Origin of the sequence: Aeoliella fuhlenseeensis, assembly GCF_052161615.1 — a bacterium.
Classification (GTDB): Bacteria; Planctomycetota; Planctomycetia; order Pirellulales; family Lacipirellulaceae; genus Aeoliella.
The window spans coordinates 2,421,769-2,537,111 of record NZ_CP197417.1 but is presented as its reverse complement, the minus strand read 5'-3'; the positions used below and the strand labels follow the sequence as shown (position 1 = coordinate 2,537,111).

89 protein-coding genes (2 of these 89 only partly in view) are annotated in these 115,343 nt (G+C 60.0%); 45 read left to right on the top strand and 44 right to left on the bottom strand.

Features of this window, described 5'->3' with window-relative positions; all coding sequences use genetic code 11:
• The 4 genes from SH292x_RS09865 to SH292x_RS09850 form a co-directional block, all read left to right on the top strand.
• Nucleotides 1-254, top strand: the 3' portion of a protein-coding gene (locus SH292x_RS09865) for a WXG100 family type VII secretion target (protein WP_145246399.1). Its footprint begins 19 nt before the window's first position; the window shows 254 of its 273 coding nt (coding positions 20-273); the start codon falls outside the window, past its left edge; it ends in the stop codon at nucleotides 252-254.
• A gap of 262 nt (nucleotides 255-516) precedes the next feature.
• The gene (locus SH292x_RS09860) at nucleotides 517-1,098 is read left to right on the top strand and encodes a hypothetical protein (RefSeq protein WP_442485438.1); all 582 of its coding nucleotides are present in this window, start codon (nucleotides 517-519) and stop codon (nucleotides 1,096-1,098) included.
• An 18-nt stretch (nucleotides 1,099-1,116) separates the two neighbouring features.
• On the top strand, nucleotides 1,117-1,341 hold the full coding sequence (locus SH292x_RS09855; RefSeq protein WP_442485437.1) for a hypothetical protein: 225 nt from the start codon (nucleotides 1,117-1,119) through the stop codon (nucleotides 1,339-1,341).
• A 91-nt stretch (nucleotides 1,342-1,432) separates the two neighbouring features.
• Nucleotides 1,433-5,347 (top strand): FtsK/SpoIIIE domain-containing protein, encoded by a 3,915-nt coding sequence (locus SH292x_RS09850; RefSeq protein ID WP_442485436.1) that lies wholly within the window; start codon nucleotides 1,433-1,435, stop codon nucleotides 5,345-5,347.
• On the opposite strand, the gene SH292x_RS09845 is transcribed toward SH292x_RS09850, so the two are convergent.
• Both SH292x_RS09845 and SH292x_RS09840 read right to left on the bottom strand, forming a co-directional pair.
• Nucleotides 5,342-6,724, bottom strand: coding sequence for a sensor histidine kinase (locus SH292x_RS09845; protein WP_442485435.1), 1,383 nt, complete (start codon nucleotides 6,722-6,724; stop codon nucleotides 5,342-5,344). The two genes, SH292x_RS09850 and SH292x_RS09845, sit on opposite strands and share 6 nt — an antisense overlap.
• Nucleotides 6,725-6,762: 38 nt before the next feature.
• Nucleotides 6,763-7,524: a response regulator transcription factor gene (locus tag SH292x_RS09840; protein WP_442485434.1), complete on the bottom strand. Its 762-nt coding sequence runs from the start codon at nucleotides 7,522-7,524 to the stop codon at nucleotides 6,763-6,765.
• A gap of 272 nt (nucleotides 7,525-7,796) precedes the next feature.
• Here SH292x_RS09840 and SH292x_RS09835 point away from each other — a divergent pair, with 272 nt between their 5' ends.
• Nucleotides 7,797-9,083, top strand: coding sequence for a glucuronyl esterase domain-containing protein (locus SH292x_RS09835; protein ID WP_442485433.1), 1,287 nt, complete (start codon nucleotides 7,797-7,799; stop codon nucleotides 9,081-9,083).
• A gap of 111 nt (nucleotides 9,084-9,194) precedes the next feature.
• Here the strand turns inward: SH292x_RS09835 and SH292x_RS09830 are convergent, their stop codons facing one another.
• Complete coding sequence (locus SH292x_RS09830) at nucleotides 9,195-9,389, bottom strand: hypothetical protein (protein WP_442485432.1); 195 nt, start codon at nucleotides 9,387-9,389, stop codon at nucleotides 9,195-9,197.
• A 210-nt stretch (nucleotides 9,390-9,599) separates the two neighbouring features.
• On the opposite strand from SH292x_RS09830, the gene SH292x_RS09825 reads away from it, so the two are divergent.
• The 4 genes from SH292x_RS09825 to SH292x_RS09810 all read left to right on the top strand — a co-directional run bounded on the left by SH292x_RS09825 (nucleotide 9,600) and on the right by SH292x_RS09810 (nucleotide 17,451).
• Nucleotides 9,600-9,968, top strand: a complete 369-nt coding sequence (locus SH292x_RS09825; protein WP_442485431.1) for a response regulator — start codon at nucleotides 9,600-9,602, stop codon at nucleotides 9,966-9,968.
• 3 nt (nucleotides 9,969-9,971) lie between these two features.
• On the top strand, nucleotides 9,972-13,352 hold the full coding sequence (locus tag SH292x_RS09820) for a PAS domain S-box protein (RefSeq protein ID WP_442485430.1): 3,381 nt from the start codon (nucleotides 9,972-9,974) through the stop codon (nucleotides 13,350-13,352).
• A 1,349-nt stretch (nucleotides 13,353-14,701) separates the two neighbouring features.
• A complete protein-coding gene (locus SH292x_RS09815) occupies nucleotides 14,702-15,283 on the top strand; it encodes a GNAT family N-acetyltransferase (protein ID WP_442485429.1) in 582 nt (193 codons plus the stop codon).
• Nucleotides 15,284-15,378: 95 nt separating this feature from the next.
• The gene (locus SH292x_RS09810; RefSeq protein WP_442485428.1) at nucleotides 15,379-17,451 is read left to right on the top strand and encodes a DPP IV N-terminal domain-containing protein; all 2,073 of its coding nucleotides are present in this window, start codon (nucleotides 15,379-15,381) and stop codon (nucleotides 17,449-17,451) included.
• A gap of 78 nt (nucleotides 17,452-17,529) precedes the next feature.
• On the opposite strand, the gene SH292x_RS09805 is transcribed toward SH292x_RS09810, so the two are convergent.
• A complete protein-coding gene (locus SH292x_RS09805) occupies nucleotides 17,530-18,597 on the bottom strand; it encodes a glycosyltransferase family protein (RefSeq protein WP_442485427.1) in 1,068 nt (355 codons plus the stop codon).
• A 126-nt stretch (nucleotides 18,598-18,723) separates the two neighbouring features.
• Nucleotides 18,724-19,806, bottom strand: coding sequence for an endonuclease/exonuclease/phosphatase family protein (locus SH292x_RS09800; RefSeq protein ID WP_442485426.1), 1,083 nt, complete (start codon nucleotides 19,804-19,806; stop codon nucleotides 18,724-18,726).
• 223 nt (nucleotides 19,807-20,029) lie between these two features.
• Here SH292x_RS09800 and SH292x_RS09795 point away from each other — a divergent pair, with 223 nt between their 5' ends.
• Complete coding sequence (locus tag SH292x_RS09795; protein WP_442485425.1) at nucleotides 20,030-21,307, top strand: basic secretory protein-like protein; 1,278 nt, start codon at nucleotides 20,030-20,032, stop codon at nucleotides 21,305-21,307.
• Between the two features lie 382 nt (nucleotides 21,308-21,689).
• Nucleotides 21,690-22,967: a basic secretory protein-like protein gene (locus SH292x_RS09790; RefSeq protein ID WP_442485424.1), complete on the top strand. Its 1,278-nt coding sequence runs from the start codon at nucleotides 21,690-21,692 to the stop codon at nucleotides 22,965-22,967.
• 214 nt (nucleotides 22,968-23,181) lie between these two features.
• On the opposite strand, the gene SH292x_RS09785 is transcribed toward SH292x_RS09790, so the two are convergent.
• The 8 genes from SH292x_RS09785 to SH292x_RS09750 form a co-directional block, all read right to left on the bottom strand.
• On the bottom strand, nucleotides 23,182-23,877 hold the full coding sequence (locus tag SH292x_RS09785) for a class I SAM-dependent methyltransferase (RefSeq protein ID WP_442485423.1): 696 nt from the start codon (nucleotides 23,875-23,877) through the stop codon (nucleotides 23,182-23,184).
• Nucleotides 23,852-25,135 (bottom strand): DUF3419 family protein, encoded by a 1,284-nt coding sequence (locus SH292x_RS09780; protein ID WP_442485422.1) that lies wholly within the window; start codon nucleotides 25,133-25,135, stop codon nucleotides 23,852-23,854. Before SH292x_RS09780 ends, SH292x_RS09785 begins: the two co-directional genes overlap by 26 nt.
• A gap of 288 nt (nucleotides 25,136-25,423) precedes the next feature.
• A complete protein-coding gene (locus tag SH292x_RS09775) occupies nucleotides 25,424-26,323 on the bottom strand; it encodes a UDP-2,3-diacylglucosamine diphosphatase (protein WP_442485421.1) in 900 nt (299 codons plus the stop codon).
• A gap of 293 nt (nucleotides 26,324-26,616) precedes the next feature.
• Entirely contained in the window at nucleotides 26,617-27,102 is a 486-nt protein-coding gene (locus tag SH292x_RS09770) for a hypothetical protein (RefSeq protein WP_442485420.1), read from the bottom strand.
• Nucleotides 27,103-27,268: 166 nt separating this feature from the next.
• Nucleotides 27,269-27,844, bottom strand: a complete 576-nt coding sequence (locus SH292x_RS09765) for a tRNA-(ms[2]io[6]A)-hydroxylase (protein WP_442485419.1) — start codon at nucleotides 27,842-27,844, stop codon at nucleotides 27,269-27,271.
• Nucleotides 27,844-28,692, bottom strand: a complete 849-nt coding sequence (locus SH292x_RS09760) for an SDR family NAD(P)-dependent oxidoreductase (protein ID WP_442485418.1) — start codon at nucleotides 28,690-28,692, stop codon at nucleotides 27,844-27,846. The genes SH292x_RS09765 and SH292x_RS09760 overlap by 1 nt, the downstream gene beginning before the upstream one ends.
• Nucleotides 28,693-28,803: 111 nt before the next feature.
• A complete protein-coding gene (locus SH292x_RS09755) occupies nucleotides 28,804-29,547 on the bottom strand; it encodes an SDR family oxidoreductase (RefSeq protein WP_442485417.1) in 744 nt (247 codons plus the stop codon).
• 92 nt (nucleotides 29,548-29,639) lie between these two features.
• Entirely contained in the window at nucleotides 29,640-30,971 is a 1,332-nt protein-coding gene (locus SH292x_RS09750) for a dihydroorotase (RefSeq protein ID WP_442485416.1), read from the bottom strand.
• 269 nt (nucleotides 30,972-31,240) lie between these two features.
• Between SH292x_RS09750 and SH292x_RS09745 the strand changes: the two genes are divergently transcribed.
• Together SH292x_RS09745 and SH292x_RS09740 are read left to right on the top strand one after the other, a co-directional pair.
• A complete protein-coding gene (locus SH292x_RS09745) occupies nucleotides 31,241-31,858 on the top strand; it encodes a hypothetical protein (protein WP_442485415.1) in 618 nt (205 codons plus the stop codon).
• Between the two features lie 419 nt (nucleotides 31,859-32,277).
• Nucleotides 32,278-35,523 carry a S8 family peptidase gene (locus tag SH292x_RS09740; protein WP_442485414.1) on the top strand — a complete coding sequence of 1,082 codons (3,246 nt, stop codon included), beginning with the start codon at nucleotides 32,278-32,280 and terminating at the stop codon, nucleotides 35,521-35,523.
• Nucleotides 35,524-35,536: 13 nt separating this feature from the next.
• Here the strand turns inward: SH292x_RS09740 and SH292x_RS09735 are convergent, their stop codons facing one another.
• The gene (locus SH292x_RS09735; protein ID WP_442485413.1) at nucleotides 35,537-36,199 is read right to left on the bottom strand and encodes a sugar transferase; all 663 of its coding nucleotides are present in this window, start codon (nucleotides 36,197-36,199) and stop codon (nucleotides 35,537-35,539) included.
• 470 nt (nucleotides 36,200-36,669) lie between these two features.
• Between SH292x_RS09735 and SH292x_RS09730 the strand changes: the two genes are divergently transcribed.
• Together SH292x_RS09730 and SH292x_RS09725 are read left to right on the top strand one after the other, a co-directional pair.
• Entirely contained in the window at nucleotides 36,670-36,939 is a 270-nt protein-coding gene (locus SH292x_RS09730; protein ID WP_442485412.1) for a GlsB/YeaQ/YmgE family stress response membrane protein, read from the top strand.
• A 44-nt stretch (nucleotides 36,940-36,983) separates the two neighbouring features.
• Nucleotides 36,984-37,523, top strand: a complete 540-nt coding sequence (locus SH292x_RS09725) for a DUF4112 domain-containing protein (RefSeq protein WP_442485411.1) — start codon at nucleotides 36,984-36,986, stop codon at nucleotides 37,521-37,523.
• 94 nt (nucleotides 37,524-37,617) lie between these two features.
• Here the strand turns inward: SH292x_RS09725 and SH292x_RS09720 are convergent, their stop codons facing one another.
• Nucleotides 37,618-37,818, bottom strand: a complete 201-nt coding sequence (locus tag SH292x_RS09720; protein ID WP_442485410.1) for a cold-shock protein — start codon at nucleotides 37,816-37,818, stop codon at nucleotides 37,618-37,620.
• 420 nt (nucleotides 37,819-38,238) lie between these two features.
• Nucleotides 38,239-39,456, bottom strand: coding sequence for a lactate racemase domain-containing protein (locus tag SH292x_RS09715; RefSeq protein ID WP_442485409.1), 1,218 nt, complete (start codon nucleotides 39,454-39,456; stop codon nucleotides 38,239-38,241).
• A gap of 213 nt (nucleotides 39,457-39,669) precedes the next feature.
• On the opposite strand from SH292x_RS09715, the gene SH292x_RS09710 reads away from it, so the two are divergent.
• Entirely contained in the window at nucleotides 39,670-40,065 is a 396-nt protein-coding gene (locus tag SH292x_RS09710) for a DoxX family protein (RefSeq protein WP_442485408.1), read from the top strand.
• A gap of 113 nt (nucleotides 40,066-40,178) precedes the next feature.
• Here the strand turns inward: SH292x_RS09710 and SH292x_RS09705 are convergent, their stop codons facing one another.
• Entirely contained in the window at nucleotides 40,179-41,336 is a 1,158-nt protein-coding gene (locus SH292x_RS09705; protein WP_442485407.1) for a glycoside hydrolase family 172 protein, read from the bottom strand.
• A gap of 574 nt (nucleotides 41,337-41,910) precedes the next feature.
• Here SH292x_RS09705 and metH point away from each other — a divergent pair.
• Entirely contained in the window at nucleotides 41,911-45,621 is a 3,711-nt protein-coding gene (gene metH, locus SH292x_RS09700; protein ID WP_442485406.1) for a methionine synthase, read from the top strand.
• A gap of 26 nt (nucleotides 45,622-45,647) precedes the next feature.
• Here metH and SH292x_RS09695 read toward each other — a convergent pair whose 3' ends face one another.
• The 3 genes from SH292x_RS09695 to SH292x_RS09685 all read right to left on the bottom strand — a co-directional run bounded on the left by SH292x_RS09695 (nucleotide 45,648) and on the right by SH292x_RS09685 (nucleotide 48,506).
• Nucleotides 45,648-46,223: an SMI1/KNR4 family protein gene (locus SH292x_RS09695; protein WP_442485405.1), complete on the bottom strand. Its 576-nt coding sequence runs from the start codon at nucleotides 46,221-46,223 to the stop codon at nucleotides 45,648-45,650.
• A gap of 85 nt (nucleotides 46,224-46,308) precedes the next feature.
• Entirely contained in the window at nucleotides 46,309-47,016 is a 708-nt protein-coding gene (gene msrA / locus SH292x_RS09690; protein ID WP_442485404.1) for a peptide-methionine (S)-S-oxide reductase MsrA, read from the bottom strand.
• Between the two features lie 131 nt (nucleotides 47,017-47,147).
• Nucleotides 47,148-48,506, bottom strand: coding sequence for a matrixin family metalloprotease (locus tag SH292x_RS09685; protein ID WP_442485403.1), 1,359 nt, complete (start codon nucleotides 48,504-48,506; stop codon nucleotides 47,148-47,150).
• A 620-nt stretch (nucleotides 48,507-49,126) separates the two neighbouring features.
• Here SH292x_RS09685 and SH292x_RS09680 point away from each other — a divergent pair.
• From SH292x_RS09680 to SH292x_RS09665, 4 genes are all read left to right on the top strand, one after another.
• Nucleotides 49,127-51,157 (top strand): hypothetical protein, encoded by a 2,031-nt coding sequence (locus SH292x_RS09680; protein WP_442485402.1) that lies wholly within the window; start codon nucleotides 49,127-49,129, stop codon nucleotides 51,155-51,157.
• An 82-nt stretch (nucleotides 51,158-51,239) separates the two neighbouring features.
• Nucleotides 51,240-51,503 (top strand): hypothetical protein, encoded by a 264-nt coding sequence (locus tag SH292x_RS09675; RefSeq protein WP_442485401.1) that lies wholly within the window; start codon nucleotides 51,240-51,242, stop codon nucleotides 51,501-51,503.
• Entirely contained in the window at nucleotides 51,500-51,964 is a 465-nt protein-coding gene (locus SH292x_RS09670; RefSeq protein WP_442485400.1) for a type II toxin-antitoxin system VapC family toxin, read from the top strand. The genes SH292x_RS09675 and SH292x_RS09670 overlap by 4 nt, the downstream gene beginning before the upstream one ends.
• Nucleotides 51,965-52,085: 121 nt before the next feature.
• Nucleotides 52,086-52,973, top strand: coding sequence for an SMP-30/gluconolactonase/LRE family protein (locus tag SH292x_RS09665; RefSeq protein ID WP_442485399.1), 888 nt, complete (start codon nucleotides 52,086-52,088; stop codon nucleotides 52,971-52,973).
• A gap of 44 nt (nucleotides 52,974-53,017) precedes the next feature.
• Here SH292x_RS09665 and SH292x_RS09660 read toward each other — a convergent pair whose 3' ends face one another.
• Nucleotides 53,018-53,410, bottom strand: coding sequence for a hypothetical protein (locus SH292x_RS09660; RefSeq protein ID WP_442485398.1), 393 nt, complete (start codon nucleotides 53,408-53,410; stop codon nucleotides 53,018-53,020).
• A 139-nt stretch (nucleotides 53,411-53,549) separates the two neighbouring features.
• Between SH292x_RS09660 and SH292x_RS09655 the strand changes: the two genes are divergently transcribed.
• From SH292x_RS09655 to solA, 4 genes are all read left to right on the top strand, one after another.
• The gene (locus SH292x_RS09655) at nucleotides 53,550-53,963 is read left to right on the top strand and encodes a VOC family protein (protein ID WP_442485397.1); all 414 of its coding nucleotides are present in this window, start codon (nucleotides 53,550-53,552) and stop codon (nucleotides 53,961-53,963) included.
• 139 nt (nucleotides 53,964-54,102) lie between these two features.
• Nucleotides 54,103-55,161, top strand: coding sequence for a DNA polymerase III subunit delta (gene holA, locus SH292x_RS09650; RefSeq protein WP_442485396.1), 1,059 nt, complete (start codon nucleotides 54,103-54,105; stop codon nucleotides 55,159-55,161).
• A gap of 176 nt (nucleotides 55,162-55,337) precedes the next feature.
• Nucleotides 55,338-56,795 (top strand): hypothetical protein, encoded by a 1,458-nt coding sequence (locus SH292x_RS09645; protein WP_442485395.1) that lies wholly within the window; start codon nucleotides 55,338-55,340, stop codon nucleotides 56,793-56,795.
• Nucleotides 56,796-56,851: 56 nt separating this feature from the next.
• Nucleotides 56,852-57,982 (top strand): N-methyl-L-tryptophan oxidase, encoded by a 1,131-nt coding sequence (solA, locus tag SH292x_RS09640; protein WP_442485394.1) that lies wholly within the window; start codon nucleotides 56,852-56,854, stop codon nucleotides 57,980-57,982.
• Nucleotides 57,983-58,048: 66 nt separating this feature from the next.
• Here solA and SH292x_RS09635 read toward each other — a convergent pair whose 3' ends face one another.
• Both SH292x_RS09635 and SH292x_RS09630 read right to left on the bottom strand, forming a co-directional pair.
• Complete coding sequence (locus tag SH292x_RS09635) at nucleotides 58,049-59,275, bottom strand: cell surface protein (protein WP_442485393.1); 1,227 nt, start codon at nucleotides 59,273-59,275, stop codon at nucleotides 58,049-58,051.
• Between the two features lie 191 nt (nucleotides 59,276-59,466).
• Entirely contained in the window at nucleotides 59,467-63,453 is a 3,987-nt protein-coding gene (locus SH292x_RS09630; RefSeq protein ID WP_442485392.1) for a PA14 domain-containing protein, read from the bottom strand.
• A 477-nt stretch (nucleotides 63,454-63,930) separates the two neighbouring features.
• Here SH292x_RS09630 and SH292x_RS09625 point away from each other — a divergent pair, with 477 nt between their 5' ends.
• The 5 genes from SH292x_RS09625 (at nucleotide 63,931) to SH292x_RS09605 (ending at nucleotide 69,978) form a co-directional block, all read left to right on the top strand.
• Nucleotides 63,931-64,914 carry a DUF6384 family protein gene (locus tag SH292x_RS09625; protein WP_442485391.1) on the top strand — a complete coding sequence of 328 codons (984 nt, stop codon included), beginning with the start codon at nucleotides 63,931-63,933 and terminating at the stop codon, nucleotides 64,912-64,914.
• Between the two features lie 5 nt (nucleotides 64,915-64,919).
• Nucleotides 64,920-66,431, top strand: a complete 1,512-nt coding sequence (locus tag SH292x_RS09620; protein WP_442485390.1) for a hypothetical protein — start codon at nucleotides 64,920-64,922, stop codon at nucleotides 66,429-66,431.
• Nucleotides 66,432-67,386: 955 nt separating this feature from the next.
• Nucleotides 67,387-68,673 (top strand): ATP-dependent Clp protease ATP-binding subunit ClpX, encoded by a 1,287-nt coding sequence (gene clpX / locus SH292x_RS09615; protein ID WP_442485389.1) that lies wholly within the window; start codon nucleotides 67,387-67,389, stop codon nucleotides 68,671-68,673.
• 260 nt (nucleotides 68,674-68,933) lie between these two features.
• Nucleotides 68,934-69,251, top strand: a complete 318-nt coding sequence (locus SH292x_RS09610) for a cupin domain-containing protein (RefSeq protein ID WP_442485388.1) — start codon at nucleotides 68,934-68,936, stop codon at nucleotides 69,249-69,251.
• A gap of 49 nt (nucleotides 69,252-69,300) precedes the next feature.
• Nucleotides 69,301-69,978 (top strand): DUF2293 domain-containing protein, encoded by a 678-nt coding sequence (locus tag SH292x_RS09605; RefSeq protein WP_442485387.1) that lies wholly within the window; start codon nucleotides 69,301-69,303, stop codon nucleotides 69,976-69,978.
• A 147-nt stretch (nucleotides 69,979-70,125) separates the two neighbouring features.
• Here SH292x_RS09605 and SH292x_RS09600 read toward each other — a convergent pair whose 3' ends face one another.
• The 4 genes from SH292x_RS09600 to guaA all read right to left on the bottom strand — a co-directional run bounded on the left by SH292x_RS09600 (nucleotide 70,126) and on the right by guaA (nucleotide 74,138).
• Nucleotides 70,126-70,863, bottom strand: a complete 738-nt coding sequence (locus SH292x_RS09600; protein ID WP_442485386.1) for a heme-binding protein — start codon at nucleotides 70,861-70,863, stop codon at nucleotides 70,126-70,128.
• An 80-nt stretch (nucleotides 70,864-70,943) separates the two neighbouring features.
• Nucleotides 70,944-71,264: a hypothetical protein gene (locus tag SH292x_RS09595; RefSeq protein WP_442485385.1), complete on the bottom strand. Its 321-nt coding sequence runs from the start codon at nucleotides 71,262-71,264 to the stop codon at nucleotides 70,944-70,946.
• Complete coding sequence (locus SH292x_RS09590; RefSeq protein ID WP_442485384.1) at nucleotides 71,261-71,896, bottom strand: hypothetical protein; 636 nt, start codon at nucleotides 71,894-71,896, stop codon at nucleotides 71,261-71,263. Before SH292x_RS09590 ends, SH292x_RS09595 begins: the two co-directional genes overlap by 4 nt.
• A 691-nt stretch (nucleotides 71,897-72,587) precedes the next feature.
• Nucleotides 72,588-74,138 carry a glutamine-hydrolyzing GMP synthase gene (guaA, locus tag SH292x_RS09585; protein WP_442485383.1) on the bottom strand — a complete coding sequence of 517 codons (1,551 nt, stop codon included), beginning with the start codon at nucleotides 74,136-74,138 and terminating at the stop codon, nucleotides 72,588-72,590.
• Nucleotides 74,139-74,305: 167 nt separating this feature from the next.
• Between guaA and surE the strand changes: the two genes are divergently transcribed.
• The 3 genes from surE to SH292x_RS09570 all read left to right on the top strand — a co-directional run bounded on the left by surE (nucleotide 74,306) and on the right by SH292x_RS09570 (nucleotide 76,435).
• Nucleotides 74,306-75,103 (top strand): 5'/3'-nucleotidase SurE, encoded by a 798-nt coding sequence (gene surE / locus SH292x_RS09580; RefSeq protein WP_442485382.1) that lies wholly within the window; start codon nucleotides 74,306-74,308, stop codon nucleotides 75,101-75,103.
• Nucleotides 75,079-75,537, top strand: a complete 459-nt coding sequence (locus SH292x_RS09575; RefSeq protein ID WP_442485381.1) for a hypothetical protein — start codon at nucleotides 75,079-75,081, stop codon at nucleotides 75,535-75,537. The genes surE and SH292x_RS09575 overlap by 25 nt, the downstream gene beginning before the upstream one ends.
• Before the next feature lie 142 nt (nucleotides 75,538-75,679).
• Nucleotides 75,680-76,435 (top strand): hypothetical protein, encoded by a 756-nt coding sequence (locus SH292x_RS09570; protein WP_442485380.1) that lies wholly within the window; start codon nucleotides 75,680-75,682, stop codon nucleotides 76,433-76,435.
• A gap of 7 nt (nucleotides 76,436-76,442) precedes the next feature.
• On the opposite strand, the gene SH292x_RS09565 is transcribed toward SH292x_RS09570, so the two are convergent.
• A complete protein-coding gene (locus tag SH292x_RS09565) occupies nucleotides 76,443-76,988 on the bottom strand; it encodes a hypothetical protein (protein WP_442485379.1) in 546 nt (181 codons plus the stop codon).
• Nucleotides 76,989-77,133: 145 nt separating this feature from the next.
• On the opposite strand from SH292x_RS09565, the gene SH292x_RS09560 reads away from it, so the two are divergent.
• Together SH292x_RS09560 and SH292x_RS09555 are read left to right on the top strand one after the other, a co-directional pair.
• Nucleotides 77,134-77,313 carry a hypothetical protein gene (locus tag SH292x_RS09560; RefSeq protein ID WP_442485378.1) on the top strand — a complete coding sequence of 60 codons (180 nt, stop codon included), beginning with the start codon at nucleotides 77,134-77,136 and terminating at the stop codon, nucleotides 77,311-77,313.
• A gap of 33 nt (nucleotides 77,314-77,346) precedes the next feature.
• Nucleotides 77,347-78,018 carry a hypothetical protein gene (locus SH292x_RS09555; RefSeq protein ID WP_442485377.1) on the top strand — a complete coding sequence of 224 codons (672 nt, stop codon included), beginning with the start codon at nucleotides 77,347-77,349 and terminating at the stop codon, nucleotides 78,016-78,018.
• A gap of 7 nt (nucleotides 78,019-78,025) precedes the next feature.
• Here the strand turns inward: SH292x_RS09555 and SH292x_RS09550 are convergent, their stop codons facing one another.
• Nucleotides 78,026-78,712 (bottom strand): hypothetical protein, encoded by a 687-nt coding sequence (locus tag SH292x_RS09550; protein ID WP_442485376.1) that lies wholly within the window; start codon nucleotides 78,710-78,712, stop codon nucleotides 78,026-78,028.
• 139 nt (nucleotides 78,713-78,851) lie between these two features.
• Here SH292x_RS09550 and ettA point away from each other — a divergent pair, with 139 nt between their 5' ends.
• From ettA to SH292x_RS09525, 5 genes are all read left to right on the top strand, one after another.
• The gene (gene ettA / locus SH292x_RS09545) at nucleotides 78,852-80,528 is read left to right on the top strand and encodes an energy-dependent translational throttle protein EttA (protein WP_442485853.1); all 1,677 of its coding nucleotides are present in this window, start codon (nucleotides 78,852-78,854) and stop codon (nucleotides 80,526-80,528) included.
• Between the two features lie 36 nt (nucleotides 80,529-80,564).
• Nucleotides 80,565-81,557 carry a C45 family autoproteolytic acyltransferase/hydolase gene (locus SH292x_RS09540; RefSeq protein WP_442485375.1) on the top strand — a complete coding sequence of 331 codons (993 nt, stop codon included), beginning with the start codon at nucleotides 80,565-80,567 and terminating at the stop codon, nucleotides 81,555-81,557.
• A gap of 190 nt (nucleotides 81,558-81,747) precedes the next feature.
• A complete protein-coding gene (locus SH292x_RS09535; protein ID WP_442485374.1) occupies nucleotides 81,748-83,001 on the top strand; it encodes a DUF4272 domain-containing protein in 1,254 nt (417 codons plus the stop codon).
• Between the two features lie 260 nt (nucleotides 83,002-83,261).
• A complete protein-coding gene (locus tag SH292x_RS09530; RefSeq protein ID WP_442485373.1) occupies nucleotides 83,262-83,417 on the top strand; it encodes a hypothetical protein in 156 nt (51 codons plus the stop codon).
• A 237-nt stretch (nucleotides 83,418-83,654) separates the two neighbouring features.
• On the top strand, nucleotides 83,655-83,981 hold the full coding sequence (locus SH292x_RS09525; RefSeq protein WP_442485372.1) for a hypothetical protein: 327 nt from the start codon (nucleotides 83,655-83,657) through the stop codon (nucleotides 83,979-83,981).
• A 151-nt stretch (nucleotides 83,982-84,132) separates the two neighbouring features.
• On the opposite strand, the gene SH292x_RS09520 is transcribed toward SH292x_RS09525, so the two are convergent.
• The 4 genes from SH292x_RS09520 to proC form a co-directional block, all read right to left on the bottom strand.
• Nucleotides 84,133-84,696, bottom strand: a complete 564-nt coding sequence (locus SH292x_RS09520) for an elongation factor P (protein WP_442485371.1) — start codon at nucleotides 84,694-84,696, stop codon at nucleotides 84,133-84,135.
• 125 nt (nucleotides 84,697-84,821) lie between these two features.
• The gene (locus SH292x_RS09515; protein WP_442485370.1) at nucleotides 84,822-85,337 is read right to left on the bottom strand and encodes a hypothetical protein; all 516 of its coding nucleotides are present in this window, start codon (nucleotides 85,335-85,337) and stop codon (nucleotides 84,822-84,824) included.
• A 55-nt stretch (nucleotides 85,338-85,392) separates the two neighbouring features.
• Nucleotides 85,393-85,629: a hypothetical protein gene (locus tag SH292x_RS09510; protein ID WP_442485369.1), complete on the bottom strand. Its 237-nt coding sequence runs from the start codon at nucleotides 85,627-85,629 to the stop codon at nucleotides 85,393-85,395.
• A 63-nt stretch (nucleotides 85,630-85,692) separates the two neighbouring features.
• Complete coding sequence (proC, locus tag SH292x_RS09505; protein WP_442485368.1) at nucleotides 85,693-86,502, bottom strand: pyrroline-5-carboxylate reductase; 810 nt, start codon at nucleotides 86,500-86,502, stop codon at nucleotides 85,693-85,695.
• A gap of 212 nt (nucleotides 86,503-86,714) precedes the next feature.
• Between proC and SH292x_RS09500 the strand changes: the two genes are divergently transcribed.
• The 4 genes from SH292x_RS09500 to SH292x_RS09485 all read left to right on the top strand — a co-directional run bounded on the left by SH292x_RS09500 (nucleotide 86,715) and on the right by SH292x_RS09485 (nucleotide 90,332).
• Nucleotides 86,715-87,311, top strand: a complete 597-nt coding sequence (locus SH292x_RS09500) for a hypothetical protein (RefSeq protein ID WP_442485367.1) — start codon at nucleotides 86,715-86,717, stop codon at nucleotides 87,309-87,311.
• Between the two features lie 50 nt (nucleotides 87,312-87,361).
• Nucleotides 87,362-87,574 carry a hypothetical protein gene (locus tag SH292x_RS09495; RefSeq protein WP_442485366.1) on the top strand — a complete coding sequence of 71 codons (213 nt, stop codon included), beginning with the start codon at nucleotides 87,362-87,364 and terminating at the stop codon, nucleotides 87,572-87,574.
• A gap of 126 nt (nucleotides 87,575-87,700) precedes the next feature.
• On the top strand, nucleotides 87,701-88,786 hold the full coding sequence (locus SH292x_RS09490; RefSeq protein WP_442485365.1) for a calcium/sodium antiporter: 1,086 nt from the start codon (nucleotides 87,701-87,703) through the stop codon (nucleotides 88,784-88,786).
• Between the two features lie 46 nt (nucleotides 88,787-88,832).
• Complete coding sequence (locus tag SH292x_RS09485) at nucleotides 88,833-90,332, top strand: nucleoside permease (protein ID WP_442485364.1); 1,500 nt, start codon at nucleotides 88,833-88,835, stop codon at nucleotides 90,330-90,332.
• A 119-nt stretch (nucleotides 90,333-90,451) separates the two neighbouring features.
• Here SH292x_RS09485 and SH292x_RS09480 read toward each other — a convergent pair whose 3' ends face one another.
• The 10 genes from SH292x_RS09480 to SH292x_RS09435 all read right to left on the bottom strand — a co-directional run bounded on the left by SH292x_RS09480 (nucleotide 90,452) and on the right by SH292x_RS09435 (nucleotide 112,452).
• Nucleotides 90,452-97,621 (bottom strand): malectin domain-containing carbohydrate-binding protein, encoded by a 7,170-nt coding sequence (locus tag SH292x_RS09480; protein ID WP_442485363.1) that lies wholly within the window; start codon nucleotides 97,619-97,621, stop codon nucleotides 90,452-90,454.
• A 128-nt stretch (nucleotides 97,622-97,749) separates the two neighbouring features.
• Entirely contained in the window at nucleotides 97,750-99,066 is a 1,317-nt protein-coding gene (locus SH292x_RS09475) for a glycosyltransferase family 4 protein (protein WP_442485362.1), read from the bottom strand.
• 39 nt (nucleotides 99,067-99,105) lie between these two features.
• The gene (locus tag SH292x_RS09470; protein WP_442485361.1) at nucleotides 99,106-102,237 is read right to left on the bottom strand and encodes a hypothetical protein; all 3,132 of its coding nucleotides are present in this window, start codon (nucleotides 102,235-102,237) and stop codon (nucleotides 99,106-99,108) included.
• 2 nt (nucleotides 102,238-102,239) lie between these two features.
• Nucleotides 102,240-103,640, bottom strand: a complete 1,401-nt coding sequence (locus tag SH292x_RS09465) for a hypothetical protein (protein WP_442485360.1) — start codon at nucleotides 103,638-103,640, stop codon at nucleotides 102,240-102,242.
• Between the two features lie 50 nt (nucleotides 103,641-103,690).
• Nucleotides 103,691-104,824 carry an efflux RND transporter periplasmic adaptor subunit gene (locus SH292x_RS09460; RefSeq protein WP_442485359.1) on the bottom strand — a complete coding sequence of 378 codons (1,134 nt, stop codon included), beginning with the start codon at nucleotides 104,822-104,824 and terminating at the stop codon, nucleotides 103,691-103,693.
• 126 nt (nucleotides 104,825-104,950) lie between these two features.
• Nucleotides 104,951-106,504 carry a flippase gene (locus SH292x_RS09455; protein ID WP_442485358.1) on the bottom strand — a complete coding sequence of 518 codons (1,554 nt, stop codon included), beginning with the start codon at nucleotides 106,502-106,504 and terminating at the stop codon, nucleotides 104,951-104,953.
• Between the two features lie 28 nt (nucleotides 106,505-106,532).
• A complete protein-coding gene (locus SH292x_RS09450; protein WP_442485357.1) occupies nucleotides 106,533-108,230 on the bottom strand; it encodes an alkaline phosphatase family protein in 1,698 nt (565 codons plus the stop codon).
• A 61-nt stretch (nucleotides 108,231-108,291) separates the two neighbouring features.
• Nucleotides 108,292-109,995 (bottom strand): alkaline phosphatase family protein, encoded by a 1,704-nt coding sequence (locus tag SH292x_RS09445; RefSeq protein ID WP_442485356.1) that lies wholly within the window; start codon nucleotides 109,993-109,995, stop codon nucleotides 108,292-108,294.
• Nucleotides 109,982-111,379, bottom strand: a complete 1,398-nt coding sequence (locus SH292x_RS09440; protein WP_442485355.1) for a glycosyltransferase family 4 protein — start codon at nucleotides 111,377-111,379, stop codon at nucleotides 109,982-109,984. The genes SH292x_RS09445 and SH292x_RS09440 overlap by 14 nt, the downstream gene beginning before the upstream one ends.
• The gene (locus SH292x_RS09435) at nucleotides 111,376-112,452 is read right to left on the bottom strand and encodes a glycosyltransferase (protein WP_442485354.1); all 1,077 of its coding nucleotides are present in this window, start codon (nucleotides 112,450-112,452) and stop codon (nucleotides 111,376-111,378) included. Before SH292x_RS09435 ends, SH292x_RS09440 begins: the two co-directional genes overlap by 4 nt.
• Nucleotides 112,453-113,425: 973 nt before the next feature.
• Between SH292x_RS09435 and SH292x_RS09430 the strand changes: the two genes are divergently transcribed.
• On the top strand, nucleotides 113,426-114,028 hold the full coding sequence (locus tag SH292x_RS09430) for a sulfotransferase domain-containing protein (RefSeq protein ID WP_442485353.1): 603 nt from the start codon (nucleotides 113,426-113,428) through the stop codon (nucleotides 114,026-114,028).
• Between the two features lie 8 nt (nucleotides 114,029-114,036).
• Here the strand turns inward: SH292x_RS09430 and SH292x_RS09425 are convergent, their stop codons facing one another.
• Nucleotides 114,037-115,343: the end of a TolC family protein gene (locus SH292x_RS09425; RefSeq protein WP_442485352.1), read on the bottom strand. 1,726 nt of this gene lie beyond the right edge of the window; the window shows 1,307 of its 3,033 coding nt (coding positions 1,727-3,033); its start codon lies off the right edge, out of view; the stop codon is at nucleotides 114,037-114,039.

Sequence of the window (115,343 nt, the reverse complement as noted above, 5' to 3'; positions counted from 1 at the left end):
ATCCGAACGAACTAAGGCGGTTCGCGGCGAACCTCAAGAAGTTCAACGCCGAACTCGAAGCGGGCCTTACCGCGCTCTCGGGCCAGCTTCATGGCCTGAGCGCCACCTGGCGCGACCAGGAACACAAGAAGTTCGTCGAAGACTTCGAACAACACATCAAAGCCATCGCCCGAACGATGGAAGCCACGAACGAACACGCGCCGTTCCTGATCCGCAAAGCCGAGCGGATCGAGGACTACTTGTCGCAGCGGTAGGGGAAGTGAACCACGGAGAACATGGAGGGCACGGAGAAGTGATGAAATAAGGACGCGGATGACGCGGATTTTACAGGATGGACGCGGATCCGCTCACTCTTATTTTCGGGACTAGAAGTAACAGGGAGCCTAAACTAACTCAAGCAACATCGGCCTACTGATTCACTCCTTATCCGCGCTAATCCTGCCCAATCCGCGTCATCCGCGTCCCATTCTATCCAATCCCCTGCGACCTCCGTGCCCCCTGTGGTTAGCCCTCCTCATGCCTGGCCCTGCTTACGTCCATAACACCGAAGCAATTCAGTCCGTGAGGACGGCCCTGGCAAGTTTTGCGCATCAGGTGGACGAGGGGCTCACCGAGATTGCGGCCGAGAGTCGGCGGATGCTGGACTGGTTGGAACACGATCGGCCTCGGTACTGGAAGAACCAGCTTCGAGTCGCGTGGGACATGGTCGAGCAGGCCAAGAAGGACCTCAATCGCTGCCTGATGTACCCGGTGGCCGACGAGCGGCCCAGTTGCACCGAGCAGCGGGCGGCCTTAAAGAAGGCCCAAGCGCACTTCCAATACTGCGAACAAAAGGCCGAGCGGCTTAAAAACTGGTGTCGCGAAGTCCGGCACGAATTGTTCGAATACGAGGGGCGGATCTCGCAACTCAAAACGTGCGGCGAAATCGATGTCCCCAAGGCGATGGCCGCGCTGGGAAGATTGATGGCCCGCATCGACGAATACCACCGGCTCGGCTCGCCGACGGCCATTCCGAGGCTCGACATCCAGGCGGTGATGACAGGTGCTGACGAGCCGACAGTCGCCGGGCCGGCCGAAGAAAAACCGCAACCCGAATAATTGGAGGCCACCTAAGCGATGAAATCGACGGACCTTCAATCCGGAGCAGGGCGGATTCGCCGGGCGCTGGAGCATCTGGAACTGGCGTGGGCGGAAGCCACGCAAGAATGGAACGACGAGGCGAGCCGCGCCTTCCAGGAGCATCACCTGGAACCGATGATACCAGTGGTGAAGATTTCGCTCGACGCGATTGGGCGGATGGACTCGCTGCTACGTGAGGCGCAGCGCGACTGCGAGAAGTGAACGAGTTGCGAAGTGTTGTCCGACGAGGCGTAGCTCGTCGGCTATTGGACGAATTCGACGGTAACCTACCTCTGACTCCACGTGCCGCCCCGTGCTTTCGACTCGCCGCCAGCTTGAATTGATGCGCGACCTCCAGCGCCTCGCCAACCAGCGGCAATTGGACGAGGAGCGCATCGCTCGCGAGCACGCCGAAGGCCTCGCCACGGCAAAGCAGACCTACGACCAAAAGTCCAAAGAGGCCGATACCAACTACCAATCGGCCAAGGCGGCCGAGGAAGAGGCACATCGCCAGCTGGTTGAAACGCTCACAACGAACCACGAGACGACTCGCAATTCCACTCAGGCCGAGTACCGGCGGATTCGCGAAGAAACCGAAGCGAAGTACACCACGACCGTCCGAACCACGAACGAGCACAAGAAGCAGACCATCTGGCAAGCACTCGCGGTGTTCGATGCTTCGAAGAACAATCCCCGCGAGGCGCTCGCCGAGGTACAAAAAGAACTCGCCGGACGGCAGGCAGAGATCGACCAGCTTCGGGCCGACATCGTTGAAATCCTCCGCGCCCGGCGGCTATGGAAGGACGAGTGGAGCACGACGCCGCCCCCGCCACCTGCGGGCGACGGCACCAAGCCCGAGAACACCGACGCCGCGCGTGCGCTAGTCGCCTCAAAGATCGACGCGCTGCGTGACGGTATCACCGAACTGCAAAACCGGCGCGGGCTGCAGCTGTTCGAAGGTTTCACGCCGTTCGCCATTCCGATGGCCATTTTGGTATTGCTGGTTGTGGTTCTGGGGTTTGGCGTTGGCTGGCTTAACTGGCCGGTGTGGCTCGGCGGCAGCGTAGTGCTTACGGCGCTGATCACAGGCGTCGGTGGCTTCGTACTGCGGGGGCGAATGGTCAAGGCCGCGCGCCAGGCGTACGACCAACTCGCCGGCGATCAGTCGGCCGCCCGGGGTGCCATTGAGCTCGCCGCGCAAGTGGCTCGCGACGAAAGCCGAAAGCAAGCCGAGAAGCTGCTGGCGGTCCGCGATCGCGAACTGGCCGACGCAGAGTCCAATGCCCGTACGAATCTCGCGAACATCGAGACCTGGAAGGATACGACGCTCGCCGATGCCAACGCCAAGTACCCGGCATTGCTCACGCAGCTCAAGCAACAACATCAGACGCAATCGGCCGAGATCGAACAGCAGCATCACAAGAAACTGCACGAATTGAGCACCAGCTTCGATGTGGTTTCGCAGGAACTGCGGCAGACGCGCGACGCGAGCCTCGCCGCCGTAGTCGATCGCCAAACGTCGGAGTGGCAGACGATGCGTGAGGCGTGGTTCTCAGGCTTCGAAGCCATTCGCAATGAACTCGCCGACATGAACGCGCGGTGCGACCGGCTTTTCCCCGACTGGAACCACACCGACTACGACACTTGGCCCAAGACCACCGAAGCGGCCGAAGCGATTCAATTTGGCGACGCGACGCTCGACCTAGCGAAGGTACGCCACGCTCTGTCCGCCAACGCTGAACTTCGCCCCAGCGAAACTTCGCTGCACTTGCCGACACTCGTCGCGCTGCACGAGCAGCCGTCACTGGTTGCGAGTGCCGAAGGGGAGGGGAGGGGAGTCGCGGTCGAACTGCTGCAAACGCTAATGGTCCGCTTTCTCACCGCTATGCCGCCCGGCAAGGTGCGGTTCACGATTTGCGATCCCGTGAAGCTCGGCGAGAGCTTCTCGTCGTTCATGCACCTTGCCGATCACGACGAGAACCTGATCAACGGCCGCATCTGGTCGGAGTCGCGCGACATCGACGAGCAGCTCACCCGGCTTACCGCGCACATGGAAACGGTGCTGCAGAAGTACCTTCGCAACGAGTACGCGACGATCCACGAGTACAACGCCCAGGCGGGCGAGGTCGCCGAGCCGTTCCAGGTTCTCGCGATCGCGAACTTCCCGCACGGCTTCACCGACACCGCCGCGCGGCGGCTGGTGAGCCTAGTGGCTGGCGGGCCGCGGTGTGGCATCTACGTGCTGTTGTCCCATGACCGAAAGCACCGCCTGCCAAACGACTTCGCGATGGACGACCTGCGAGCCACGTCGGTGCATCTCGATTGGGTCGACGCGGATCAGAAGTTCGTGTGGCGCTACCCGGCCTTCGAGCACATGCCCCTCGCGCTCCCCGAGCCGATGGAGAGCGAAGCGCTTGTGCGGCTCATGAAGCAAGCCGGGAAAGCCGCGAAAGAGTCGATCCGTGTCGAAGTGCCCTTTAGCGTCGTGGTTCCGCAGGAATCGCAATGGTGGACGGAAACGTGCGACCGTGAGCTCGCCATCCCCATCGGGCGCGCGGGGGCAAATCGATTGCAGTACGTGCGACTTGGCAAAGGAACTGCGCAGCACCTGCTGGTGGCCGGCAAGACGGGCTCAGGCAAATCGACGTTCCTCCATGCCCTCGTGACCAGCGGGGCGATGCACTTCAGCCCCGAAGAACTGCGGTTCTACTTGGTTGACTTCAAGAAGGGTGTCGAGTTCAAGTCGTACGCCACGCACAACTTGCCCCATGCCGAAGTAATCGCCATCGAGAGCGAGCGCGAATTCGGTTTGAGCGTCCTCGAGCGACTCGACGAAGAACTCCGCCGGCGCGGCGAGAAGTTCCGCGAAGCGGGCGTGCAAAGCCTGGGCGACTACCGCGCCGATCACCCGAACGAACCCATGCCCCGCGTGCTGCTGGTGGTCGACGAATTTCAAGAACTATTCGTCGAGGACGACAAGCTCGCCCAGGAAGCCGGCCTGCTGCTCGACCGGTTAGTGCGGCAAGGGCGTGCGTTTGGTATGCACGTGCTGCTCGGTTCGCAAACCCTGTCAGGTGCCTATTCGCTCGCGCGGAGCACGCTGGGGCAGATGGCAGTCCGCGTGGCGCTGCAATGTAGCGAGGCGGATGCGCACCTCATTCTCAGCGACGAGCGCAATCAGGCCGCGCGGTTCCTCAGCCGGCCCGGCGAAGCGATCTACAACGACCAAAACGGCATGGTGACGGCCAATCAGCCATTTCAAGTCGTGTGGCTATCGGACCGCGAGCGTGCTGGCCATCTCGCCGAGGTGAACAAGCTCCGCCGCGAACGTGGCCTCGCACCGCGCGAGCCGATTGTGTTCGAAGGCAACGCCCCCGCCGACCCGCGAGAGAATGGCGAACTCGTGGCGCTGCTGAAGGGCGAGTCCAATGAAGCCGAGACCGGCACTCGCGCACCCGTAGCGTGGCTCGGCTCTGCGGTGGCGATCAAGCCGCCCACGTCGGCCACTTTCGCTCCGCACGGTGGAAGCAATCTGTTGGTCGTAGGCCAGCAGCCCGCCGCAGCGCTCGGCGTCATGACCACGGCGGCCATTTCGCTGGCAGCCGCCAATCCCAAGGCGAAGCTTTACGTGTTCGATGGCGCGCGGCCAGGCGATGTGGGCGAAGGCGTCTGGCCGCAAGTCGCCACGGCACTTGGCGACTCGGCCGAGCTGGTCGCACAGCGCGATGTTGCCGAGGTGATCGCCCGCGTGGCAACGGAACTCACCCGCCGAGATACCGAAGGGGACGAAGCGGCCCCGCCGATCTACCTAGTGATTCACAACGCGTCGCGTTTCCGCGAACTCCGTAAGAGCGAGGATGATTTCAGTTTCTCGATGGATCGCGACAAACCACCCGCAACCGACAAGCAACTCGCCGAGATCCTGAAGAACGGGCCGCAGTGGAACATTCATGTCTTGGTGTGGTGCGATGGGTACAACGCCGTGACGCGGTTGTTCGATCGCCTCGCCATGCGCGAGTTCGAAATGCGAGTGGTGTTCCAAATGTCGGCGGCCGACAGCAGCAACTTGCTTGATACGCCGGCCGCCAGCAACCTGACGCCGCATCGCGCGCTCATCTATAACGATGAGACGGGGGAGTCCGAGAAGTTCCGCCCCTATGGCATGCCAACCGAAGAGTGGCTGCGGGATGTGTCGCAGGCGTTGCGAGCGAGTGACGGAGTCTTATAGCAGCGACGGCAAGCGAACCGTCATCGTTGTTCCTTTGCCGAGCTGGCTGGTGCAGTGGATCGTGCCGCCGTGCGTTTCGACCACCGCCTTGCAGATGCTCAGGCCAAGGCCCGTGCCCGAAATCTGATCGCGGCTGCGGGCTCGGTCAGTGCGGAAAAACCGCTCGAACACCTTGCCCAGGTCGTCTTCGGCGATACCAATGCCGGTGTCGGAGACAACTAGCTCGACGGTGCCTTTCAGCGTGCGGAGCGTCACGTCGACTTTGCCTCCGGACGCCGTGTACTTAATGGCGTTGTCGACCAAGTTGTTAACCACCTGCCGAAGATGCGATCGGTTGCCCTCAACCATCACGGGATGCTCGATGTCGACCGCCAGGGCAATCTCTCGCGCCTCGCTCACCCCGGCGAACATGTCCGCCGAGCGGCTCGTCACTTCGTCGAGCGCGACCGGCTCCCACGCCTTGTGTTCGGGATCCCCTTCGGTCTCGGAGAGCAGCAGTAGCTGATTCACCAGCATCTCCAGCGCGAGACCTTCCTCCATGATGTCGGTTAAGAGCTCGCGATAGGTCTCCGCCGAGCGGTCGTTCGCGAGCGCCACCTCGATCGAACTACGTATCGCGGCGAGCGGCGTGCGGAGCTCGTGGGCCGAGCTTGCCAGGAAGTCGCGGCGCTGCTCGATGTAGCTGGCGATTCGGTCGAGCAGGTGGTTGATCGTCAGGGCCAGGTGATCGAACTCGTCCCCCGTCCCCGCCAATCGCAGTCGCTCGTCGAGCCGGTCGGGGCGTAGCCGGCTGGCGGTTTCTGTGATTTCGCCAACCGCCCGCGTCGCCCGCCCGGCGAGCCAGTACCCGCAAATCGGGGCGACCCACAGGATGGCGAGTGCGGCGGCTAACACAATGCGATCGATCCGCCCCATGTCGTAGTACAGCATGTCCAGCGACGAGCCCACCACGACGCGAGCCACGTCGTACTCGTTCGTGCGCGGCTTCGTCTCCAATGCTCGGAAGCCCTGTATCGTGACGGGTAGCCCGCCCCCCAACCCCTGAAGGCTATCGAGAAAGTTGCGATCGCCGCTGCTCGACCAAATGAGCGCGTTGTCCACGCCGTAGAGCGCCACAAACCACTCGTGATGCTGGTGCCCGATCGCTTTTCGCTCCAGCGCATCGGTCAGTTCGGTGAAGTCCCCCAGCGACTTGTCGGACAGGGCGAGCTCAATCTCGCGCGAGTCCTCGTACAGATTCTGGTCGAGCTCCGATTGAATCGCCCACCAAACGCCTTGCCGCACGCCTAAGAGCGCGAGGAAGGAAACGAGCGATACGCCTAGCGCGTTCCAAGCGGCGATGCGAAAACGGACCGTCTTAAATGGATGGGACTTCAAGGATCGAGACGGGCCAAGGTGCGAGGGATCGAAACTGTCTACGCCTCGCTCGCTACCCGCAGCACGTACCCGCGACCGCGTACGGTGTGCAGCAGTGGCTGGGCGAACGACTTGTCGATCTTACCACGCAGTCGAGTGATGTGCACCTCGATCACGTTGGTCACGCCCACCCAGTCGGCGTCCCACAAATGCTCGCACAGCATCTTTCGCGTCATCACCTGGCCTTCGTTCCGCATCAGGAACTCCAGCAGGCTGAACTCCGTTGGTGTCAGGTCGATTTCCGTGCCGTCGCGAGTGACGCGACGCGTCGCAAGGTCGAGACTCAATGGCCCCACTTCCAGACACTGCGACTGCAAATGAATCGACCGCCTTGTGATGGCGTCGAGCCTTGCAAACAGCTCGGGAAACGCGAATGGCTTCACCAAGTAATCGTCGGCGCCTGCCTGCAAACCTGCCACCCGTTCTTCCACCGAACCGAGCGCCGTGAGAATCAGCACCGGAGTGCGAACTCCCTGGCCGCGTAGGGTGGTGAGTAGCTCGATGCCCGACAGATCGGGGAGCATCAAGTCGAGCACGACGACATCCGCGTCCTGCGCCAGCGCGGCCTCCAGGCCCGTCCGCCCATCGCGAACCCACTGGCAAGGGCGGCCTGCCTCGCTCAGGCCCTGCTCCAGCGCCTTACCCAGAACGTGGTCGTCCTCGACGATCAATACACGCATCGGAATGGCACCTTTAAGCGAAGCGGACTCGCCCCGATCGTGAAACTCGATCAGCCGCGGTTCGGATTGGATTAGCATCATCTTTCAAAGCTCCCTTAGTATAATCGCCACACGGCCGCCGGGTGTACGGGTGGGCTGGCACGGTGAGCAACCAAGCCTAACGGCGGACGGCGAGCGACTTCGCCTATCTCCATTTTCCCCGACCCGTCGAACGTGCCTATGCGGGAAAAGTCGGACTTTCCGATTTGTAATCACAGGTAGCTCGCCAAGGGCATCAGATTGCGACCAACGGGTGCGTCAACTACGCTAACGGAAATTCCGGAGGACTGAACGCTAAACTCGAAGGGCGGAAAATGAGCGGTTCGTACTCGTGGCGGCTGGGGCAGTTGTGCCTGTTTTTGGTTCTTATGGCCTTCGCGGTGTTGCCGGCCCAAGGCCAAACCCCGAGCGCCGACGATACCTGGTCCGCCGACCCGGCACTCGTCGAGCGCCTGGCCCGCGAGCGGAAGAATCGAATGCACGACGAACGGCTCGTGCCGGAATACAAGCTCCCACCGCTGTTCAACGCCCCCCCCGCGAACCTCGACGAGTGGGAGGCTCGACGTGTCGAAATCCTCCAAATTCTCCAGCAGCACTGGTTCGGCCGCATGCCCGCGCCGCCGGAACGCATTGAAGTGAAGACCGTCAGCTCCGAACCACTCAAGTCGATTGCCGGTGGAGTTCGCAAACGCATTGAACTGACTTGCCATCTACAGAACGGCAAGGTGTTCAAATTCGGGTACTGGCTTTACGCCGTCGAGGGCGAGCGCCGGCCGGTGTTCGTGATGATCAACAATCGCGAGCCCGAACTCGCGAACCCCAAGGACGAGCAGTTCGGCGAGTTCGTCGCGGTTCCAGTGATTCTCGAAGCGGGCTTCGCGCTTGCCGTTTTCCAGCACAACGACCTCGCGCCGGACGATCCCAAGACCTTCCGCAATGGCTTGTTGAAACACGTGGTTCCCGCGGGCAAGCGGGCCCCCGATGCCCCGGGTGCCATCGCCGCCTGGGCGTGGGGCGCGAGCACCCTCCTCACGTCGCTTGCTGACCAGCCGCTGGTAGACGACACGCGGGCGGTGGTCATCGGGCACTCGCGCGGTGGCAAGACGGCACTTTTTGTGGGGGCCGTCGATCCGCGATTCAAGCTCGCCATCTCCAACGAGTCGGGCTGCGGCGGTGCGGCACTCGCCCGCCGTCGGTTTGGCGAGACCGTCGAGCAAATCACCACGAGGTTCGGCTACTGGTTCTGTCCACGCGCCGCCGACTACGCCAATCGCGAAGCGGAGATGCCGTTCGACCAGCATTTTCTCACCGCCGCGATCTGTCCTCGACACGTCGCGATTGGCAGCGCGTCGGACGATCTCGGGGCGGATCCTCGCGGCGAGTGGCTCGGTCTGGCGAACGCGGCCCCGGCCTTCCAAGCGGTTGGCATCGATTGCCTCACGCCTGATGACAAGATGCCACCACTGGATCAGCCGGCCTATCGCGGCGCGACTAGTTATCACGTTCGGCGGGGCGACCACAACCTGCTCGTCGCCGACTGGCAGCACTACATCCTGGCTGCGAAACGTGCTTGGCAGTCGTCCGTTGGTGTGGACCGCTGATCCCGAATCGAGACGAACCCCTGCCAGCGCGGCGTCCAAGCTGATCGCCCAACGACCATGCATCGAGCGCAAAATGTTCAATTGTGCTCGTCGCACGGACGATTTGGGGTCTTAGGTGCTAACTCCCCCGCCAACAGAAGGCTGCTGCCACCGCCGGCATGTCGTTTGCAGCGGGTTGCGTAGGTTTTGGCGGTAAAGCTGGATGGACGAACCTCGCCCGCGGCCTAGCGAAGGACGCGGCGCGAGGGTTTCCTTATGGCGGATCGCGCCCACCCACCGAAGCTCGGCATTAAGGTCGAGCTTCACGCCCGCTCCATCCCGTCCCCCCCCGGTTCCACGTCCGCGTCGCTCACCGCCCCCCCGCTCCTATCGCCGTGCCGCTGCCTCGGTGCATGGCTTACCGCTCAGAGATTACACCTGGAATATTGCATGTCGAGTCTAGCCATCGGGCGAGCTTCTCCTACTAGCCATCTAGCGACGCGGGAGACCTCAGGAAGAACAGAGAGTAAATCGAAGATGAATGCTCGAGTGGCGCTCGCCGACGACGAGCCCGATGCCCGGCGGGTGCTCGCGCGGCTGCTGGAACGTCTGGGATGCGTCGTGACTCTGATGGCCGAAGACGGGACACAGCTTGTAGCGGCCTCGCTGGTCAACAACGTCGACTTAGTGATTCTCGACCTCGACATGCCCGAACAGGATGGATTGGAGACCGCCGAGGAACTCGCGCGGCACGGTTTGCCGGTCATTTTGGTTTCCGGTCACCCCGACTTGCACCATTTGGTCCTCGATCAGGAACCCCTAGTCACGGCCTTGGCCAAGCCGATATTCTCCAACGAACTCGAGCGTGCGATTCGCTTGGCACTCCACCTTGAGGAGAAAGAGTAACCCATGGTGCGGCTGGGCAGCACAAACCCGAAGCATCGGGTGCTGTACCTGATTGTGGCAATCGCCGGTACGTTTAGCGTCGTGGGTGGCGCGGTGACGTTACTTGGTTGGTTCGCCAATGCGCCGCGATGGACCGATTGGTGGGGCGACGGAATCTCGATGTTCCCCAATGCCGCGCTCTGCGGCATTCTATGCGGTATCGCCGTCCTGCTGCTCGTGCATCATCGATGGCACTGGCAGATGGTAACCATCCGTACGCTGGCGGCAATCGTCGCCCTCATCGGTGGGCTAACCTTCCTGGAACACCTATCGGGCATCAATTTCGGCATCGATTCCCTGCTAATCGAGCGCGATTGGGGCCAAAAAGCTACCTACGTTCCGATGCGGATGGGTATGCCCGCATCCATGTCGTTCGTTCTGCTAGGTGTCGCGGTACTGATGGCGACCGGTTCGCCGTCGATGAGACGCAATGCCTGCGCACTGGCCATCGTCCCGGTGATTATCGCCAGCTTGTCGCTCATCGGATATCTTTTTGACGCCGACCAACTCTACGGCGTGGCAAAGTTCACCGCCATTGCCCGACAGACAAGCACGATCATTGCGGCGCTCGGTATCGCCGTTGTTGCATCGATCCCCGAGTTCGGCTTTGCCGCCGCTATGACGCGCGCCGACACCAGCGGATCGGTGCTGCGTCGCCTGATTCTGCCCGTACTGCTGATTCCCTTGCTACTTAGCTGGATACACGTTCTGGCCAAAGACGACGAACTGATCGACGACGAGTTCGGCAATGCGCTGCGCACCTTGGTCGAAGCGGGACTACTGATCGCGCTTTTGTGGTGGACCGCTCGACGCCTCGCTCAGCACGCCTCGGCTGCCCACGACGCGAGGCTTCGCCTTGCCGCCATCGTCGAATCGTCTGCCGACGCCGTGGTGAGTAAGTCGCTCGACGGAATCGTTCAGAGTTGGAATGAGGGCGCCACGCGCATCTTTGGCTACCGTCCTGAAGAGATAATTGGGAAGAACATCTCGATACTGATACCAGCAGACCGTCTCAACGAGGAAACCGAGATCCTCAGCAAAATTAGGCAGGGAGATCGCGTTCAGCACTACGAGACTATTCGGGTTCGCAAAGATGGCCGGCACATCCATGTGTCGCTAACGGTATCGCCGCTTCGCGGAGCGACGGGCGAGGTCATCGGAGCCTCGAAAATCGCACGCGACATCACCGAGAGCAAACACGCCCAGGAGGCCCTTCGTCGCAGCGAAGCAGAGCTTCACACCCTAGCCAACTCCATTCCGCAGCTTGCTTGGATGGCCGACCCCGACGGAAGTGTCATCTGGTACAACCAGACTTGGTACGACTACACCGGCACCGACTTCCAGCAAATGGAAGGATGGGGCTGGAAAGAAGTGCACGATCCAGCGGTTCTGCCTGCTGTGATCGAGCGCTGGAACGACTCGGTGAAAACGGGTGCGAACTTCGAGATGGAGTTTCCCATTCGCAGTCGTGCAGGTGCGTTTCGCTGGTTCCTTACCCGCGCGAGGCCGCTGCACGACGAATCGGGGAAAGTCATCCGGTGGTTCGGCACCAGCACCGACATCGACGAGGCAAAGGCAACTGAAAAGGCTCTGCTTGAAAAAACCAACGCCCTCGAACTGCTCAACGAAACCAATAAGACCGTCGGTTCGAAGCTCGACCTCCCCGATTTGCTGCAAGCGGTGACCGATGTCGCCACCGAACTGACCGACGCCAAGATCGGCGCGTTCTTCTATAAAACGAAGGACGAACAAGGCGAGCCCCTGATGCTCTGCACCTTCGCAGGTCCCGCGCGCGAGCAGTTCGAACAGCATGGAATGCCGAGCGACATGCCGCTGTTCGGGCCGACGTTCGCTGGCGACGGTATCATCCGTTCGGACGATATCTGCATCGATCCCCGCTACCGCCAGCTCGAACTCCAACACAGTAAGTCGCCCGACGAGTTCCAGGTGCATAGCTACCTCGCCGCCCCCGTCCGGTCGCGAATGGGCGAAGTGATCGGCGGACTCTTGTTCGGCCATTCCGAACCGGGCGTCTTCACCGAGGCCACCGAGCGACTCGTCGCCGGTCTCGCCTCGCAAGCCGGCGTCGCCATCGATAACTCGCGCCTCTACGAAAATCTCAAGACGGCGGCCGAGGAACGGGAACACCTGCTCCAAGCCGAACGCTCGGCACGCAGCGAGGCCGAAAGGCTCAATCTGCTGAAGGACGAGTTCCTCGCCACGCTGTCGCACGAACTTCGCACGCCACTCAACGCCATCCTTGGCTGGTCGCAACTCTTGGGACGCGGCGACGCGAGCGAAGAGGACCTGCACGAAGGCCTCGAGACCATCGAGCGCAACGCCCGCGCGCAAACGCAGTTGATCGAAGACCTCCTGGACATGAGCCGCATCGTCTCCGGACGCATCCGGCTCGATGTGCAGCCCACCGATCTGGGGAGTGTGCTCGAACTGGCCATCGATTCGGTTCGGCCCAGCGCCGATGCCAAGCAGATCACGCTCCGCAAAGTGCTCGACCCCCGCGTGGGGCAAGTCGCGGGCGATCCGACGCGACTGCAACAAGTGTTCTGGAACCTGCTGTCGAACGCCATCAAGTTCACCCCGCGCGATGGCACAATCGATGTGGTATTGGAGCGTGTGAACTCCCACGCCGAGATCACGTTCCGCGACACCGGTATCGGAATTCCGCCTGAGTTTCTCGCCAACGTGTTCGATCGCTTCCGCCAAGCCGACTCTTCCACCACCCGCCGCTACGGTGGATTGGGGCTTGGTTTGTCGATCGTCAAGAACCTTGTAGAACTGCATGGTGGGCACATCGAGGTGTTCAGTGAAGGCCAGGACAAAGGATCGACGTTTACCATCTCGCTGCCCTTGATGCCCGTCCGCGAACGAGCCGACCGTCGACACCCCACTTCGATGAGCGACGCGCCAACCGAGTGGGGCGAAGTAGTTCTTTCGGGGACCAAGATTCTGGTACTCGACGACGAAGCCGACGCCAGGCAACTGCTCACGCGGGTCCTTACCCACTACGAGGCAACCGTTGAATCGGCCGCCAATGCCGAGGCAGCGATCGAGCTCGTGAAGCGGTGGGGTCCCGATGTGATCGTCAGCGACATCGGCATGCCAGGCACCGATGGCTACGAGTTCATCCGCCGTGTGCGAGCGCTATCGCCCAACCAGGGAGCCCGAACCCCCGCCATCGCGCTCACCGCCTTCGCCAGGTCCGAAGACCGCACGCAAGCAATGCTCGCCGGTTACCAGCTGCATGTCGCCAAGCCGATTCAGCCCCAAGAACTAGCCGCCAGCATCGCCAGCCTCCTCCACCGCGTTGACCCCGTTTCGAGCTAAGTACGGCAAGTTCGTTCTCTCGTGTAGCACGGACCGTTTGTCTTAAGCCGCGGAGCGGCGACAGCGCATAGCCAGGGGCGCGAGCCCCTGGACTACTCGTCCCCGTAGGACGAAAGCCGCAGAGCGGCGACAGCGGGCTACAGCCATCGGGGAAGGATTGGAACCAACGACTCGCTGCCGCCGCTCCGCGGCTAGGATGATCTTACCGGACTCCACAACCTGGGGCTCGCGCCCCAGGCTATGCGCTTTCGCCACTCCGTGGCTGGAAGGATCACACCACTTTTCTCCGCATTCTTCCCGGATTTCTGAACCCTTTTGGAAATTTCGAGAAAATGTACAAACGTTCCAAAAAGGGACTAGAAAGTACTCGCGCCCATGTTCTAATTCTGAAGTAAGCCGGATCAAGCGGAGCGCCGACCCGGCAATGGACGCTGAAATGAAAGGAGAAACAGAGCCACTTACAGACCTCCCCCAAACATGTCATTTCGACAGGAGCCCTGCGACCGAGAAATCTCGCCTCTAGTAGAACAAGGCCTTCCAATTCGAAGAGCATGTACCAGCGACCTGCTGCAAGTCACCGCGTGGCCTCGCTCGGCAGCGCCGATTCCTCCGTCGTGCCGTTTGGCTAGGAAAAAGGCCGTTCGGAGTGACACGGACACAAGAGCAATGTGCTCCCCATTCGTCCGGTAGCCACGAAGTGGCGCGCTTTGAAAGCCCAGGGCGAAGCCCTGGGAAACCATCGCCCGTCAAACCGTTAGTCCCGAAGGGACGCGCTACCCATGTGCGCTGGCGTAATTTAGCGCGCTCTTTCAGAGCTAATCATCAACATCTAATCATCCCCCCAGGACTTCGTCCTGGGCTTTCAAAGCGCGCTCCTTCGGAGCTAGGTCTCGGTGCAACTTACGAATCGGAAACGTTACGAATCGGGAGCACGCCAAGCGCCGGATCGGCTCGGAGCTTGATCCGGCCTACTCCCTTCCCGCTAGTAAAGTCGCACCTGCGGCTCACCCCTGCGACTTTATTCTTTTCGCCCGAACCACCACACCATGACTTCAGCCGAAAAAACACGATACTTTTTCCCGCTCACCAGTTTTCACAAAGAGAGTAAAGTCGCACCCAATGAAAAAGTCACGAAAGTGCGACTTTATTCGTGCGATCAAGGGGAGCGAAATCGAGGGTTAGAATCACCACGGCCCTAACGGGCCCCGCTCGCCGGAGACTCGTGAAAGCCTGCACGTTTTAACCCTTACAATCGCTATCTGACGTGGTCCACGCGTGTCCTATAATTGACGATCGAACTCCTTCGCCTCGGGCGGAGCTGCGCGCGTTTTTGCATGCTTATGAGTGTTATGGATTCATCGCCGCTTCCCATCGAAACCTTGCTCACCAGCGAGATGACTCGCGCGGAGGCGCTTGCCATTGGCGAACTGATTGCGAGGGTTTGGCCGAAGCCTGGGGTGACCGCCGATGACCGAGCGGGCGTCGTGCGAACCAACCGTGGCGACTCGAATCCCCCGGCGGGTCTCGAAAGCCGTTCGCTAGTGATTCGCGATGGAACCCAAGTCGTGGGACACGCGATTGTTTTTCCTCGGACCATCAGCACTTCGCTGGGCGAGATGACGATCGCTGCGCTCGGCTCCGTCTGCACCGATCCTGCGTATCGAGGCCAGCGGATGGGCGAGCGGCTGGTGCACGAAGCTTGGCGGGCAGTCGACGACGGGCGTTTGCCATTCTCGCTGTTCCAAACCAGCGAGGTCGTCAGTCAGTTCTATTCGCGACTCGGAGCTGTGGCGGTCGACAACACCTTTATCAACTCGCTCGGCGACGATCCGACGAAGTGTCCCTTCAAAGACCAGCGGATCATGCGCTATCCAGCAACTCGCGAGGGCTGGCCGGCGGGGACCATCGATCTCCGCGGACCAGGCTATTAATTCACCCGCTGCGACCCGGCGCGACATTGTGTACAATGCAGCCTTTGGCCCCCGGGCCAGTGATTTCTCCTGCGCTACGTTACGCGAGGTTCCTGATGCTCGAGCGTGCGACGATCGCTTTGTGTTTGCTGTTCTCCTTGGAAGCCTCCGCCGTGGCGTTCGACCAGTCGGCTGCCCACAAGATCGACGAGCGATTCCGCGACAAGTGGTCGGCGGCCTCGGTCGATCCGCAGTGGAGTTCGCCGAACCAGTTCTGGTACCGCCGACCGCTCGCGGGGCAGGGGGAGGAGCTGGTGCTGGTGGATTGCGCCAGCGGAACTCAGGAAGTCGTCGCCAGCGATGCACATCCCAAAGACACCCAACCCGCTTGGCGACCCGAAGCCCGTCAGCGCCACGCCCGCGCAAGACGAATGTCGCCCGATGGCAAGTGGCGAGTCGAAGCTCGCGAGCACAACCTATGGCTCAAGAATCGCGAAACGGGCGAGGAGCAACAGCTCACCACCGATGGCGTAGAGGGCAACGACTACGAGGGTCGCGTGTACTGGTCGCCCGACTCAACCTCGTTCGTCGCCATGCAAACCAAAGCGGGCGGCGATCGTCGTGTGCACCTCATCGAGTCCTCGCCTGGTGACCAGCTACAGCCGAAGCTCGATTCGTACCACTACCTAAAGCCAGGCGACGACATCCCGCTCCGCCGACCAAAGTTATTTCGCGTTGACGAAGTAAAGGAGATTGCGGTCTCGAACAAGCTGTTCGACAACCCGTGGGAAATCGGCGAAGTGCGTTGGGATCCCGAAAGCGAGCACTTCACCTGCTACTACAACGAGCGCGGCCACCAAGTCGCCCGAGTGCTGAAGGTCGATGCGGCAACGGGCGACGTGCAAGTTGTGGTCGAAGACAAACAGCCAACCTTCATCGACTACGCCCACAAGCACTTCGCCTACTACCTCGACGACACCGACGAACTGGTGTGGATGAGCGAGCGCGATGGTTGGAACCACCTGTACCTCGTCGACCTCGAGTCGGGCGACGTGAAGAACCCGATCACCCAGGGCGAGTGGGTCGTGCGGGGAGTGGATTTTGTCGATCCCGAGAAACGCGAGATTTGGTTTCGCGCAAGCGGCATTCACCCCGAGCAGGATCCTTACTACATCCATCACTGCCGCATTGGCTTTGATGGCCAGGGTCTGGTGGTCATGACCGCCGGGGACGGAAATCATCGCATTACCTACTCCCCCGATCGCGAGTATCTGGTCGACACCTACTCGCGCGTCGACCTGCCACCTGTGGTCGAGCTTCGCAAAACCAGCGACGGCAGCTTGGTGAAGGAGCTCGAGCAGTCGGACCTCGGTTCGCTCGAAGCCCTCGGCTGGCGTGCTCCCGAGCGTTTCGTCGCCAAGGCGCGCGATGGCGAGACTGACATCTACGGTGTGATCTTCCGGCCCACGGAGTTCGACGAGAGCCGCAAGTATCCCATCGTCGAGGACCTCTACGCCGGACCCCATGGCTCTTTCGTTCCGAAGGACTTCTACACGATCCACAATCAGCAGCGACTCGCGGAGCTTGGGTTTATCGTCGTGCAGATTGATGGACTGGGGACATCCAATCGCTCGAAGAAGTTTCAAGATGTCGCGGCGAAGAACCTCGTCGACGCGGGCCTTCCGGATCGCAAACTGTGGATGAAAGCCGCCGCCGAGCAGTATCCGCAGATGGATCTGTCGCGCGTGGGAGTCATGGGGCACTCGGCTGGAGCACAGAGCGCGATGGCCGCGCTGTTGTGGCATGGCGATTTTTACAAAGTGGCTGTTTCCAGCTGTGGCTGCCACGACAATCGCATGGACAAGATCTGGTGGAACGAACTGTGGATGGGCTGGCCCATTGGCCCCCACTACGCCGAGCAGTCGAACGTCACCAACGCCCATCGACTGGAAGGCAAGCTATTCCTGATCGTCGGCGAACTCGACAAGAACGTCGACCCCGCGTCGACCATGCAGGTGGTCAATGCCCTGATTAACGCGGAAAAGGATTTTGAGTTTCTGGTCGTTCCCGGTCGCGGCCACGATACGTTCACGCCGTACGTCGATCGGCGGAAGCGCGACTTTTTGATGGAGCACCTCCATGCCACGAGCCACCGAGCGGTGGAATCGACCACGGCGGAGAACCACTGAAGTAGCGGGAGTCGCAAGACTTCCGGCTGCCAATTCTGAACGTCCCGAACTCTTGCGAGTCCGGCTACCAAAAAACTGTTACTTTAACATGCTTTCAATCGCTTCGACCGCGGCGTCGGTGCCGTCGAACTCGTCGCGACGACCTGCGAGGTTTTCGCGATAGACTTCGGCGTCGACGAGGAACTCTTCGAGCTGCTCGCGTTTGACGTGCTCGATCGCCGACCAATCGCCACCGCCGAGTTGCTTGAGAAAGCAGGCGTTGATGCACTGCTCGAAGTGCTTGTCCTCGGGCAACGCAAAGAAAGGCTTACCAAGATACAGCGACTCGCCTAGGAGCTGGTTTCCCGCCGCCGCGATTACCGAATGGCAATGGACGAGGTCCTCGGTAAATGCGTTCTCATCAACCTCGCAAAACACGGCAGACCCCTGCGGGGGGCGGGCGCCGAGGCCGTAGATGCGAATAGGCATGCCGAGATTCGCGAGGATCTCGACCACAGGCTCGGGCGTTTGCCGGCGCAAGTAGCTAAGAAGGAAATCGCCCGCGGAAGGAGTTCGCGTCCGAATCGAAGGACGCAGCAGCGGTCCGACCTGGACCACTTGCTCGTATCCCGCTTTGAGTGGTGGGCGATAGAACGCGCTCACCACGGTTTTCTGTTCGCGAATGTCGAACATCCAGACCGCGAGTCGCATGCTGCGAGCCCACCACTGGAGCTGCGACGGAAGGGACGACAAATCGTACGCCACCAAGAAATGCTGATGATCGAAACTCACCACCGGAATACTCGCGAGATGCGCCGCACGAGGTACGAGCGGCTCGAAGTCGCTGATGACAAGATCTGGCTTGTCGCGGGCGATGTCGTTGGCGATCGGCTTAACGAGTTTCTTCTGCTTCCACCACACACCAAGTCCTTCGCGAATCGTCTTCAAAAGATCGAGCCGCTTCTCCGAGTAGTGGAACTTGAGCCCGGGGATCTCGCGGACTTCGACGTCCGCGACGTCGTGGTACTGCTTGCGAAGGAATTCCAGCGCGTCGTGCGACGTGTAGAGCACGATGCGGTGACGCTGCCGGAGTTCTTCGACGATGGTCCGCGCGCGGGCGGCGTGTCCGCGACCTTCTCCCATGATGCTGTAGAAGATGGTGGCCACGGCGAGGCGAAGTCGGCGGAGTTCGAAGGGCGGGAACGCTCGGGCGACCCAGGGACGCCATGCCCGCAATCTTACCACCGATTCGGAACTTCGTGGAGCCTCGCGAAACCAGCGAGAAACGGCGTGCTAGCGAGGGACAGCACCTACGCCGGTCGCCACGCGATTCGACAACCCCGCCTCGGTGACGGAGAACTCTCCCCATACGGGCAAGTGGTCGGACACCTGCTGCGCTTGGTCGAGCGTGAGGCCATGGATCGACTGGATGTCGTACACACCACCTCGCCCTGTGAACTCGGCGGTGCTGGGGCGGTGGAACAGGATGTTGTCGTGCAGATACGATTTGACGACGTTCGTCGGTTCGTTCTGGATCACCGGATAGATGTCCGGAATCTGCCCGAGGCCTGCCAGGTCCGCCGGCGTAAGCGGCCGACTCGATCGCCCGTACGAGCCGGGCGGGGCGCTCGGCACCTTGGTGTTGAAGTCGCCGAGCAGGATGATGTCGTCCTCGGTCGACATGGCCGACCCCAAGGGTTGGCGGCGAACGACGGAGTAGACTTGAGCGAGGGCGTCCATCTCCTCTTTCGCCAACTCAGGATCCGTGTGGGTGTTTACCAGCATGAAGGTAAATCGATCCGCCGGATTTGCAACGCCGCGCGTGGCGAAGAACGCCACCATCGGCTCGCGGTGGAGCATGTTGTCTGGATCGCGAACCGTGTAGACGTAATTCGGATGCACTTCGACCCGTGCGGTGTCGAAAATATAGGCGTACTGTTCGGTGCTCGTCGTGTTTCCGATTCTTGGCCCCACGCGGGAATCGTACTGGCGCCCCGAAAGTTGATTGAGGCGTTGCACGAACTTCGGAATGAACAGATCGTCCTGCGTGCGAATCTCTTGAATCGCGACGATGTCGAAGTTGCTGATAATCTGACAGATGGTGTCGATGACGTAAGGCTTCCCGGCCTTCGCATCGCCAAACACTTGAATGTTGAACGAGGCGATCTTGATGGTCGCCCCGGGCGGGGGATTCCAGGCGGGCGTCGCAGTCGGAAGTCCCTGAGTCGGGTACGGCTGAGGGGTGCCGCCGAAGTCGGGGGCTTTGCCGGAGACGAGGATCTGCTGGATATCCTCGAGGTGCAAACCCTTGAGGAACATCCAGCCGCCACCGCCGAAAATGGCGACCATGAGCGCCGAGGAAATAAGCCGCTGCATCGCAGTTGCCCCTCCATGGGCCCCGATGAACATCCTTGCCGATTGCGAATTGGTGAAGCTTAGGACATCGGCGAAAATCGGGCTAGACGAGTTGCGGCCGTCGCGGGTGGTGCTAGCGACATGGCCTTCGCTACCGATTTGTGGCACTGCTGGTCCCCAAAATCGGAACTGATTACACTAGTCGGACTGCCCTGTGCCCACCTTCGACTTGGAGATGTTTACGATGCGCTGCCTCCTTTTATTGGCTGGTCTATTATTGGCCAGCGTGGCCCACGGGGAAGCTAAGGTGACCGTCGACGTGCTCGACGCCGCTGCCGCGAAACCTGGTTTTAAGTTTGAGAACGTCCCCGCTCCTTCGGCGACCGACGCTGGCAATGTGGCGAAGCTGTCACTGGTGGACGGGCGCCGTGATCGCAACTCACCGGGGGTCGCCACGCTGACCGATGGCGGCACTTCGAATACGCCCGACGATCCCGCTAGCAGTTTCTTCTTTGGCGGCGACGGCGGCCGGGTGCTGGTGGACCTGGGCAAGGAACTCGACATCGAGCAGGTGAACTCCTACTCGTGGCACCCTTCGGACCGTTCGCCGCAGGTCTACACTTTGTGGGGCGCAGCGGAAGGGGCGAAGGGGCTGAAGCTCGCCCTGTCGGATGCCGATCCCTCGGAGTCGGGCTGGACGAAGATCGCGGAGGTCGACACCCGCGACGCGGCCGACGGCAAGCAAGGGCAAACCGGCGTGTCGATTGATGGTGTGGGCAAGTTCCGCTACTTACTCCTCGACATCCAGAAGTCGGACGATAACAGCCCGTTTGGGAATACCTTCTTTACGGAGATCGACATCGTCGATGGCAAGGAGTATCCCAAGGCCGAGCCGCTGCGGAACGTCGACTCGATGGTGATCGACGACAAGTACGAGATCTTCTTCGACACCACGGGTGCTCCAGAACTCCGCGGCTGGGTCGACGAGAAGCTGAAGCCGGTGGTTCGCGAGTGGTACCCTAAGATCGTCGACATGCTGCCGAGCGAAGGCTTCGACGCCCCGACGAAGTTCACCATTTTCTTCCGCAACGATATGGACGGCGTGGCGTACACGCAGGGCGTCGATGTCCACTGCGCCGGCGTGTGGTTCAGTCGCAATCTGGACGGCGAGGCGAAGGGTGCCGTGGTGCACGAACTGGTGCACGTGGTGCAGCAGTACCGCTCGCGTCGTAACCCGGGCTGGCTGGTCGAAGGACTGTGCGACTACATCCGCTGGTTTATGTACGAACCACAGGATCAACGCCCTCGCGTGAACTTCACTCGCGACAACTACGATGGCAGCTATCGCATCACCGGCTCGTTCCTCAATTACCTGGTGAGCCAGAAGGGGGAGGAGATCATCCCCAAGCTCAACGCCATCATGCGAGAAGGAAAATACAACGACGATGTCTGGACCGAACTCACCGGCAAGACGGCCGCGGAATTGTGGGCAGACTTTGAGGAGAGTTCGAAGAAGAGCTAAGGCGTCCTCTTCGAAATGAAAGCAAGAACTGGCTCGACCCTCCTGCTTGCGGGAGGGTCGAGTTTTTTTGTGGATCACTAGTTTGTTCGCAGGATAGCGGCACAGCCACACCTTGGAAAACAGCGTGAGATTTATTGACGATCCTCCGCGCCATAGGTGACTCGCCGGTCGTGAAGAGCGATTGGACTGCGCGGTTGCTGACTGACGAATGCGAAGTAGGAGATTTGGGCTCGACGAGTTGCGGCGTGCCTCGCGGCGTTAGCAATCGACTAGTCTTCCCCCGGAGCTATGCAGATTTTCCGAACTGGTTGCCCCGAAAAACGGAACTGATTAGACTGTGCGCTCTGCCCGCTAGCCCACCTTTGTTCTGGAGATTTCTTAGATGCGGTCCCTCCTTTGTATTACTGGACTATTGGCCGCCAGCGTGGCCTACGGAGAAACCATGGTGACCGTCGATGTGCTCGACGCCGCTGCTGCGAAACCTAGATTCAAGTTTGAGAACGTTCCTGCTCCTTCGCCGACCGATGCTGGCAATCTGGCGACACTCACCCTCGTGGACGGTCGACGTGATCCTAGTTCACCCGCCATCGGAACCCTCACCGACGGGGCCACCTCCGACAGCCCCGACGATCCTGCGCATAGCTTCTTCTTCGGTGGCGATGGCGGCCGGGTGCTGGTGGACCTGGGCAAGGAACTCGACATTGAGCAGGTGAGCTCCTACTCGTGGCACCCTTCGGATCGCGCGCCACAGGTTTACACGCTGTGGGGAGCAGCGGAGGATGCTCAGGGGCTGAATCTCGCTCTGTCCGATGCCGAGCCCGCGGAATCGGGTTGGACGAAAATCGCGGATGTCGACACGCGCGAAGCTGCGGATGGCAAACGCGGGCAGACGGGCGTATCGATCGATGGAGTTGGCAAGTTTCGTTATCTGCTGTTCGACATCCAGAAATCGGACGAGCGCAGCCCTTACGGCAATACGTTCTTCACCGAGATCGACATCGTCGATGGCAACGAGTACGCGAAAGCCGAGCCACCAAGTAATGTCGACTCGATGGAGATCGACGGCAAGTACGAGATCTTCTTTGACACCACGGGCGCTCCAGAACTTCGTGGCTGGGTGAACGAGGAGCTCAAGCCAGTGGTTCGCGCGTGGTATCCAAAGATCGTCAAGATGCTGCCGAGCGAAGGCTTTGATGCACCCACCAAGTTCACTATTTACTTCCGCAACAGCATGGATGGTATTGCACACACCGAGGGCGTGAATGTCTATTGTGGAGGCGTGTGGTTCAGTCGCAATTTGGACGGCGAAGCGAAGGGTGCCGTGGTGCACGAATTGGTTCACGTCGTGCAGCAGTACAACTCACCCCGTAATCCAGTCTGGCTCTACGAGGGACTTTGCGACTACATACGCTGGTTCAAGTACGAGCCTGCCGATCAACGCCCCCGAGTCAATTTTGCTAAAGACAACTACAACGGCAGCTACAAGATCACCGCCTCGTTTCTGAATTACTTGGTGAGTCAGAAGGGCGAGGAAATCATCCCCAAGCTCAACGCCATCATGCGCGAAGACCGCTACAATGACGATGTGTGGAAAGAGCTCACCGGCAAGACGGCGGCGGAGTTGTGGGCGGATTTTGAGGAGAGTTCGAAGAAGAGCTAGTGACGAATCTTCTCCCAGGGTAGCGGCATTCGCCGCAACCCTGGGCTAACATACGCAATGCCTTCGGCATACAGAGCATCGCCGCAGACGAATATCCCGAAGGGATTGCGTCACCCAGCCCAGTGTTGCGGCGCAGCCGCTACGCTGGGAGACGCATTGCGTCGCTAATGGCCTTCGCGGCGTATGCAGCGAGTCGGCTGAAGAAGGATTAGCTCTAAGCGCGTTTGCGTCCGACGAATCGGAAGTACGGAATCCTCAGCATTGGGATCATCATGATCTTGCCGGCGTGTTCGTCGACGCTCACCGTCTCGAAACGGCGTTCGAGGTAGGGCAAGAGATCAGGGTTGGGGAAGACGTTGTCGTTCGAGAACCAGACGGGCCAGAAGCTGCGGCGGAACCAAGAGTGCTTCGCACGGCCTTCGGGCGGGTACTTCTTGGCGACGTAGAAGTCGACCACGCCGATCGTGCCGCCTGGCTTGAGTAGCGTGAGGGCGTGGTCGATGGCGTCGTACCAGTTGGGGATCATCGTCAGCGAGTAGCAGAACGTCAACACGTCGACCGAGCCAGGCTCAAGGTCAACCGTGGTGGCGTCGGCGTGCCGGAGCTCGATATTGGTCCAGCCCTTGTCGTCGACACGCTTCTTCGCGATGCCGAGTAGCGACTCGCTGAGGTCGACTAGCGTTGCGTGGCGGAAGTTTGTGAGGCGGTCGCCCCACGCTTCGACGTTACGTGCGGTACCACAACCGAGGTCGACCCATACGCCATCTGCGGGTGCGGGGAGCGTGGCGAACAGTTCGTCGCGGCCATGCAGCATCTTCTGCCGGGTGGCGTCGTAGTGCTCGGCCTGTCCGGCGTAGAAGCTATCGAGTCGCTGCTGGTGAGACTCACCCCGAATGGGCGAGAGCACCATGTGATACAGAGTCTTCAGTTGCCCCAGTGCGCTCATTGTTGTCGTCCGACGCGGCGAAAGGTGAATTCTTGTGGAGCGTGGCGATGTCGAAACTGCCGTAGGTGTTCACGCGGTCCTTGGCGTGAAGTTCGGCGGCCAAGGCTACGTTATACTCCAAAAGCTCGCCCAGGGTATGGGTCTCGCCGCCCAGCTGCACTTCGATGGGGTTGATGAACTCGACCTGTAGCGCCGCGCTACGCCACAGCAGGATCGAGTTGTCGTCGGCGTGGTCGACGATCGCCTGCCACTGACGCTGCAGGATGTCGGCGTGGTGCTCGGCGAGCCAGTCCATGTGGTCGAGCAGCACGTAACGCGAGTACGTCTGGCTGGTCGACTCCAGGTAGTCGAGGATCGTGGTCGTGTGCGTGTGAATGCGGTCGACCAGACCACCTTTGAGACGCGCGAAGTTCGGCTCGCGGAGGTACTCGGGGCAGCAGTCCCGCGTGTACTCACCAGTCATGTAAACGCGCCAGAAGTAGTTATCCTTCAGCGGCAGCTTCGTGAACACCGCGTCGAGGCGATCTTCGATGAACTTCGCAATGCCACCGGGATAGAACTTTTCGAGCTGACGACGCTGCGCACGCGGCACGCCGAGCAGCGATAGCGTCGAGTCGCGACGGAGCAAGAACTCCATCTTCGGACCCCAGAACGCCGACTTCACTTCGTTGTAATAGATCTCGCGCTGCTCTTCGATGCTCTGGGCTTCGAGCAGGCGTTCGACCTGTGGACGGATGCGAGCCACGCGGTTCACGTAGGCGTTCATCGACCAGGCGAAAAAGCCTGACGAACCGCGGAAATAAAAGCTCGGACGGCGACCACGGCCATGGAAGAACTTGCCGTTCTTGTCCCAGTACTCGCGGGCCGCTTGGGGCAGGGCATCGCGAAGCGATTCGCGGTAGATGGTGTTCCAATCGGGCAGGCGACCGCGGCCGAACAACTCGAAGAACGTCTCGAAGTCGAGCTGGCGAATGCCGGCGAGCTTCAGTTCCAGGAGGGCGTTCTGGCGAGGGTTCACGTCCACCGTGTCGACTCGCTCCAGACCATCGAGCGCGTAGTCGAGGGCATTGCAGCCGGCCGAGGTGATCACCAGCAGGCGGTCGGACTCGGTGAGTTTGAGCGCGATGCGGTCGAGCCGGGGGTCTTCCCAGCAGGTGTTGTAAACGAGGTTCTTGCCGTGCGTGAAATTGAAAACGGCTCGGCTAAGCTTGGCAGCGAGCATGCAAGTTCCTGTGCGCGGGGGGAGGGGGTGCAGGCGAGGGCGAACGCACTTTCGCGATCGGACGAGCCAACTTGCCCAGCGAGCCGACGGTGATGTGGTTCGAGGAACTTAGATCGGTCCGCCCGCGATCGGCACCAGCTCGTCGGAAGCTAGCGGCAAGCCGTACGCATCGACACCCTCATGGTGTTTTCGCCAATCGCGTTATGGTCCCCATTTCGCCGCGTGGTTGCAAGGGGTTAGCTATAAGAACCGCCCAGAATTGGCGAGATCGCCCTTAAAACAGGAGGTTTAGGCAATTAGGATACCCGCGGTCAGGGAGTCGTCGGGCTCCTGCTCGCCCGGAGAGAGAGCAGGCAGCTCACCGAGAATCCGGCCATCGGCCCGGTTCAGCTCGAATGCTCCGGTGTGGTATTCGACGAGAGCGGTGCAGTTCTCGACCCAGTCGCCCGTGTTGAGGTACGCCAAGTTGTCGAGCTGCATGACTCGCGGCGTGTGGATGTGCCCGCAGATGATTCCGAAACAATTCTGCGCGACCGCCGCGTCGATCAGCTGCGCTTCGAAGTTGCTGATGTGCCGGACCAGGGCTTTGACGCGTCGTTTGATCATGCCGCAAAAGGCGTAGCGATTGTGCTGCTTGCCCCGGGCCCAGTTGAGCCAGTAGTTGGCGCTCAATAGAAAGTCGTAGGCGTACGCACCGACCAGACTGAGCCACGGCATCGACTGTTCGACTTTATCGAACTTATCGCCATGCATCACCAGGTAACGCCGCCCGTCGGCCGCCTCGTGGACGAACTCGTCCTGCATGTCGACGATGCCGTAGTCGGCGATGTAATTGCGGAGGAACTCGTCGTGATTGCCCGGCGTGTAATAAAGCTGAGTGCCCCTTCGCTTGAGGGCCAGCAAACGGTGCAGAATTCGGTCGTACACAGGCTTCCATCGCCAGCGGCGCTTGAGCTTCCACCCGTCGATGAAGTCGCCCACAATGTAAAGGTGCTCGGGCTCGTAGCGCTCGATCAACTCCAGAAACGCGGCGGCCTGGGTGTGTTTCGAGCCGAGATGGACATCGCTGACAAACAGCGAGCGAACCGATTCGGTGGGCGTGATGTCTCTCTGCCGCTTACGCAACGCGAGCTTCGGACGAATTGACAAGTGGACATCGGGCAGACGATGGCGAGCGATGGCGTTCAATTCGATTCCCTCGCAAACAGGAACGTTCGCCGCGGCGGCCGCTTCCTGACGACCCGTTTCCCACAACGAACCTCACAACAACTACTCACTAAGAGTATCTGTTGCGGGCGTTGGGATTCCGCGAACCGCGGGTGGGATCTCGGTTAAGTTTGTGTTCAGATTGCGTGAAGCACCAGAAGGCGGGCGGGTAGTGTAGCGAATTTTGGGGAGCGGTAAAAGTCGAAGGAGGACGCGAAAGGCGGCCGTATTGAATGTGCAAGACGCCAAGGCGTGGAGGAAACTATGCGGTGGGTTCAGGAGTTCGAGAGTAAGCGGAATGGCGACTCTCCCTTGTCTCCATCGATTCCCGTCTCCTGGGAACCCACAGCGTTGCCACGCTGATACGTCTGCTTTAGCGCGTCGAGAAGTCCAGGATTTAGCTCCATCTCACGCCCTAGGTTATATAGCGAACGCATACCCTCGACATCCCTTTCATCCATGGCCATGTTGAACTGATCTACCAGCCTTTCGTGACAACGACCGCTTAGTCGTGAGAAGGTCTCAGGTGCGCGAAGCCTTAACAGTGTGACCCACGTGTAGGCTTGGCGGGGTTCATCCTTGGCCAACGCCTCCGAGGTATGATACTCCACGTCGGCCACCAGATTCGCAAGGGCTTTGGCGTGTTGCGCCGCAGCCGCTTGGCGCTCGCGATGCATTCCCAACTGATAGGAGGCGACTGCGACGCCGGCAAACACCAGTGTGACGAGCAGTCCGCGGAACAAATAGCTTCGGCGGTTCATGATAGCGTAAGCCTCCTGCTTGATGACAACCGAGTTTGACGACGAGCAGTTTAGTCGATCGAGGCTTTTTAGCACACCGCGAAAAGCCAAGGCTTGAGTGGGCTGCTCCGGTACTGATGATCCGCGAGAATCCGCTTTATCCGCGCCAATCCGCGACTGATCTTTCCTAGCTGTGCATCCGCGGCAACTCTTCCCCCTCTTCCATGATCTCCGCCTCCGCCGCTGCGAGCTCATCGAGCCGCGCCATGACCTCCGCTTCCGGCGCGAAGTGTTTGGCGAGCCTCGTGTACGTCGTATGATGCCGAGCTTCGGATTCGAATAGGCTGCGATAAAACTCGGCGAGCTCTTGGTCCTCGACGTGTTCGGCGAGCACCGAGAAACGCTCGCAGCTACGGGCTTCGATCAAGCCGGCGACCAGCAGGCGGTCGACGGCGCGGTGGGGTTCGCCCTTGCGAACCAGATCGTTCAGTTTGCGGCCGTAGCTCGATGGCTTGGTGCGGCGGAACTTGATGCCGCGCTTGGCGAGCAGGTCGAGCACCATGTGGAAGTGTTCGAGCTCTTCATTGACGATCTCGGTCATCTCCTGACACAGCTCGATGTCCTCGACGTAGGCGAACATCAAGTTGAGTGCGGTCCCCGCTGCTTTCTTCTCGCAGTGGGCGTGGTCGATCAGGATTTCGGCGAGCGACTGGTCGACTTGGTCGAGCCATCGCTGGTTGGTTTTCGATTGCAGGTGAAGCATCAGGGGCGGGGTACGGGTGGAGTTGGATTTGCTGAGTGGGCACTTCGAAGTTCGCCAGCGGCTTGGCGGCCCACTCGATCGACGAGCCACTGCGGCGCGAGACGTTTGAGCCGCCAGTATAACTTCGCGCGGCCGCCAACGACTACGTGCAGCTGTCCTCGTGCGGCACCGGCGAGCGCTTCGCGGGCGACTTGCTCGGCCGTGATTTTGGAGGCGGCGACGAACTTGTCGCAGATAGTCGAGTGAGCGGGGTCGCCGAGCCTGGCGCTGGAGAAAAGCTGCGTGGGCGTAACGCCGGGAAGGACTGCGGTGGCGTTCAGGCCATAAGGTTTGAGCTCGCCGCGCAATGATTCGGTAAGCGCGATCACGCCGGCCTTCGTCGCGTTGTACGCGGCGAACCCTGGCGGGGCGACCGCCGCGAAGATCGATGCCATGTTGATGACGCCGCGCGGATTCACGGTGCTCTGCGACTTGCGAAGCCATGGCACCATGGTGTTCGTACCATGCATCACACCGAGCAAATTCACCTCGACGATGTGCGCGAGATCGCCGGGCGAGGCATCGCCAAGTTCGCCGGTTACTAGTACGCCAGCGTTGTTGACGAGTAGGTCGAGTTGGGGCCAGCGAGCTTCAAGATCGGTGCGCAGCGAATGCCATGAATTGGGATCGGCCACATCGAGCGCGTGCGCGATGGCACGCCCGCCGAGCTCCCTCGTCACGTGCTCAGCGGCATCGACGTTGATGTCGGCAACCGCGACGTTCCAGCCACGTTCCACCAGCGCATGGCAAAACGCTCGGCCAATTCCCGAGCCGCCGCCGGTTACGATCGCGTTGCCAAATTCAGACATATGAAGAATTCGTCGCGGATTTGCGCGAATGCTGCGAATCATCGCGGATAAAAACTAAACAGCGTAATTCGCGATCGTCCGCTTCGATCCGCGTGGCTCCGCGACTGCTTCTTAAACCTCGTCCGTTATCGCTTCGACAATATTTGTGGCGAAGGGTTGGTACTGTTCGTAGTACTGCTTGGCGAGCGAGTCGGGGAACAGGTGATAATCGCCCGCCGCTAGGGCGGCGATGATGCCGTCGGCCACCACACTCGCGGGCTCGGCGACTTCGTCGAGACCTGCCTGAGCGCTCATGTCGGTACGGATTGGTCCGGGGTGAACGCTGAGCACTTGCGTGCCCTGCTCGGTGAGTTGCAGGTGCAGGGCCTGGGTGATCGAGTATGCCGCCGCCTTAGACGCACAGTAGGCCGCGAAACCGGGGAACGAACGCAGCGAAGCGACCGAGTTGATCTGCACAAACGCCCCGCCACCGTGTGCCTTTAGCACCGGCGCGAAAGCCTGCGCCATCCGCACTTGGCCGTACGCGTTGACGTTGAGCTGGTACTGCGTGCTTTCGATGAAGTCACTATCAAGGGGATTCCCTCCCTGATAGACGCCAGCGTTGTTGATTACCAGCGACACGTCGTTCGCTTTGTGTGCCGCCGATTTGATGCTGTCGGCGTCCTCCATGTCGATTCGCACGGGGACCACTTTGGCGCCGTGGGCAGCTACCAATTCATCGGCCGAGTCGAGCTTTCGCACGCCCACGTAGACCTTCGAGGCCCCCGCGGCTAACAATGTCTCGACGATCGTCTTGCCAATGCCGCGATTAGCACCGGTGACGAGCGCCACTTTCTTCTCGATGGTGAATCCCATATCAACCTCGGTTGTATTAGTTCCGCCGCCCGCAAAGTGTCATTGTACGAGCCGACCCCGCACGTCGGCTATGGGATGCCGGTACCGGGATGCTACGCCTCGGTCGCCCAGTACCCGCCGCGGGCGTGGTCATAGAGGGCTTCGTGGCCGCGCTGGCTTGCGACTATTTGGCCGTCGCAAAATACCTCGTGTCCCATCACCCACGTGCGGACTGGCCAACCCACGAGTTCCACACCGTCCCACGGACTCCAGCCGCACTTGGTAAGTTGGTCTTCGTTCCGAATAGTTTGCTGCTTCTCAAGATCGACGAGTACCAAATCGGCATCGTAGCCCACTGCGATCCGACCTTTATTGACGATGTCCCAAACGCGAGCCGGGGCGTCGCACATCCAGTGGACCACTTGCTCGATGGTGCACCGGCCTTGATGCACTTCGTTGAGCAAGAGGGCGAGTGAGTTCTCGACTGCCGGCAGACCGGAAGGGGACTGTGGGTAGGGTTTTCGCTTTTCGTCGAGCGTGTGCGGCGCGTGGTCGGTCGCGATGACTTGTAACCGTCCATCCAGTAGAGCCTGCCACACCGCCGCGTTGTCGTCCCGCGTCTTGAGCGACGGATTCATTTGGATGAGCGTGCCGAGGCGCTCGTAGTCGTCGATCGAAAAGAATAAATGATGCGGACAGGCTTCGCCCGTGAGCAGCCGATGGTGATTGGCGAGTAGCTCGCACTCGCCGGCGGTCGACACGTGCAGCACGTGAAACCGGTGCTTGTGCCGCACGGCGAGGTCCATGGCCCGCTTGGTCGCGATGATCGCCGCCTCGTGGTCGCGGATGCGCGAGTGATCGGCGACGTCGCTCGTCTCGCCGATTCGGTCGCGGTTCGCACGGACGGTTGCTTCATCCTCGCAGTGGGCGGTGAGTGGCAACGTCGTTTCAGCGAAAATGCGCTCCAGGGCGTTTTGATCGTCGACGAGCAAATCGCCAGTGCTCGACCCAATAAAGATCTTGATGCCGGGCGTGCGGGTGGCTCGCTTCAGCTCGTCCAAATTGTCGGGCGTCGCGCCGATGTAGAACCCATAGTTGACGATGGAGCTCGCCGCCGCCAGGCGTAGCTTGTCTTCGACCAACTGCTGCGTGATGGCGTTCGGTACGGTGTTCGGCATTTCGAGGAACGTCGTGACGCCCCCTTTCGCACACGCCCGCGAAGCGTGCGCGAGGTCTTCCTTGTGCGTCAGCCCCGGCTCGCGGAAGTGAACCTGATCGTCGATCACACCGGGGATCAGATGCAAGCCACGGGCATCAATCGTTTCGTCGACCGCTAACTGCGACGCCGAATCGATGTCGGCGATTTTGGTTCCTTCGACAACGACATCGATTTCTGCGACCCCGTCGGGCAGGACGACTTTGGCATTTTTGATACGAGTACGCACGGGGGATCCTGGGTCTGCTTAGCCACGGATGAACACGGATTGGCTCGGATGAAAGGCGATGGCTCCATGATAAGAGGTTGGGGGGAGTTCGTCTTGAGGGTGGGGTTCTACGTGATCGAACGACAGTTGCGTCATCGTCCGCTTGCCCTTGATCGCATGGAGAGTGAAGATTTCTGCTTGAACCCATCAGCAACCCGCGGATATTCTAGCCTAAAGCACATTGTTAGTAGTCCGCCTCAATCAATTGAACCACATTGGAGCAGGTTGCCATGGTCGACACCGAGCTCCGCCTTCGGCTCGCCCAAGATATGCGTTTGCTGGTAACTGGCCGGCTATCGAATGACGACTTTGACGATTCCTACTACGACTATTATCGGGATTCAAAGGACCCAGCTGTGCGCGTGATCGGGGAGTTTTGCTGGGCTTTGTACAGTAGCGATGTCCTTTGGCCTTACTACTTGAAGGGGTGGCATGAGATCGGACGCGAAACCAAACGCACGGCCACTTACGCCTTTCTCTTCCTGCATACCAATCGCGAATATGGCTATCCGCTTGAAGATGACACGTCTGGACGCATATTACGTACCTTCGTGCAATCCATATTAGTCATACTCGGGACGACGCTTTTGGTGTGTGCATGGCTGGCGTTCTCATGCCGCGATCCCGATCTAGGTTGGCTGATGACCGGCACAGGAATCGGGGTCCTTGGATTGTCTGCTGCTTTCTGGAAACTTGGTCGTCTTGCAGCCAACACTCACTGGCAAAGGGCGAATGCCATGGGCCAACTTGATGTGTGGCCTTTTCTAAGTCGTGATGCTGTCGCTGAAGCTAACGGGCATTTGTATCTCTTAGAGCAGTTCATTCCGCCAACGATCTCGCAAACTTGAACCTCGCGACATTATCGCCACCTCCAGGTTTTGGCTGGAGTCCGAGATGCCCGCGAGCCTAAGCGCATATACGCATGAGGCGCCAATTCCCGCGAAGCGAATCCAGAGAATTCTTCACCAATCGCGGCATATGGTGAGCTCGTTGCCGCACGTTGCCTTCTCGCAACACGTAGCGATCCGGCCGCATTTCCAAGGCCTTTTGTTGCCGTGGCACTACATCGCTTCGCTCCGCCCGCGGCGAATTGTCGCATTCGCTGGGCACCTTCCTAGGCGCGCACAGCTGTGACCTACGTTTGCCTAGCCGACGTGGTGGGTGAACCGCGAACGGCTGCTTTTCGCGATCCTTTTCAAACACTTTTCCAGCTTGGCCACGCGGTGGCCGCGGGCTGTTTCGGCAGCCACGCTTCGGGGTGACTTTCATGCCACGCAATGGGCACAGCGCGGTGCGTCGTAGCGCTATCGAGCCGCTTGAGTCGCGGCAGATGATGGCCGCTGACTTCGTGGACGCGGTGCTAGTGCCTGACGAGTCGATTCCCTCGATCGAACAACACGGCGTCGCGGCGGCCGATTTCTGGATCGACCCGCAGGATGGCTTTCAGATCGACGCGGGGGTGGAGCAGCATCTCAATGAAGCGCACGCACAGACGGGCCTCGACCATGTCCGCGCCAATTACGGGTTTACGGGTATCGGCCAGACCGTTGTGGTAATCGATAGCGGCATTGCCTACGACCACTTCGCGCTCGGTGGTGGATTCGGCACCGGGTATCGCGTGGTTGGTGGGTGGGACTTTGCCGAGAACGAGTGGAATCCGTTCGACGATGGCACCGAAGGTTCGCACGGCACGCACGTCGCGGGCATCATTGGAAGCACCGGCGACGAGTACGGCAACCACACGGGCGTTGCGCCCGGTGTCGACCTTGTAGGACTTCGCGTTTTCGACGACGCGGGTGCCGGGACCTTCGACGACGTCGCACGGGCCCTACAATGGGTGATCGACAACCACAAGAGTTTCGAGAATCCCATCACGGCGGTGAATCTCTCACTAGGAACGAGTTGGAACAGCGCCACAGCGCCGGGTTGGGCGAGTTTGCTCGAAAGCAAGTTCCAAGAGATCGAATCGCTGGGTATCTTCATCGCGGTCTCGGCGGGGAACAGCTTCAGCACTTACAAGACGCCAGGGCTCAGCTATCCCGCGGCCAGCCAGTACGTCGTGCCCGTGATGAGCGTCGACGACAACGGCGAGCTGAGTAGCTTCAGCCAGCGGCTCACCAACGCCATTGCCGCGCCGGGCAGGTACATTCGCAGCACCGTGCCCGACTACGCCGGCAACCACAACGGCCGCACCGACGACTTCGCGAGCTTCTCGGGCACCAGCATGGCCGCGCCCTACGTGGCGGGGGCGAGCGTGTTGATCCGCCAGGCGATGGAGCTCGTCGGACGCACCGCCATTTCGCAAGACACGATTTACAGCCACATGCGGCAGACGGCGGACGCGGTGTTCGACGCGGCGACCGGCACCAACTACCTGCGACTGAACCTCGAAGCGGCCATTGACGCGATCCTGCCCGATGACGATTACGGCTCGACTACAACGAGCGCCCATCACCTTGGAACACTGACCGACGGCGAGACGCAGACGCGTGGCATGATCTCTTCCCTTGCGGACATCGACTACTTTACATTCACTGCAACAGCGGACGGTGTGGCGAAATTCAGCGCGACCGCCACGCACGACCTTGATCTCGCGTGGAAATTCGGCAGCCAGTCCGTCACCCGCAATGGCGACACTTGGACGATGAACGTCGTCGCCGGCGAGAGCTACACCCTTGGTATAGGCACGACGGACGGCCTAGGGTACTACACGCTGGCTGTCTCCATCGAATCTTCGTTCTCGTTTGTCGACTGGAACCAGATCATAGGACAACACCAGTTCTCCGCCGTGAACTGCTCGGGCGAAACTTGGTATCGAATCGTTGCTGGCCAGACCGGGTTTGTGACCGCCGAAGCGATGGCGACGAGCTCGGGGACGGGCATTGAACTGGCTTTGTACGACGCCAATATGCAGATGGTGGGGCAGGGGACCGCGACCACGACGGGTGCCCGCGTCGAAGCCCTCGCCACCGCGGGGCAGGAGTTTTTCATTCGTGCCAGCGGTGCGAGTAACGCCATCGACTTCCAGCTCACGAACATGGTGAACCTCGTCGGCTCGACGCTCACCGTGACGGGGACCGGCGGCAACAATGCGTTTACTTTCCACGCCGGCGATACGCACCGACTATCCGTGAACGGAGTTGAGTACGCGTTCGACGCCAAACTGGTCAACCAATTCATCATCGACGCCGGTGCCGGTAACGACACGGTAGAGTTCCACGGCACCTTGGCTAACGAACAAGCAACGCTCCGGCAGAACGAGGCCCGCGTTGTTGCAAGCGACTACCATTTCCAAGCCATCGGTGCCGAGACAGTTCGCATCACGGGTGGCGGCGGCCTCGACCAAGTGGCGTTCTATGGCTCCTCGGCCAATGAGCAGTACGTCGGTCACGCGAATCGGGCCATGTTCAGCGGCACCACCGTTCGGTTCGACGTGCTCGACTACGCCAGTTATCTGGTGCAAAGCGGCGGCGGTCTCGACAAGGCCACGTTCTACGACACCGCGGGTGACGAATGGTACATAGGACGGGCGAACAAGGTTCAATTCAGTGGTGCCGGATTCCATCACGAAGCCGTCAACTTCTCGTCGACGCTGGCTTACTCGACGGGCGGCAATGACTCCGCCACGCTGCACGGGTCGCAGGCCGATGACGTTTACGTCGCGTGGGCGGATCGCGCGTTCATGACCGGCGCGGGATATCACAACGATACACGAGGGTTCGCGCGAACGCTTGCCTACGCCTCCGGGGGCAACGACCAGGTGACGTTCTACGACACCGCAGGCGACGACACCTTCGCGGCGTGGTCGGACCGAGCGATCCTCGCGGGCGAAGGCTACTACCACGACGCCCGGGGCTTCGCTCGCGCGCGGGCCTACGGCACGACGGGCGTCGACGTGGCGATGTTCTACGACACGACGGGCGACGACGGCTACCTGGGTCGAGGCAATCAAGGAACCATGTCGGGGGCCGGCTACCGCAACGACGCCTTCAACTTCGATAGCTTCACGGCTACGGCGTCGCAGGGTTTCGATATGGCCACGCTCTACGACTCAGCCGGCGACGACGTGTCCCACGCGTACCACGATCGCTCCAAGCTTTGGGGCGATGGTTTCTCGCATCGTGTGAACTCGTTCGATCGCACCGTAACCATCGCTAGTACGGGACACGACGTGGCGACGCTCCGGGAATCGCCAGCCGACGATGCGTCCGTGCCTCAGTCCGAGCGTGCGTTGATGTCCGCGCTGGCATACGTCAACCGTGCCCGCGGGTTCGATAGGACAGTCGCCCAATCAACACCTGGCTACGACCGGGCCTCACTGTACGATTGGTCTGCGGATGATGAGGCTTTCGCGCAGCCATTCGGAGATACCATCTCCGCCAGCAACTACCGGCAAGAAGTGCGAGGTTCGGAACGAGTCGACGCCTTCCGCACCTTTGCCGGCGAAGACGAAGCGACCGTCGATTCGATCGACAACCTGTTCCAATTGCTGGGCGACTGGCAGAGCGTTTAACCTTCGAGCCTCCCTACGCCCCGCGGCGGGTGGCCCCGGTGCGATGAATCTGCTCGGTGGCTACCAATCTCGCCACGCGAGCCCGCAGTTCGCGGAAGGATGGCGACGACTTGATATCGCGTGGAACGTAGTTCTTGTAGAACGTGCGGATGACGGGGACCAGCAGGATGCGAACGTCGCCCCACAGCGTGTGCGTATCGAGATAGTATAGCTCGAGCCGCAACTTGTACGGGCGGATGACTCGCTCGTACGCCTCTTCGGGATCAGGCGCACCTGCCAGGACCTCGCGCTCGTCGCGGTTCCAGAGCGACGCCCAGTCGATCAGCCCGGGACGCAGCGCGAGTAGACGCTTCTCGTTCCAGTTGTACCGCTCCACTTCATGAACCGATTCGGGGCGAGGACCAACAATGCTCATCTCGCCGCGGATTACGTTGACGAGTTGGGGTAGCCACTCGAGCTTTGACGCACTCGCCGGCCGTCGGCTTAGCCCCGTGTCTGCGGGCGCAACAAAGGTGAGCATCTGAAAGGGAATCGCACCACGCCCTGCGCGACGACACCGCTCGAACACGGGTCCAGCCGCTTCGCGCTTGCGCCTGCGCACCACCCAAAGCAGTACGGGAGAGAGGACCAGCAGGGCGAGGCTGGCAGTCGTCAGGTCGAATAAGCGTTTGAGCATCGAAAACTTGCAGCAGGAACACCCAAAGGACGGACAACATTGGTCGGCCGCCCGCGAATACTAATTAAATGCAACTCCCTCGCCGCCTAGCGGGGCGTTGCAATCGCGGGATGTAACGCGAATGCCGCTGTTTCGGCAAGGCGAGTTCGACCCTTCCGACAGCACCAAGCTCCGTTTGTTGCTAGCACCGAATGCCGACCTAGCGGCCGACTGGTCGCCAAACGACCAGCCCGAGTGTGTCTGGAACCAACCTCACTGTACGGAACGACCCACTTAGCGACAAACGAAGGGGCGAAACGACTAAAAATGCTGCGTTTTCACGGAACACCTCGACCCGAACCCAAGTTGCGGCAAACTCGCGAGCGGAATTGGCGCGCTCTTTGCATTTCGTCCCCTTCGTGAAACGCAACTCTCGAACATCGCACCGTGCGAAGTTCGATCTCCAGGTTCAGTGATTGAGGTGACTTGCCATGACTATCGGCGTGATTATTGGTTGGATCGTGTTCGGTTTGGTAATCGGTTTCATCGCACGCCTGCTCGTGCCGGGCCGCGATCCGATGGGCTTCATCGGCACAATGCTCGTAGGTGTCGCCGGCTCGTTCCTTGGTGGCTTCCTCGTGCAGCTGCTGTGGGGACTCGATGGCGAGTTCGAACCGGCTAGCTGGATCGGCTCCATCGTGGGTGCCATCCTTGTGGTTCTCGCCGTGCGTCAGGTCCGTCCCGAGCGTCGCCTCCGCTAACCACCGACAATCTCGCTTCCACAACTTCCTTCGCCAAAAATTCCATGATCAGTCCCACGTCCAATCTGCAAGAACCGCGATGGCCAGTCCAAAAGGCTCCGATGCCGATGGCGAGCGCCCCGCCGGTTTCTCAGGAGCGATTGCTCCGTCAGCTCGAGGCCATCAGTCACTTGTTTGACGATGCGTTTCGCCTGCCGGGGACGTCTGTGCGACTGGGATGGGACGCGGTCATCGGACTCATACCGGTGGTGGGCGATGCGACCACGACGCTTGTCTCCGCCTACTTCCTCTGGCAGGCGAAGCAGCTCGGGGCTCGAAAACGAACCCTAGCCTGGATGCTAGGCAACGTAGCCATCGACTTCGTCGTTGGGACAATTCCACTGGTCGGTGATCTCGTCGACGTTGGATGGCGTGCCAATCGGCGCAATATGCGAGTGCTAATTCGTGAGCTCGAACGCCAAGGGAAAATGTCCCCTGAAGAAGCCAAACGCCGGCTGGAAAAGCTCGGCGGCCGAAAGACTCGTCGTCCCCAGCAGCAATCGCACTTGCACACGCTGCAGCCCTGTCCGCTGCTCATGCCTTAAGTTTGCTAGTCTTCGGACGACCAACTAAAAAACCGCCCAGCGGCGGATGCTCGCTGGGCGGTTTTGTCGTTTGCTTGTGCGTGGTGAGGGCGTCTTAGGAGACGACCTTGACGTTCTCAGCGCGGGGACCCTTGGGGCCCTGGCCTTCGGTGTACTCCACTTGCTGACCTTCGCGGAGGTTGTCGAAGTTGGTTTCCCCTTGAACTGCCGAGCTGTGGAAGAAGATGTCTCCTCGCTCCCCCTCGATGAAACCAAAACCCTTGTCCGTCAGCTTCTTAATCGTACCTTGCGACACTTCAAATCACTCCTGGCACGTAACTACAATTGAATACGCCACCCACACGCCGTGCCTCATGCGTGGGTTGAGCAACAGGCAGATCGCAATCGACAGGCAACCGCGGAACACGGAAGCATGGCAACAGTTAACGTACACCGCTCGTGAAGAGAGGCCCCTGAATCTGAGCTTGGGCTGTTAGAAGAGTTGGCATCTGGCGGAAATCCACCGCTGACATCGCTTCGGCATCACCCCTACCGATTTGCAGTCTGGCGTGCATGGTAACCCCGGTACGGGCGCGAGTCAATCCTTAAACGCCCACCCGCCAAAACCCGGTCAAGGGGGGCCGTTTTGGGTGTTTTTCGATGTTTTTGGGGAAGGGAGCTACTGTTAATCAGACCTTACATCTACCTCGGACCTGATTGAGAACCAGCGAGCGAATCAGAATTCCATCTCCAGCGTCGCGTCCACAAACTTCGGCTCTACTGTCTTAGCATCCACGGTGCACTTGGGGTTCGCTTCGAGCTCCTCAACGAGCGCCGGACTCGCGTACATCGAGTCGAGGTGCAACGTGTTTGGAATGATCAACCATCGTTCGGTACCACTGCGATTGGCGCACCACGCGAAGGCTTCCTGGTCGTCTTTCGCCACGTGGCACATGCGGATGCGATCGAGGTCGCCTGTAGTTTCGGCGTTGATGCGTGTCTTCTCAAAGTCGATGGAATCGTAGAGCCGCTGGGTGATACAGTCGCCAAGTCCAAAGCCAAGGGCGTTGCCCTGCGAAGCGGCGGTGAGCTCCAGCGCCGCGATGCTACCAATGCGCGGACTGGGGAAGTCTGGCACTCCTTCGAGCCCACGGCGGCCGATGACATTCGGGTCCATGCCAAGTCCGCTATAAGTCTTGCCGATCTCGTCGACGATCAGCACATCAAGATCCTCCACCGGCAGCTTGGGGAAATAGTGGCTCACCAGCCGATCGAGCAGCTTAGGCTCTTCGCGGAAGAAGTCGTCGGGGGCGAGGGCGTGCAGTTCGGCTGTTTGGTCGTAGCCATCTTCGAGGATCGCCAGCCCGGCGAAGATTTTCCCCGTGGCAATGATCGCTTCGCCGAGCGCGATGATGGCGTCGGGCTTTTGATCGGTTGGGATTTTGTGGAACGTCCGCGCGCCGTTGATCTTGCCCATGCCGATGGTCATCATCTTCATCAGCCCGCTTTGGATCGGGCCGACGAAGCAGGTGTGGAGTTTGATGCGATTGAGCACCAGCACGCCATCGGCCTCGAAGCAATTGCGGTCGACGGTGATGGGACCAGTAAAGGTTTCGCCTATCTCGACCACGTCCATCGACGATTTGATCGGCATCTCCATCGCCGCTTCGGTGATGCCCAGCGACTCGACCATCGCCCGCTGCCCTGGTCCGGTCGCGCCGTTGTGGGACCCCATGCAGGGGACGATGAAGGGCTCGGCGCCGCGGCTCTTGAGCCAGTCGCCCGCGGCTCGAGTGATCGCCGCGATGTTTGCGATACCTCGGCTCCCCGCCGTGATAGCCACCGGCCCTTGCGGCACCGGGCGGTCGACGCGATCGAGGGCCTCGAACACCGCTTGGTGGATGTTGACAATCGGATTGCTGACGAGCTCTTGGCGAACGTGATGGAACTTCATGCGAGGGCGCGATAGGGAGGGTCTTAGGCAGAAAAAAGAGGCGGCTCATCTGGCGAATCGTTGGCCACGATTCCATTAGATCAGTTGGGGCGCTACTTTCAACGCCGAAAAACCACCCAATTTGCGCAGCAAAATGCCCGTCGTGCGCGGAGCCCCACGGGTGCTATACTGCCGCCAGTTTCGCCCCCCTTCACCCACAAGTGTGCCCAACCGATGAGCGATGCTAGTCAACCTAAGTCCAAGGCGAAGATCGCCGGCTGGATCCTAAGCGTGCTATTGGTGCTGTTTTTAGCCGGGGGCAGCGCGCCAGGTAAGTTTATCGAGTTCGAGGGCAAAGGCGATATGTTCGGCAAGCTCGGGATCACCGACAAAGTGGCATTCTACGTAGGGATCGTCGAGATCGCGATCGCCGTGCTCTTCCTCGTCCCTCAAACGGCCTTTATCTCCGCCATCTTATTGTCAGCCTACTTGGGAGGCGCGGTTTGGGCGCATGCCCGTGTCGAAGACTATTTCTTCTTTCCCATCATCATTGGCGTCTTGGTCTGGGTGGCATTGGGGCTACGAGACAATAGGGTGTTTCAAATGGCGTTTGGTGGGACAAAAAGGTAGCAACCACTTGGGGCGAGACAACCGGCCCGAGCTCCGATCGTTCGCGTCGAGTAGGTGAGGTCCATCGGCACCCTCCGAGGGACAGCGACGTCGGTCTTACGGCGACATTTCACTTACTTCTTTGGATTCAATAGGAACTCAAGGTCCGCGCCCCGATCTTTGGCGGAAGGAAACGGGCCAAGCGGGGCACTCGGGACGGGCTCGTACCAGAACGAAGCCGCTGACCAGTCGTCTTGCCGCTCGTAGTAGCAGCAGCCAATCTGCTGAATCGTGATGCGGCACTCCTTCTTCCAGTAAATGGGGTCGGGCAGGTGCCACCGATACATGGAAATGTAGGACATAGGAACCTTCACGTCCTTTTTATTGGGGATATCTAGCTGGTCGAACTTCTGCTTCGATTTCTCCAGCAAGCTGCATCCGTGATACAGGTGCATCGTATTCTGGATACCGTACGACAGGCCGACGTAATCCTCGGCTCCGGTTCCACAGAGGGTCGGAAAATCGGTGTCGCCGTCCATGTAGACCTTGACCTCTCCCTCGCCCCACCAGCCTGGATGTAGGGTTCGAATTCCCATCACGGTACCTAAGTAACGCCCCATTCCCGTCCGCTTTGGAACCAGTTCGAAGTCTTCCTTGATAGTCGTCGGGTTGGCGCGGCGGAAGTTGGTGTGCAGCCGGCCGACGTTCTCTTCATGCTTCTCGTTCAATGTGTAATTGATCGTGTAGTAGACCTCGCATGGCAGATCGCCTTCGTTAGTCAGCGTAAATCGAGCACGACTTCGGAAAGGCATCGGAAGCCAGAAGTTGAAGGCTTCCTTTTCGCCAATCGAGTGGACGGCGGATTGATAGGATACCGACCTGGAATGCGCGCTTCCCATGAAATCGCCGAGGGGACACTCGATGCTCGGATGCTCCTGCCCATCCCAGTAGACTCGCAGGACGAGGTTTCGCAACATCGGAGCATTCCGATTGCGAGACCAAGTTCCGGTCATCCAAATATGTCGGATGGTGCCTGAGCCCTCGATGTCGCAGAGCTCGTTGGTTTGTCCGGGAGCCAAGCTGAATCGCGGAGATCCCTTCCTTCCGACACCGAGTTCGCTCGCCGCCTTACCCCCCTCGCCAGGTTCCCCTGTTAGGTTCTCGGACGAAATGGAACGGGAAAGGACTTGGTTATCGACCTGAAATAGGTCACTTCCAAGCGGCGGTTGGGCACTGGCTGCGGAGATGGTGAGGGTCGCCGTGATTGAGAATAGCCAGAGTCGATAGTGCATGAGTGGTGCCTGTTAGAGAAAGTGACGCTTTATTGGTAGCGGGTAGTTCGTCGCGAGTAATGATTCGCCTGACAGCGTCTGGTTTTCACCAACTAAACCTTAACCAAATCAAGCACAAAATACCACTCAATTAGAAGTTTTGCCAATATTACACTGGAACAATATAGGTACCATTAGCCAGAAAGGCGTTGTTGGCATGCCCCGCTCACACTTCCAACCGGGAGGCTTGGGTATCCCGGTCGGGAGTGCGTTGGCCTCGCCGGATAAACGCCACGCAAGGGGATCGAGGCACACGACTTCTCCCCACGATCGGACTTGCCCAGGTAGGACCGGCGAGGTGTGGGCCTCGAACTCCGACATTTCGACCCTCGTTCAGTAGATCGGAGCAGTCCACGCTACGCCCAGCTTGCGGACGCTGTTCTTGGCGACAGAACGCCTTGGCCTGCCCGAACTTGGGGCCGCCGAGCCGTGTCTTAGAGGGTTAGGAAGCGGCAGGTTTCCTGGTATCATAGAGGGTTTAATTTCCCGGGCCGTGCGGCGGTCGGGCACAGGACTTTCACTGCTAGAGAACTTGATGACCAACTCGGTTGTGGATCGTACGGACGAACTGAAGGACTTGCTCGAGCGTCGAATCTTGTTCCTCGACGGAGCGACGGGTACCCAGGTGCAGGCCCTTGGTATTGGCGAAGCCGAGGTGCGGGGCGAGCGGTTTGCCGACCACCACAAGGACCTGAAGAATTTCGCGGACATGATCTGCCTCACCCAGCCCGAGGCGCAGCTCACGATCCACCGCAACTACTTGGCCGCTGGTGCGGACATCGTCGAAACCAACACGTTCGGGGCTAGTCCCGTCGGCATGGGCGACTTCGAGTTTAACAATCCCGAGGAACTGGCCCGCGAGCTCAATGCGGCCGCCGTCCATCTCGCCAAACAAGCTTGTGCCGAGTTCACCGAAAAGACGCCCGACAAACCCCGGTTCGTTGCCGGTTCGATTGGCCCCACGTCCAAGCAGATGGCCATTTCGACCAGCGTCGAAGATCCAGGCCATCGCGATGTGACGTTCATGCAGATGGTCGACTCGTACTACGTCCAGGTTCAGGCCATGGTCGAAGCCGGCATCGACATTCTGATGCCCGAGACAGTGATCGATACGCTCAATCTCAAGGCCTGCCTGTTCGCTATCGATAAATACTTCCTCGATAGTGGCAATCGCGTGCCGGTAATGGTTTCGGGGACATTCGACAAGGGTGGCGGCACCTTCGTGTCGGGGCAGTCTATCGAAGCCTTCTGGAATTCGATCGAGCACTTCCCGATGCTTTCGGTCGGCATGAACTGCGCACTCGGGCCCGACATCATGCGGCCGCACATAGAAGTGCTTCAGCAGGTTTCCACGGCCTATGTAAGTTGCCACGCCAACGCGGGACTCCCCAACGAAATGGGACAGTTCGACCTAGGTCCCGCTGACATGGCGAAGGTCGTCGGCGAGTTTGGCGAGCAAGGCTGGGTAAACATTGTGGGTGGATGCTGTGGCACGTCACCCGCTCACATCGCGGCCATCGTCGACCGGATGAAAGGCATGAAGCCCCACAAACGATCGACCGTTGCGCCGCGACTCCGCCTCAGCGGCACGCAACCGCTTGAGCTGCGCCCCGACAGCAACTTCTTGATGATCGGCGAGCGGAGCAACGTGACCGGCAGTCGGAAGTTTGCGCGGCTTATCAAAGATGCGAAGTACGAAGACGCCGTCGAAGTCGCTACCGAGCAGGTGCAAAATGGCGCGAACGTGATCGACGTCAACATGGACGAAGGCCTTCTGGACAGCGAAGCCGAAATCGTTCGCTACCTACGTCTCCTGGCCGGCGAAGGCGAAGTGGCCGCTGTCCCGGTGATGGTGGACAGCAGCAAGTGGGAAGTGATCGAAGCAGGCCTGCAATCGGTGCAAGGCAAGTCGATTGTCAACTCGATTAGCTTGAAAGACGGCGAGGAAAAGTTCCTCGAACGCGCAGGCCTCTGCCGGCGTTACGGTGCTGCAGTGGTGGTCATGGCGTTTGACGAGGTAGGCCAAGCGGCGACCGAAGACGAGAAGGTTCGCATCTGCAAGCGGGCTTATGATCTTCTTCGCTCGAAGCTCGACTTCCCCGCCGAAGACATTATCTTCGACCCCAACATCCTTACCGTGGCGACCGGTATCGAGGAGCACAACAACTACGCGGTTGATTTCATCAACGCGACACGCCGCATCAAGCAGGAATGCCCGGGTGTCCACGTGTCGGGTGGCGTGTCGAACGTGTCGTTCTCGTTCCGCGGCAACGACCCGGTGCGCGAAGCGATCCACAGCGTGTTCTTGTACCACGCTGTGGCCGCCGGCATGGACATGGGCATCGTCAACGCCGGGCAGCTTGTGATCTACGACGAGATCGAACCCGAGCTGAAGGAATTGGTCGAGGACGTGATTCTCAATCGCCGTCCCGACGCCACCGAGCGACTGGTCGACTTCGCCGAGTCGATCAAGAATCGCGGCGTTGAAGGCGTTGCCGTCGATGAGGAAGAATGGCGGAAGGGTTCCGTCGAAGAGCGGCTGAAGCACGCGCTGGTGAAGGGCATCGTCAAGTACATTGACGAAGACACCGAGGAAGCGCGGCAAAAATACGAAAAGTGCCTATCGATCATCGAAGGCCCGCTGATGGATGGCATGAGCGTGGTCGGCGACTTGTTCGGCGCCGGGAAGATGTTCCTACCTCAGGTGGTGAAGTCGGCCCGCGTGATGAAGAAGTCGGTCGCTTACCTGATGCCCTACATGGAAGCCGAGAAAGAGGCAGCCGGCGACACGGGTACCAGCCGCGGCAGGGTGTTGATGGCCACTGTGAAGGGGGACGTGCACGACATTGGTAAGAACATTGTCGGCGTGGTGCTCGGCTGCAATAACTTCGAAGTAATCGACATGGGCGTGATGTGCTCGTGCGAGAGCATCCTCGAAAGGGCCAAAGAAGAGAACGTCGACATGATCGGCCTCTCGGGGCTCATTACTCCGAGCCTCGACGAGATGGCCCACGTCGCCAAGGAAATGGAGCGGCTCGACTTCGATCTGCCACTGTTGATTGGCGGTGCAACGACTAGCGCCAAGCACACGGCCGTGAAGATCGCGCCGCACTATTCGCACCCCGTGTTTCACGTGGTCGACGCCTCGCGAAGCGTGCCGGTGGTTGAGAAAATCATGAATCCCGAGCAGCGGCCCAAGCTGGCAGAAGAGAATCTCAAGCTGCAAGCCGAACTGAAGGAAAGCTACAACAAGCGCCAATCGGTCACGCTTACGCCGTACGCCGATGCGAAGGCGAAGCGGTTCACCTGCGACTGGGCCACCGTCGACATCCCGACACCCGAGTTCATCGGGACGCGAGTGCTCGACGATTTCCCGCTTACCGAGCTTCGGGAGTACATCGATTGGTCACCGTTCTTCATGACCTGGGAGTTAAAGGGAAAGTACCCGCGAATCTTCAACGATCCGAACCTAGGCGCGCATGCTAAGAGCTTGTACGACGACGCGAACGAGCTACTCGATCGCGTGATCGCCGAGAAGCTGCTCGTGGCCAAAGGTGTGTACGGATTTTGGCCCGCGAATAGCGACGGCAACGATATCTTGATCGACACCAGCCAGCTCGAAACTGGCGATGTGGTTCGCTTCCACGGCCTGCGACAGCAGTGGGAGCGTAAGGGCACAACGACCTACTACTCGCTCGCCGACTTCATCGCACCGATCGACTCGGGCCGCGTGGACTACATCGGTGGTTTCGCGGTGACCGCAGGTCTTGGCTGCGACGAGCTAGCCGCTGCGTTCAATGCCGATCACGACGACTACAACTCGATCATGATCAAGGCCGTTGCCGACCGCTTGGCCGAAGCTTTCGCCGAGGCGCTACACGCCCGCGTGCGGCGCGAGTGGGGCTACGGCAAGGCCGAGTCCCTGTCCAAAGAAGACATGATCGAAGAGAAGTACCGTGGCATCCGACCGGCCGCCGGTTACCCCGCGCAGCCCGACCACACCGAGAAGCCAACGCTGTTCAAGCTGCTGGACGCGGAAGCCGCGACGGGCATTACGCTCACCGAGCACTACGCTATGCACCCGGCAGCGAGCGTCAGCGGTCTGTACTTCGCCCACCCCGAGGCGCGATACTTCTCGGTGGATCGCATTACGAAGGAACAGGTCGAGGACTACGCGCGACGTAAAGGAATGAGCGTCGCCGAAGTCGAGCGATGGCTATCGCCGAATTTGGGCTACGAGGCCTAGACTGAAATAACGAGAGAAAGCAGTGCTTACGATACGTTGAAAGGTTGAATCTTACCTTTGGCCATTTTCTCAGCCGTATCTAGAAAGTACTTGCTTAAGGATCGAGCTACGAATCGAGTTTCCCGTGTCTCGTGGCTGTATTCGCCTACGCGGTTCCGTCGAGAGGTATCGACGAAAAGAACATCGCCGGCTCCGTTCTCAGCAAATGGAATCCACTTCGGATTCCATAGTTGCTCTGAAGCTGGGTAAAAGAACTCGCTTAGGATGGTGCGGACCACGGAAGGCAACCAGAATATCGCTCTCGCGGAGGGGCTTTGTTCCATGTAGAGCTGCCAGATTTCGGCTGCCTCTTTCGCAGGCATCACGCCAAACTCGCAAGCTCTTGAAGCACTAAACCTGCTTGGGAGGTAACCTGAGACATTGTACCCGTTGTGGATGTGATAAAGCTCTTTCAGCTCAATTGGGTAGGATCGCCCGTAAATGCCTTCCGCCAGCGTAATATCTGCTCGCGGCGCAGGAGGTGTCGAAGCAGCCTTGGCCTCGGAAATTCTCTTAAGTACCTCTTGTTCCAACGCATTCCATGCATCGGCGAGCCTACTCATCAGTGTTCTCACAAATGGTCGGGGTTCCCACAAATGGTCGGGTTGCCCTTTGGCGTCATACGCGTATCCTCGCCAGGAGACGTCACTACTTCGCCGCTTCTTCCGGCTTCTTCAACTTGTCCTTAAACACCTTGCGGAACTTGTCGACCTTCGGCTTTACCACCGCCCGGCAGTAGGGGTTGGCGTTACCGTTTTGGGCGTAGTAGTTTTGGTGGTAGTCTTCAGCGGGCCAAAACTTCGTAAACTCCGTCACCTCGGTGACAATCGGGCGGCGGTAGGCCTTCTCTTCGTTCAAAGCCTTGATGATCCGCTCGGTCGTCTCTTTTTGCTCGGGCGTATGATAGAACACGGCGCTTCGGTACTGCGGTCCGACATCGGCCCCCTGCTGGTTGAGCGAGGTAGGATCATGCGTTTTGAAGTGAACTTCGAGTAACTCCTCGAAGCTCACCTTTTCGGGGTCGTATTCAATCTGAATCACCTCGGCGTGGCCGGTGGTCGCGGTGCAGACCTGCTGGTAGGTGGGATTTTCGACGTGACCGCCGCTGTAGCCACTAACGACCTTCTCGACCCCTTCGAGTTCCAGGAACACCGCCTCGGTGCACCAAAAACAGCCGCCGCCAAAAGTTGCTTGTTCCATTTTCTTCCTCAACGTTTCCTTAGGCGGCTGTGTGTGCGTAACGGTTTTGTCGGCGGGCATCAGTTGCGCCGTGGCCGTGCTGCTGCCTGCAAACGCCACGAAGGCTGATAGCGCGAGGCATGCGAGCTGGAGGGGTGGATTCCGGTGAATCGCCATGCGAAAGTCTCCTGGTTTCGGATGTCGGCAAATTGCTCCCCTATTCTACGCACTTCGCGCGAAATGGGAGCCCCAGAAAATGGCCGAGCGGCGATTTCGCTGCACCAGCGGTGGGGAATTGCTCGGGAAACTTAGCGAATTCGCCGTCGCGATGCGCCGCCAACCAGCCCCACCACGCCCAGGAACAAAATCACTAGGGCCGAGGGCTCCGGCACGGCGGTGATGCTCAGCTGATACATCTGGGCCGCGTTCTGGAGGCCCATCACGCGAACGTAGTAGGTTCCCGCGTCGAACAGATGCTGGTCGAGTAGCATCTCGGGCTGCCCGATGCTGGTGTCGTTGGCGAACGCCAGCATGCTGATTCCATCGGTCGCGAAGAGGGCAAGCGTCAGGTTGCTTAGGGCGGCCGCGTTGAAAGATGTTTGCGTTCCCCCCTGGGGGCCTTGAGTGTAAGTCGGCCCTAGCGGTGTAAGCTCCAAATCAATTCGCAGCGGCGTCGTGATCGTGAACTTGTAGAAATCGGTATCGCCAGTGGCGTCGATGCTCACGAAGTCGACGTCCGCCATCTCGACACGCTGATCGACAGCGTCCTCGCCAATCAGGATTGATTGCTGAAGCGAGACGGGTCCCAGGTCCGTGGCAGTCAAGTAGGATTGGTTTCCGACACCCTTCTCATAAATGTCACCATACAGGCGATGAGCGGCCAGGATGTCGTCGAACTGCGGACCCTCGAACGTCACATCGAGCGTGGGTTCCATCAAGATGAAGCTATCGTTCGACTCGACGTGCGCAATGCCGAGTCCATGCCCAATCTCGTGCATCAATGTCTGCCGGAAACGCAGGTAATTCTTCTCGGGGTTGCCGAAGATGGTAACTTCCGAAGTGTCGATCACCATGTCGGACGTGTTGGGATAATAGTTGTACGCCAGCACGCTCGGCCGAACGTCGCCATCAATGAAGTGGCCACCGATTCGATGGTCGCCTCGAACACCCAGTACACCCGTGAAATTTGGGACCGACTGTCCATCGTCATTGGGCTCGTAGATGTACGTGATGCCGGCGACTTCGCTCCAGCGATCGAACGCCGACTTGAAGAGCGGAAACCAGGTCCGCTGCGTTAGGTCCGAGCCGCCCGGCGACATTCCGCCGTTGTAGAGGTTGTCGAGCATCTGCCGTAGATTGCTATTGCTGGCCGGTTCTCCCACTCCGCGAGGGAGCACGGTGCCATCGGGGACGATGCTCCAAGTAATGGTCGCCGGAGCCCCCAGAGCCGAGCCCCCCGACGCGGTCGAGGTCCAGCCGTTGTTTTGCAAGAAGTAGGGGTCGGGGGGACTTGTGTCGTCGGCAGTGTTGAACTCGTCAGGGCACGCGGCACTCCACGGGCAGAACGATACCCCTGAGTGGTCATGGCCACAAAAGTCGCACGCACTTGCACAAGAACCCAGCACCAAGAGCGCGGCAAAGGCACTGCACCAAAGATGTCTCAGCATTGGCTACTCCGCACCTTTCCGGACACCGAGCGCGCAGCCGCATCCATCCGAACCATTGCCTTGGCAAATCGAGCGAAGCTCGCGATGCGGAGGAATGGCCGGCGGAGTGACATTCAGAGCCGAACTCGATGAGTTCGGCTGGAGGTCTACGTTCATTCGGCAGGGTTTCTTGTTCGAGGGTTTCCGTCTGCTACGCGCGTGGACTGCCCGAACCGACTCGCCGTTTGATATCGTGATAGACGGGGTTCGCCGGAATTTTGGCGCAAACGCCTTGCCGGAAGATGGCTGGCGTACCAAAGGGTCCTTGCTCGTGACGGTGAGAAAGGCGGGGCGACGAACGCGTCAGTTCACGAGCGACAAACGATGAGAGGCCTAAGGGGGGCGACCAATCCGTCGGTCCCAATTCACCAGCTTTCCAGCATAAATGGGCCCCCGAACGCTAGCAAGGAATTTGTCCCGCCCCTCACGGCAAAATTCCCCCAAAGCCGCACCACCCGCTCAACCGATAAAGTTTAGCGGGGGGCTGCCAGCGTGTTGGGCAGCAAGTGGGGGGCGTGAAAAACGCTTCCTGCGCCGAACGGGGGCCACTTTCGGGTGGTTCGGCTCAGAACGATCTTGCTGTGCAAAGACCATTACGTCTAACCGACTGCTGGAGACTGCTCGCCGCGCTTGCCGTGGTGCTTGGCACCTCGGCGGCGCGCGGCCAGTCGCCGTTCCCGACCAGTACTCCCCCTCTGGGGCAGACGGCACCCACCACGCAGTGGCCACCCGTCATCCCGTCGACGCCCGTGGCGGCAACCAACGGGACTCCACCAGCCAACGCGGGGGCATTCCCGTTTGCCTTGCCCTCGACCACTCCACCTCGGCCTGCCGCGGCGTTACCCGAACCGGTTTACTGGTCGCAGCAGTTGTTCATGATCCCCTACAAGTGGGACAGCGGAACCACTGCTAGCGGAGCATCGACGGTCAAGCTGTACCTGTCGCAGGACCAGGGAGCAACTTGGAAACAGATTTCCGACGCGAAGCCCGAGGTGCAGTTCTTTAACTACCACGCGCCGAGCGATGGCGAGTACGTTTTCAGCATACAGACGATCGACACCCGTGGTCGTGCGTGGCCACAAGGTCCGCCGCAACCCGAACTGCGTGTTATCGTCGACACGCAGAATCCGACGATAACCAGCTTCAATGCTCAGCTCACCGCCGATGGCACCGCGAGTGCCGTGTGGCAAGCGAGCGATCCGCACTTAGACGCCAACCGCGCGGTGCTCGAATACCGCACGCCGGACATGAGCACATGGCAAGCGGTGCCGGGTGGCTCGGTCCGCGCGCCGGCGGTCGGGTTTGCTCAGGGCGAAGCGTCGTGGCAGGTTCAAGCCGGTACGCCGAGCGTGTGGGTCCGCCTCACTTTGCGCGATCTTGCCGGCAACGGGCGAGAAGCGGGGGCTGAGGCCCGCGTTGGCGGTGGCGGCGCGAGCACGCAGCTTGCATCCAACACACATCGACTGCCACCGGCTCCAACAACGAACGCATCGACCAGCCCGTTTCCGACCAGCATGCCTGCGACAGCGTCGACCGGACCGTTCGGCAACGCAGCACCACCCGCATCGGTAGGTTGGTTGGGTGCGGATGCGGCGCCGACGGCCCCGTCTAGTTTATCGTTCAACACCGCGGCCGCCACACCACCGCCCGCCATCGAGAATTGGCCGAGCGACGGGGCATCGCCGGTGCCGCTCGGTTCGCCCCGCTCGGCGGATGTCCGCCGAATGGCTGCGCCACCGGTCAACTTCGGCATGGCAAGCACGCAGACCGCGCCGGCACCCTCGACTCCCGACACAGTGGCGAGTCAGCCGTTCCAGTCGCCTTTCCAACTACCGCAGGCATCGAACAACTACCCGCAGATGCGTACTGCGTCGGCACAGCCGTTCGGCAATGCCCAGTTGCCGTCGCCATCGGTAAATCCGCTGCCCAACTTGCCACAGCTCGATGGCAGTACAGCCAACACAGCAGCCGCCGTGCCGAGTGCAGGTGCTATCCAGCATCTCAATAGCCTAGAGTTCGAAATCGGCTACGACGTCGACACTGCCGGCACGTACGGCGTGACGCGCGTCGAGCTTTGGGCAACACGCGACGCCGGCCAAAGTTGGAACCGGCTCAGCGTCGATAACGACAATCGCAGCCCGATCCTGGCTGCGGTACCAGCGCCGGGTGACTACGGGCTGAAGATCGTCGTGGAGACCGCGGGCGGAATCGACCCAGTCCGCCCGCGGCCCGGCGACGTGCCAGAGATCTTCGTCCGCGTCGACACAACACCGCCCGTCGCTCGCCTCACTGGCATCCAGCAGGGGACCGGTGCGGAGGCCGATCGCCTGGATGTCCAGTGGCAACCGGGCGACTCGCTGTCGACCGGCGAGACGGTAACGCTGCAATACAGCCCGAGCGCCACCGGCCCTTGGATCTCGGCCGCCACGAACCTGCCCCACACGGGCCGCTATTCGTGGCGTCTCGCACGTCATCTGCCCGCGAGCTTCTACGTCCGCCTCGAAATCCGCGACCCCGCCGGCAACACGGCAAGCGACCAAACGCAGGTGCCGATCGCGGTGACGCTCCCCACGCCAAGCGGCCGTCTGGGGGAAGTTCGCTCGGTGCAATAACGTGTGGCGGCAACATTCTAGGACGAGTCTTCCCGGTAGCGTATACTACTGGTGACAGATGTCAGAGTTAGGAGCAACCGCCATGAGTACCAATATCAGTAGCGAAAACCAGAACTTCATTCAGTTTCTGGTATCCACGGGCCAGTTTCATAGCGTCGACGAGGCGGTGAATGAAGCGGTCGCCCAAATGCGTATCAACCAGGAATCTGGTAGGGGCGAGTTGAGTGAATCCCTCGCCTTAGATGACTGGAACTCTCGATTCGACGCTTGGGTAGCAAGCCATTCGGACATTCAGACTGTCGCCGACGATGATCGCGAAAGCATCTACGCCGGGCGCGGTGAATGACAGTTCTCCTCGACACGAACTTATTGCTTCGCGGCGTGCAGCCAGAGCATCGCGATCACGAGGTTGCGAACGTCGCTGTTCGACATTTGCGCAATTGCGGTCACGAGCTGTGCCTAGTGCCACAAGTCATCTACGAGTTCTGGGTGGTAGCGACACGACCCTCCGAGGTGAATGGCCTTGGACTCTCCATCGATCGAACTTCGCGTGAAGTAAAGCAAGCTCTCAGCTTATTCTCCATTCGCCGCGACGAACGCGCCATTTTCGAGCGATGGGCGGAGTTAGTCCAACAATACCAGGTTTCTGGAAAAGCCGCTCACGACTGTCGACTCGTCGCCGCGATGCAGCGGCACGGTATTTCGCACCTACTAACTTTCAACGTTGGCGACTTCTCCCGCTACAGTGACGTAGTCACCATTCACCCGGGAGAGGCTAAACTACTCACCCTCCCCGAAGGTCACTGATTCACTGGCTTCGACACATCGCTCACGAGGTGGCCCCTCAGGACATGACACGTAGCCTGCGGTATAATGCGGCGAACTTCCGCCCACCCGCCGCCGGATCGCCCTGCGATCCGTAAATTCCATGACCACCCCCGCCACTGTCCGCCCGCTTTATCCCGCTCACGCCACGCTTGGGGAAGGTCCCGTTTGGGACGAACGCGAGCAAGTGCTGTGGTGGGTCAACATCGAGCCTGGAGAGCTGAATCGTTTCGATCCCTCGACGGGCGAGAACGAGATCTTTGCCATTGGCCAGCGCGTGGGGTGCCTAGCGCTCTGCCAGTCCGACTCGCGGCTACTGCTGGGCATGGAGAATGGTGTCGGACTGTTCGATCCCGCGACCAGCGAGCTCACTACCGTCTGCGATCCCGAGCCCGATCAACCACGTCGGCGATTCAACGACGGGAAGTGTGACGCGGCGGGTCGATTCTGGGGGGGCACCATGGACATGGACCGCAAGCCCGACTCCAGCACATTCTACAGCATCGACGCCGAGTACAACGTTCGTACGCAGCTTACCGAAAAAGGCTTGTCGAACGGCCTCGCCTGGTCCCGCGACAATCGCACCATGTACTGGATCGACACGCGCACGAACTGCGTGTTCCAGTTCGACTTCGATCTCCAGGCCGGCACCATCGCCAACCAGCAGGTGGCGTTCCGCGTGCCCGACGACATGGGTCGCCCCGATGGCATGACCATCGACATCGACGACAATCTGTGGGTCTGCCTCTACATGGGGAGCGCCGTGCTGCACGTTGATCCGCGTGAGCAGAAACTCCTGCACCGCTACGAACTGCCGGTGACCAACATCACCTGCTGCACGTTCGGCGGCCAGGACCTCAGCACCCTCTACATCACCACCGCCCGCCAAAAGCTCGACGACGAGGAACTGAAGAAGCAACCGCAAGCGGGAGATTTGTTCGTGCTGGAGACAGACACCAAGGGCAAGGTGGCGAATCGGTTCGGAGCGTAGGCCGCGATCAAGCGGAGCGCCGATCCGGCGCTTCACGTGTTAAACTACTTCAGCGGATCAATTTCCGTCGTCTTATCGATAATCATTCGCCCTGGCATGATGTTCAATTCCACGCCATCAAGGACTAGCGTCCATTGCCCCGGTTTCACCGTTTCGTCCCGGTGAGTTATCTTCCCAACAGACGGCGGAAAAGTATCCATATTAACCCGGCGCAGGTCTTGGTTTGTTTGATGGTTAGGCAGTAAGGTCTTGAAGGTTGGATCCGGTTCCTCTTCCTTATACACCTCCACTTCTATCCCGGCTGGGGTGTTCGTTGTGCTGAGCTCCCAGCGCGGGCCGCTGCGAATGTACATCGCGAATCCGATCAACGCGAACAGTGCAGCCGCCACCAGCAGATAGGGATGGGCCCATGACGATTTCTGTTTCGTTGTTTCCATCACTCGTTCGACTCACAGGGAGAACAGGGACACGAGTAGCTTTAGCCGGCCTTCTACCCTTAGCTCATCGATACGATACCACACGCCCTGGGTGTGATATACTACCGCCTTTGGTCCCAGCCACATGGAGCCCAGCGCCATGCCCACCATCCAACCTTACCTCTTCTTCTCCGGCCAGTGCGAAGAAGCCATCGCCTTCTATCAACACTCACTCGGCGCCCAGGTCGAGATGATGATGCGGTTTAGCGATTCGCCCGATCCGGTGCCCGAAGGGCAGTTGCAACCGGGTTTCGAAGACAAGGTGATGCACGCGACGATCAACATTGGCGGCGCGCGGGTGATGTGCTCGGACGGGTGCGACGAAGGGAGCAAGTTCGATGGCTTTCGATTGTCGCTCGCCTTGGCGACCGAACACGAGGCCCGGCGGGCTTTCGAGGCGTTGTCGGCCGGCGCGAAGATCGACCTGCCGATTGGTGCCACGTTCTGGTCGCCGTGTTTTGGGATGCTGACTGATAAGTTTGGGATTGGGTGGATGGTGACAGTGGAGGAGTAGGTTCTCCTCTATCCGGAAGGGATTCCGTAGGTCAGCCTAGGGTTGCAGCGAAGCAGCTACCCTAGGAAACTATCGAGGGTCCGATTCACCACGGCCCTGACGGGCCCCGCTCGCTGGAAATTGCTCGCGTCCAAAGAACATGCTCGCTCTTGAACTCCTTGTCGCCTCTGCCATCCCCGAGCGTGGTCCGCTCTGCGCGGTGTTTGGGGACGACGACTATTTGAAGCGCGAGTCGCTGCTCGCGCTGCGGGGTGGTGAAGGGGCGGAGTTCTTCACGGGCAAGGAGGCGGATTGGCGGGACGTGCACGACGCGCTCACCACCATCAGCTTGTTTGGCGACTCCGCCGACGTGGTGGTGATCGAGGATGCAGACACGTTCGTCACCGAGTATCGGGATAAGCTCGAAACATGGGTCGACAAGCCGCAGAGCAAGCGGTGCTTGATCCTCGAAGTGAAGACTTGGCCCAAGACCACGCGACTCGCCAAGGCGACCGATAAAAAGGGCCTCGCCATCGAGTGCAGCGTGCCGACCGACAACAAGCAGCAGCGGCTCACCAAGTTCACCACCGCCGCCAAGAAGTGGCTCACGCACCGCGCGAAGCATGTTCATCAGGCGACGCTCGACCGCGGGGCGTGCGACCAGTTGTTCGAACAACTTCCGTTAGCGCTGGGACTCATGGACCAGGAAGTCGCCAAGCTCAGCTTGATGGCCGACGATGGCAAGATCGACACGGCACTGGTCGTGGCAAATGTCGGCGATTGGCGCACTCGGCAGACGTGGGACATGATCGACGCGATGGTCGAAGGCCGCTCGGCCGAGGCGATCAAGCAGCTCGACAAACTGCTAGCAGCCGGTGAGGAACCGATTCCGATCCTCGCGCAGGTCGCCTACACGCTTCGCAAGTTCGCCACGGCTAGCCGACTCGTGGAACAAGCCGAGGCCGCCGGCAAGCGTCCTTACTTCCCGCAGATCATGGCCGAGGCGGGATTCTGGCCGAGTATCGTCGATCGCGGGACGCAGCAACTCAAGTCCATCGGCCGCGGGCGGGCGGTCATGCTGTCGACGTGGCTGCTAGAAATGGACATGGCGATGAAGGGCCACAACAGCGATGCCCACGGAGGTCGGCTCGAACTGGAGCGGCTGATCGCGAGATTGTCACCCGCCGCGGCGCCGAAGCGTCCTGCTGCCACTAGCTAGCACATCCAGCGGCTAGCAGTGCTACTGGCGGGAAATTCATTCGATATCAAACGAATTCAGGGGCACAATCGCCTTGCCCACGGTTGGTCGATCGCCTACCATCCGCCCCCGAAGTGCTATCGAAGGGCCACCAAGTGCCTGGCCCAGAGACAGGGAGGTCTCGCCCCACCGCGACAATGTTTATGGTGTTACGAATCCGCCTACTGACGGTGCTCGCCGGTTGCCTGCTGCTCGCAGGTTGCCAGGCATTGCCATGGTCGCGATCGGCCGCGAACAAGTCGACCGATCCCCCGACGGCCGACCTGCCTATGTCCGCGCCCCGCGAAGGTTCTGATTTCACCTCGCCCACGGTGCAGCAAACGGCGTCCTTCGCCGATCCGAATAGCTTTGCCTCGCCGGCTACGAACGCAGTCGGTGGCGGCGAAGCCCCGACCAACGACGAAGTGCTCCGCGACTTGCAAACCATCGGGGCCGTCGATCCGGTGGCCGCCCAGCAACTGGTCGAGCGTCTGCAAAACACCAAGCCACCCCTCAGGCCGCTTGTCGCACGTCAGTTCCGCACGAGCTGGCAGTATCACCGCGAACTCACCGGCTCGGGCAAGAACCTGATCGCCAACGAGCCATCGACCAGCGTACCTCACACTGCACAGCTTCCACCTTCGATTGGGGCAAGTCCCAGTCCGGCAACCTACGCTCCGCCAGCGGCGGAACCTTCTACCAATCCTCCGGCGCAAGCGCCTCCCACCGCACCGCTTGAGAGCGCAGCGATTGGGCCACCGCAAACCAGCGCGCCATCTGCCGAACCTGCGACGGTTCCCAAGTCAACACAGCCACCGGTCGAGGTGCAGCAAGCGAGCTACGACGAATCGCCGAAACTGATGCCGGTGCCCGAAACGAGCACCGCGGCCACGTCGCTGGAAGTCGAGACGCCCCGAAACTGGCAGGACGCGCTGGGGCAGACGATCGATCAACTGGCCAGCAAGACCAAAGAAGATCCTCGCAACACGAGCGAAGCGTACCAACACGTCCGCCTGCGCCTGATGCACCTCGTCGCCGGCAATAAAGAACTGGCGATGGAGCCGGTGCCTGGACTGACGCCGACAGAGCAGACGTACTGGACCAACCAGTTGTTCGCCATGGCGACGCTGCTCGATCACGAAGCAATGCCCGACGACCAGGCCCGAGCGGGCCTCGCCGCCACGCAGCTTGCGGAAGCCAGCGCACGGCTTGGAGAACTTTCGAACCTCGCCGTGAAAAACATGACTTTCTGTAGCAAAGTGTATGGCTTCGGCGACTACGATCGCATTGAACAAAGAACGTTCAAGCCAGGCCAAACCGTAACGCTGTATGCCGAGGTCGATAACTTCCGCAGCGAATCGACCGACAAGGGGTACCACACGTCCCTCGCGAGTAGCTACGAAATCCTCGACCAAGCCGGCAACCGCGTAGACGGCGGTGAGTTCGCGACCGTCGACGACAACTGTCACGGCAAGCGGAAAGACTTCTACATCGAGTACACGGTAAACCTTCCAACACGAATCTACGCCAGCAAGTACCAACTGCAAGTGCTACTTCGCGACCGGCTGAGCGGCAAGATTGGGAAGTCGGTTGTTGACTTCGAGATCGCCGAGTAGCATCTGGTTCTGCCTCTCTACGAATCTCCCTTAGCCGGCTCTCTGCGAACTAAGCAATGACCACTTCGTTCGATGTGATCGTGATCGGAGCCGGTGGAGTTGGCAGCGCTGCGATGCGCGAGCTTGCGCGGCGAGGCGCAAAGGTGCTCGGCATCGATCGATTCGCTCCGCCGCACCCTCATGGCAGCACGCATGGCGAAACCCGCGTCATTCGCCAGGCCTATTTCGAGCACTCCGATTACGTCCCGCTTCTACGGCGCGCGTACGAACACTGGAACGAGGTAGAGCAAACTTCTGGACTAACGCTGTTCGAGCGCTGCGGACTTCTGGAAGTTGGGCCACCCGATGGCGAAGTGGTTGCTGGAGTGCTGAGCGCGGCTCGCTTGCATGGTTTGGATGTCGAACAATTGAATGTCGACGAAGTGAGCCGCCGCTGGCCCGCGTTACGAATTCCTGAAGGGCTCGCCGCGGTGTTCGAACCGACGGCTGGTTGCCTCCACGTCGAGCGGTGCGTCGAGGCCATGCTCGCCGATGCCAGACGGTTGGGGGCGGAGCTTGTCACGAACTGCGAAGTCCGTTCCTGGCGCAGCGTCGGCGATAGCTTCGAAGTCGTCACCAGCGATGCGACGTACTCGGCGGCCAAACTCGTGGTCACCGCGGGGGCGTGGGCGGCGGGACTACTGGGTGAACTTGGGGTGCCGCTCACACCGGTGCGAAAAAGTTTGTTTTGGTTCCCGGTGTCCAGCATGCAACGCCCTGCAGAGCTACCCGTTTACCTGTACGAGCTCGACTACGGCGTCCACTACGGGTTTCCTTCGCTCGACGGCCAGACGTTCAAAGTCGCCGAACATACGGGGGGCGTTGAGGTAGCCGACCCGCTCTCCGTGGATCCGACGACCGATCCGGAAGAGCTTCTCGCGACCCAGCGTTTCGCACGCGAGTGCCTTGTCGGGGCAGGGGAGGTACCAACGAGCCACAAGACGTGCCTCTACACGATGTCGCCAGATGGTCACTTCATCGTCGATTGCCACCCGCAGTTTCCCGGAGTTGCTTTCGCGGCAGGTCTCTCGGGACATGGCTATAAGTTCGCCCCGGTGCTGGGCGAAGCGCTCGCCGATCTCGCGCTCAACGGAGAGACGAAGCTGCCGATCGGTTTTTTAAGTGCAAACCGGTTTCAACAGAGTTGATATCGCAAGCCCCTCTCCCGGGCCCTCACCCATGGGTGAGGGCCCGGGAGAGGGGATGATCAACGCCTACTCTTGTTCCCGTTCCGGCGTTTGCCCCAGCGCAAACTTGGCGAGCGTGCTTTGATACCGAGCCTTGCCCTCTTCCACCACCCGGCGAATCTCGCGGGCGTTGTCTTCGCTCTCTTTGCGAAGTTCCGCGATCATGTGCAGCGACTCGACCTGGTAGTCGGAGATCGCCTTCACCAACTTCTCGAGCGACTGCGGGCTGATGGTCGAGCCATACCCGGCCTTGAGTGCCGCGCGTTCGAGTTCGCGTCCGAGATCAGCAACATCCTCAAGGCTCTTGTTAACGCCTTCTTTGAGTGCCTCGGTCGACTGCGTGGCTTCGTGCAGGCCTTGCTGCGACGTGTAGACCGTGCCGAGGATGGTGAAGACGTGCTCGTTGGTCGTGAAGAATGTCACCGCTCGGCGGTAGACTTGGTCTTTCACTTCGTGCGTCTGGCGGAGCTTGGTGATGAGCGTCTCGCCAACGTCGTAGCCGATGGCCAGATTCTCGGCGATGTCCTTGCACAGTTGGTACACGCGGTCTTCACGCTTCCAGGCGTCGTGGGCCTCGTCGCGCTGCAGTTCGAGCCGCGACTTCTGACTTTCGTCGTCCCCCGTGTAGTCGCTTACTGCCTGCTGCGCATCGGCGAGCGTCTGCTTAGCCTTCTCCAGATTCGGCAGTTGCTGCTCCAGCAGTTCGCGTGACAGGATTTCGGCTTCTTTCAGCGCGAAGCGGAAGTCGATGTAACCATCCATGATCTCCTGCTCGCGCTCGAGCTGATCTTTGGTGTCCTTGCACACGTCCTGGTAGACATCGACAATCTTCTCAAACCGCGCGTGGGGCGTGCCGCGGCGAAGATTCATCCAGACGTTCGACATCTTCTCGCCGAAGCCAATCTTGCCGTCGTCAAGCTGGCCGATCAGCCGCTTGGAGTCTTCGCGGATCGAATCGAACATCTGGCTGATATCGAGGTAGCGATTGCCGACGTTGATATTCTCCACGTTGTCGCGAACGAGCTGGTTGAAGTCGCTCATATGCTTGATCGTGTTCGCGATCGCGAGGGCTCGAGGCTCGTCGACGTGGCGAACCTCCTCTAGCAACCGAATCAGCTCGTTCTGCACGTCCTTACCCGTGGCGACCCCGAACTTCTCCAGCACTTCGAGCGCCCGGTCCATGTACTTGGAGGTCTTCACGCGGCCCTTGGATTCGGACTTCGACTTGGTCTGGGTGGCGGTTTGTTGTGCCATGAGGAGCCCCGGTGGGGTTGGATTTACTTGATCGAAAAAGCCGGCAGAACTGACCATTCGCCAGTCACGCCCGATGCTTGGATTTCGCCACTTAGTAAACAACAAAATGCGGCAAACGGCAAGCAGCCGCGCGCAGCGCACACGAAATCGCAGAAAGCGACTTGGGAGTAGGCGTTAGTCGGCCGTGGCGATTAATCGATCCACAATGGACCGAAGATGCCCTCGCCTAGTTCGGCGAAGACTGCGTCAAACGCCTGGTCGGGCTCGATCAAGCGGGATGCATCGCGCCGCGAGGTTCGCGCCCTTCGCAACTCTGCCAGCAGGACCTGGTCCGCCGATGCTTCGATAAGAAGTGGGTCGACCCGAGCGGAGCCATTCCCCTCGGACAGCGCGTGGGCGACGTAGGGTTGATCAATCTGCTCCTCGCCGGAGTAGCTAAGTACCTGGAGTACCATCGGCGCACCGGGCTGAGTGCTGCTGAGCCGTGCCTGGGGAATGATCGCCTTGGTTTGCCCCGGGCCCTGGTAAGACAACGTGATGATCGCGGCACCGCACTGCTGGAAGTATTCCAATCGGATGGAATGCCAGCCCGCATCAAGAGCGATCGTACCGGAGTTTTCAGTGGCGGCATGCGTGGTCCAGTTGTCGATCACCAACTGCTCGTTGATCCAAAGCCGGACTCCGTCGTTGCTGGTAGTGTAGAAAGTCCAGTCGCCTGCCGCGGGCGTCTCGACGAAACCGGTCCAGCGAACGGAGTACTGCGCATCAGCCGTAACGCCCGACCCCGCCGGGCTGGCATTCCATCCGGTGGTGAAGTTGACGCTGCTGTCAACGCGGGTGCTGGCAAGGCCCGTCAGGTTTGTCGAGTTGTAGTACTGACCTTCCAGCCCATCGCCGGTGGGGCCAGGGGGTGGCGTCGAGGCACCGGTTCGCAGCCGGCTCGTCGGAACGATTGCCTTCGCTTGGTCGGGTCCCTGGAACGACAACGTCGCCACGGCGGCGCCACCTTGTTGGAAGTACTCCATCCGAATCGAGTGCCAACCGGCGGAGAGGTTGAGTGTGCCAGAGTTCTCCGTGGCGATATGAGTGGTCCAGTTGTCGATCACCAGTTGATCGTCGATCCAGAGCCGAACGCCATCGTTGCTCGTCGTGAAGAAGGTCCAGTTGCCCGCGGTGGGAGTCTCGACTTGTCCCGTCCAGCGTATGGAGTAGTTGGCGTCGCCTGTCACGGTGGTGCCAGGAGGAGTTGAGTTCCAACCCGACGTAAAGTTAATCGACTGGTCAACCCGCGTAGTAGCAAGGTTTGTCAGGCTCGTTGAGTTGAAGTACTCGCCTTTGAGACCTGGCTCCGTGGCGGGGGTGGTAACGTCGTCGTTCAGAATCACGCCCGCCGCGGTGGCCGTCGATATCTCCGCGCCCCCCGAGGCGTTGACTAGAGTGACGACAAACGTTTCGTCTACCTCGACGGCGCTATCGCCTGCAACCAGAACAGTGAGCGTCTTTGACGATTCGCCTGGAGCGAAGGCAAGCGTCCCCGATAGCACGCTGCCACCGAAGTCCGCTGCATTGGCAGCGTTTCCGCCGGAGCCCGTCACCAGGTAATCGACGGTGAGCGCTCCCGTGGTGTTCTGGGTCCGCGTGACGGTGAAAGTGTAGGGAGTAAAGTCGGCGTTGCCTTCCGCCTTCGAGGCCGAGGCCGCCGCGATGGCGAAGACGGGGGCGACGGGCTCTGGAATCGAGGCCGTTCGCAAGCGAGACTGCGGCACGACTGCCTTCGTCTGCCCAGGGCCGGCGAATGACAGCGTGGCAACCGCTCCGCCCCCTTGTTGGAAGTACTCCAACCGAATGCGATGCCATCCGGCGGTAAGGTTAACGGTCCCCGAATTCTCCAGCGCGATGTGCACATTCCAGTCGTCGATGACCAGTTGGTCGTCGATCCACAGACGGACGCCGTCGTTGGTCGTGGTGTAGAACGTCCATGCTCCGCCAGCCGCGATCTCCACTTCACCCGACCAACGCACGGAGTAGTTCTGGTCCGCCGTGACGCCGGTGCCGGGAGGTCCGCCATTCCAACCCGAGGTGAAGTTGACCGTCGAGTCGGTTCGCGTCGAGACGAACTCTGTTAGGGCGACGTCGTTAAAGTACTCGCCCTTGAGTCCTGGCGCGGCTTCGAGTTGCTCGTCATTGCGGATAAGGCCGCTAGCCATGGTCGACTGAAGATTCGTATTAACCGACGGATTGGAAAGCACGACCTGGAACGCTTCGTCCAGTTCGGGAAGGGTATCGCCAGAGACCAGAATACTGAGCACTTGGGTAGTTTCACCCGGAGCGAACATGACCGTGCCTACAGGAAACGATCCCCCGAAATCTTGCGCATCCGCTGGAGACGAACCGGTACCCACTACGGTGAAATCAACGGTCGAAGTGCTAGTGACCACGCCCGTGTGGGATACGACGAACTCGTAGATCACGAACTCGGCGTCGCCCTCGAATCCGGATATCGATGGCGGGCTGATGCTTAAATACGACTGGGTCGGAGCTTCCGCCGTCTTGGTGAACGTCGCCGTGACAGCCGACGACCAGTTCGCGGCTGTATCGCGGCCACGAACGTAGATCGTGTGAGTACCGACGCTGAGCGCCGCAAACGCCTCGGGGGAAATAACCGCTGTGACGTTTTCTGTCACGCTATCAAACAGTCCGTCGTCCGGGTACATCGCGAATCCCTGGGGGATACCGCCCAACGAGTCGATGTGGAACGTCGGCATGCGGACTTCGCTGCTACCCGTGTTCACGTCACTCACCGTCGCCTTGATGGTGATGGACCCTTCGTTCGTCGTGTTCGGTGTCACCGTGACATTGGTGATCTGCGGTGCCTGCGTGTCCTGGGACTTTAGTTCTTGCAGCCGAACGGAAAGCTGGCTCATAATCGATGCGTAGGCCGGGTCATTATGCAGGCTTTGCATCTGGTAGGGATCGGTGGCGAGGTTATAGAGTTCTCGCTCGCCGTTGCTGTACTCGTTGTAGCTCCAGTCTCCGGACCTGAGTGCGATCGACGTTGGCTGACTGCCGATGTTGAGGTGCTCGACGATGAAATCCGTACGCCACGTGGGATCTTGCCCCGTTATAAGCGGTACTAGCGACTCGCCATCAATGTGGTCGGAAACGCTAACGCCAGCGTACTCGAGCAACGTGGGAGCGATGTCGATGGTCAGTGCGTAGGGATCGCTCGTCCGCTGCACGGGGTCGCGGCCATCGCGGATGATCATAGGAATGCGAATCGTCTCTTCGTACGCGGTTCCCTTCACGTCCCAGCGGTGCTCACCCCATTGGATGCCGCTGTCCGACATGAAAACGAAGATCGTGTTATCCCATTCGCCATTCGCCTGCAGCGATTCGACCAATTGGCCGACGGCCTCGTCCACAACAAGCAGTGACTCCAGTTGGTTTTCGCGGAACTGGTCAATTATCGCGATATCCTCCGTAGTTAGCGGAGCCTGATTCCTTACGTACGCAGGCTTATCCGATACGTCCGCTTCGTTGAACGATGGCGGGCGATACGGTTCGATGTCGTCAAACTCGGAGTTATGACGCTGCGCAGGATTGGCAGGAGTGTGAGGAGCCTTTACCGAATAGAACAGGAAGAACGGTTGGTCGTCATTGGTTTCACCGGTTTCGATGAAATCCGAAGCCAAATCCGCGAGCACGTCCGTCGAATAATTCGCGCCGGGATATTCGGTGTACACCCCATTCGCCGAGATATCGAAGTTGTAGAAGCTCGATCCCAAGAAGGCATGCCACTCGTCCCACCCGGGCGGAACGTACATGTTGTTCGGGTCGGCGTTGCGCGGACTGGTTTCGTAATAGCCATTCAGGTACTTACCGTAGAGGCCCGTGCGATAGCCAGCATCCTGCAACCAAGTCGCGAGCGTCGACGAATCGTCAAAGCCCTCGAACCCGCCCTGAGGTTCGTCGTTGCCAACCGTTCCATGATTGTGGACATACTGACCGGTCAGCATCGACGATCGAGAGGGGCAGCAGAACGAAGTGACCGTGTACGCGTTCTCGAACGTCGTGCCGGTGCCGCCGATCAGCTGCTGGGTGATCGGCATGGCGAACATGGTGTCCAGTCGCTGGTCGTCGGTCATGACGAGCACGATGTTCGGACTCGTGGCGAGCATCGCCCGCTGTTCCAGCGTCTCGAATTTGCACCCTCGCAGGCCCGCGCCCAGGGATCGTGACTTGGCCTGCTGGCGGCGACGCGCAGTGGAGGCTTTAAAGCGAGCGGCAGCGTGGAACCAGCGAACTTGGTACTTCTTGTTGCAATCACCTTGGGCAGTTTAGACTCCGGCCGGTGGCCTTGAGAGCGACCGAATCGCCCATAACGCCGACCCCTGGCCGACGATGGCAGGCACCCCACCAACCCCTTGCGGACAGCCCCACGCTGTCCTCCCCTTTCCCCCCCGCCAAGACGAACGCCGCGGGGGCGAATGTCCTTGGGCCGCCCATCTTGTAGGATGTGGGCTGCCAAGCGATTGTATAGACGGCTTACCGCCACCCGCAACCAGTCAAAACAGTTAATTTACGGAGAGTGTAACGATTCCTTAGCGCTCCTGTTGCCTAACGCGATCATTGCCTCCACGAATTAGAGCATTCCCATGAGCCGTTCCGCCTCCCAGCAGGCCACGACCCCTGAACTTGATCCCGCAATCGTCGCGGCCGATCAAAAACTGACCCTCGCCGAGATGACGCGGGTGATGGACGTTGCGCGAACGCTTCGCAAGGAGCGATCGGTCGCCGAACGCGAGCTCAATCGCGAAGAAACCATCGCGATGCTCCGGCTCAAGCTTCGCGAAGCGGCGGACCTCGCCGGCGACCCCGTGACCGACGCCGAGATCGAAGTGGCCATCAAGCACTACTTCGCCAACCTGCACGAGTTCGATCCCCCTGAGCCTGGCGTGGAGACGTTCGTTGCCGGCGTCTACGTCCGGCGGTACGAGATCGTCGGCTGGACAATGGCCATCGCGGCGGCCGCGCTGTTGACCTGGGGCTGGTGGTTCAGCGGCATGATGCCGGGCGAACGGCGCAAGGAGCTCCGCTCGCAGCAGGTTTACTCGCAGGTCGAAGAGGTGACGAGCTCCATCGAAGCCCTCACCACGAACCCCGAAACCGCCAGCGCCGCCGAAGCAGCCCGCGCCGAAGCCGCCACGTACCGCGACCGCCACGACGTGTCGGCGCTCGAGCAACTTCGCGATCGGCTGCTGAACCAAGAATCGGTGCTAAAGGACGAATACCGACTCATGATCGTCACCGACGGACAAACGGGCGTCGATCGCTACTCCGAGGACACCGGTGGACTGTCGGGCTACTACGTGATCGTCGAGGCGGTCGACTCGAAGGGTAACACAGTGCCCATGAAAGTTCGGAACGCCGAATCGGGCAACCATGAACAAGTGAATAAATGGGCTGAACAAGTGCCTCAGGATGTCTACGAACGCGTGAAAGCCGACAAGGAAGCCGACGGCATCGTCGACGCCCGCGAGTTCGCCGTGAAGCGGCGTGGGGAGACCGATGTCGAAGTCACCCTGCCCGGAGCCGGGGGCGCAAAGCTGGAGCGGGGGAGGCAGATCACTACGTGGTAAGCAACATGATTCCAGGCGGCGAAGTGGTCCGCCAACTCGAAAACTCGCGCCGCGACGCCCGCCGTCGAGCGGACGAGGTCCGCGCGAATCTCGATAAGCTCGACTCCTTCATGAAGGACCTCGTCGACCGCCGTGGCGACGCCCTGGTCGAGCTCGCCCAGCACTACCTGCCCGACATTTCGAGCTCCACCGTCGCCAAGCAGTTCAAGGAAGTGCGCGGGCGAATCGAGGAGCTGCTCCGCCGCAAACAGCGGCACGAAGCCGAGCTTCAAGACCAGTGGGACGCGATGCTCGACCGCCGCAGCGGGCTCGACAACCAGATCGAGAAGGTTACGAATGAGCTCGATATCCTGGCCACCAAGCGGGATGAACTCGAATCCGAGCTCGCGACTCGTTTGCGGGCGCACCCCGAGTTTCAAACGCTCTCCGAGCAAGCCCTTGCGGCCGAAACCGAGCTGAAACGCAACGAACTCCGCGTCGCCGAGATGCGCGACGAAGTGGCCGAGAAGCTGCCGGCGTACGAGAAGAGCAAGCTGTTCAAGTACCTCCACAAACGCGGCTATGGCACGCCCGAGTACAACGGCAAGGGCCTGACCAAGCAGCTCGACGGCTGGGTCGCGCGAATCGTCAAATTCCACAAAAACCGCCAGAGCTACAACTTCCTGAAGGTCACGCCCGAGCTAATGGCCGCCGAGGTCGAACGCCGGCGGGCGGAATTCACCAAGCTGATGGAACGCCTCGAAGCGATCGAGGATGCTATCAGCGACGAGATCGGCCTGACCGCGCTCTTGAAGCAAGGGACCGAGCTGGGCGACGAGCGGCAACGTTTGCTCGGCGAAGTCGCCAAGCAGGAGACCGAGCGCGACCGCATCGAGAAACAAATCTCCCAGTTGGAAGCAACCGAGAACGAGTACTACGTCGAGGGGGTGAATCGCCTACGAGACTTCTTGGGTAGCATGGAAGAATCGGCCCTTGCCGTTCGCACCCGCGCGACTCCCCAGACCACCGACGACGAAATCTTCCGCGAGATCAAACGGATCAACGAGCAGCTTCGATCGACCCGCGAGCAGAGCCACGAGGATCGCAAGCTGCTGGAGATCTGGCACGAGAAGGTCGCCGGGCTCGATCAAGTGGTGCTCCGCTTCCGCTCCAGCGAGTTCGACTCCCGCCGGTCGTGGTTCCACAACCGGCTAGATGTCGCGCGGGAGGTCGATCGCTACCTTGAGGGTAACAGCAGCTCCTCGGGCCTGTGGGCGACGCTTCGCGAGCACCAGCGGTTCGTCCGCCCTGAGTTCGATAGTGGCAGCGGCAGCTGGCCCGACCTGGGCAACGTGTTCGACAGCGACGTCTCACGGGTGCTCGGGCGGGTGCTGATCGAGGTGGCCGGCGAGGCCCTCCGCCAGTCGGCCCAGCGGGGCATGCACCGCCGAGGCCCCAGCCGCCAGCAAAGTCGCCAGTCGAGCGGCAAACCGCCCTACCGTCGCGGCGGCGGATTCACCTCGGGGCGAGGCTTTTAACCACCGCTTCTAAACGGCGGGGAATCTCATCACCGAGGTCCAAAATCGCCGAATGTCAAACTGGAGAATGTGGACGCGACAGCGCACTCCCGCCATAATTAGGGGGAGCTGGGTGGCTGGGGCTGCCGTCCGCCGGCGAGCATAAAACCAGTAGCCCGAGGTACTTCGGTGTTGGCACTGATTGGGGCAAGTTGGACGGACAAGGCGTATGGACTGGGTACGGCCATTTTTTGGTTCGGCTTGATCTTTGCGCTTTTGGCCCTGGCTGTCACACTGATACGAAGATACCGCGAACGCGGCACGCTGTTGGGAAGCCTGCACGATCGCACGGATCACGACACGCAGGACCCCAGCGAACTGCTCTCCAAGTTCAGAGATTTGCATTCCCGAGGTACTCTGAGCGACGGCGAATACCGAACAATAAAATCGAAGCTAGCAGCGCAAATCCAAGCCGGCGTCGAAGGGGGTCACTCGCAACCCGCAAAGCCCCCCAAACCGAAGCCCGACACGAATGACTAGCGACGAGTCAAGTTAGCCAGTGACAAAGCAGGCTAGCTAGCGACAAGTTAAACTACACGAAAACAAGCGACAAAATCACCTTTGACCTTTAGCACTGCCGGACCTTAGTTGACCAGTTGGTCCGGTTGTACTTCGCCACCAAAACGGGCTCGCCCCGCTAGCGTGGAAAGGTCGATGAACGAACACCAGCGGTACTGCGTACAAGAGTCGAACACTGCTCGACTGAGCGTGGACAAGGAAGCCTCGCCTCGCGTGAAGGCACAAATATTCATCAGGTCTTGAGCCCAGCCCTCCCAGCAACGCCTCGTCGGGACGACGAGATGTGGTCTCAAAAGCCCTGCGAAAGTTTGTGTCATCGAGCGACACCCAAGGAAGCACCCTGGGGGTCAAGACAACGGTCTACCCACAGGGCTCACGAGACGAGGAAGGAGCAAACATGCCCTCAAGCAGGGATCTAACCAGCACACGCCGAGGCGGCACTTCGAAGAAGAACGCCTTCTGTTCATTTTGCCGAAAAAGCTACCGGGACGTTGGACCGTTAGTCGAAGGACCCGGTGACGTTTACATCTGCGGTGAATGCATCGAGCTGTGCCAAAGCATTCTCGATCAGGAACGCAAACGTCGCGGTGGCAGCAAGCAACTGTTCACCAAGATCCCCTCGCCGCGTGAAATCGTGGCCGAGCTCGATCACTACGTCATTGGCCAAGAGTCGGCCAAGCGAGTGCTCGCCGTCGCTGTTCACAGTCACTACAAGCGACTGATGGTGGCCGACGACGAACATGAAATTGAGATCGACAAGTCGAACATTCTCATGGTCGGTCCCACCGGTTGCGGCAAGACTCTGCTTGCCAAGACCCTGGCTCGTACGCTCAACGTGCCGTTCGCCATCGGCGACGCCACGACGCTGACCGAAGCCGGTTATGTGGGCGAAGACGTCGAGAACCTGTTGCTCAAGCTTCTGCACGCCGCCGACTTCGATATCGAAGCCGCACAGCGAGGCATCTTGTACATCGACGAGATCGACAAGATTGGCAAGACCAGCCAAAACGTCTCCATCACCCGCGACGTGTCGGGCGAAGGCGTTCAGCAGGCCTTGCTCAAGATGCTTGAAGGCACCACGGCAAACGTTCCGCCGCAGGGTGGCCGCAAGCATCCCGAGCAGCAGTACATCCAGCTCGACACCACGAACATCTTGTTCATCTGTGGTGGTACTTTCTCGGGCATCGAAGACATCGTCCGCAAGCGTCTGGGTTGCCGCAGCATCGGCTTCACCCAAGGCGACACCGCTGGCGAAGAACTCTCGCTCGGCGAAGCCCTGGCACAGGTCGAACCGGACGACTTGATCGAATTCGGCCTCATTCCCGAACTCGTGGGACGTTTGCCGGTTGTAAGCTCGCTGCGGCCTCTGCCGGAAGAAGCGCTGGTACGCGTACTTACCGAACCCCGAAATGCTCTTACTCGCCAGTATCAGCACATTTTTGGGATGGAAGAAGCCGATTTGAAGTTTACCGACGAAGCACTTCGCTCCATCGCCCGCCGTGCGGCCGAACGTGAGACAGGTGCCCGTGGTCTGCGATCGATCATCGAGAGCGTGATGCTCGACATCATGTTCGAATTGCCCGATCGCCCCCGCGGCCAGCGTTACGTGATCACCGACGACATCGTCGAAGGTCGCGCCAAGCTGTTCGACACGGTTGAAGAGCCAGTCAACAAAAGCGCTTAAGTAGCTGTAGGCTGTAAGCCATAAGCTGTAGGCCGTTTGCTTTGAGCTTATAGCCAACAGCTTACAGCTCTAGAATCCACGGATGGACGACGTTCAAGCCCGCTCGCCTCACGGCCCGCGGAGGTTAAGTCTCCATCGTTTCCTTCGAGCCCGGGCAATGGTGCCCGGGCTCTTTGTTTTTACAGACCCCCAATTCGTTTAACGCCCAGCCGAAGGCGCCGGCTACCTCCGCACTTCATAAATATTGAAGCTCGTGCACGATGCCCAACCTCTTCGCCAACCTCCCCACGGCACTCCCCGAGGAACTCACCACCGTACTAGCCCAGTCGAAACACGTCCGCATCGAGCGGATCGTCTCCACCGGCCAGGCGAGCCCCGTGGGATTTTGGTACGATCAGGCGGACGAGGAGTGGGTGGTCGTCCTTCAAGGGACAGCCACGCTCCGCTTTGACGATGGTGAAGTACTGGCGATGAACCCAGGCGATCACGTGTTGATCCCCGCTCACCGCCGGCATCGCGTCGAGCACACTTCGCCGCTTGAGCCCACGGTGTGGCTCGCCGTGTTTTACACCGCGTAGAGAAGTTCTAGACGGTATCACTGAAGATCACGCACTCGACTCGCATCTCATGAAGCAAGCCACGTCTACCGCCACCTTCGCGCCCGGCACTACTCCCGACACCGTTCGCACGGCAGACGGACAAGTGCTTCGTGTGCCGGCGGGTTGGTCGCTACTGCCGCCCGGCGACGCCACGCTCACCCGCCGCGTGAAGACCGATGGCGATCACTGGGTAGTGCAGGAAAAAAAGGGCCGCAAGATGTTCTCGCGGGGCGTGTGGGCACCGGCAGAAACCATCGAACGCATCCGCGCCGAACTCGAAGCCGAGCGCTCGACCGACAGCTACGCCAGACGCCAAGCCTCGGCAGCCAAGCGGCGCGACAAGGTCCAAACCGAGTACGTCGAGGACTTCTTCGGTGCGGTGGTCACGTACCTCCACTTCCATCCGAAGCACGCGGACCTCGCCAGCCATCTGGCCAAAGCCGTCACCGACCACGCCACCCCCGTTGGCAGCGGAACCGTCGCCCGGACCAAGCGGATCCCCATCGAACGCCGCGCTGAGTCGGCCGTCATCGCCTGGATGCGTCATCAGACCACGTCGTACGACGACATGAAGATCCCGCGCGTCAAAGGCAAACGCCGCGAAGTCCGCCGCATGCTCGCCCAGCGTTCGAAAGAGTTGCTAGAACAATACCGCCGCGGCGGATCGCCCGAAGCCTGCCCGCTACGAGCAGCAATAACAGGTTAGTGGTCTGTGGGAGGGCTCGGCTCACTGGACCAACTGTGGGAGGGCTCTCCGAGCCCGATAACGTACAACGGAATTCATTCCGTTACTTATGGTTGGAGTTTACTCCGGGTCAGGTAACGGAATAAATTCCGTTGTACGGGCGACTGCCTACTCTTCTTGAGCGTCCACCCGCTCCACCGGCAACTGCACCTCACCCCACCGCAAGCTCTCCTTGATGTCCGGCCCGTTGTAGCCAAGTACCCGCGGATCGCCGGCCACCTGCCACTCCGTCGACTCCTCCAGCGACTCATGGAGAACCTTGAGCGCCGCGTCGATCTTTTCCCGCGTCACGTCCCCCGCGATGCCCGTGGCGACCACGGTCACTGGCTTGGCGTCTTCGACCGTGATGTTCGCATACGACTGCGTGGGCCCATCGCTCTTATCGCGGTACAGGAACGACATGTTCCAACCCGAAATCTTACCCTCGTCACCCGACTCCAAACCTTCGTATTCAATCTCCACCGGTGCCGTCATCGCGATGCCCCGCGACTTGATGTGCCCGAACAGGGGAAAGAACGCGGTGGAGGAGTTCTTCATCCCGTCCGGCGCCGCCCCTTTGCCATCGAACGTCGCCCGACGAACCTCCGGGTACGACTTCACCTCCACAACCTTCGGCGGCGTCGGGGCCGGATACCCCACCGGCAGCGGCGTGATCACCCGGTACTCGCCCGACCGGTAGAACACCGTCCCATCGTCCTGGGGCAACTCGTCGACCTTGGCCTCGCCACCGAGGCGTTCGATCACTTTGCCGGTAGTCGCCGGTTTGTCTTCCACTTCCTCCGCCCCGCAGAATACAGGTGCCAATGCCAATCCGAGGCCAAAAACCGCCAAACTACGAACGAACATCGTGAACCCCTCCGGTGGAACATGCGGATAAATTGCCGGAGGAATTATTGGCAGGCGGGGGATAATGACCAGGGGAGAATTCAGAGGGTGGACTCCCGACGAAGGACGAGGTAACGATCTCCTTCTCTCCAGCAAGCGGTTGCCTGAAAGTCCTCGCGCGCCCTGAATTCAAACTGAACAAGGTACCCCTCCCGCAACTCGTCCTGATGACGCTCCGGCGTTATGGACTTGATCGGGCCCAAGACTTCATCTGGATGAAGAGCCTCTTCTGCAATCCGTACCAAACGACCATCGCGGAGCATCAGTGGAGGAAGCCCAACGCTGAGAATGAGCGTCTCGGCGTTCGATTTGAAAAACTCATGAAAGGGCGATTCGCCACTGCCACTAGCTGCTGCATTCATGGTGTTTGCTCTGGTGAAGGCTTCGTAAAAGCGTTTACGTCGTTTTTATAACTAGGTCCCAGCACCAAAGGCCAAAGTGGATTCGAAGCTTGATAGAACCACCTGACTCCCATCCAAGCGACCGCAAGGCAGATCAACGCTGTGGCAAGATTCGAAAACACGATTACCGGCAATACGCAGCGCGACTGGAAGCACGCCGTCACCACGGCCGCGAAGGTCATCAAGTAAATGAGATCGCTGCTGCGATACCTCCATCCCTCAAAATACTTCGCGAATACACCAAGCCACACACCCGCCATGAACCAGTAGGGTAAATCCCAACCGATCGTCGTGGCGCTCGCCTGGAACATCAATCCGCCGTGGGGCAAACCGAAGGGCTGAGCTGGAACTGGAAACCCGATGAAATGGCTGTCCCCCCGCTCTTGCCATACGTGCCGCCAAGGCTCCAAGTTCTCGCGAGTAACGAAGAGCGAACTGACACCCTGATTGGATACAGCTCCAACAGCAACGAAAGGAGTGTCAACGCGGGCCGTCACGCAGTTCGGATAACGCTCGCCGAATGGCCATACCGGCAGACTAGAGAGCCAGAGCACGACTGACAACACGACCATAGAAGCGGCGAAGGTCGGCATCTTTCGAACCTCACTCTCGATCAAACTTCAATGGCATCCAAAGGGTGCTCCAGAGTCTCGCTCGCAACTCCCCCGAGACAATCGCGCCATTAGCCAAGCAAGGCATCGTTTTGCCAAGATGGATGATGGGCGGACAAGGATGCGGACATCTTTGAGGCGTCCACGGGAATCGCTAGAGAGAACAACTGCCCTCCGAATTGTAGGTCCGTCCCGCTATCGTTGCTACCAAACGCGTTAGGTATTTGAGTCCGGCGGCACGATTTATCACCCCCGAACTATTTCCACTTTTTTCCAGAAACCGACTAGAAAGCGCGCTCTACATGTGTTCCGATATACACATACCGCCGAATAGGCGGGTTTGGTTCTTTGACAACCTAAAATGATAGAAAATGACGAGGTTTTTGAGGACTGGCGGGCGCTAAATGTGCGCATGGGCAAACCGTGAATTGCCGTATCGGCGCGGAGCTTGATACGGCCTACGGCCATTGCGTGAGATACAGATCGATGAGCAAGAAGAGTAATGTCGCACCTGCGGGGTTGCGCTGCGACTTTACTCTTCGCCCACGCTAGGCAAGCTGCTTCGTAAGGCTTTGTGAAAGTAGAACTTACGTCGACACGCCCGCGGGGAGGAAAAGGAGTTTTGTCGCACCCAATGAAATATCCTGAAGATGCGACTTTACGCTGCTCAATTTTACTCCCACTCAATCGTCGCCGGCGGCTTGCTGCTGATGTCGTAGACCACGCGGTTGACGCCCTTTACCTCGTTGATGATTCGCGTCGAGATGCGGGCCAGCAGCTCGTAAGGCAGGTGGCTCCAGTCGGCGGTCATGAAGTCGTCGGTGTTCACGCTGCGGACGCACACCGCGTTGTCGTACGTGCGGCTGTCGCCCATTACGCCAACGCTTTGCACGGGCAGCAGCACGGCGAACGACTGACTTGTCAAACGATAGAGTCCGGCCGCCTTGATCTCGCCGACCACAATCGCGTCCGCTTCGCGGAGCATGGCAAGCTTCTCGCGAGTCACTTCGCCGAGGCAACGCACCGCAAGCCCAGGTCCTGGGAAAGGATGACGCCAGACGATTTCTTCGGGCAGGCCCAACTGCAAACCAAGCTGACGCACTTCGTCCTTGAACAAATCGCGGAGGGGCTCGATCAACTCGAAGCCGAGCTCCGCCGGCAGTCCGCCGACGTTGTGATGCAACTTGATCGTGTCCGCCGGACCATCGGCCGACGCACCGCTCTCGATGACGTCGGGATAGAGCGTTCCTTGAGCCAAGTACTTGGCGTCCTGGATCTTATCGGCTTCTTCCTTGAAGCAGGCGATAAACTCGTGGCCAATGCGACGACGCTTTTCCTGCGGATCGACAATGCCGGCGAGCTGGGCGAGAAAGCGATCCTCGGCCTTCACCACATGCAGGTCGGTTTTGAAGTGCGTGCTGAACTCCTGCACCACGGCTCGCTCTTCATCCTTACGCAGGAGACCATTGTCCACCAGGATGCACGAAAGCTGCGGGCCAATCGCACGGGCGAGCAACGCCGCAACCACTGCCGAGTCCACACCACCTGAGAGACCACAAATGACGCGATCGGTGCCAACCTGTTCGCGAACGCGAGCGATCGTTTCGTCGGCAAAGTCGCCGAGCCGCCAAGTGCCATCGCAGCCACACACGTTGCGAACGAAGTTGGCGAGCAGCGTTTTTCCATCGACCGTGTGGGTGACTTCGGGATGGAACTGAAGTCCGAAAATGGGGAGCGACTTATGACGGACCGCGGCGTAGGGACAAGTGTGGGTCGCAGCGAGCGTGGTGAAGTTCTCGTCGATCGCCGTGACCTGATCGCCATGACTCATCCAGACTTCGGTTTCCTTTTTCACTCCTTCGAACAAATCGCTGTGATCGGTGACATCCAAATGAGCACGACCATACTCGCGGCTGGGAACGTTCTTCACCTCGCCACCAAGCGCCTGGCAAGCGAGCTGCATGCCGTAACAAATGCCAAGCACAGGAATGCCAAGATTGAACAGCTCGGGATCGCACTTCGGAGCCCCATCCGCGTACACGCTGCTGGGACCACCCGAGAGGATGATGCCCATGGGGGCGAGTTCGCGAAGCCGCGCCGCGGTGATGTCGTGCCGGACGATCTCGCAGTAGACGTGCTGCTCGCGAACGCGGCGTGCGATAAGCTGGGCAAGCTGCGAACCGAAGTCGAGAACGAGGACACGCTGCTGAGCGAGAGTGGACATGGCGGCGGGGGAGGGCAGGGAGGCTACGGAGCCAGGCGGAGCCTGACGGAAAACCTGTGATTGTAGCGCGTTTTCGCCTCGCGGGCTATCCGCACCGTTGCTCGATAAAGGACGACTGACCTATAGTGAAAATTCCCTGACGCCCCACCCATTTAGCCCCACCTGACATGCTGATCCTGCTGACAAACGACGACGGAATTTACGCCCCCGGCCTTGCGGCGATGGAACTAGAGCTCAGGCGACTGGGAGACGTGATCGTCGTCGCCCCGGCGACCGAGCAGAGTGGCGTCGGGCACTCAATCACGTTCCTGACGCCGCTGATGGCCAAAGAAACCCCGCTCGGCGGGTACGGCGATGTCTCGCCGAACCGCAAACGTGGATGGGCGGTCGAGGGAAGCCCGGCGGACTGCGTGAAGCTGGCGATCGCGAAGTTCTGCCCCCGCGAACCCGACCTGGTAGTCAGCGGAATCAACGGCGGCCTGAACGTCGGCATCAACGTGCTGTACTCCGGAACCGTCGCCGCGGCGACCGAGGGTGCCTTGTACGGAATCCCTAGCTTCGCGGTATCACTGGAGTACGACGACGATCCGAAGTTCGATCGCGCGGCGACGCTGAGTGTTTCGATCCTCGAACAGATGCTCGCGCAAGATGCGTTTGCGAATCACAAGCTGTATAATTTGAACGTGCCAACGTCCGCCACCGAAAGGCCTGTGGACGATCCCGCGGAACTGCACATCGTGCCGATGGGAGTCGCCCGCTGGCCAGCGCAATTCGAGGAGCGTCGCGATCCGAAGGGACGGCGCTACTACTGGGCGTCGGGCACACCACCGACGGAGTTCCCCCGCGAGACGGATCTGAACGCGGTACTCCAAGGCCACATTACCCTCACGCCGCTCACGGTCGATCGAACCAAGGCGGCTCACTTATCGGAGATGCGAACATGGGACCTCAAAGTCGGAAGCTGAGCGCGCTGCTCGGCGCGCTCGCGGTAGTAGGTTGCAACAGCTCGGTGGAACTCCCCGAACAGCCCGCGAGTGCCCCACCCGCGGCGGTAGTGGAAGCGCCCGCCGAGCCAGTGGTGGAGCAACCCGCGCGAGTTGAAATGAGCGAGTCCGCCAAGCAAAGCGAACCGCCACGCGGTTACTTGGGTGCGGTGGCTGGAGGCTATCGAAGTGCTCGCGAGGAAATCGAGAGCTACGCCGTGACGCAAGCCATACAGCACTATCACGCGACCACTGGCGAGTATCCGAAGTCGCACGAAGAGTTCATGAAGAAAGTGTGGGAACCGCTGCAGACTCCACTTCCAGAAATCGAAGAGGGGTACAAGTACGAGTACGACCCCACGGATCACATGGTCTACAAAGTTCTGATCGAAGAGGAAGCAGTGGCTCCGGAGTGAGGGTGAGCTCGCGCTAACCGTTGCAACCGTTACGATTGACACTTGGCACGGTGTTTCTCGGGCATTTTTATTGGGTGACAGGGGCGTGGTGATTAAGGTGGAAGTAGCTTCCCGCCTTTTCATTTAGCACCTTGCTCCTGCCATGAATGCTTTTCGTGCTTCGCTCGTTTCCAGTTCGATGACTGCTCGCCTCGTATGCGCGATGCTGTTGTCTGCAGGAATTGCTCGCGCAGAAGAGTGCTGCGAGCAACCAAGTTGGGTGTTTAGCCCGAGCACGTTTTCGCACGATCCCGAGTCGGGAGCACGCGTTGCTCAGTACGAACGCCACGCGTGGGTCGACGAGCTTCCTGATCCTCGCATAGTCACCAGTGGCTATCGCACCTCGCGAACGCACCTGCCGGGTGCCGCGGGGAGCAGCGATACGTTCTACGAAGTGCAGAACTGGGCGAATGGCAATGGTCAGCTCGACGCCGAGTGGGAGCGGATGCACGACGCTTGGCAGGACTCTTACCTGACGGGCAGCTTCTACCAAGGCAGCATGAATACTCAGGGACCTTGGCAGCAGGGTCCATGGCAACCCGGGCCTTGGCAACCGGGCCCATGGAATGGCCCTTGGCAGCAAGGACCATGGCAGCAGGGTCCGTGGAACAACGGACCTTGGCAGCAAGGCCCGCAGCAAGGTCCTTGGAATAACGGTCCATGGCAAGGTGGACAGGGACCGCAAGGCCCATGGCAAGGCGGACCTGGTCAACAAGGGCCGTGGAATGGCGGACCGTGGAACGGTGGTGGCCCTGGGTTTGGCCAGCGACCGGGCGGTGGTACTCCACAAGGTCCGCCGATGCAAGGTCCGGCTCAGCCCGGCAGCGGGTATGACTATCGCCAGGTCCCGCGGCCGTAACGCGAAGCTAACGCATCAACTTCGCGGCTTCGGACTCGAAGTCTTTGTCGGACGTGAAGCTGTCGATCAGCCAGCGATGCTCGTCGCGCACGAGCTCGACGGTGACCGGAAAGGTATCCATTCCCCTGGCTCCGCCATAGGCTCCCCCGAAACGCCCCGTGAACTTGGCGGTGGCGCGAGTTGGATCCTTGGGGTTGTCGAACGTGATGTCGATATCGCTGATGATGTTAGCCATCTCGACCTTCACCTTGGGCATGATCCGCTGGACCATCGCCCGCGTCTTGGTCGCGGTTGGGGCCAGGAAGCTCTCGACCCGCGGCATGTCGTTCTCTTCGGCGGCGTTGGTGATGCCGCCGATGGCGACGGCGATGAGTTCGCGCTCGGTGAAAACGATCTGTTCCATCACCAGGGCACTGACCATCAGCACCACGATCACCACGCTGGCGACGAACGAGCCCACGCTCCGCGTCGTGAAGTACAGCACGCCCGTAAAGGTGAGCAGCACGAGACCGATGAGGATCAGCGGCACCGGATTTTCGAATAAGTATTCCATGGCAGTAGTTTAAGCACTAAGACAAGAATCGGCGAGCGGGGCCCGTCAGGGCCGTGGTGGCCGAGTAGGCGCTAAGCTGTAGGCTCTAAGCTGTAAGCCCTAAGCTGCAGGCGACTGGGACACTAACACTAGGTAGAATTCGTTGATGGATTCCGACCTAAAACGACAAGAAGAAGCGAAGCGTGAGCGGTGCTGGGATGCCCGTGAGCGATGGGCTGCGCTGATGGCGGCGATTCGCTTTGCGGACGCTCAGCAACCGGTGTCTCGGAACTCGAAGGAAAAGTGTTTGGAACTGCAAGCCAAGAAGCTCGCCGGCAAGAACTGATCCGTCAGTGCGAATAGTCGGGCGAGAGGCAACATGAATCACTCGTCGAACACATGGGAAAACGCTGAACGCTTTGGGTTTTGCTCCGAGGACTTAACGCTCCTCGGCTCAGGCTACATGAATAACCAACGGCTGCGATTCGCCCGCGAGCCGTTTCGCGACATGATCGTGCCGGCCCGGTTTTCTATGGTCGGCAGCCTGGTAATGATGCTCATCATCGGCCTGTTCTTTTATGGCTGGTGGTACGCATGGTTGATGTACGGTCCGCCATTGGGAGCGTTTGGTTGGTTCGTTGCCGTCGCGGCAACCTGCCTGGGAGTACTCGGACCTCCCGTCGGTCATTACTGGCGGATCCGCCACTTGAATTCAGTCAGTCCTCTGGTGGAGTACGATCGCAAAACGGACCTGGTCTCGATTCTCGCCGGCCGGCATACTTTCTCACCCGACCAACTTTTCTGCTTGTTGCTCATAGCAGCACCCCACGGCGAAGACGTTTATAGCGAGTTCCATTGCCTCGTCGATCTGCCCAGCGGACGGGAACGTTATCTGCTGATGACCGACATCATGTCGACCCCGCGGGTGTTCGAACAAGCGGCACGCGAGTTTTGCTCGCGAGCTCGTTTACCTCTGGTCAAATCGATGCCACGCAAGCGGATGGAGACAACCGACTGCTGGCAGGTTGAAGTACTGGTGCAAAGACGCTGACACTGAACTATTCGCCCCGCACCCACCGCTTTATTCGCTCCAGAAGCTCGCGAATCCAGCTGGGATCTTTGGGAGGCGTTTCGATCCACTCGGTGTCGCGGAACCACAGTGGCATTCGTGACGCCATCGCAGCGTCGGATTCATACGAACGATCGACGTGCTGGGCGAAGCGGGAAACGCGGCGGGCGAAGGTGTCTAATGAGTTGCGTCGAAGCAATCGCTTCACGTACGGATCGCCCGGATGTCGGCGAGCGATTTGGCGGAGGCGTGGCCACGATTCGACCCGATGGAGTGCGCGAACGTAGTGCCTTCGCAAGCGGACATCCTCATCCACCGGCAACTGATCGAGTACCTCGCTGGTTTGGCGACTCGCACACCGGCCGAGTAGCCAAATGGCGATGCCAAAACTCGGATGGTCGAGCGGGCTTGCGGCGAGGAAGGACTCGATTCCACCTTGAGGCCGATTCCGGAGAATCTTGCGAAAGTCCGCCCGAAATGCCAGCAGCCAATCGGCTCGCAGCAAATCGTACCGTGTAAGTAGGTTGCGATAGTGCCCCAGCCGTCTCAAGAATCGCTCGACCGCTAAATCATCGGCTGACCGTCGACGGCGGTGCGAGACGCGACGATCCGCGGCGTCTAACTCGTCGTCGGCCGTTACTCGAAAGCTCGGTTGATCGCTAACCACCGCTGCCATAACTAGCCCTGTCAGTGTAAAATCGACCGTCCTCCCACCAATTCTATCGCCTGGATGCGGTAGAATCAGCAGCAAAATGCCCCGACGCATTACGGCGTTCGCTCACCTATTTTCCTCGATCCTCAAGACAGCTTTCTCCATGTCGCAGCGATATATCTTTCAGATGACCGGCCTGACCAAGAAAATTGGGCAACGCACGGTGCTTTCCGATGTCCATCTGGCCTTTTATCCCGGGGCGAAGATCGGTGTGCTGGGTCGCAACGGCGCGGGCAAGAGTACGCTGCTGCGGATCATGGCCGGGCAGGACAAGGAATTTGACGGCGAGGCGAAGCTCAGCGACGGGTTTACCGTCGGCATCTTGGAACAAGAGCCAAAGCTCGATCCAACGAAGGACGTGCAAGGGAATGTCGAGCTCGCGGTCGCCGAAACCCGGGCGATTCTGGCGGAGTTCGAAGCGCTGGGTGACAAGTATGCCGAGGTGGCCGACGATCCCGACGCGATGGACAAACTGATGAACCGCCAAGCGGTGCTGCAGGACCGCATCGACGCCACCAACGCGTGGGAGCTAGACCGGCAGATCGAAGTGGCGATGAACGCCATGAACCTGCCCCCCGGCGACGCGGAAGTGGCGCTACTGTCCGGCGGCGAGAAGCGCCGCATCGCGCTCTGCCAACTGCTGCTCAAGAAGCCTGACCTGCTGCTGCTCGACGAACCGACGAACCATTTGGACGCCGAGAGCATTGCGTGGCTCGAACGCCATCTGGCTGAGTACGCTGGCACGATTGTCGCCGTGACCCACGATCGGTACTTCCTCGACAACGTGGCGAGCTGGATCCTGGAAATCGAGCGTGGTAAGGGCCTGCCGTTTGAGGGCAACTACACCAGCTGGCTGGAGCAGAAACGCAAACGACTCGAGATCGAAGAGAAGCAAGAGTCGGCTCGGCAGCGGACGCTGAAGCGCGAGCTTGAATGGGTGCGAGCCTCACCGAAGGCACGGCAGTCGAAGAGCAAGGCCCGTATTTCCGCCTACGAGCAAATGGCCAACGAGGACTTCGACGCCAAAGAACAAGAGCTCGAAATTCACATCCCGCCTGGACCTAAGCTCGGCAACCTGGTGATCGAAGCTACGAACTTGTCCAAGGCCTATGGCGACAAGGTGCTGCTCGACAACGTTAATTTCCGGCTCCCGCCGGGTGGCATCGTCGGCATCATTGGCCCCAACGGTGCTGGTAAAACGACGTTGCTGAAGATGCTGATGGGACTCGAAAAGCCCGATAGCGGCACGCTGGTGATGGGCGAAACCGTGGACCTCGGCTACGTCGATCAAAGCCGCGATGCCTTGGACCCTGACGCAACGGTGTACGAGGAAATCTCGGGGGGCCACGAGATCCTGGAGATGGGCAAGCACACCATCAACTCGCGGGCGTACGTTTCGCGGTTCAATTTCCAGAAGGCCGATCAGCAGAAGAAGGTCGGGGTGCTCTCCGGTGGTGAGCGCAACCGTGTGCACCTCGCCAAACTGCTGCGGCGTGGTTCGAACGTATTGCTGCTCGACGAACCAACGAACGACCTCGATGTCGATACGCTTCGCGCCCTGGAAGAAGCGGTGGCGAACTTCGCCGGCTGTGCAGTAGTAGTCTCCCACGACCGCTGGTTCCTCGACCGCTTGGCAACGCACATCCTTGCGTTCGAAGGGGACGGCTACGTCCACTACTGCGAAGGCAACTTCGACACCTACGAACAAGGCCGTCGCGCACGCCTGGGCGAAGACGCGAATGATCCAAAGCGGTTTAAGTACAAGAAGCTGCACGCGTAAGACGGCGATCTCCACTCAGGAATGGGATACTCCACCATGTCGACCTGGGTGGACTGCCAAACGCTTGAGTTGAATTTGGACTTACCGCTCGCCGAGCGGTACTTGCCGCACCAATCGGTGCTGCGCGCAGCGGCGGACGACCTGCTCGTAGCGATGAAGAAAGAACTGCCGAACGGGCTTGAGCGTTTAGCACATCTGATCGATCTCCGCACGCTTGGCAAGTTTCGGGGCGAGGCTAAGGCTCAGGCTCGCGTCATGGGTGGCGATTGGCGTGATTTAATGATCGCAGGCGCTGCTTACGACTTAACGCTGGCGTACTTCGGCTGTTCGACCATTGCTGCTGCAACGGAGGACGGACCCGTACTCGCGCGAAACATGGATTGGTGGCCCGAGCGTCCGCTGGCCCGACATAGCTACCAATTTCGCAGTTTAAGGCGAGGGGCGGCGGTGACAACCATTGCCGGTTGGCCCGGTGCCCTGGGGCTGGTGACAGGCATGTCCGCTAAGGGGTTCGCTCTTGCGATGAATGCCGTTGGGGATGGCGTTGGGCTGCACAGAATGGGGTATCCCGTCATGCTGCACTTGCGCCGCGTGGTGGACGAGTGCCAGAGCTTTGACGACGCCGTCAAGCGCGTAGCGTCGCAAGCGTTGGCAGCCCCTTGTCTGGTGACCATCGTCGGCACCCGAAACCACCAGCGGGTGTGTATCGAACGCATGCCTACGACAGCCAACTTGCGGTGGGCAGAAGGCGATGCCCCGCTGCTCACCACAAATCACTTTCGATACGAAGAGCGAACCAATCAATTGGGTGGCGATGCGCTGCAATCCACCAGTTGCGGTCGATTGCGTGGGATGGAAGACTTGCTCCCGACGAGCGCGTCGGCGCTATCCGACGAACACCTGCTATTCGTATTGAGCGACCAGCGTGTGAAGCTAGGAATCACCGCCCAGCACATCGTAATGCGACCGCGCGAGAACCGCATGCGACTCTGCGTGCCGGCGGCGTTAGCTGGGTTGCAGGAACCCTAAGTTGCAAAGCAGCCGTACCGCCTCGCGGTCGTTGATGGAACGTCACAGCAGAGCGGGGATCCCAGCAGCGCGTGACAGTTGCGCGAGCCGCCGCGACGGCCTGATCTCGCCTCCCACCTTCACAGGATGTGCTTTGGGTATCGACTAGGTAGAATGTCTCGAACCAAACCACCCGATCGAGAGAGTCCGCATGGCATTCGAACCAATCAACCTATTCTCGCATCGAATCGACCCGCGCGGGGTCGCCGAGTTGCTACGAGCGACCGGGTACAAGATGGAGCAGTCAGGTCCTGACGACGACTGGCAACAAATCGTCATAGCGTTTCCAAAGAAGGGCCTATTTAGCAAGACACGGTTACTGACATTTAGCCATACTGCTGACTACTACGACGGGCCCAAGTGGCCGTTGCAGGTGTCGGGAATGCAGAATTACTTTTCACAGTTTCCTGAGAATTCGGCGAAGCCCGATGTCCTCCGGCTGATTCGAACCTTCCGCTTTTCACTCGCAGTACGGCAAGACGACCTCGACATCAATAGCACCGACGAAAGATTGGAAATGGTGTTTGCGGTATGCCGGCACTTGGACGGAGCGATATTCACACCTTCCTCTCTGCGCGATGCCAAGGGCCGGATCTTGATCGATGCAACTGGGGCAGCGGATCCTAGAGCCGTGCTGCCGTTTATTCCAGAGTCCGACGCCAACTCTACCACGTCCAACGAGGAAGGTGACGAAGAAGAAGTGGAGATAAGTCCGCCGACGGCGGATCGAGTGGCCCGGCGCACCCTGGCGCTGACTGCCGTTGCGGCTCGCGGAAGCCTAGAGTTGGATGGACCTCAGATGACAGACGCGGATGTCCATCGCCAGCGCATTCTACATTGGATCGAAGATGCCAACGTTGGTAGCGAACTGGAGCCGGATGAGTGGAAGGCGCTGCAACGACCCGTAGGCACGCTCGACCAGCGAGCGTTCATCGATTCCATGTGGCGAGTCGAAGGTTTGGTAGTGCTTGCGTGGGCCCTGAAGCTTCACCCACTTCCTCCTTATGACACACTCGTTACCCCTCCCGAACTCTACCAGTCTATCGGTTTGTTTGACGGGCAGCGCGCGAGTCGACTGCTGGCCGAGCCAGATCTGCGAAGCTCGGCAGAACTGGATACGTTGCAGAGGCAGTTGCTTGCCTTTCATTGGAGAATGAGGGATTTCTCTCTGCGACCACAGCCGATGGACTTCGTCGCATTCTCGAAGAAATGCTGGTTTGGTAGCTTCGATATCAGTCCGTTTCGGATCATCGACAATGATCTCGCGATTGGCGAGACCGCCATAAGCCGAACGTCGCCAGACGAAATAAGCAGGGTCAACAGTATCGCCGCGGAACGACATCTGGCAATCAACTGGCTATTGGGATACAGCCCGGTTTACTCGGAGACAGATACGTCAACCTAGTGACCAGCGCGAACACAAAGGGGCGATGAGTAGCATGATCGCCCCGCGGTTCGTGAGGCGTACGCTGAAGTGCTGCACGCAGCTATACGTACGGACGGCTCTAGCACGCTGAAGTAAGCCGGAGACGCGATCATCCCGCATTCGGCTGAAGGGCCGTTGCCTACTGCACTCCAATTCTCTAGATTCGGAGTAGTTGCTCGCATCAGGTAAACGCGAGTCAGTTAAACACGATCGCGTGGAGTCCAATTCGAATGAGTGTTATGCGAGTAGGTTCTACCCAGAAGTTTGCCGATAACTGGGACAACATCTTTGGTGGGTCGAAGGGTGGTAAGAAGAAGGCCACGGCTTCGGCGGCGAAGTCGACAACCAAGAAGAAGGTAGCTAAGAAGACCGCCAAGAAGTCGAAGAAGAAGTAGCCCGATAGAGGGGCATTCCCCTCCATGCTGGGGGTGGGGCTAGCACGATTGTCTTGACACACAGCCGCTAGCCATCGCGTTTTCGCCGGAAATGCTTCGCTAGTGCCCGTGATTCCGCCGATTTCTCTGGATGGCTCTACGCGCGAGCGCTATAATGTGGGGCTACCCTATGGGCGGGCCTCACTCGGGGTTCCGCGCACCACCCAACCTTTCGCGTTCAATTGAGGAGTGTCGGACATGGGAACGTTTCACGCCGCATGGGAGGACGAAGACAACAACCGCCGCGTCGACTTGGTCGTTGCGTACCAAGTGAGCAAGGGCCAGGTTGAGATCGACGCCGTCACCCCTCACCGTGTTCATTTTGCATGCCCCGAGTCGGGCGCGACCCTTCGCAGCATTGGCGTTCACACCGAGACCGGCAAGCAACTGCTGCTCGAACGTGCCCTGGCCGCCGGTGCGATCGATCGCATTCGCCACCACCTGAGCGAACTCGACGTCCACGACCTGCCGCACCCGGTCGACACGCTGCACGAACCAGCCGAAGCCCCGCGACTGACTGTCTAGTCTCCCGTGGAAGATTGAGAAACGAACAAGGCCGCTAACCGTTTGACGGTTAGCGGCCTTTTGTTTTTGGTGGGTAGCCGGATTCGCCAGAATTCGGAGCGTCAGAAGGCTCACCCGAACTCTTGCGAGTCCGGTTACGCTAGGAATTGCTTTACGCACGTCCCAGGAACTCGTGGGTTCGGGTGTCGACTTTGATCTTCTCGCCTTCCTTCAGGTACTCGGGCACCTGGATCGTAGCGCCGGTTTCGAGAACGGCGGGTTTGGTGCGGCCGGTGGCGCTGTTGCCTTTGACGCCTGGGTCGGTTTGTGTGATCGTGAGTTCGACGGTCGCGGGAACTTGCAGACCGACGCATTCGCCGTCGTAGACGAGGGCGAGCATTCCTTCGAGGCCTTCGCACACGTACTGCATCTCGTGCTCAATGTCGGCCACGGGAATCGTGTACTGGTTGTAGTCGCCCGAGTCCAACAAATGAACCGACTCGATGTCGGCGTACATCAGAGTGACTTCGCGCTTCTCGAAATCGGCGTCCTGCAGGAAGTCGGTGCCTTTGCAAACCAAGTCGGCCTTCTGCTTGGTCACCAAATTCCGAGCCCGGAACTTGTAGAGGGTGTTGCCACCGCGAGCCGACGGAGACTGGACGGTGAGCGTCTCGAGGATGTGCGGGGCATCGTTGTACTTGAAAACGGTGCCGGGCTTGAGGTCTTTGGCGAGCATCGTGGCGTGAGAACTGGGTAGGGGAGGGGGATGTTCTGCGTCGCCAAAGCATACCAAGCGGGGGCCCCGGTTGGGAAGCGAGGTTCAACCTCGCGGCCCGCAAGTTCGAGGGTTTCCCCGGCCGTTCAGGCCATGATGTCGCCACTGGCGGGGTCGAAGGCGATGCCACCGGTTAGTCGCGTAAGGGCGTCGACCACTGTGATCAGGGCGGCGGGATCGAGGGCCTCGGTGAGCAGTTCGTCGTCCTCTTCTTCCTCGCCGTAGCCGAATTCGTCCTCTTCGGCAGTCCCTTCCGTCATGCGCTCGAAGTGCATCACATCGAGCCTGGCATCGGCTCGTACGAGTTGGGCGAGTTGGTCGCCATCGAGTTGTTTGCGGAGCTGCTTGGCGAGCGTCGCACTTTGCTCGACGACCGAGGCGCCCGATTCATAACTGATCTCCATCGCGGCGTTGTCTTCCGGAGCTTGCACCACAGCGGTGGCGAACAAGCCATCATCGTCGGCGGTGAGATCGGTGACGGTGAGTCGATTGCTGGCCTCGGCGATGGCCGCCTCGACCTGGGCCATGGTAGGCCGATCGCCCGAGGCAAACATCACAAAATAGGTCTCGCGCCACGCTAGTTGATCGCCATACTCCGCCATGAGGGGTTGCTCCTATTTTCGTTCTGAGTGCGCGAAGGGTTAACGTCGACGGGGCTTATTCCCAATCGTCGTCTTCGGGGATTTCCTCGCCACCCTGCCAGGCTTCGAGCTTGGCGATCATTTGGTCGCGTTCCTGCTGATTCGCCCAGACCGACTCGCCTTGTTCGAGTCGAACTTCGTAGTAACCTTCGCGAAGGCAATCCTCTTCGCCGCAGAAGTGGGGCGTCGCAGCCACCCACATCACGCGATAGAGCGGTACCTGCTTGTCGTCGACGAGACAAAGAATCGACATCCGTTGGCTCCTGAGACTACCTAGTTCGAAGGGAGTGATAACTGATAATTGTTAGGGAGTTGTCTACGCCTGTCCAAGTTCGCGAGAGCGATTGGCCGCCGCCTTAACGGCCGCGAGCACCGCCGCACGGAGTCCACCTTGTTCGAGCGCCTCAAGCCCAGCGATGGTAGTGCCGCCGGGACTGGTGACCGCTTCGCGGAGCTCCGCCGGATGCTGCCCGGTGGCGAGTACCATTTCGGCCGAGCCCAGCACCGTCTGCGCCGCTAGTTTGTGGGCGATTTCGCGGGGCAGGCCGGCAAGCACGCCACCGTCGCTCATCGCTTCAATCATAGTATACACAAAGGCGGGTCCAGAGCCCGAGAGCCCGGTGACCGCATCGAGCAAATATTCGGGCACTTCGAAGGCGATGCCGACTGATTCGAGGAGCGATTTGACGGCTTGGAGGTCGTCCGGCGTTACGTTTTTTCCCGCGGCGTAGGCACTCGCGCCGCGGCCAACCAGCGAGGGGGTATTCGGCATCACGCGGACCACGCGGGCCGCTTTGCCGAGCCCTGCTTCGAGTTTCGCGAGGGGGATACCAGCCGCGATGGAGACAAAAAGCGGGCCGGGCTTCGAACCGACCTTGAGGCCTTCGAGCACTGCGGGCATTACCTGCGGCTTGACCGCCAAGATGATGATTTGGGCGTCTCGGGCGACTTCGGCGTTGTCGCTGGTAATAGACTGCGGGCCGATACGTTCGGCGAAAGCTAGCCGCATCGCGTCGTTGGGGTCGCTGGCGAGAATCTCCTCGGGCCCGGCGAGGCCGGCTTCTACCAGGCCTCCGGCCAGTGCCGTCGCCATGCGGCCGGCTCCAATGAATCCGTACTTCTTCATGCGTGGGTGTCGTCGAGCTTTGGTGGGTGGGTTAGACCGATTTGGTGCTAGCTTTGAGCCTAAACGGACATGCCGGATGGCACAAGCTGAGTGTCCGATGCTAGCTGCGCCTGGCCGAGAGAACTGATCTGGACACACGGCGGCCGGCTTGCCACACTCCCGCCCGTTTTCATCCGTTTGTCATTCGTCCTTCGAATCAGGAAGTCGGAGACATGTTTCAAAGTAAGAACTTGTGCAAGGTGCGCACTGGTTGGTGTTTGCTTGGCTTGAGCTTGGCCCTGGTGCTAGGCGGAGCGAGCTGGGCAGAAGAGTCGGGCCTCAAAGGCATGTGGCCGTTTGGTAAAGACGACGAAGAGCAAGCCGCTGCGCAGACGGGGGTGACCCTGGGCGATCCGGCGCTGGAGTCGGCGCTCGGCGAAGAGCCCGCGAAGGACGACGACAAAATGTTCGACACGCCTTTCGCCAACGCGACTTGGCCAAAGGTCGAGATGCCGAAGCTGAAATTTCCCTCGCCCTGGACCACCGAAGATGGCGGCGAAGGTTGGCTCGCCAAGCCGGTGAATCGCACTCGCGAAGGATTCCACAACGCGGCGGAGAAAACCCGCACCGCGATGAACTCGGGCATCGACAAAGTTAAAGCCATGATCCCTGGCGGCGAAGGTGGTACTCCGGACTCCGGCGCGCAACTTGCCGATGGGTCCGAAGAGCCCGGTTTCTGGCAGAAGATGTTTGGTCCGAAGAATGAGACTGCCGCGCCGGAAGATCCGGTGGAAATGATGGCCCGTGAACCGGCTGCGACGCAGCGGTAAAGTTCGCGAAGTCGCTGTCCCAACTTTTCTCGATCGCCTGGAGGTGATTGGTGCGGAGCTATAAGCTTTTCTTTTCTTACGCGGTTCTGATCGGCATTGCGCTCGGGACCTCGGGCTGCAGTATGTACCGCGCGCCGGGGACAATGCTTCCGAGCCTGGCCGCCGTGTCGCACGACCGCTCGATCGAGAAGCACGCCGAGAAGAGCGGTTTCCCCAGCCCCAGCGACGTGGGGTTTGGCGAAGAAGAAGCGGAAACTCGCTAGGCGATTGGCCCGGCTTGTACCACAATCTCACGGACTCCCCTCGTACCGAGCGTCGTGATTGGTTTAAACTGGCCGGCCTATCGCGTTGGCTAGCAGATTAACCGGCAACGAAGGGTAGCGTCGACATTGTGGATTGCCTTGGGGATCGTTGGCGGATTCGTTGCGCTCATCGCGGGTGGTGAGCTGCTGGTCCGCGGTGCCTCGAACCTTGCCGCCGCCGCGAAGGTATCGCCCCTGGTGATCGGTCTGACGGTAGTCGCCACGGGTACGAGTGCCCCTGAACTGGCCGTTTCTGTGAAGTCGTGCTACGCGGGCAATACCGATCTGGCGATCGGCAACGCGGTGGGGAGCAACATCACCAACCTGCTGATGATCCTCGGCCTGTCGGCAGTTGCGGCCCCACTCGCGGTGAATATCCGACTCTTTAAAATCGACATTCCTGCGATGATCGTCGCGGCTGTCGCGCTATGGCTCATTGGGCTCGATGGCACCTTCACGCGGCTTGAAGGCATTGGCTGCGTGGCGGTAATCATCGCTTACTTCGCATTCACCGTGCATCAAGGTCGCCGCGAGTCGGCCATCGCCGCAGCAGAGCTGGAGAAAGCCGAAGCCGAGATCACCTACGACCAGCGGACGAGTGGTTGGACGAATATTCTGCTGGACGTGCTGAAGCTGATCGTCGGGCTGGTGCTCCTCGTGCTCGGTGCCGAATGGCTGGTCAAGGCGTGCGTGGCACTCGCGCTAGGTTTTGGAGTGAGCGAGTTGGTGGTTGGCCTGACAGTGGTCGCGATCGGTACCTCGCTGCCAGAACTGGTGACCTCGGTCATGGCGAGCCTGCGAGGCCATCGCGACTTGGCGGTAGGGAACGTGGTGGGGAGCAACGTGCTCAATATTTTCCTGGTGCTTGGCCTGTCGGCCGTCGTTGCACCTGCGGGTATCAACGTCGCGCCTCAGCCGATGGCGTTCGACATTCCGTTCATGATCGCCATCTCCATTGCCGCACTGCCAGTGTTCTTCTCGGGGCTGGGCATTACTCGCGTCGAGGGCGGGGCGATGCTATTGTATTACGTGGCTTACGTCGCCTTCCTGATTTGGCACGCCGGCCAGCCCGCTGGGACGGTGACCCCGACGAGCCACATGTTGCTATTTGTCGCCCCGCTTGTGCCGCTTACGCTGTTGGTGGTCTACTTCCGCCCGCGCGAAGCGACGTGACTTATCCATCGAATTATTCGAGCCCCGCTCAAGGAGCCCCCGGTCCATGAACAGCGTGCAATTCCGCCTGCAAGTAATGATGTTTTTGCAGTTCTTTGTGTGGGGGGCTTGGTTTGCCACCTTAGGGCTCTGCTTGGGAAGCAATGGCCTTGAGGGCTTCATCGGCAAAGCCTACGGCACGGCTCCCATCGCGGCCATCATCGCACCTTTATTTCTTGGCTTGATCGCCGATCGATTCTTTTCATCAGAGAAGGTCATGGGGGTCTTGTTCCTTGTGGGTGGAGCCTTGATGTGCATGGCGCCTAGATACGTGGAACTCGGTGACAGTGACATGCTCTACTGGCTGTTCCTTGGCCATCTGCTCTGCTACATGCCAACGCTGGGCCTTAGCAATACCGTGGCGTTCACCAATATTGAGGACCAGAATCATTTCCCCAAGATTCGAGTGTGGGGCACCATCGGCTGGATCGTCGCTGGGTTAACGGTTGGTTTTGCCGGTTGGTCCGCTACGCCTAACATTCTTTGGCTTGCCGGTATCGCCTCGCTCGTGATGGGGGTCTATAGCTTTACGCTCCCGCACACCCCACCGCCCGCCAAGGGCAAGCCTGCCGACCTGCGAACCATCTTCATGCTGGACGCGATGCAGTTGCTCGCGAACCCCGCGTTTTTGGTTTTTATCATCTGCTCGACGCTCATCTGCATTCCGCTGGCCTATTACTATGGCTTCACTTCCAACCTTCTGGGTCAGGTCGGATATCAGGCCGCTGCGTCTACGATGACGATTGGTCAGATGAGCGAAATCTTCTTCATGCTTTTGATTCCATTCTTCTTCCGTCGGCTTGGCGTGAAATGGATGATCTCGGTTGGCATGGCAGCGTGGGTTGCTCGTTATTTGCTCTTCGCTTTTGGTGCGCCGGATCAGGTGTACTGGATGATTCTGCTTGCGGTCGCATTGCACGGTGTGTGCTACGACTTCTTCTTCGTCACCGGTTTCATGTACACGGACCAGAAGGCACCACGTGAAATTCGAGGGCAAGCTCAAGGTATGCTGGTATTCTTCACCCAGGGCGTGGGCATGTTTTTTGGTTACTGGGTCGCCGAGATCCTGTTCGGTTCTACCATGACCAAGTACGGTGCGCTCGATCTGGAACTCAAGCGGGCCAACGCTCAGCAACTGCTCAGCTCGGCTGACCCAGGGCCCACTACGACCGCCTTGAGCGATGCCATCGCCACCGCTCAGGCAGCCATTACCTCGGGCGAAGGTACTGCGATCAAAGAGGCAGGCCAGCAACTTGGCGCGGCGATGAAAGAAATGCCAGGCGTCGTTCCGCCGACCTTCGCCGAACAACTCGGTCAGATGTTTACCGCCAAGCTACCTGAGGGCGTCAATCCGGAGCTGCTGCAGGAAACCATGCTGCAGTGGAAAGAATTCTGGTTGGTGCCCGCGGGGATGGCGGCGGCGATTCTCGTGCTGTTCGCCCTGACGTTCTACGACCGCAAGGCTTCTGAGGAAGCCGTGAAGGCGGTGGAGAAGAACGTCCACTAAACCGAGAATCCTTGACGACAATTAGCGACAAACGAATAGCCGGCGGCAGTTTTGCCGCCGGCTATTTTTTTTCGTTGTTAATTCACGCCTTCCTGGCGGTCAGCGATCGCTGAGGGCGATCACCATTGGCCGAACGCTAGGTCGAGACTTGGAATGGCCTCGTCGACTTCGGCTTCTTCGCCGACGAGCGACGAATCGCTTGATGCTTCTTCATCGTCCTCGGACTCTTGTCCGGTGAGGAGTAGAAGTGCCGCATCGTTCGACGCCGTGGCTGTCGCGGCGGAGCTTGTCGAGCTGCTCGATTCTCCGGCGGCCGCCGGCGATTCGTTTAAGTAGAACGCCAATGGCTCCTCGGACTCACTCGATGCTTCGGCACTCGAACCCATCGTGCTGGGTGCTTCCACGACTGGCCCCGCGATGCTGGCGGGCTCTTCGAGCGTTGGCAGGGGCTCGGCCACGAACTCCTCGTACGCTGGCACGATTAGGCTGAAGCCCAGCGAGCCGATGTTGTCCCGCCACATCGTGTAGTCGGCAAGATCCACGCGGCCGTTGTTGTTGGCGTCCGCGGTGAGCTGGGTCGTTGAACCGTAGGTCGATTTCCACAACTGGTAGAATGCGAGCGGGTCGCTTCCGGCGAGTATCGCTGGGCCACTCGTCGACGCCCCATCTAATGGCGACTGGCCATCCGCCAGAGCGGCGAACGCTGCGAGCGGGGCCGATCCGATGATGGTGAACGAGATCGAAATCCCCTGACCCGCCGTTCCGGTTCCAGTGCTGCTGGAGTATGGCGTGGCAGTCACGGTGTGCGAACCCACCGGGATTTGCACGCCGTGGTAGTTTCCATTCGAGTCGCCGAAGAGAGCATAAGGTGCCCCAGCTTCGTTGCGGAAGTTGGAGTTTCCATCGAGGCCAAACTTAATGCTACCAATCGTCCCACTCGTGTTCGCACGGATGTTGAGGTTGGTTGTCGGCAGCGATGCAAGGTTGATCTGCATGCCGCTCGTCAAGTTCTCGTAACCCGGGATCGGGAGGTCCGTATTGGCATTGATGAGCGTCAGCGAAGTAACGGCCGGGCCCACGGGCACCGCCGAGACGTTGATGGTTACGGTACTGGCCGTGGTCAGCACCCCGTCGGTAGCACTCAATTGCAGCACGTAGGTACCCGGCGCGGAGAAGTTGGCCGTCGTCGCGGGTCGTGCCGTATTGCCGAACGTTACCGTGCCGGGGCCGCTGACTTTGCTCCATGTAGACGTGAGAGTACCCGAGGGAAGACCATCGTCATTCGCCCACCCGTCAAGATGAGCGGTATCGGTAACAAGCACATTCAGGTTCGGGCCAGGGTATAGCTGCGGGGCTTGGTTGGCCGCTTGGTTGATGACCGTGAAGGACACGGACAGCGCCAAACCGGCGGACCCGGTGGCGTTGGCCCCGGAGAATGGTGTGGCCGTAATGGTGTGACTGCCGACGGAAAGGGAACCAACGTAGAAGTTGCCGTTCGAATCACCGAACATGGCGTAAGGTGCCGTGGACTCAGTGATTAGATTCGTGTTGCCGTCGTACCCAAACCGGACGCTTCCAACCGAACCGCTTACGTTGGCCCGGACGTTAATGGCCGTGGTGGGTAGCAACGCCAAGTTGATGGTCGAACCCGGCAAGATGGACGTATAGCCCGGAATCGGCAGGTCGGTATTGGCGTTAATAAGCGTCAGCGAAGTGACCGCGGGCCCAACAGGTGCCGCGATGCTCACGCCGACCAAATCGGAGCTCGACAATTCACCATCGCTCGCCGTGAGGCGGAGGACGTAGTTGCCGGGCTGGGAGAACGATGCCGTAGTGGCAAGCTGCGAGGCATCGCCGAAGGTGACGACACCGGGACCGCTGACCATCGACCACGTGGTCGTGAGGGTGCCTGAAGGCAGATTGTCGTCGCTCGCCGTGCCCGAGAGATTCACGGTGCCCGGGAAGGAGCCCGTCACATTGGGCCCGCCATTGACCGTGGGCGCGACATTCTGCGGCGTCACGGTAATGGAGACGGTGCTAACGCTTGTAAGCTCGCCATCGTTGGCACTGAGTTGCAACACGTACGTCCCCGTAGCCGAGAAGGAGGCCGTGGTGGCCAGTAGTGACGCGTTGCCGAATGTCACGTTGCCAGGACCACTGACCACCGACCATGTCGTGGTGATGGTGCCAGTCGGCAGGTTGTCGTCGGAGACGGTGCCGGAGAGGTTGGCGACGTTCGGCAGGCTGACCGTTTGATCGGTTCCCGCCGACACGTTGGGTGCCACGTTGCCCGGAGTGGCGCTACCGGGTGGTAGGTTATTCAGGGCCACTTTGATGACATTGGACACGGCCGATGTCCGGTCATCGGGCCCATCGATAACAGCGGAGAAGTAGGTCAAGCCACCCTCGGTGAGCGAATCGGTGAGAGTGACTTGAATGTCAACGAAGCCGGTCGCCCCGATGATGGCCGTTGCATCGCTGACGAGGACCACCTTGTTGCCTTCGAACGGGTCGATGTCGAATCCACCGTTAGGAACACCCGCCAAGTGCAGGGCGACCTCGGTCTGCAACAATCGAACCGCTGCGCCGGCAGGTCCAGTGACGCGAATGGTTTGAGTCGCCGAGGTGACGATGGATGGCGTGTTGATTCCAAGGACGGAGATCGAAGGAGCAGCGGCGCTGGGAGTTTCGGTCAGCACCACCTCGGAATGCGACTGGTAGAATGACATCCCTTCCGGCAGCGCGAAGAGCTGACCGGTGAGCAGGGTGCCGTCGTCGAACACGATGTTAACCGTGGCTCCCGACAATTCCAGACCCGAGATGTCCGCGGCGTTGGACGGACCTGGGGGCACCGAGCCCTTGGCCGTGGTCGGATCGACGTCGGTGTGGAACGTAAAGAGCTCGGCTGCATTGAAGTCGCTAAAGTTAATCTCCAACTCCGCGAAGCCACCGTCACGTGGTGCTAAGAAGTTGAAAGTGGTTTGCCCCGTTGCGGCCTGTCCGGTATCCGGGATGAAATTGATACCGCGAGTATCGCCCGCCGTGCCATTCGGATCGAACAGCATGTCGGGCATCGAGGTGGTGCTCAGGTCGAACTTGACCGACGAGATCTTCTTGTTGCCGGTCGAGTTATTGTGAATTCGGAACGAATCAATGCGAGCGGTACTCGAGTTGTTGATACCTCCCTGGCTGTAGACTTCGACCTTGGCGGCAGCGGCGCCCGTTGAGACCACTTCGGACACGACCCCCAAGTGATCCCAGGTCACCGGCAAGCTCTCTTGCTGCGGATCGACGGACAGGATGCCGACGGCCATAGCATTGGCTAGCCACGAGGCGGGGATCGCGATCGGTCCGCCTAATAACGTGCGGAGGCCGCCGTCGATGGCGTAGCTTGCTTGCAGAGTGAGTGTAAGCGGATCGACTTGCAGCCAGAAATCGACAGCGCCGGGACCTGGAAGGACCAGCGGCGTCGTTGCGACAACGGTATCCACACCGGCGAATTCGCTAAGCACCTGAATGGAGCCGCCGTTGTCGCCGCTCAGCACAATCTGAACGTAGTTGTCCTGGTCGCCGGTGCCGAGGAACAGCCCCATCTGCTGACCCGCCTTGGGGGTGTGGCCACCGAAGGCGGCAAGCACGCGAGTTGTTCCGGCGAACGGGTTGGTGGCACCAACAGGGTTGAAACCGAACTGGTAACCCTGGAACTGAGTGTTGATGTTGCCGCGAGCAGTACCGACGCCGGCCTTGTCGACGGTGAACACGCCCGCCGCGCCACCGGCGGTGACCGCCAACGGATCGTAGAGCTGGGCGTAGTTGCTCGTGCCATTGTACATCAGGCCGGTGAAGCCCATGCCCAATAGCCCGCCGAGATCTTCGCCCTCGTTCTCCCACGTGTAGAAGGTGCCGATGGGAGTGGTCGCCCCGTTGGCTGGATCGACGGCGAACTTGTCGACGATATCGGACAGCGTGTCATTGTCGTCGTCCGGATCGAGCAGGTTCGAGACAAAGTCGCCATCGAAATCTGTCGGTACGTCGGCGGGATTGTCGGGATTGGTGTTGTTCGCTACCTCGTCTTCATTCAAGTAGCCATCGCCATCCCGGTCTTCTTCAGTTCCGGTAGCTCCATCGGCCGGTTCGAAGATGTAGACCGTGTTGAGCGCCACGTCCACGGCCCAGATGGTGCCCAAGAAACCTTCGTTGGTCGGCGCGATCACATCGAGCGGACGGAAGCCGACGTTACTAAATAGGTCTTCGCTCGAGATGATGGCATCGCCAGCCGAATTGAGCTTAATCCGCTTAATCGTGTTATCGAAGCTTGCAGTTATCAGGTCGCCATACATCTGCCCGCCAAAGTTGGTCCCTTGGTAGACGGCAAGACCGTTGGTCGACGCGGGATAGACGACCATCGCCAAGTTGTCGACGCCTGGAGTTTGGTAATCGCCCTCGATGGGATTGTTGAAGTAAGTGGGCGACTGCGGGTTCGATACGTTGAACGTGTTGTTCATGTTCGCCCGGGTCGGATTGGGATGCCCGGCGTAGTAACCTTGGTTCCTTACCCAGTGCAGCCCATCGCCGTAGGTGGCACTACTACCTTCGTTAATGCCATTCGTGGCGTTGCCCGCGGGGCCTTCGTTAATCGGAATCCCGCCCCACCCGCCGTTGGGGCCATTGTCGATCGTGTACATTCGGCCGTAGGGATCGAAGACCACGTCGTAAGGATTGCGAAGTCCAACAGCCCATAGCTCGACGGGGCCGCCAGGGACAAGAATGGCCTGGTTCTTGCCGTTGTTGCCGCCAAACGGATCGGAGGTGTCGGCACCGGGTTGATCTTCGTCGTCCAGCGTGGGCAGGTCGTAGGTGGTGTTGCCGATGGTGGCGAGGTCGACCTTCAAGATCGCTGCCGAGTAAGCATACTCGGGCAGAAAGGCGAAGTTGTTCGAGGGGGCACCCATGTTGGTGTTGCCGCCAACCGTCACGTAGAGAATGGTGGGATCGTTGGGATCGAGCACCATGCCATTTATCGCGTGCTGCTCGTCTGATCGGGGCAAACCACGGACGAGGTCGAGCTTCTCCCAGGCCGTGCCGTTCCAAGTGATGCGCGACAGTACGCTGGAGTTGGTATCGAGGTTGGTGTCAGTGCCATCGTTTCCTCCACCGATGCGCGGATCGCTGGATCCCACGTAGATCACCGGGTTCTCGGCGGTCCCAACAACCAGGATGCCGGTAACCAATCGAGTGGTGATATCGGGCCTTGGCGTTCCGTCGTCGTCGTGGTTGAGGATGGTCTGGACAAGATCAATCGTCTCGCTTTGAGAGACCGAGTAGTCGTTGGGGCCATTTTTGACGATGTCGTAGACGCGAATCTGGCCGTTCTGCTGCGAGATATAGAGCCGTCCGTCGGGTCCGAACTGCATGGACGTGGGACGTGCTAGTCCCGACACTCCGGCGAGCGTCGACTTCGAGAACGAGATCGGGACTTCATCCACCCCTTCGCCCGCCAGCGATATGCTGATTGGCGTGTTCACGCCGCTGTGTGGAATGGTGAGCGTGCCGGTATTCGCCGCTTCGGCATTCGGATTGTAGGTAACGGTTACGGTCGTCGACTGACCCGGCTGAAGCACAATGGGAGTCGATTGCGCGTAAGCGAACGCAAAGCCAGCACCCGTCGTAACCGAGGTCTGCGATGGGTCAATCACGATGCTGCCACCACCGACCGGGTGATCGTTGGTCAGCGTAACCTGCCGAACGGATGTTCCGTTCACGACCACCGCGCCAAAGTTGACGGAGGTGCTAGACGGAAGTAGTTCACCCGACGGCACGGAGATGATCTCGATGCCGGCGAGCATCGGACTTTGGACTTGGCGTAGGAAATCAATATCGAGGTTCGAATCGCTATTGATGGTGTACGACTTCATCACGCCGGTCATCGCTCCAACATCTGCAAAGATGTCGTAGTCGGCTTCGACGATGTTGCCTTCGATCGAAATATCGAAGACGCGAACACCTTCGGCGAAGGCACCAGACCAGATTTCGGCGAAGTACAGCCGCACTTCGTAAGTGCCGATGCCGACTGGTAGATCCCACTCGAGATTGAGCCCAGCGGGCTGGTCAAAACGTTGGTTCTGGAACAGTGCCGTCGGCGTGCCTGCCGGCACAGAGGGATCGAGCGTGATGGCACCGGCGTTCGAGAATATGGACGAGTTGCCTCCCGCGCTGAGGTTGCTAAGCGGCGAAGGACTGGCTGCGGTGTCCACCGACCAGGGTGGTGTCCCCACGAGCTGCTCTCCGCCGGCGTTGATGCGATAGACGATATCGCCGACCGCCTCGCTGTCGTAGCCAACGCCACTTAGCGCAATCGCCACCGCCGCATTGCTTCCGGTATGCGGAATGGTGAGCGCCGCAGTTGCAAGTGACTCGGACGTCGGACTGTAGGTGATGGTGACGGTTGTGGACGCCCCAGGAACAAGCACGATCGGTGTCGCGCTCGTGAATTGGAAGGCGAAGGGCGAGCCACCCGGGGTGATGTTGGCCTGCGATGGATCAATGGTGATTGACGCGTCGCCGCTGGCACCATTGTTGATCAGCGTGATCGTTTGCTGAACGGTTTGACCTATAGCCACCGAACCGAAATCGGCGGTGGCACCCGATACCCCGAGGGGGCTGTTTCCGTCGGTCACCAGTTCGATGATCTCGATGGCCTTGATCGAAGGATTCTGAATCGCTCGGCCGAAGTCGATGTCGAGGACCCCATCGCTTGTCACGTCAAACGACTTGACGACGCCCGTATTGCCGCCAACATCGGCGAACACATCGTAGTTGTCGAGCACCAAAGTCCCTTCGATCGAGACGTCAAACTGCCGCACTCCCGCCGCGAACGCGCCGCTCCAGTTCTCGGAGAAGTAGAGACGCACCTGATAGTTGCCGGGGTCCACGGGGAAGTCCCACTGCATGTTCGTCCCGCCCGATTGGTCGAACCGCTCGGTTTGAAAGATCGACATGGGAGTCCCCGCCGGGACCGACGGGTGGCTGAGCGAAATGCTGTTTGCCGAGGTGAACGTGCTCGTGTTGCCGCTAGAGACAAAGGGCGAAATTGCCGACGCGGTGTCCGCCAACCAAGCCGGCGTGTCGGCCGTCTCGCCGCCACCCGCGTTAACGCGATAAATGGTGTCGCCGAGCACAGCCAGCAAGCGTCGATCTTCAAGCGACTCGAGCTTTAACTGGCGACTGCGGAGCTGAGGCTTCGCGGAACGGACATGCTTGCGGTTGTTGAAGTGGTGACGCTTCTTCATGACGGTAGGTCTCTAATGTTGGCCCACTGCTACCGAGCTCTCGGGGATAGGCAGTTGGAACGTGAATATGTCTTGGTGTGAATTCGTAGGTGCTGTGCGTGGTCTGAACTAAGACGCGTTGGTCAGGTTTACATCGCCACTCCGCAGGGTTGGCACGCAGTCACTGCGTGATCGACAGGAGGGGAGGGTGGCGGATTACATGGCGACACATGGCGCAGAAGACCGCAGTGGGCCATCGCCTGACGAAACTCGGCGATCGGGTTGGCAGTCTGTTGCCATTCTGCCAACACTTGAGGCGACTCGTGTTGCATACGCTGGCACGTGTCGCCCTCGGTGACGTGCAGAAGTGCCTTCACCAACGATTCGAGATCGCCGGCAGGCACGGTGTGCCCGTTGCGGCCGTGTTGAACGAGTTCTGGAACAGCTCCTACAACGTCGGTCGTGACAATCGCAAGTCCTGCCGCGGCGGCCTCGACTACCACCACGCCCCATGGCTCGTGTTGGCTAGGTAGCAGCAAGGCGTCACAGCACGCGTAGATGCCCGCCATTTCATCGGGGTTGCTGACGAACCCCGTGAAGTGAACACGGTCGCGACACTCGGACGGGATCAGCGACTCGACTTCTGTGCGAAGAGGCCCATCGCCTACCATCACCAGATCCCAGTCGGGCCGCTCGCTGGCGAGCGCTACGAAGGCTCGTACCGCTAGGTCGGGTCGCTTGACGGGCATCATTCGAGCTGAGAAAACTAGCCGCCGCTGGCCGTTCTTGAGGAAGGGATACTTGCCTTGGGTGCGCGCGACTAGTTCGACGGGGGTGTCGCTCAGTACTTCGACATCCGGGAAGAACGGGAACCAGAACACAGGCTTCTTGGCGCCGCCGTACTGCACGAGTAAGTCACGGCCCAGCTTCCCGCAAGGCATCAATCCCGTCGCACATTTCACCGCCGGGCTGTAGGCGAGCTTCTTAAACCAACGGGCCGGATGGCTCAGCTTTTCGCCGCGGACGTTGAAGTCGCCGGTAAGGAAGCACGGGATATTGTTTCGCCGGCACCAACGAAGAATACGTAGCCTTCCTACGTCGCCACATCCCTGGCACAGCACGGCGGCCACTTGGTGGTCTTTTAGCCAGCGAATGATTCGCCCGGCCTTACGCCATTCGCGAAGCGAGTATCGGAGCTGGGTCTGCTCGTTGGTCGGCTCACCTTGGCCGAAGCTGACGGGGCGAATGCTAGGTGGCACGGCCATGTCGGCCCATCGCTGGTAGGCATTGCCGTGAGTGGTAAGCGTCCACAACTCTACTTCGGGCACTTCGCGAACGAGTTGCTCGTGCAGGTACTGGCGATAAGGCGTCACCGAATTGGTCACCACCGCGACGCGCGGCGGCGCGCCATCCGCAGCGACATTCGCTGTCGGAAGAGTGTCGAAGGTGGTGGTAGCGGATTGCATTTATCTAGCCAAACGTGTACGTGTCGTCCGAAAGGAGGCCTACTCCAGGTAGAAATCCGAAGCGAGCGTGCCAGCCTTTTGCTCTTCGAGCCGAACGGATGCCGTGCGGTGATTCTTGTCGCGCAGCATGACAGCCGTTGCCAGATCCTCGTGCATCACGTCCATGTGCTCGCGGAGGAACTGCGAAACCACGCTGTCGTTAATCTGGGATTGCCCGAACCGCGTGGTGCAGTACCAGATGCGGTCGTGATCGGCAAACAGCTTCTTCACCTGCTCCAAGTCGTACAGCATTACCGCGCCGCTACGGCGATCGCGTGGCACCTCTTCGGTGTCGCCAATGGTCGCTTGCAACACCAGCCGGGTTTCCAGCCAGTAGTCCACGGGAATCGGTTGCTCTTCCTCACCGGCGAGCACCTTGAACTGAAACTCTTGGGCATGCGGCAGGATGGAGATGACGATATCGCCGGGCTGATAGTTCTCCTGCACGTATCGAGACGACTCTTCCCAATCGGGACTGCGAATCTGTCCCACGCCCTGCGCGGCGACGACAAAGCTCTTGAGTTCGCTGGCGTTGACGAGCCACCCGCTGCCGGCCGCCAACGCAATCAATAACGTCGTGGCGGCGATGGAGTTGGCGTACAGATTGAAGGCCGAATTGCGCGAATCGCGAACCGCTCGGTACAGCCCATCGACCATCGCCACCAGCGATGCCCCGGCCAGCAGGATAACGAGCTCGGTCAGATGGTACGCGTAGCGGTTAGTCTTTAGGGGCAAGAAGGCTGCCATCAAGCCCGCGTTGGTAAGTAGGCATACAAGGACGAATCGGATTGGCGTTCGCCAGCGATGTTTCACCGCCAATACGGCAGCGGCGATCACAGCCAGAGTGGGTAGCAGTGCGTCACGAGTCCAGGACGAATTTAGCAAGTAAAAGTCGGCGTCGAAGAAGGGAAAACGCCACATGGGTTCGAGCTGCAGCGAGCTAATACCAGTGCCGTACCAGAGCCGCTGTGTTTGCTGAAGGATACGGTGGGAATTCTGAGCGACGACGACCAGGACGACCAAAAGCGAGACAGAATAGACAGCAGGGGTGGTCAGCACACCAAGAAGATGACGTCGGCGAAGGAGCAACGTCGCGAAAACGAGGCCAATAGCGTACAGGCCGCTCCCCTCCCAGCTTAGATACATAGCAATGAAGCTGAGCCCCGCCGCCCATACGTAGCCTGTGCGCAGTTTGCCCACACCGCGGACGGCTTCGAACGCGAAGAAGGTTGTAAGTAGCGTGAAGAACTGCACCTCGGATAAGTACCGCCCAAAAGTCGCCATACCAATGACGTGCGGCGACACAGCGAACAGGAATGCCGCGACAAAGCCCGCGCAGGCGTTGAACCACTTCGTGCCCGCGTATCCGATCAGAAGCAAAGTGGCCATCGACCAGAGCGCCGCGGGAATGCGAATGACCAGTCGTGGGTCGTCGACGAAAAGCGCGCAAAGGGCGTTGAAGTAGTACGACAGTTCGCTGGTCGAGCAGTAGCTGGTGGGCAAGTCTTCATGCACGCGGATTGCCGGAAAGCCATACTCGAAGATGGACATCGTGAAGTTGTAGGCACTCACCTCGTCGTGGTGAATCGCTTCGTCGAGGATCCACTCCACACGCAGCCAGCCCGCGAGCACCACAAGCATTGCCCACGCACCCCAGAAGGCGAGCTGCCCGCCACGACGCGCGAGATGGCCCTTTGAATTCGCCGGCTGCGTGCTCAGCTTGATTGTGGCGAGCACCAGCAGCAGCACCCACAGCACCACAGGCAATAGAGCTAACACCAGCAGGTAACGCGTCTGATACACGTCACGACCGGTCCACGCCAAATCCCAGGTCATTAGCCCACCGGTCGCGGCGAGAACAATACTTGGCAGCAGTGCCCAGCAGGGTAAGCCGCGGGACGTAGAAGGCTCACTCTTTTGCTGAGACCCGCCCAGCAACCAGTTGACGGCAACGCACCCAAGGGTGGCACCCAGTAACACCCCCATGACCACGCCGAACCACTCCGCCATAGCGATGAATCCAAACAGGGCAGGGGTATCCAGCGCCTGAAAGTCACGCGTAAACGTGCGCGGCACCACGCCGCCATAGCCGACTTCTTCACGGCAATTTTGCCAATCAGGCGTGCCGAGTTCGGCCTCAGACCAATTCGCATCGACGCCGGGTCGTGACATCCACGCTTGACTCGAAGTTATGTCTACCGGTCCGTGGTCCGAGGCAGCCGTGAGTTGAGCTTGTACGCGAGGCACGGCACCGGCGCCCGTTAGCGCGATCCGGACGTGGTTAGTTCCACTCCTAAGAAAAGGCGTAATATCAAGCGTCTTCTCCACCAACGGTCCATCGGGGTCCGTGCCCAACTCCAAGCGGTCGCTGACGATCACCCAGCCATTGATCGCTACCCGATAAGGCCCCGTGCCGGTGATTCGAAGCCAACTGCCCGTTGCCTGCGAGGCGAGCTTGAACTCGGTGGCGAGGGTCGCCGAACCGTGATCGGCTTCGGCGGGCGTGATCCAGGCGGCTGTGCGTGGAGTGGTGATTGCACCCGGCGGCAAGGCAACTTGGGCAATCCAGTGGGCGGACTCACCAACGGAGGGTGCGAGCCAATGGGTGTCCGGGTAGTCAACCTCGTACCAGAAGTGGCCCCGGCGATCGTATATAGGCGACGCCAACCACCCCTCGGCGTTGGAGAGCGATACCACTTCGCTACTTGCAAAGTGACACTCGCCATCGATCGCCACCGTGGGCACCCGATCGTGGATTAGCTGCCGGGCGTGGATGGCGACCGTGTTTTTGCCTTCATGCAAGTTCGATGTGATGTCGAGCAAGACCGCTCCCACGCGACCGCTGCCGACCTTCGGCGCTTGGCCAACTTGCTCGCCATTGACGAACACCTCCACGGCGTCGTGCCCCATTACCTGCAACCACGCGTACTCGGGGGCTTCGGTGAATGTCCAGGTCCTCCGAAGGTAAAGATGCTTCGTCTGTGTTTCGGCTTGCGGCGCAGCGATGGTCGGGGCATTGTTACGAACTTGGTACTCCGGCACAGTTGGCGCGTGCCATGTCCGGTAAGCGAAATCGCCCACCAAGACGGCGAACACCGTAAGAAGCACTAGTTGTGAAGTCCAAGTTCTCATCGTCACATTCCCAACCGACCCGATTGGGCTTTAAGGTTCGCGTACTTCGGCAGGTGAAAGTTGTCGAGCGACCGGTCGTACATCAACCGCGCCTTGGCGAAGTCGCCCGTCTTGAAGTAAGCATCGCCCAGCACTGTAGCGACGTCACTCGTCACCAGCCGGTCGCCCACTTGCGCGAGCCGTGGCAGGACGTCGCGCTCAAAGCCCTCGGCGCGGCCAGGGTTCGCTACGAGCGCCGAGGTGTTCTCGGCAATCCAGTGTCCTGGCATCCATGGAGCGACTCGCGATGCCTCGGCCCATTGAAGTTCTGCGGCCGTATAGTCGCCTACTTCAACTTGCGCCGCCGCCAGGTGGCCCATGATCTCGGCCAACAGCTCTCGCTTCGCGATACTTCTGTCTCGCTCGGCAACAAGAGGCAAGAGCACGGCTCGTGCTTCTTCGTAGTTGCCCTCGACCGCATTTTGGTGCGCGACGAAGAACGCGGCGGCCGGATCTTCGCGATCCTGCCGATAAGCTAATCTGCCGCGAGCAAGCTGATAGCGCCGGCTCATCTCTAGTTCCGGCATCGCCCACACTACGCCATCCAGTGCCAACTCGGCCTCGGCGAGTTGCTGCCGGTTCTCAAAGGCATCGGCGCGAAAGAATTCATACTCGGCGACCCAGCGCGGCCACGTAGCGGCCACGGCGAGCACAAGTCCAACGCCGGCCCAAACAGCGGTGCGGGTGAGCCGCTGGATGAACGTGCCGGAAGTTGCGACTAGCAGCCCGATCGCCGCGACGACCACGACCCATGGTCCGTAGACCATGTAGCGGAGGGGAAGCACGAGTGCATGCGTGTTGTGATGATGGCCGGCCGGTGTGTTGAGCTGACCCCGCGTCGCCAGTCGGTCGGGAGAACTCCCGGCCAGTAGTTCGTCGCTCTGCAGATGGAATACGTCGCGCAGCACGGCTCGCTGGCGAACCTCGCTTTCAAAGAACTCCATGAGCCCCGGATGATTCCACAACGCCGCCGCAACGGCGGGGAGGCTCACGGCAAGTACCACTCCCATTGCGAGCGAGGATCGATCGCGGCGAACCAGCACGAGCACAATTCCAACGACGACCGCCGCCAAAATGGGAGTCGCCACGCTCGTCATTAGCCAAGGCCGAGGCACTTCGGCCGCATACGGCGGAAAGAATGGCGCACCTGCGACGTTCGTCAGCGGAATGTGAACGCCCCGCAGGTCTCGGCTCATCGCCGGGCGCAACCAGGGACTTACTGCCAGCAGTCCGCAGACAACAAGCAACATAATGGACAGGCCACGGTTCGAGAGCACCGCGCGAGCGGCGCGTGCGCCGACGTCGAGCGAGACCTGGAGGCCTGCACGGAGTTTGCTGCCGTTCGTTGGAGAAACAGTTGTCACGATCTACGACTCAATCACTTACTATGTTGTTGCGCGAACTAGTTCTGGGACTACTTGGGAGCTGCGGCGAGATCGCTTCGCCCGCTCCACTCTTGCCAGTTAGCGTTGACGGCGTCGTTTTCCTTTACCGCGTCTTGGCCATAAACTACGATCTCGTCACCCGACTTCAGGCCATCAAGCACTTCTACGTACCCGGCTTGAACGACGCCCCCCGTACGAACTTCTTGAAGCTTCGCGCGGTTGTTTTCGACGCGAACTACCATCGCCTTCTGCTGATTCTTGATCACCGCAATGCTGGGAACCGCGGTACCGCTTGACTTGGCACAAGCAACCCGGGCGTATCCTGCGATGCCAGCGCGAATGCGATTGTCGGGGTTGGCGACTTCGATCAGCACGGGCAGCACCCGGGTCTTGGTTGAGACCACTGGCGACACCCGAACCACCTTGCCGGTGAACTTATCCTGAGGGAACGCATCGAGTACGATCTCCGCTGTTTGCCCCTCGGCCAGCGAGTCGCACCGCTCCATGGGATAGTCCATCTGCACGTAGATGGGGTCGAGCTGATGAATTACTGCCAGTTCCGATTGCCCGCTGAGTCGCATCTGCGGTGCGGCTTCCATTAACTCCACCACCCCATTGATGGGGCTCATCACCTTGCACAGTTCAAGGTCACGTTTCGCGAGCCCCAACTGCAACTCGGCCGACCGGACCGCCACCTCGGCATTCTTCACTTCCAAACCCGAGGCCGCTTTTTTCTCGTGCAGTTTGGTCATGATGGCGAACTCTTCCTTCGCCTGTTCGACCAAGGCTTCCCGCTCGCCGACGATTTGCTCGAACAGGGTGGGATTGAACTCCAGGAGCGTATCGCCCTTACCTACGGTCGAGCCAACGCCGCAGTTAACCACGGTTACTTCGCGATCGAGAGCTTCAGACGAGCTGTCCGGAATCGTGATGACGACCGATTGCGAGGGCATGGTCACGGCGGTGCCGCCGATAGTCTCAGCGAACTCTCGTTGTTCCGCTTTCACCGTGCGTACGGGAATCGGCTCATCGGCAGCGCGTGCGATATCAGGACTCCAGGCTTGCAGTGCCTCACGGGCCTGCCACTGCCAAGCGGCTACCGCTGCAATGATACAGCACAGTACGAAAGCTCCACCCAGACGGCGAAAAGTGTGAGGACGCATTGGTAAGTTCTCCGATGGGAGTGAACGTCGTTGCCGATGCCCACTGCTATGTCGCAACCCTCCATGACTTGGTTATGCAGCAGGAATCCAGGCCTGCCGCGGTTCTTGAGTTTCTATCTCACTTGGTCAGGATCCACGCGAAGGGGCGGCCGTCGGGGCGACCCCTCCGAATGAGCTTCGAAAGGCTCGCTGAAACACTTTGATATCTTCACGAGGCCACGCCCCCGTCACTACGCACGCCACTAGGTACACCAGGCTCGATGTCACGACGCCCAGCCCCAACCACAAGAGACTGGCGCCAGGTTCCACAAAGGGTCGTAGGGCAAAGTACATCGCGATTCCGGCAGGCAGTGCTCGGAGCAACTGCAGCACGCTTGGTCCGCGAAGGTTCATCGAGCGGAGCACCACGAGCCCCCACACCATTGCCACCAGTTCGCCCAGCAGCACCGCGGCACACGCGCCGTAGATGCCGAACATCAGAATGCCCAACGCACACAAGGGGATCTTGACCATCAGCGACCCGACCGACATCCGCCAGAACTTCTGCTCGGCATCGAGTGCCGTGAACGCGAATCGAAGTTGGACGTTCACAAAAGTTAGCACCGTGGCCCAAATCAGTAGTCGCAGCGGATCGATGGCTGCCGCAAACTCCTCGCCAGCGGTTTTTAGTACCAGAGGTTCGGCACAGGTCGCCGTCGCAATGCAAATCGGCAGCGACGCCAGCCAAAGCAGGTTGATGGTCTTGGCAAACGTGCGAGCGAATACGGTACGATCGACGTGCGCCGATCGGCTCAGCATCGGAAACGTGACCGAAACGATGGTCCGCGGCACCAATCTCAGCGGTTGCAGCGGGCGCGACGCGACGCTAAACAGACCAACGTTCACTGACGAACTTAGGAGAGCGAGCATGAGCGTGTCCAACTGCGTGACGCACTGCTGCACCACATCACCAATGCCCAACGGAATCGACTCGGTGAACCACCGGCGCACCATTTCCACGGATAGACGAACGGCTGGACAGCACCATCCCGCGAGCAGCATGCCCCACACCAACACCATCGCCAAAAGATTGCTGGCCGTGTAGGCGATGTAGGCATCAAGCGTGCCATGGTCGCTCCCATGCACCCACATCCAAATGAATCCGCAAAACGCGGCTGACTGAACTACGCGGGCCAAGTTCTCAAATTCAAATCGCTCGAGACCACGGAAGATGTTCGATGCAAAGTCGATGGCGTGGCGAGCAACCATCGCGAGCGCCGCGACAATCAGCAGCCACCAGGGCACCTCTCCTAGCGTGAACCACATCCAGGGAATGCTCACCAGCATGAACAGGCTTATCGAAATCGTGCAGACGACGAGCATCACCCCCATCGACTCGGCGACCAACGTCCGCAGATTCTCGGGTTCTCGGGCTACTCGACGTGTCAGGACGGTCGAGGTCCCGGCATCGGCGATCCAGTGAATCACGGCACTGATGGCGAACAACGTGAAGTACACACCCATCGCGGCCGCACCCAGCCGCTGGGCCATTGTGAACAGCGCAATGAAGTTGAGCGGCACAATCAACGCCATGCCGACGGCGTTGAACGTGCTATTTCGCACGACGCGCGGCAACCAACCCGCATGCTCGGAAGGACCGGCATGCAGCTTGGCGTCAGATGGTGGTTCGCGATGGCTCATAGGTAACTGCGCAGCGGCGATAGGCCTTTCAATCGATGTATCCCAGGGCGCGAAGCCGGTCGGCGATGGCTTGGTCGTCCGCGGCGTCGTAGTCCACGTGGTCGGCTACCGCCGCACATTGGCCAACCGCGGCGCCGATGGCGACTTCAGTCGACACCATGCTCTCGTCCAGGGCTTCGACAAGCACCGAGCCGTCCATGTCGGCGGGGACGGGAACTTCCAGTAGATGGAGAATGGTCGGAGCAATGTCCCAGATGTTGGCACCGTGAATCTCGCGGCCTTCCCGAATGGGTCCACCTTCGGCAAGGAAGATGCCGAAGTCGCGGTGGCTACCCGATCGCGACACTTTGTCCGGCGTCACGCGCTCGGTCCACGACTTGCCGCTCGACTTCGAACTGACTTTGAAGGCGTACGAATAGTTCTCGAACTCGTTCCAATGAACCAGGATGTCCGGCGCTTCGTCCAGATAGGGGCCGTCGTAGATATCTTCGCGGCGATACGCGCCCAGCACGACAGGTTCGCCCGTTTCGGGATGACGCCACTCTTCAAGTTGCTTGATCAGTCGGCTCCGCAGCGCCTCGTACTCTTCGCCCGGCTCCACGGTACCCGATGGCTGTCGACCTTTTACGTTGATCCGCAGCACGGGGTAGTAAGGATTCTCTTCGAAGTAGGCTTGTGTTCCCAGCCAGTCGATAATCCCGTAGCGAACCTGTGCCTCGAGCCCGCCGATGCGACTCTTTACCATCTGGAAAATCAACCGTTTCACACGGCTAGGAAGTTTCGCAACCGCCCACATCTTCAGGGCGTCGAGCCGGCGTGATGCCCAGTTCGCGAGCCCACCACGGAACTTCAACAAACCCTCGTCGCGGAGCCAGCAGTTCGGATAGAGAGCCATGTCGCTCACACCGCCAAAACCGTGATCCGACATCATGAGCAGCGTCGTGTCCATTGGCAGCAGGTCGCGGAGCTCACCGAGTTGCCGGTCCAACTCTTGGTACACGCGCAGGATGGCGTCCCGCATGTTCGAAGGCTCGGCTGAATAAAGCGGCGACTCGGGATCGCAGTACTTCCAGAAGTCGTGCCCGACGCCGTCCGACTCGCCGAACAAGATCATCGCGCAATCCCACTCTTTGGTGGTGATCAAGTACTTGGTCGTCTCTGCTTTACGGCGAATCGCCTCGACGATCTTTTCGAGGGCCAGATCGAGGCGACCCTGATTGATCTCAGCGATGGGGAACGAACCCATGGGATGCCCACCCACTTCGCGGAGCAACTCTTCGCAGAGCTCCGGCGGATGCATGCCTCGCGCGTCGAGCATCGAGTCGCTTCCGCCGACGCCCGGGGCGTCGAAGCCGCTGAGCATGATGCCGTTGACCTTCTCCGGCGGATAGGTGCAGGGGACGGAGATCGAAATCACCTTCTTGCCCGCGTCGCCGAGCAGCTTCCAAAACGTGGGGGCCTTTCGCTGCCCGCCGTTGATGAATTCCAGGTCGTAGGTACCGGGGCGTTGGCGTGTGAAATCGAAGATGGCGTGCTTGCCCGGGTTCTTTCCGGTCATGAAGCTCGTCCACGCCGGGAACGTCATCGGCGGAAGCGTCGAGCGCAGGCTCCCATGCACACCCGCCCCCATGATGGAAGCGATGTTCGGCAGTTTCCCCTCGGCAACCCACGGCTTGATCAAGTCGAAGGTCGCACCGTCCCATCCAACGATAAAAACTCGGCTCATCTCACAACTTTCTCTACGAACTCACAAACAGCATTCGAGCGACAGCAACACGCACGACCCGCTACTTGATGTATCCCAACGCTTGCAGCCGCTTGGCGATTAGCTCCGACTCGTCCTCGGTAAACGAAATCTCGCCGGCATGGGTGTCGTCGGACTCGTGCCGAGGCTCACCCGTCACGATCTCCCACTCGATGGGATTGGCGGCGACAAACTCCTCGTCCAGCGCTTCGACCAGCACGCGTCCATCCATGTCGTCCGGCACCGGAAGACCCATCAGGTAAAGCACGGTGGGCGCGACATCGATAATCTTTGCGCCCCCAAAGGCAAACCCCTGACGGAACGGCCCGCCACTCGCCATGAACACGCCATCGAGTCGATGCGATCCGGCAAACTCCACACCTCCTTGGATTGGAGCGTTGGAACGCTCGATGTTCGGGTAGACATCCTTGACCGGCGCGCTCTGGTCGAGCAGGAACCCGTCCTCCCACCACGATGGCAACACTTCAGGAGCACGCTCGGTGTGAGGGCCCTCGTAAATGTCGTGGGGGAAGTAGCAGTTGCTCACCGCCGGCTGACCCGTTGCAGGATCGGTCAGTCCTTTGAGGGCCGCGACCACTTGGCTGCGAAGATCGATCGCTTCGCCGTTTCGCTCACCCGTTTGATTGGTGAGCCACACCGCAGGGCTTGAGCGGTAGGCCTCGTTGCAATGGGCCCGAGTATTTGGCCAATCGACTTCGGCCTCGTCCAGATTCTCGAACCACACTCGCACCTTCGGCAGCAGGCCGGCGAGCGTCCGCTTCATGTCGGACGACAGCCGCGACCGAAGCATCTCGTCGAGCCAATGGGCCGCCTTACGGAGGATGCTCGGCCGCTCTTTGGTTTGGGCGAACTTCAACAGACCTGCGTCGCGAAGTACCTGATTGAGGCGCAGGCGAATGTTCGACGTGGGTCCAAACCCGTGATCGGACATTACCAGCACGATGGTATCGTCGTCCACGTCGTCTAGCAGCACGCCGAGTTGCTCGTCGATGTGCATGTACGTGTCGCGAATGGCATTGCCGAACTCCGCGGCACCTTCGGCATCGTGCTTGTCGTGGTTGGGGTCCATGAAGTGCCAGAAGTGGTGCTGCACTTGATCGGTCGCCCCATAGACAATCATGCGGAAATCGGCCGGGCGCTGCTTACTCAGGAGGTCGAACGCGGCCGTGCGTGCCGACTCGGCGGTGAAGATATCCGCAAGTTGCTGGCGACGGCGTTCGTCGGTCCGCATGTTGCCAAGGTGCTGCTGGTCAATGCGATAGCGAATACCCGCTTGCTTGATCTCCTGGCGAATCTCCACCGGCCACATGAACGGACTGTGCTCGTGCGGTGTGTCGAGGCCCGATATCAAGAAACCATTCACCGGCTCTGGCGGATAGGTCATCGGCACGTTCACCACCCCGACGCGTCGCCCGTGGCGACTGAGGCACGCCCACAACGATTCGCCATCGCGGAACGACGCGTTGGTGAAACGAAACCCGGGACCATCGCGATCGGGCTCGACGAAGTCGAACAAACCATGCTTGCCAGGATTCTTGCCCGTGATGAAGCTTGACCAGGCGCACGGCGTGATGGGTGGAATGGTCGATTCCAGCCGGCTATGCGCGCCACTGCGAAGCAGTCGACCGAGATTGGGTAGCAGCCCTTCGTCGATCCACGGGAGCATCAAGTCCAGCGTCGCCCCATCAAGTCCAACAATCAACACGGAGTAGTTACGCGGTGGCATGAATCTCTACCTTCCCCTGCAAATAGCCTGCTAGCGCCAATTCTTGTTGTTTCTCTTTGTGCCACACCGGAACGGCGGCGGGCCGCTGGGCAACCTGCTTCCAGTGCCGCGTTTGCTTGAGCATTTTCGTGTAAGCCTCGACCAAATGGCCTGACACCACCCGGCGATCATGATGCTCGCACACAAACCGATGCCCGCCGTCGGCAATGCGATGGCGGAGCTCGCGGTTCTTCAGCAACTGGACGATCGCTCCGCCCAACGACTCGCTGGTGTCTTTCGCGGCAAGCCACACGTGCTCGCCATGATTCACCCGGCTCGCCGAACTTGCGAACATCACGCATGGTCTCGACGCCGCCATGTAATTCAGCAGCTTGATTGGGAAACCCGGTGCCGAGGGTCGCGGGACCACCGCAATGTCGCACAGCGAGATCAGTTTGCGGCCCTTCTCCATGTCCGACGGGACGCGGAGGATCAAACTGCGATCCACGCCCAGCCGCGCCGCTTCGTCGAGCAGCGCTCGCTCGTGCTTGGGGTGCTGGATGGTCGAGAAAATCAATAGCTTCGCCCGCGGTTCGACGCGAAGCACGTGGACCATTGCCTCCAGCAACAGATCGAGTCGCTGAAACTTATCGATCACGCCCGAATACAGAATGATCGGATCGTCCCCTAGGCCCAATTGAGTCCGCAACTTCGCGCGATCCACGACTGGCAGCGACTCGACGTCAATGCCGAAGTTCAGCACCGGCTCGCTCCGTGAGGCCAAGCCCTTGGCGAGTAGAAACTCCTGCAAGTTGGTACTATGCGGCAGGCAGCGGTTGCCGATGCGCGGTACGGTGTTGTCGAGCACCCAAGCGAGCATGTCGGCTAGCTTGCGCGAGCGAAAGAAGTCGTAGCTTGCTAGCTCGTCGCCCATGGAATTGTGGGCGCTGTAAAGCACTGGCCGACGTACGAACGGTCGGACGCAGCCCGCCACCATCGCCGCCTCGTAGCCATGGGCGTGCATCAGGTCGAGTTTGTACTTCCGCATCACGTGCATCGCCGTGAAGATCATCTGAAAGTCGTACAGCGGCCGGCGGCGCGTTGGTCCGACCACCACGCGGCGTTCGCCCGTCCAATCGGCAATGCGATGATGGTGCACGCCATGAAGCGGCAAATTGTCGCCCATGTGATAGGAGACCACATGCACCTCATGCCCGCGCTCGGCCGTGGCTTCGGCCAGTTCCCGAATCGAGCCGGGCGTACCATGGTTCGCCGGGAACGGGCACGCGGCGAGCACGCACACCTTCAGCTTGCGGTGATCGGCAAACGGCTCGCCAGCGATCGCCTCACGGCGCACTGAGTTGAGCAGCAGGTCAGGTTTTCGAGGTTGCGACAGTTGGCTCATCGTGTTGTCGTCAGAGAGGAACTCGAAGCCACACCATTCAGTTCACCCGACTCGTCGACTAGCGTGTCGTCGAGCGCCGCGTGTGTTACGGTGTCGTCCAGTGAGGGATCGACTCGCCCCGGCAGGTCGAATACCCAGGGCTGCATATTCTTGTACTTGCGGACCACGGGCAGTTCGCGAAACGCCTTGAGGATCACCTTGAAGTTCGCCCCCGTGGCCTTCCCCAGCGAACGCGGATAGTGGTTCACCGGAACCTCGCCAATGGTCACTCCCCCACGAGCGCACTGGCACATGATCTCGGCACTAATACAGGCCCCTTCGGCTTCGAGATTCAGCCGATCGATCACGCGCCGCGGAAAGACCTTGAACGCACAATCGAGATCACGAATCTTCAGGCCCATCAGCGTGCGAATGACCATCTTCCAGCCAAACGCGTTGAACTTGCGCATCGCGTGGTCGGCACGGTCGTAGCGATACCCCACCACCACGTCGTAGTTCGGCAACTGCACCAACAATTGCGGCAGATCGAGCAGATTGAACTGCCCATCGCCATCCGTGAAGAACACCAACTCGCCCCGCGCTGCCCGAAGCCCGGTGGCAACCGATGCACCGTAACCACGATTCACTTCGTGTCGCACCAATCGGACGCGACTATCTTTGGCAGCAAATGCTTCTACTACCGCACAGGTCTCGTCCTTCGAGCCATCGTCGACGATCACGATCTCGAATTCGTCGAGAAACTCCGGCAACATAGCGATCGCCCCGGTTAGCACTTCGTCGAGTACTTGCGCCTCGTTATAGCAAGGCATGCAAATCGACATGGGAGTGGGAAGCGGAAACTCTCCCGTAGGCAGATCGCGACTTCGGGTGGTGGCCACCCAACGCGCTTGGCGGCGCAACAGATCGGTCAGTTGATCCTCTGTTACGAGCCCCGCGCGAATCAAGATCGCACCGAGTCGCCCCCCTTCTGACCGCTGCACCTCCAGCGCTTGCTCGATGTCCGCGGAACTAACGTCCGCAAACTGTCTGGCAAGTTCGCCAAGACGTGGCACCTCCAATTCAATGGGCCACATTACTTTCCCCCTACTCTCAATGGTTTGCGGGCACGTCGCATACGCTCTGCGCCGCAGTTCATCCCAGTTGTCTACACACTTAGCACTACACCCAACATTTGGTGTCCGCAAAGAACATTCGGGCCACCTACTGCGACCCTTGCGGACTACCCCCAGAATGTGCTCCCTCGCCCGGACAGTATCAACTACGAAGGCGACCTGTTCAACCTAAAACTACAACGAATTGTCTCAGAATGCTTACACAGGGTTTACACACCATTTACACATGCGCGTCGCGCAACAGCGCCTCGCGATCCAATCGCGCGACGCTACCCTATTGCTTCCAGTCACTGATCGCGCGTCGTGTAAATGTTGATTAACACTCAGGGCACAACCGCGTCGCGACGAACGCCGCACCCCGCAACTTATGGGCCAAGTACTCCAAGCGAGATGCTCCTATTCCTACCCCGAGTGCGTTGAACTCACTCTATCCACTCGAATAGACGAACGCGGGATACGCGAAGTTGCATGGCCGTTTATGCGTATAAGCGTGGCTATAAGTAGCAGCGTTCCGTCTAATGACACTGTTCCAGCACTCGGGTTTTTTATTCACAGTTCAAGCACACACTTTGAATCGAGCAGAGGCCACGCTGCTACCTACTTCGCCATTCACTGCCAGGTTTACGGGCAGCGATCACCAAATGCAAAGAGGATTTTCCCGCCAGCTATTGAATGGCACGTGCGGGATGACTAAGGTTGATCGCAGTGCACTACGGCAAGCGGCGGGCACAATTGTCCGGTGTTTTCACGTTGCCAACGTTGGGGACGGAGTTCCAATCGGACGGCGGACAAGCTCTGCGTAGTGCGACAACGTACCTAGAGTTTTTTAGGCTTTATAGTTCAGGCTTTATTGGCTCATTTCGTGCAATAGCTCATGCCCCCCCCAGCGGGTTAGGGCTCGCTCACGGAAACCGAGTTGGAGGGGAACTCTGCGATGACTGCACCTGCGAACAAGAACTTTCTGACCATCGTTTCGGGTTTGCCGCGCTCCGGCACGTCGATGATGATGCGAATGATGGAGACCGGCGGCCTGCCGGTGATGATCGACCTCATTCGCGAAGCCGACGACGACAACCCCAACGGCTACTACGAGTTCGAAGCGGTCAAGCACACCAAAGAAGATGCGAGCTGGCTCGACGATAGCGACGGCAAGGTCGTTAAGATGGTCTACCGCTTGCTCTACGACCTGCCTGAGGATCGCACCTACTACGTCCTCTTCATGGGTCGGCACCTCGACGAAGTGCTCGCGTCGCAGCGCGTCATGCTCGAGCGCCACGGTAACGGAGCCGATGGCATTACCGACGCGCAAATGCGTGCGATGTTCCAGGCCGAGATCGACAAGTTCTTCAAGTGGATCGCCGATCGGCCTTGTTTCAAGATGATCCGCGTCGACTACAACAACCTTCTAGCAGATCCCAAGGCCGAGCTGACCAAAGTCAACGAGTTTCTTGGCGGGGGACTGGATGTCGAAGCGATGGCCGCGACGGTCGATCCTTCGCTTTACCGAAATCGCAAAGCCGAAGCCGTCGCCAGTTAGAACCACTTCTAACGCACGAAGGTTGGTTGCGAGAGCGACTCGCGAGCGATCTCATGCCGCGCTGGCTGCATCGTTGGCTGTTGCAGAACTCCCGCGGCTATCGGAGTGGCTTCAATCGCTGGCATCGTGATGGGCATCGCCGCTGGCTCGAGGGCCATCGGCTGGAGCACCGCCACGAACGGAACGACCACTTGCTGCACTTCGCGCGGGGTGGCAGAAATTGGCTGTGCGACTTGGAAGTCGGGCACCTGGGCTACCTGAGCAGGCAAGCTTTCCAGCGGCTGCCAACGCCCTGCCGTGTAGCGGTCGCCCGGCACTAGGGCCAGCGGATTGCTCAACAATGGATGATGCGTGGCGAGTGGCGAAGCCGCGGCGCTCATCGGAGTTGGCTGCGCGACCGATTGCTGCACTTGAAAGTTCGGAATGCTCTCTGCAGTCACTGGCACCATAGCCGCCCGCACGGGCTGCGAAGGAACCTGCTGCACCTCAAACTGCTGCATCTCCGGCGAGGCTTGCAGTTGATCGCTCAGACCAAAACCTAGCTGCTGCTTCGCTACCGGTTGTTGCGCCAACGGTTGCCAACGAATCGGAGCGGGCTGCACCAGCTTCACCTCGGAGGCTACTGGCTGCGGGGCCACGACAGGTGCCGGCGACTCACTGACGGTGGCCGTTGGCGGAATTGCCATCCGTGGTTGGTCGAGCACATTCACTTCAATCTGCGGCATCGCGGGAATCGGCTGCAAGGCCGGCGCGGCCAATTGCGGGGCGGGGGCAGGAACGTACGGACGAACCTGGGCGGTCGGTCCTGCTACGTTGCGGGGTGCGGGGGCGAGCGTTTGCCTTGGGTCGTTCAGCACCAAGCTCGGCTGCGAAATCGTAGGCACCTCGACCGATTCGCGTGCCTCGGGCTGCGCGGCGGGAGCTTCAACCACTGCTTGCGGCAGATCGACCGAGGGCCACGCCTCGTCCATCGGCTGCAAGAAGTCTTCGTTGAACGTTTCGACGGGGGTGGTCGCCGCAACCGGGGCTCGCTCGGGTTGAATTGGAACCGGCGCGAACGGCACGGGGGCCGACGACGACGAGCTTCGCGAACCACTAGCGACTGGCACAGGGACCGCCGCAACTTCTGGCGAGACGCTCGGCAAGCTAACGGCAGATGGCTCCGGCGTGGCCGCTGGATGCTGCACCACGGGGTCGAGCGGCAGATTGTAGAGTTGCTCGGGCTGAACGGTTGGCGTTGCCGGCCGCGCTGGCGGGGCTTGCGACAAAGGTTGTTGCGGAGTCGCTGGGATCTGCGCCTGCGGTTCGGCAGCGG

Bases quoted from the DNA above. Each gene is read 5' to 3' on its own strand.
- SH292x_RS09455 (WP_442485358.1), bottom strand. From the start codon at position 106,504: ATGAGCCATCGCGAACCACCATCTGACGCCAAGCTGCATGCCGGTCCT.
- SH292x_RS09625 (WP_442485391.1), top strand. From the start codon at position 63,931: ATGAGCCGTTCCGCCTCCCAGCAGGCCACGACCCCTGAACTTGATCCC.
- msrA (WP_442485404.1), bottom strand. From the start codon at position 47,016: ATGGCGATTCACCGGAATCCACCCCTCCAGCTCGCATGCCTCGCGCTA.
- SH292x_RS09770 (WP_442485420.1), bottom strand. From the start codon at position 27,102: ATGAACCGCCGAAGCTATTTGTTCCGCGGACTGCTCGTCACACTGGTG.
- SH292x_RS09745 (WP_442485415.1), top strand. From the start codon at position 31,241: ATGGTCGACACCGAGCTCCGCCTTCGGCTCGCCCAAGATATGCGTTTG.
- SH292x_RS09520 (WP_442485371.1), bottom strand. From the start codon at position 84,696: ATGCTCGCCAAAGACCTCAAGCCCGGCACCGTTTTCAAGTACAACGAT.
- SH292x_RS09715 (WP_442485409.1), bottom strand. From the start codon at position 39,456: ATGAAGTTCCATCACGTTCGCCAAGAGCTCGTCAGCAATCCGATTGTC.
- SH292x_RS09645 (WP_442485395.1), top strand. From the start codon at position 55,338: ATGTTTATGGTGTTACGAATCCGCCTACTGACGGTGCTCGCCGGTTGC.
- SH292x_RS09535 (WP_442485374.1), top strand. From the start codon at position 81,748: ATGGCATTCGAACCAATCAACCTATTCTCGCATCGAATCGACCCGCGC.
- SH292x_RS09595 (WP_442485385.1), bottom strand. From the start codon at position 71,264: ATGAATGCAGCAGCTAGTGGCAGTGGCGAATCGCCCTTTCATGAGTTT.
- SH292x_RS09665 (WP_442485399.1), top strand. From the start codon at position 52,086: ATGACCACCCCCGCCACTGTCCGCCCGCTTTATCCCGCTCACGCCACG.
- SH292x_RS09600 (WP_442485386.1), bottom strand. From the start codon at position 70,863: ATGTTCGTTCGTAGTTTGGCGGTTTTTGGCCTCGGATTGGCATTGGCA.
- SH292x_RS09780 (WP_442485422.1), bottom strand. From the start codon at position 25,135: ATGCTCGCTGCCAAGCTTAGCCGAGCCGTTTTCAATTTCACGCACGGC.
- SH292x_RS09670 (WP_442485400.1), top strand. From the start codon at position 51,500: ATGACAGTTCTCCTCGACACGAACTTATTGCTTCGCGGCGTGCAGCCA.
- SH292x_RS09685 (WP_442485403.1), bottom strand. From the start codon at position 48,506: ATGCTGAGACATCTTTGGTGCAGTGCCTTTGCCGCGCTCTTGGTGCTG.
- clpX (WP_442485389.1), top strand. From the start codon at position 67,387: ATGCCCTCAAGCAGGGATCTAACCAGCACACGCCGAGGCGGCACTTCG.
- SH292x_RS09810 (WP_442485428.1), top strand. From the start codon at position 15,379: ATGCTCGAGCGTGCGACGATCGCTTTGTGTTTGCTGTTCTCCTTGGAA.
- guaA (WP_442485383.1), bottom strand. From the start codon at position 74,138: ATGTCCACTCTCGCTCAGCAGCGTGTCCTCGTTCTCGACTTCGGTTCG.
- SH292x_RS09445 (WP_442485356.1), bottom strand. From the start codon at position 109,995: ATGCCACCGCGTAACTACTCCGTGTTGATTGTTGGACTTGATGGGGCG.
- SH292x_RS09610 (WP_442485388.1), top strand. From the start codon at position 68,934: ATGCCCAACCTCTTCGCCAACCTCCCCACGGCACTCCCCGAGGAACTC.
- SH292x_RS09540 (WP_442485375.1), top strand. From the start codon at position 80,565: ATGTCGACCTGGGTGGACTGCCAAACGCTTGAGTTGAATTTGGACTTA.
- SH292x_RS09835 (WP_442485433.1), top strand. From the start codon at position 7,797: ATGAGCGGTTCGTACTCGTGGCGGCTGGGGCAGTTGTGCCTGTTTTTG.
- SH292x_RS09450 (WP_442485357.1), bottom strand. From the start codon at position 108,230: ATGAGCCGAGTTTTTATCGTTGGATGGGACGGTGCGACCTTCGACTTG.
- SH292x_RS09800 (WP_442485426.1), bottom strand. From the start codon at position 19,806: ATGCAGCGGCTTATTTCCTCGGCGCTCATGGTCGCCATTTTCGGCGGT.
- SH292x_RS09620 (WP_442485390.1), top strand. From the start codon at position 64,920: ATGATTCCAGGCGGCGAAGTGGTCCGCCAACTCGAAAACTCGCGCCGC.
- SH292x_RS09630 (WP_442485392.1), bottom strand. From the start codon at position 63,453: ATGCTCGCCACGAGTCCGAACATCGTGCTCGTCATGACCGACGACCAG.
- SH292x_RS09560 (WP_442485378.1), top strand. From the start codon at position 77,134: ATGGATTCCGACCTAAAACGACAAGAAGAAGCGAAGCGTGAGCGGTGC.
- SH292x_RS09440 (WP_442485355.1), bottom strand. From the start codon at position 111,379: ATGAGCCAACTGTCGCAACCTCGAAAACCTGACCTGCTGCTCAACTCA.
- SH292x_RS09660 (WP_442485398.1), bottom strand. From the start codon at position 53,410: ATGGAAACAACGAAACAGAAATCGTCATGGGCCCATCCCTATCTGCTG.
- SH292x_RS09675 (WP_442485401.1), top strand. From the start codon at position 51,240: ATGAGTACCAATATCAGTAGCGAAAACCAGAACTTCATTCAGTTTCTG.
- SH292x_RS09740 (WP_442485414.1), top strand. From the start codon at position 32,278: ATGCCACGCAATGGGCACAGCGCGGTGCGTCGTAGCGCTATCGAGCCG.
- SH292x_RS09860 (WP_442485438.1), top strand. From the start codon at position 517: ATGCCTGGCCCTGCTTACGTCCATAACACCGAAGCAATTCAGTCCGTG.
- SH292x_RS09430 (WP_442485353.1), top strand. From the start codon at position 113,426: ATGACTGCACCTGCGAACAAGAACTTTCTGACCATCGTTTCGGGTTTG.
- SH292x_RS09725 (WP_442485411.1), top strand. From the start codon at position 36,984: ATGATCAGTCCCACGTCCAATCTGCAAGAACCGCGATGGCCAGTCCAA.
- SH292x_RS09435 (WP_442485354.1), bottom strand. From the start codon at position 112,452: ATGTGGCCCATTGAATTGGAGGTGCCACGTCTTGGCGAACTTGCCAGA.
- SH292x_RS09795 (WP_442485425.1), top strand. From the start codon at position 20,030: ATGCGCTGCCTCCTTTTATTGGCTGGTCTATTATTGGCCAGCGTGGCC.
- solA (WP_442485394.1), top strand. From the start codon at position 56,852: ATGACCACTTCGTTCGATGTGATCGTGATCGGAGCCGGTGGAGTTGGC.
- SH292x_RS09530 (WP_442485373.1), top strand. From the start codon at position 83,262: ATGCGAGTAGGTTCTACCCAGAAGTTTGCCGATAACTGGGACAACATC.
- SH292x_RS09820 (WP_442485430.1), top strand. From the start codon at position 9,972: ATGGTGCGGCTGGGCAGCACAAACCCGAAGCATCGGGTGCTGTACCTG.
- SH292x_RS09480 (WP_442485363.1), bottom strand. From the start codon at position 97,621: ATGAAGAAGCGTCACCACTTCAACAACCGCAAGCATGTCCGTTCCGCG.
- SH292x_RS09710 (WP_442485408.1), top strand. From the start codon at position 39,670: ATGAGCGATGCTAGTCAACCTAAGTCCAAGGCGAAGATCGCCGGCTGG.
- SH292x_RS09755 (WP_442485417.1), bottom strand. From the start codon at position 29,547: ATGGGATTCACCATCGAGAAGAAAGTGGCGCTCGTCACCGGTGCTAAT.
- SH292x_RS09815 (WP_442485429.1), top strand. From the start codon at position 14,702: ATGGATTCATCGCCGCTTCCCATCGAAACCTTGCTCACCAGCGAGATG.
- SH292x_RS09730 (WP_442485412.1), top strand. From the start codon at position 36,670: ATGACTATCGGCGTGATTATTGGTTGGATCGTGTTCGGTTTGGTAATC.
- SH292x_RS09735 (WP_442485413.1), bottom strand. From the start codon at position 36,199: ATGCTCAAACGCTTATTCGACCTGACGACTGCCAGCCTCGCCCTGCTG.
- SH292x_RS09825 (WP_442485431.1), top strand. From the start codon at position 9,600: ATGAATGCTCGAGTGGCGCTCGCCGACGACGAGCCCGATGCCCGGCGG.
- SH292x_RS09525 (WP_442485372.1), top strand. From the start codon at position 83,655: ATGGGAACGTTTCACGCCGCATGGGAGGACGAAGACAACAACCGCCGC.
- metH (WP_442485406.1), top strand. From the start codon at position 41,911: ATGACCAACTCGGTTGTGGATCGTACGGACGAACTGAAGGACTTGCTC.
- SH292x_RS09500 (WP_442485367.1), top strand. From the start codon at position 86,715: ATGTTTCAAAGTAAGAACTTGTGCAAGGTGCGCACTGGTTGGTGTTTG.
- SH292x_RS09760 (WP_442485418.1), bottom strand. From the start codon at position 28,692: ATGTCTGAATTTGGCAACGCGATCGTAACCGGCGGCGGCTCGGGAATT.
- SH292x_RS09765 (WP_442485419.1), bottom strand. From the start codon at position 27,844: ATGCTTCACCTGCAATCGAAAACCAACCAGCGATGGCTCGACCAAGTC.
- SH292x_RS09510 (WP_442485369.1), bottom strand. From the start codon at position 85,629: ATGTCGATTCTTTGTCTCGTCGACGACAAGCAGGTACCGCTCTATCGC.
- SH292x_RS09565 (WP_442485379.1), bottom strand. From the start codon at position 76,988: ATGGAATACTTATTCGAAAATCCGGTGCCGCTGATCCTCATCGGTCTC.
- SH292x_RS09855 (WP_442485437.1), top strand. From the start codon at position 1,117: ATGAAATCGACGGACCTTCAATCCGGAGCAGGGCGGATTCGCCGGGCG.
- SH292x_RS09840 (WP_442485434.1), bottom strand. From the start codon at position 7,524: ATGATGCTAATCCAATCCGAACCGCGGCTGATCGAGTTTCACGATCGG.
- SH292x_RS09635 (WP_442485393.1), bottom strand. From the start codon at position 59,275: ATGGCACAACAAACCGCCACCCAGACCAAGTCGAAGTCCGAATCCAAG.
- SH292x_RS09705 (WP_442485407.1), bottom strand. From the start codon at position 41,336: ATGCACTATCGACTCTGGCTATTCTCAATCACGGCGACCCTCACCATC.
- SH292x_RS09590 (WP_442485384.1), bottom strand. From the start codon at position 71,896: ATGCCGACCTTCGCCGCTTCTATGGTCGTGTTGTCAGTCGTGCTCTGG.
- surE (WP_442485382.1), top strand. From the start codon at position 74,306: ATGCTGATCCTGCTGACAAACGACGACGGAATTTACGCCCCCGGCCTT.
- SH292x_RS09785 (WP_442485423.1), bottom strand. From the start codon at position 23,877: ATGGTGCTCTCGCCCATTCGGGGTGAGTCTCACCAGCAGCGACTCGAT.
- SH292x_RS09515 (WP_442485370.1), bottom strand. From the start codon at position 85,337: ATGGCGGAGTATGGCGATCAACTAGCGTGGCGCGAGACCTATTTTGTG.
- SH292x_RS09695 (WP_442485405.1), bottom strand. From the start codon at position 46,223: ATGAGTAGGCTCGCCGATGCATGGAATGCGTTGGAACAAGAGGTACTT.
- SH292x_RS09655 (WP_442485397.1), top strand. From the start codon at position 53,550: ATGCCCACCATCCAACCTTACCTCTTCTTCTCCGGCCAGTGCGAAGAA.
- ettA (WP_442485853.1), top strand. From the start codon at position 78,852: ATGTCGCAGCGATATATCTTTCAGATGACCGGCCTGACCAAGAAAATT.
- holA (WP_442485396.1), top strand. From the start codon at position 54,103: ATGCTCGCTCTTGAACTCCTTGTCGCCTCTGCCATCCCCGAGCGTGGT.
- SH292x_RS09570 (WP_442485380.1), top strand. From the start codon at position 75,680: ATGAATGCTTTTCGTGCTTCGCTCGTTTCCAGTTCGATGACTGCTCGC.
- SH292x_RS09605 (WP_442485387.1), top strand. From the start codon at position 69,301: ATGAAGCAAGCCACGTCTACCGCCACCTTCGCGCCCGGCACTACTCCC.
- SH292x_RS09790 (WP_442485424.1), top strand. From the start codon at position 21,690: ATGCGGTCCCTCCTTTGTATTACTGGACTATTGGCCGCCAGCGTGGCC.
- SH292x_RS09550 (WP_442485376.1), bottom strand. From the start codon at position 78,712: ATGGCAGCGGTGGTTAGCGATCAACCGAGCTTTCGAGTAACGGCCGAC.
- SH292x_RS09575 (WP_442485381.1), top strand. From the start codon at position 75,079: ATGGGACCTCAAAGTCGGAAGCTGAGCGCGCTGCTCGGCGCGCTCGCG.
- SH292x_RS09470 (WP_442485361.1), bottom strand. From the start codon at position 102,237: ATGAGAACTTGGACTTCACAACTAGTGCTTCTTACGGTGTTCGCCGTC.
- SH292x_RS09475 (WP_442485362.1), bottom strand. From the start codon at position 99,066: ATGCAATCCGCTACCACCACCTTCGACACTCTTCCGACAGCGAATGTC.
- SH292x_RS09555 (WP_442485377.1), top strand. From the start codon at position 77,347: ATGAATCACTCGTCGAACACATGGGAAAACGCTGAACGCTTTGGGTTT.
- SH292x_RS09485 (WP_442485364.1), top strand. From the start codon at position 88,833: ATGAACAGCGTGCAATTCCGCCTGCAAGTAATGATGTTTTTGCAGTTC.
- SH292x_RS09460 (WP_442485359.1), bottom strand. From the start codon at position 104,824: ATGCGTCCTCACACTTTTCGCCGTCTGGGTGGAGCTTTCGTACTGTGC.
- proC (WP_442485368.1), bottom strand. From the start codon at position 86,502: ATGAAGAAGTACGGATTCATTGGAGCCGGCCGCATGGCGACGGCACTG.